We start from the raw sequence: 115343 nt of genomic DNA, 5'->3' as shown, positions 1-115343 counted from the left end.
GCGGGTGCCCCATGTGGTGCTGGCCGTCAACAAGATGGACCTCGCCGGCTACGCCGAGCCGGTGTTCGCCCGCATCGCCGGGGAGTTCACCGCGTACGCCGCCTCGCTCGGCGTCCCCGAGGTCACCGCGATCCCCATCTCCGCGCTCGCCGGGGACAACGTCGTGACGCCGTCGGCCGCGATGGACTGGTACGGCGGCCCCACCGTGCTCGAACACCTGGAGTCCGTGCCGGTCACGCACGACCCGACCGACGACCCCGCGCGCTTCCCCGTGCAGTACGTCATCAGGCCCGGCACGCCCGAGCACCCCGACTTCCGCGGCTACGCGGGGCAGATCTCGTCGGGCGTGCTGCGCGTGGGCCAGCGGGTGGTCGTCCAGCCCTCGGGGCTGACCAGCCGGATCGAGGGCATCGACGCGCTGGGCCAGTCCCTCGACGTCGCCTGGGCCCCGCAGTCGGTGACGCTCACCCTCGCCGACGACCTCGACATCTCGCGCGGCGACCTGATCGCCCCGGTCGAGGGCGCGGCCACGGCGGCCAGGGAGCTCACCGCCACGGTGTGCCACCTGCACGATCGGCCGCTCACGCCGGGGGCGCGCGTGCTGCTGAAGCACGCGACCCGCACGGTCAAGGCGATCGTCAAGGAGATCCCTTCGCGTCTCACCCTGGACGACCTGTCCCACCATCCGGACCCCGGCGAGCTGGTGGCCAACGACATCGGCCGCGTGACGCTGCGCACATCGGAGCCGCTGGCCGTGGACGCCTACGCGGACTCGCGTTCCACCGGCTCGTTGCTGCTGATCGACCCCGCGGACGGCGCGACGCTGACCGCGGGGATGGCGGGAGAGGCGTTCGGGAAGGCCAAGGGGCCTTCGGCCCCGAGCGCGGAGGACGCCGCATGGGACTTCTGAACGGCGCTGGCGGGGTGTTCGCCACCTTCGCCAAGGAGGGCGGGCGCGTGGGAAGCGGCGCGCTCGGCAGCGGCCACGGCGGCATGGGGCCCTGTGCGGGCTGAACAGCCTCGCGCGGGCGGCCCGTTCGCCCGTGCCCTGCCGTTTCCCCGCGCCCTGCCGTTTCCCCACGCCCCGCCGTTCCCCCTCAACGTTCGCCGCGTTCCGCCCTTCCGAGAGGACCCGATCCACCGTGACCGCTCCCCGCACCTCGGGCCCGAGACGGCTCCGCCGCTCCGGCGCCAGCGCCGTTGTCCTGCCCCTGCTGCTGACCGCAGTCGCCGCGTGCGGCTACGGCTCGGACAACGACGACGAGCCCTCGGCGTCGAACGAGGAGACCGCGGGCGGCGAGGCGCTGTCCGCCGACGAGGTCTCCATCGGCTACTTCGCGAACATCACCCACGCCACCGCCGTGGTGGGCCTCCAGGACGGCGGCCTGATCCGCGAGCAGCTCGGCGGCACCGAGGTGAACACGCAGATATTCAACGCCGGCCCCTCCGCGATCGAGGCGCTGAACTCCGGCGACCTGGACCTGACGTTCATCGGCCCCAACCCCGCGATCAACGGCTTCGCCCAGTCGGGCGGCGAGAGCCTGCGCGTCGTGTCGGGCGCGGCCTCCGGCGGCGCCTCGCTGGTGGCCAACCCCGAGACGGTGCCGAGCCTCGACGACCTCGAGGGCGCCCGCATCGCCACGCCGCAGCTGGGCAACACGCAGGACGTCGCCCTCCTCAACTACCTGGCCGAGGAGGGGTACGAGGTCAACGCCCAGGACGGCTCGGGCGACGTCGAGGTCTACCGCATCCCCAACGCCGAGATCCCCGCCGCGTTCGACAACGGCGACATCGACGGCGCCTGGGTGCCCGAGCCCACCGCGGCCAACCTGGTCAGCAGGGGCGCCGAGACGCTGCTCGACGAGGGCGAGCTGTGGGAGAACGGGCAGTTCGTCGTCACCCATGTGATCGCCTCGCAGGACTTCCTCGCCGAGCACGAGGACGTGGTCGAGGCCGTCGTCCGCGGCGTGGTGCACACCAACGCCTGGATCAACGAGAACCGCGACGAGGCCAAGGAGCAGTTCAACGCGCAGCTCGCGTCCCTGCCCGGCGGCAGCGAGCTGCCCCCCGAGATCCTCGACCCGGCGTTCGACCACGTCGAGTTCCTCAACGACCCGCTGGCGGCGACCCTCAAGACCGGAGCGGAGCACGCGGTGACCGCCGGGCTGCTCGATGAGACCGACCTCACGGGCATCTACGACCTGTCCATCCTCAACCGCGTGCTGGCGGAAGAGGGGCTGCCCGAGATCACCGATGACGCCGGTCTCGGCGTCGAGTGACGGACCCCCGCCCCGACGCGCCCAGGAGGCGACATTCGATGGCCACAGCGCTCCGGAAGTCCCAGGAGCCGGGAGATCCCGACGGCGGCACCGACGCCCCGTTCGCCGTCCGCCTCGACCATGTGTCGAAGTCCTTCGGCCGCCGCGGCAAGCAGCAGCTCGTGCTCGACGACATCACGCTCGACGTCGCCCCTGGCGAGTTCGTGACCCTGCTGGGCGCGTCGGGCTGCGGGAAGTCGACCCTGCTCAACCTGACCGCGGGGCTCGACGCGGCGTCCGCGGGCACCATCGCGGTGCCGGGCGGGCGCCCCGCCCTGATGTTCCAGGACCACGCGCTCTTCCCCTGGCTGACCGCGGGCAAGAACATCGAGCTCGCCCTGCGGCTGCGGGGCGTTCCCCAGGGCGAACGGCGGGCCGAGGCCGAGCGGCTGCTCACGCTGGTGCGGCTCGGCGGCGCGCACGGCAAGCGCGTGCACGAGCTGTCGGGCGGCATGCGGCAGCGCGTCGCGCTCGCCAGAGCCCTGGCGCAGGACAGCCAACTGCTGCTGATGGACGAGCCGTTCGCCGCGCTCGACGCCATCACGCGCGACGTCCTGCACGAGGAGCTGACCCGGATCTGGCGCGAGACGGGCGTCTCGGTCCTGTTCGTCACGCACAACGTCCGCGAGGCGGTCAGGCTGGCGCAGCGCGTCGTGCTGCTGTCCTCGCGGCCCGGGCGCGTCGTTCACGAGTGGCGGGTGGACATCGAGCAGCCGCGCCGCATCGAGGACGCCGCCGTCTCGGCGCTCTCGGTGGAGATCACCGAGCGCCTCAGGGAGGAGATCCGCCGCCATGGCCAGCAGTGAGACGAGGGAGAAGGGGAGCGAGGACCTCGCGGGCCTCGAGGCGGGGCTCGACGCCCTGGAGACCCCGGCCACCGCGCAGGAGCGGCCGCCCATCGGCCGGATCCTGGTGAGCAAGGTCCTGCCGCCCGTGGTGGCGATCGCGCTCGTCCTCGCCGTGTGGCAGGGGGCCTACTGGGCCGATCTGAGGCGGAACGACGCGCTGCCGAGCCCGCTGGACGTGGGCGACGAGTTCGCCGAGATGTGGCGGCAGGGCACCCTGTTCGAATACATCTGGACCAGCGTCTCGCGGGGCGTCTTCGGCTTTGTCATCGCGGTCGCCGTGGGCACCCCGCTCGGCCTGGCCGTGGCGCGGGTCAAGGTCGTGCGGGCCGCGATCGGCCCGGTGCTGACCGGCCTGCAGTCGCTGCCGTCGATCGCGTGGGTGCCCGCGGCGATCATCTGGTTCGGCCTCACCAACAGCACGATCTACGCGGTGGTGCTGCTGGGCGCCGTGCCGTCCATCGCCAACGGCATCGTCTCGGGCGTCGACCAGATCCCGCCGCTGTATCTGCGCGCGGGGCGGATGCTGGGCGCCAGCGGGCTGACCAGCGTGCGGCACGTCCTGCTGCCCGCGGCGCTGCCCGGCTATCTGGCGGGGCTCAAGCAGGGCTGGGCGTTCTCCTGGCGCTCGCTCATGGCGGCCGAGCTGATCGTCCAGTCCCCGAGCCTGGGCACGGGCCTCGGGCAGCTCATGGACGGCTACCGCGCGATGCAGAACATGTCGGGGGTGCTCGCGACCATCATCCTGATCCTGGTGGTCGGGGTGGCCATCGACCTGCTGTTCTTCTCCCCGCTCGAACGGCGGGTGCTGCGCGGCAGAGGGCTGCTGGCCCGCGTCTCATGAGCCAGGGCACCCCTCAGCGAGCCAGGGGCGGGCGCCGGACGGCGCCCGCCCCTGCCCTGCTCGTCGTGGCGCACGGCAGCCGCGACCCGCGCCACGCGGCGACCGTCGCGGCGCTGACGGCGCGGGTGCGCGCGCTCGCGCCCGGGCTCACCGTGGCGACGGGCTTCCTCGACTTCTGCGCGCCGGGCGTGGACCGGGCCATGGCCGGGCTGTACGCGGCGGGTGAACGGCACGTCGTGGCGCTGCCGTTGCTGCTGGGACGGGCCTTCCACGCCACGACCGACATCCCCGCGGCGCTCGCCGACGCGAGCGAGAGGCTGCCCGGGCTGAGCGTGGCGCGGGCCGACGTGCTCGGCCCCTCGCCGCTGCTGCTCGCCGCGCTGGAGCGGCGGCTGGCCGAGGCGGGGGCGCCGACGGGCGCCGAACGGCGTTCCACCGGCGTCGTGTTGGCGTCGGCCGGGTCGTCCGACCCCGGGGCGCTTGCCACCGTGGAGGCGCTTGCCGCGCGGTGGCGGCGCTCGGCGGGCTGGGGCGCGGTGGCGACGGCGTACGCGTCGGCCGCGTCGCCCACGACGGCCGAAGCGGTGCGCGCGCTGCGCGCGGAGCCCGGGGTGCGGCGCGTGGTCGTGGCGCCGTACGTCGTCGCGCCGGGGCGGCTGCCCGACCGCATCGCGGCGGGCGCGGCCGAGGGCGGGGCCGAGGTGACCGCCTCGGTCCTCGGCCCCGCCCCCGAGCTGGCCCGGCTGCTGCTGCGGCGCTACGCCGAGGCGGTCACCCCGCCTCGGCGCGCGCTGCTCGCCGGGTGATCAACCGCCGGGCGGCGGCACATACTTGTAGCCGACCCGGCGAACGGTGACGATGCGCTCGCGATAGGCGGCGCCGAGCTTGCGGCGCAGCCGCGCGATGTGCACATCCACGGTGCGCTGGTCCCCCACGGGGCCATAGCCCCAGATGGTGGCGACCAGTTGCTCCCTGGTGTACACACGGTGAGGGTGTCTCACCAGGTGGGCAAGCAGCTCGAATTCCAGATAGGTGAGCCTGAGCGGCTTGCCGTCCACGGTGGCGGTGCGCTCGTCGGTGTCCACGGCCACGCTGCGCCGCTTGGCCTCCGGCGCCCGCACGGGTGTGGGGGCGGGGGGCTGCGACGCCGCCGAGAGGATCTCGCCGAGCTGGGTGAGCTTGGTCCCGGCCGGGGCCAGGACCAGATACCCCACGAGGGGAACGGCGTTGTCCGCCGCGCCGCCGCCGAGTGCCTGAGGGACGAGGGTCACCGTCACATCGGTCACATCGGTCACATCGGTCAGCTCGGAAAGGGACGATAGTCGGGAGAGATCGGGTGGTGTCGGGAGAGCGGCGAGGTGCCGCGGCGTCGGCATGTGAAGCCGCCTTTCCGCATTGTCCGGGAGTGCGCTCGGATGGTGCGCTTGGTCCAGGGGGCCGCATGGTCAAGAGGATCGCGGCCACAGATAAGGGCAGCCGAATTCCTCCCGCGTCTCCGGGCGGCGGTACGCCGTCTCATCCGGAATGCGGGATGGTGAACACGCGGAAGATCGCGAGGAAATGCGGGAGTAGTCCGGCTGGGCGCGGGTCAGCGACCGGCGGCACAGATGGCGCTGGCCTGCCGCCGGAGATCGACATGCAGGCGCACAACGAGGAAATCAGCCTGGCTCACGATATGCGAGCATGACAGCACTTTCCTTGACCGTCAAGGCACTTCAATTCGCCAGCCGGTCCAGTGGTTGAGCACCGGTTGACGGCGGGGCGCGCGACCGGCTATCCATGATCCCATGACGACCGGCAAGCGCTTCTTCTCACGGTGGCACGTGGACCTGGTCCGCGTGGCCAGCGCGCTGTGTCGTAGCGGTCGATTCTGATACGACCGCGCTCGCCCGTATCCCCTGGCTCGGGCGCGGAGATTCCTCCCGTTTCTCTCGTGTTTCCTCGCGTTGCCCGCCCTTTTCCCACGCCTTTTCGAGGATCGAGCCATGTCCGCGCCCACGCCCGCGATCATCACGCCCGCCGAACTCGAGCGGACCGTCCGCTCCTTCGCCCCCCGCACCGACCTGTGGCGCCCCCAGGTGCGCTTCACCCGCCCCGACCGCTGGTACCGACGCCTGGAGCGCAACGCCGACTTCGAGGTCTGGCTGCTGACCTGGCTGCCCGGCCAGGGCACCGAGATCCACGACCACGGCGGCTCGTCGGGGGCGTTCGGGGTGGTCCAGGGAACGCTGACCGAGCGCGTCTTCCCACCTGCCGGACCCGTTGTCCGACAGGTGGACGTGGGCGGGGTCAGGCCGTTCGGGCCGCACTATGTGCACGAGGTGACCAACGGGGACGGCGGTCCCGCGGTCAGCATCCACGCCTACGCGCCCGCCCTCACCACCCAGTCCTACTACCGCCTGGACGCGGACGGCGGACTGGTGCTCTCACGGATGGAGCCGGTGACCGCATGAGCGGCCCCCTGGGCATCGACGCACATCTGGCGCACGCGCGCCGGGACCTGGACCGCGTGACGCCTCAGGAGGCGCACGAGGCGGCGCGCGAGGGCGCGGTGCTGGTGGACACGCGCCCTGAGTTCCAGCGCGCTGCGGACGGCACGATCCCCGGCGCGCTCCTCATCGAGCGCAACCACCTGGAGTGGCGCTGCGACCCGTCGAGCGGCGCGTCGGTGCCGGAGGCGACGAGCCGCGACGTGCGGTGGATCGTGCTGTGCGACGAGGGCTACGCGTCCTCGCTCGCCGCGGCGTCCCTGCGCGCGATCGGCCTGCCCCGCGCGACGGACCTGGCGGGCGGCTTCCAGGCGTGGCGCGCCGCTGGCCTGCCCGTCACCCCGCCCGCCCGCTGAACCCCCCGCGCCCCGCGGCTCGTTCAGTGCCGGTGTTCGGGGGCCGGGTGTTCGGGGCCGGTGTTCGGGGCCGGTGTTCGGGGGCCGGGTATTCGGTGCCGGTGTTCGGGGGCCGGGTATTCGGTGCCGGTGTTCAGGCCAGGGCCGCGGCCTCCTTCGCGGGGTCGAGGCCGAGCGGCCCGCGTTCGGGAACGGCGGGCGGCGCGCCGCCGAGCGAGACGAGCCACCGCCAGGTGTCGGCCACCGTCTCCCCCACCGGCCTGCACCGCAGGCCCGTCGCCAGCGCGCGCGTGACGTCGGAGCGGTGCAGCGCGTCGTGGAACTCCCCGGGCGGCGTCCAGATCGGCAGCTCCGTCCAGCCCGCGATCCCCGCGGCCTCGACGCGCTCGGGCGCGGTCCAGCGCAGCTCGGCCGTGGCCGACCCGGTGGCCGCGACACAGGCGTCGAGCAGCTCGCCCATCGTCGCGTGCCCCGACGGGCTCACCAGGTCCACGGGCCCGAAGAGGCCGCGTTCGGCCGCGTCGAGCGCCCAGCGGGCCAGGTCGCGGGCGTCGACGTACTGGAGCGGCAGCTCGCGGGGCCCCGGGGCCAGCACGGGCCCGCCGCGGGCGACGCGGGCCAGCCACCAGGGCAGGCGGCCGACGTTCTCGTGCGGGCCGAGGATCAGGCCGCAGCGCACGAACAGCGTCAGGTCGCGGCCGAACTCCGCCTCGGCGGCCAGCTCGCCGCCGCGCTTGTCCGCGGCGTACTCGGTGACGTCCGCGTCGGGCGAGGCGTCGACGACGGGCGCGCCCTCGTCCGCCCCCGCGGGGATCGGCCACGCGTAGACGGAGCGGCTCGACACATAGGTGAAGTGCCGCGCGCGGCCCGCCAGCAGGCGGGCGGCGTCCCGCACGGCGCGCGGGGCGTTGCTCCATGTGTCGACGACCAGGTCCCACTCCCCCTCGGCCAGCGCGGCCAGGCCGCCGTCCGTGGTGCGGTCGCCGCGCAGCGGGACGGCGCCTCGCGGGGGCCGCGCGTTGCCCCGGTTGAACGTGGTGACGGACCAGCCCCTGGCCAGCGCGTCCTCGGCGAGGGCGCGGCCGACGAACGTGGTGCCGCCCAGGATCAGCAGTCGTGTGGGTCGCATGGCGGCCAGCGTCCCCGGCCGCGGGGGCGCGGGGAAGCGCGCACTGCTGTCGGCGAATTCACCGAGAGCGAAACGGGCGGGGTGGCGGGCCCAAAAGAAAGGTACGGCCAGCGGTAGTGCCGGGCTCGCGGCGCCTGGCGCACCCTGGCCCGCACGCGCGGACGCTGGACATCCCCTGGGAGTCGCGCGCATGGCGGAGTGGCACCGGCGCCGCGCGGCGGCGCACCTCGGGGTCCGCGCGCCGGAGCGCACACCGGCGCTCCCCGCGGGCGTGCGCGCCCAGTGGCGGGATCCGCGGGAGGCGCACGAGGGCGCCGAGGAGGCGCTGGCCGAGCTGCGCGACGTGATCCGCACGATGTACCCGCCGATCCTGTCCAACCCCGACTCCGACCCCGGCCTCGCGGGCGCGGTCGTCCGCGGTGGCGGCGCGTTCGGGGCGCGGCGGATACCGGTGTGAGGGTGGCCGACCTCTGCGTGGTCGGTCGCGGTGGCGCGCACCCTCCGGGCCTGCCCTGGCCGCCGCTCTCGTCGTTCACCGCGCGCGCGTTGAGCTCAGGGAGCGGGCCGGTCCGGGGCGGGGGCGCGTGACGGCCAGCTCGGCGGCGTCGTGGCCAGCGCCGCGGGCCTCCCTATGAGACCGGCCTCGAGTTCTCCCACGACCAGTCGAACTCCTCGCGGTAGGTCTCGAACAGGCTCAGCTCGCCGTCCGCGAAGGGGCCCGTGAGGGGGCCGGTCCTGTGCACTATCTCCCGGCCGCCGCGCCGCAGCACCAGGACCGGGGTCTCCATGCCGCGGCTGCGCCTGAGGTAGGACTGCACGACCGCAACCCCGCCGGGGGCGTCGGCGTCCACGAAGTAGGCACTGAAGCGCGGCGTCTCGTCGGAGACATGGATCTCGAACGCCTCGGGATCCCTGGCCCGGCCGCGCACCCGGCGCATGTGGAGGATGTTTGTCTCGACGGAACGGCTCAGCTCGCCGCGTTTCAGGGAGAGTTCGCGCTCCCTGCGCCGCATGGCGCCGCTGGCGGGGTTCAGAAAGAGGAGCCGGATGCGGCAGCCGCTGTCGGCGAGGCGGACCAGGCGCCGCCCCGGGTAGTTCCCCACGAGGAGGCCGAGGGCTATGCCCGCCGCGTCGAGCCGCCGCGCCCCGCCGAACAGGTCCTCGGCGGGCAGCTGCCTCTGGAGCCGCACCCGGTCGGGGTGGACTCCCGCCACATCGGTGAACCGGTCGCCGACAAGCCGCTCCACCGCGTCGGCGGGGAGCCGCCCCGAGGACGGCGGGACGCCGGAGTCCAGCAGCCGCAGCAGCCTGGCGCACCCGCGTTCGGCCTGTTCGAGCACGGCGCGGCTCATCCCGCGGTTGCGGCTGACCGCGCTGCGGGCCACCTCCAGCTCGTCGAGGGTGAGCTCGACCTCGCGGCGGTTGTCCAAATACGGCGCAAAGCAGGGCCAGTGCTGCACCATGAGTTCACGCAGTTGCGGGAGGGTGAGGAAGGCGAGGACCGTGTCATCGGCAGGATCGAGCAGGTGCCCCTTGCGGCGGCTGACCTCGCGCAGCGCCGCCGCGCGCTGCACCCACTCCTGTCCGGTCGGCCCGGCGGCCGCGATCTCCCACTCCTCGCCGTGCACCGGCTCGTACACCGGGCGCAGCACCGCGGCCACCACGGACCGCAGCCGCTGCTCCACGAGGTTCAGCCAGACGTACGCGCGGCCCGCGCGCTCCACCCGGGTGCTCACCTCGGACCAGTCGTCAGCGGTCCACTCCAGGTCAGCCCCCGTCTCTACCGGGCGCGGCAGCGGGAGCGCCCCGGCCTGTGCCTCGGCTGTCTCACCCCCGTTTCCCGAGGGCAGCTCCAGCCCCGACGAGCTCACCTGCACCGCCTTCCGCCCCGCTGATGGATCAAGGAAGCCTACTGCGGAGCCCCCCGCGCGTGCAGCACACTCGGGAATCAACTGCGCTTGTCCGCACGGTCGTCGGGGCAGAGGGTTTCCATGACGCCAGCGCGCCGCACGCCCACGTCTACCTACCGGCTCCAGCTCCAGCCGGATTTCCCCTTCTCAGCGGCCGAGGAGCTCGTCCCCTACGCGGCGTCGCTCGGTGTCTCGCACCTCCATCTGTCGCCCGTTCTTGAGGCCGTGCCCGGCTCGCTCCACGGCTACGACGTGACCGACCACACACGCGTGCGCGCGGAGTTGGGGGGCGAGGAGGGCCTGCGGGCGCTCGCGGACGCGGCGCGTGCGCGGGGGCTCGGCCTGGTGCTCGACATCGTGCCCAACCACATGGCGGTGCCGGGCGCGATGGAGCTCAACGGGCCGCTGTGGGAGGTGCTCCGGGACGGCCCCGAGGCGGAGCGGGCGGGCTGGTTCGACATCGACTGGGCGGCGGGCGGGGGCCGGGTGCTGCTCCCGGTGCTCGGCGGGCCGCTGGGCGAGGAGCTGGACCGCCTTTCCGTGGTGGACGGCACGCTGCGCTACGCCGACCGCCGCTTCCCGCTGCGGCCCGGCACGGAGGAGCTGCCGCTGCCCGATCTGCTCGACGAGCAGCACTACCGGCTCGCGTGGTGGCGGCTGGGCCGCACGGAGATCAACTACCGGCGCTTCTTCGCCATTTCGGAGCTCATCGGGGTGCGCGTCGAGGACCCCGAGGTCTTCGCGGCGACGCACGCGCTGGTGCTGCGGCTGGTGGAGGAGGGGCTGATCGACGGGCTCAGGGTGGACCACCCCGACGGGCTCGCGGACCCCGGTGGCTATCTGGAGCGGCTGCACCGCGCGACGGGCGGGGCGTGGATCGTCGCGGAGAAGATCCTCGGCTCCGGCGAGCGGCTGCCCGCGAGCTGGCCGGTGGCGGGGACGACGGGCTATGACGCGATGCGGTTCGTCGACGCGATGTTCACGGACGCGGACGGCGCCGCCGAACTGACCGAGCACTACCGGGCGTTCACCGGGGCGCCACCGGATCTGGGCGGCGAGTGGACGGCCACGACGCGGCGGGCCGCCTACAAGATGATCACGCACGAGCTCGCGGCGGAGACCGAACGGCTCACGCGCGCGGCGGTGCGGGTGTGCGCGGCCGTGCCGGAGCTAAGGGTGCGCGACCACGCGCCGTGGACGCTGCGTTCGGCGCTCGTGGAGCTGCTGGTGCGGCTGCCGGTCTACCGCCCCTATGTGACGGGGGACGCGCCGCCTTCGCCGGTGGACGAGGCGATGCTGGTGACGGCCGCGGACGGGGCGCGGACGATGTACGCGGTGCCCGCCGAGGCCGCGGCGGTGGACACGGTGCGGGAGCTGGCGCTCGGTCGGTTCGGCGAGGGCGAGGACCTGACGGACTTCAGGGTGCGCTTCGCCCAGGTGTCGTCGGCGCTGCGGGCCAAGGCCGTGGAGGACACGGCCTGTTACCGTTACGCGCCGCTGCTCTCCGCGGCCGAGGTGGGCGGGGACCCGGGCGAGCCCGCGCTGCCGCCTGCCGCGTTCCACGCGTTCTGCGAGCGGATCCAGCGGCACTGGCCGCTCACGGGCACCGCGCTGTCCACGCATGACACCAAGCGCAGCGGCGACATCCGGGCCACGCTCGCGACCCTGAGCGAACATCCGCTCGGCTGGGCGGAGTTGGTGACCCGGCTGACGGAGGAGACCGCGCGGGCCGGGGTGCGGGCGCCGGATCCGCACATCGCGTGGACGACGTGGCAGACGGCGTTCGCGATGGGGTTCCCCGACCGGGAGCGGCTGCTCGGCACGGTGCTGAAGACGGTGCGCGAGGCGGCGCTGCACACCAGCTGGACCGAGCCCGACGAGTCGTACGAGGCGGCTCTCGAACGCTTTGTGCTCGCGGGCCCGTGCGGGCCGCCGCTCTATCCGCTGACGGAGTTCGCGCGGGAGCTGGAGCCGCAGGTCAGGGCGAACGTGCTGGGTGCGGCGCTGCTGCATCTGACGATGCCGGGGGTGCCGGACGTCTATCGGGGCAGCGAGCGGCACTACCTGGCGCTCGTCGACCCCGACAACCGGCGGCTTCCCCAGCTGCCCGTCGCCCAACTGGCGGCGCTGGACGACGCGTTGGCCACCGGTTACGACCTGGCGACGGAGAAGCTGCGGCTGACGGCGACGGCGCTGCGGCTGCGGCGCGCGCAGCCCGAGTGGTTCGGGGAGCTGGCGGACTACGAGCCGCTGCCCGCCGAGGGGGTCGCGGCCGAGCACTGCCTGGCGTTCGCCCGCTCGGGGCGGGTCGTCACGGCGGTGACGCGGCTGTCGCGGCGGCTCGCGGCGGCGGGCGGCTGGGAGGGCACGTATCTGCCGCTGCCGCCCGGGCCATGGCGGGACCTGCTGACCGGGCACTCGGTCTCGGGCAAGGCGCGCCTGGGCCAGCTGCTCGCGGCGAACCCGGTGGCGCTGCTGGTCCGCGGGGACTGAGGCGGCGGCCGACCCGGTGTCCTGGCGCCGCGGCGGGGTAGGCGTTCGCCTGTGGAGCGGACCGTGGGCGTCGAGGAGGAACTGCTTCTGGTGGACGTGGAGTCCGGTCGGCCGCGGGCGGTCGCGGGCGCGGTGCTCGCCGGGGGGACGCGTTCGGACGCGGTGGTGGCCGAGCTTCAGCAGCAGGTAGAGACCAACACCTCGCTGTGCACCGCGATGGACGAGCTGGCCGCCGAGATCCCGCTGTGGCGCCGCAGGGCCGCGGCGCGCGGCGGCTCGCCGGGGTCGATGGTGTCAGCGGCCATCGGCGTCCTCGTCGCCGCCCTCATCGGGCTCGGGGAGCAGCACGATCTCCTCGGCCACCAGATCGTGCCCGTTGACCTCGCCCTCGTCGGCCATGATCACGTCACCTCCGCCCCCGAGTGTCCCCCTGGGCCCGCGCCGCCGCAGCGGCGCGCGGCAGCGCGCGCCTGGCGTGCGGCGCGAAGGGCCAGGGCTCAGGGATCGGCACGCCGGAAGTGCCACCCGATCATGCCCAAGGGCGAGCGCGCAGGTGACGAGGTCGCCGCTCCCGTCGTCGAACGGCAGCCGGTGGAGGTCGCCGCTCAGGAACGCGGCGCCTGGCACCCGTTCCCCTGCCCGGGCGAGCATGTCGGGCGAGCTGTCCACGCCGGGCACCCGGTACCCGCGTTCCGCCAGCATCGCCGTCCAGCGCCCGGTGCCGCGGGCGGCGTCGATGGCGGTGCCGACGGGCCGCGTGTCAGGGGTCTCGGCCACGGGTCCGTCGAAGTCGAGCGCGGGGTTCTCGGCGTCGTCATAGGTGGCCGACCAGGTCCTGCACCCCTCCACCGTCCCGACCCTGGCGACCTCGACCGCGGCGTCGGGCCCCGTCGACGACGCTCGTGATCAATGCGCCTAGCGCTAGCGGGCGAGGCGGGCCTGGGCCATCAGTTTTCGTCCACAGGCCGCGGCTCACGCGCGGGCGCGGGCCGGGCGTCGAGGGCGCGAACGGCCTCGACCAGCGGCGCGAGGACCGGTCGGCGCTCGGCCTCGGCCAGCGCCTCGCTCAGCGCCGCGTCGTTCGTCGGCCGGGCCTTCGCGAGCAGGCGGCGGCCCTCATCGGTCACATCGGTGTAGATGCCGCGGCGGTCGGTGGGGCACAGGAAGCGGGAGAGCAGGCCGCGGTCCTCAAGACGGTTGACCAGGCGGGTGGTGGCGCTCTGGCTGAGCGAGAGCGCGTCGGCCAGCTCGTTCATCCTGAAGTGGTCGTTCTCCTCGCCCTCGGGCTGCTGGTCCAGCACGGTCAGCACCGAGAACTCGCGGGCGCTGAGGGCGTGTTCGGCCTGGAGCGCGCGCTCGATATGGGCCTCGATGCGGTCGTGCAGCGTACTCAGGGCGCACCAGCTCTGCGCGAGGCCAGGGACGGGACGCGTCATCGCCTCTCCTCCTCTTCCTGTTCCCCCGGCTCGGCACCCAGCCTAGCGCAGGCCGCAATAGCCAGCGCTTGCAGATATAGCGCGTGTGCAATTATTGTCTGCGCTGGTAACAGCCGTACGCATATAGCTCTGGAGAATCCATGCCCCTCGCGCTGCTGGCACTCGCCGTCGGCGCCTTCGGGATCGGCACCACGGAGTTCGTGGTGACCGGACTGCTCCCCGAGGTCTCCGACGCCTATGGCGTCTCCATCCCCACCGCGGGCTTCACCGCCTCCGGCTACGCGCTCGGCGTCGTGCTCGGCGCGCCCCTGACGGCCCTCGCCGGGGCGCGGGTGTCACGCAAGCGGATGCTGACGCTGATGATGGTGCTCTTCACCGCGGGGAACGCGCTCTCCGCCGTCGCCCCGGCCTTCGGCGTGCTGCTCGCGGGCCGGGTCGTGGCGTCGCTCGCCCATGGCGCGTTCTTCGGCATCGGCTCGGTGGTGGCCGCCTCGCTGGTGGCGCCCGAACGGCGGGCGGGCGCGATCGCCTCGATGTTCACGGGCCTGACCGTGGCGAACGTGGTCGGCGTCCCGGCCGGGACCCTGCTCGGGCAGCAGGTCAGCTGGCGGCTGACGTTCGCCGTGATCGCCGTCATCGGGCTGGTCGCGCTCGCCGGGGTGGCCACCCTCGTGCCCGAGGGGGCCAAAGACGCGCGGGGCGGCGAGCGGACCGGCGGTCCTGGTATCCGCGGCGAACTGACCGCGTTGCGCAACGCCCAGGTGCTGCTGGCCATGGGCATGACCGTGCTCGGCTTCGGCGGCGTCTTCGCGGCGATCACCTACATCGCGCCGATGATGACCGAGGCCGCGGGCTACGCCGAGTCCACCGTCACTTGGCTGCTCGCCCTGTTCGGCGTCGGGCTCGTGGCGGGGAACCTGGTGGGCGGCCGGTACGCGGACCGCGCGCTGATGCCCGCGCTCTGCACGACGCTCACCGCCCTCGCGGTCGCGCTGGCCTCGTTCACCTTCACCGCGCACGACAAGGTCGCGGCGGCGATCACGCTGGCGCTGATCGGCGCGTTCGGCTTCGCGACCGTGCCGCCGCTCCAGAAGCGAGTCCTCGACCACGCCGCCGCGGCGCCGACCCTCGCCTCCGCGTTGAACATAGGCGCCTTCAACCTCGGCAACGCACTCGCCGCCTGGCTCGGCGGCCTGACGCTCACGGCCGGGGCCGGGGTGACCACGCCCAACCTCGTCGGCGCCGCGATGGCGACCGGCGCGCTGGCCCTCGCCGCGCTCGCCGCCGTCCTGGAACGGCGCGACCGCGCCTATGCCGGGCAGCGCCTGCGCAGCGCGGCGAGGGCGTCGGACAGGGCGACATCGAGATAGGTGATGTCCTCGGTCACCTGGAGGATGGCGACGCCGCCCGCGAGGGCCGTCAGCACCGCGGTCGCCGCCTGCTCCGGATCCGTCCGCGGATCGATCTCGCCCGAGTCGCGCAGCGCGCGGACGCCCTCCGCGAGCATGCCGTGCCAGCGCTGGTACAGGTCGGCGATGACCGTACGCGTCCGCGGGTCGCCGCGGCCCATCTGCGCGGTGAGCGAGGAGAGCGGGCACGCGTCGCCCTGGGCGTCGTACTTCTCGACGACCCGCAGGCGCCACGCCTCCCAGGCCGCCCACGAGGTCAGCTCGCCCAGCATCGGCTGCTGGTCCTCGATCACCTGGTCCGCCTCGTGCACGGCGACCGCGAGCAGGAGGTCGGACTTGCCGTCGGGGAAGTAGTGGAACAGCTGGCTCTTGCTCGTCGCGGTGGCCTCGCGCACATCGTCCAGGCTGACGTTCACCACCCCACGCTCCCGCAGGAGCAGCGCGGCGCGCTCGACGATCCGCCGCCGCGTGGCGGCCCCTTTCGCTGTCAGCACATCCTCACCGTACCCGAGTGGACTTGACAGTCCAAAAGCGGCGATGCACCGTTGGACCTCACGGTCCAGTATGGGCCTGATCAGCGACAAGAGAGAAGCGGCACCATGGGCGCACGACTGGCGGGCAAGACGGCTCTGGTCACAGGGGCCACCAGCAACATCGGCAGGGCGATCGCGCTCGCCTTCGCGGCCGAGGGGGCGCACGTCGTCGTCTCGGGGCGCAACCCCGAGCGCGGGGCAGATGTCGTCCAGCGGATCGAGGCCGCGGGGGGGCGCGCGGATTTCGTCGCCGCCGACCTCGACGGGCGCGCCGCGTCCTCGCGCGCCCTGGCCGATGAGGCCACACGCGTGCTGGGCGGCCGGATCGACATCCTGGTGAACAACGCGGGCATCTTCCCCGGCGCCACCACCCTCGCGACGGACGAGGCGATGTTCGACGAGGTGTACGCGGTGAACGTGAAGGCGCCGTTCTTCCTCACCGCCGCCGTCGCCCCCGCCATGGCGGAGGCAGGCGGGGGCGCGATCATCAACCTCGGCTCGTGGGTGGCGCGCCTCGGCCTTCCGGTCGCGACGCTGTACAGCTCGACAAAGGGCGCGCTGGAGACGTTGACGCGGGCCTGGGCCGCGGAGTTCGGGCCCTCAGGGGTCCGGGTCAACGCGATCGCGCCGGGCGTCGTGGGGGAACTGGGCGCGGAGGCCGGGTCTGGGTCCGAGGCGGGGGCCGGGTCCGAGGTGGCGCATCCGGGGCGGGTCATGATGAACGGCACCCCCGCGGGCCGCATCGGCGGCCCCGCCGCCATCGCGCACGCGGCGGTCTATCTGGCGAGCGACGAGGCGGAGTTCACGTATGGCACGGTCGTGGACGTGGACGGGGGGCGGGTGGGGGCAGCGGTGATTGCCGCGTAGGCACGCTTGGGGGGCGGCTACGGTCTTGGCGTCCCCTCGTTCGCCGCCTGCGGAGGTCTCGTCGCTGGGCGGGACCGTTCGCCGAACGACCCCAGACACCCCCAAGCCGACCGGTGACCGAGACAGCCGCACACCCGACACGCCTCCCCCGTAGGTGCCAGCCCTTAGCCGCCCCGGCCAAGCACCGCATCCCCCAGCAGCCCCGCGACATACCCCTCCAACCGCCGCGCCACCCGCCCCGGCGTGAGATCGGCCCGCCCCAGAGCGCGCCACGACGTGGCGACCAGCTCCGCATCGGGCGCATACGCCAGCGCGTCGAGAAGCCGCCAGTAGCGATGGGCGGCCGGGGGCGCGAGGGTGCCGCCGAGGGCGCGGTAGCGCTCGGTCAGGCGCGTTGCCGCCCGCGGGCCATGGAGCAGGGCCAACGCCGTCGCGCAGTGGGCGACATCGAGGTCGGGCGGCCCCCACGACGTCTCCACCCAGTCGACAACTCCCGTGACGCGCGGGCGCGCTCCTTCGCCCTCGAAGAGGACATTGCCGGGGTGGAAGTCCCGGTGAAGGAAGCAACCCTCGTACCGCGGCGGCCCGTTGGCGATCACCTCGATCGCACGGCGCCACACCTCGGGCCTCGTGGTGGCCTCGGGAACCCGGACCCGCTCCGGCGAGGTCCACGCCTGGTAGACGCGCGGGCGAGCGGACGGCGGGGCGTTCACCCGGTGGATCGCGAGGAGTTGACGGGCCAGGGGATCGCTGCGGGCCTCGTGGTGGGCGTCGTCGAGGCGCACCGCGCCGGGGAGCAACGACATGAGCAGGGACAGGTGTTCGCACTCCGCCGCCACGGGGTCGACGCCGAGGAGGACCGGGGCCGGAATGTCGTCCACCGTCGCGAGCAGGCGCAGCGTGTCGGCCTCGCGGTTCAGCAGCCCCTCGGCATGGGTGACGAAGAACGGGGCGACGAACGTGCGCAGGACGGCGTGGCCCGGCGCGTCCGGGGGGCCTTCGAGACGCAGGCGGCGCATGACGGACGTCCAGCCGCCGTGCAGGCGTTCGCTGCCGACGACGCGGGCGGCGGGGTGGGCGGCGCGTTCCGCCCAGGCCCGCGCCCTCGCCCAGCTCAACTCCGGTGTCGCCGCCACGCGGTGAGCGTAGCCGGGACGCCGCACGGCCAGGGGCGCGCAGCCCTACAGGTGACATGATCGAGCCGCGGGTGCTCACGGTGGACGACTGGCCGCTGTGGCGGGAGTTGGGACCTTCGACCAGGTGGCACACGGGCCCCGGCGGGTGCGGACGGCCGTGATAGCCACGGCGTTCCTCCGCCCTCCGGCCGGGACCGGAGGGCGGAGGACGTACGTCAGAGCCGTCAGGCCCGCTTGGCGAAGTGGACGAACGCGCGCCAGGCGTCTGTCGCAACGACCAGCATGGGACCGTCAGTTCGCTTGCTGTCACGGACAGGAACAACTCCACGCCCGCCGTCCGCGACCTCAAGGCAGTTGCCGCTCCCTCCGGAGGAGTACGTGGAGGAGCGCCAGGTGAGGTCAGTCATGAATAACCCTTCGCAATATCCTCGATGAACCGCAGCGTGTCGCGAACTCCCATGGACTCCGCGCGGATCCGATCGTATGCCTGCCGGGCGAACTCTACCTTCTCCTGTTCTTCGGACATCTGTCCGCCGAGCACCGTGTCACCGAACAAGCACTGGCTCCCGTCCGGCTGCCGCAGAATAATCATCGGTTCAACGCTCGCCGGAGCCCCCGCCGTGAACGCATGGACCTGGACGGTCACGGTGGGCAGGGCAGCCACCTCGCGCAGCCGAAGCATTTGATCGCGCATGACGGCTGGCCCCCCGACCACGGTGCGCAGCGCGGATTCGTGCATCACCACCCAGAGGCGCGGAGCCTGGGAGCGCGTCAGGATCCCCTGCCGCTTCATCCGGGACGCAACCTGCCCGGAAACCGCCTCGGGCGGCGCCGTCGGGTCGTATGCCTCGAAGATGCATCGCGCGTAATCAGCCGTCTAAAAGATCCCGGGGACGACGCTCGGCGCATAGTCCAGGATCTCGACGGCCGATGCCTCCAGTTTGACGAACGGCCGAAACCAGGTCGGATGCCCCTTCTCCAGCAACCGAGCCCTCAGCCGCTCGAACATGCCGTGGGTACCGAGCACGTGATCGCATCTGCGCGCGAACTCGGCGGACGGGATTTTCCTTCCGGACTCGACGTTCGAAATATGCCCCTGGCTGTACCCGGTGCCCTCCGCGAACTGGAGTTGAGACAGCTTGCGCGCCAAACGGGCCCGCTTCACCTCACCCCCGAAGTACTCAAGATCGGAAATATCCTCGCTGACCTCTTCCACCCGCACCCCATCAAGCCGAGTCTTCCCAAATGGAGCCTTCAGACGCCCAAGGCCCCACTCTTCTTCGGCTCGGACATACCCACCGACCGCCCGCCAAACCTCCTCCCCCGGCGCCCGCGCCGCGCTTCACCCCGAAGAGGGGCCATGACGGCGGCAGGGGCCACAACACCCGGGCCGCGACGCCGCGTTGTCCGCGCCCGGCACCGGGCCACGGCCCGGCGAGCACCGCCCCGCGGGTGGCGTCACACCTCTTTACAGGCGCGTGCCATCCGGATACGGTCCATCTTGGGAGCGCTCCCATGAACGGCTCACCCCCATGTCTCCGGCCTGCCACCCCACCTCCAGCCCCCGCCAGGGTGGCAGGTCGGCTTTATGCCATCGTCGGATTTGTCCGGTTTATTGGTTTTCTTCGGTTAGCTTGGCCCGGAGGGCGCCCGAGACACGACGCCCCCTCGCACGAGCAACCCGAGAGGAAGCCCGCATGGGGCACCAGCACATCACCACCCGCGACAACACCGCGATCTACTACAAGGACTGGGGCAGCGGACGGCCCGTCGTCTTCAGCCACGGCTGGCCGCTCAACGCCGACACCTGGGACATCCAGCTGCGCCTGGTCGCCGAGAACGGCTACCGCGGCATCGCCCACGACCGCCGCGGCCACGGCCGCTCGGGCCAGCCGTGGGACGGCAACGACATGGACACCTACGCCGACGACCTGGCCGAGGTGCTGGAGAAGCTGGACATCCGCGACGCGGTGCTGGTGGGCCACTCCACCGGCGGTGGCGAGGTCGCCCGCTACATCGGGCGGCATGGCACGGACCGGGTGTCGAAGGTCGTGCTGCTCAGCGCGATCCCGCCCCTGATGCTCAAGACCGCGAACAACCCCGAGGGCACGCCGATCGACGCGTTCGATCAGCTCAGGTCGCAACTGCTCGCCGACCGTTCGCAGTTCTACAAGGATCTGAGCGCGATGTTCTACGGCGCCAACCGCCCCGGCTCGTCCGTCTCCCAGGGCACGCGTGACGCCTTCTGGCTGATGTCCATGCAGGTGGGGATCAAGGCGGCCTACGACTGCATCAGGCAGTTCTCGGAGACGGACTTCACCGAGGACCTCAAGCGCATCGACGTCCCCGCGCTGATCGCGCAGGGCGACGACGACCAGATCGTGGCCTATGCCGCGGCCTCGCCCAAGACGGCGGAGATCGTGTCCGACGCCACGCTGAAGACGTACCCCGGCGCGCCGCACGGGCTCGTCGGCTCCTACCAGGACGCGTTCAACACCGATCTGATGACGTTCATCAAGAGCTGAGCGGGGCGCCCCCGGGGGCTCGGGCCGGTCAGCGCGCGGGCGCCGCGGCGAGGCGGAACGCCACGCTGCCGAAGCCGACCAGATCCCCCGGGGCGACCGGCACGCGGTCGGCGACGCGGCGCCCGTTGACCCAGGTGCCGTTGGCGGAGCCGAGGTCGCGCAGCAGCCAGCCTGTGCCGACGCCGTACAGCTCGGCGTGGTGGCGCGAAACGCTCCCGTCGCTCAGCCGCAGGCCGCAGCCCGCCGCGCGGCCTATGGCCAGCGGGGCCGCGCCGCCGGGGTCGGGGAGGACCAGCTCGGGCAGGCCCCTTGACTCCCAGGCGATCCGCAGCCGGTGGCGGAACGTCATGACGCGGGTCATCGAGTCGACGATCCAGCCGGTGCGGGGGCGGGGTCTCGGGGGCTGATCGCGGTCGGCGAGATCGCGGTGGGGGAGATCGCGGTGGGGGAGATCGCGGACGGCCGCGTACAGCTCGTCGGGCAGGCGGGCCGTCATGACCTGCGCGATCCGGCGCTCGAAGGTGTCCTGGGACACCCGGCCCTCGACCATGCCGTCCCGCAGGACGTCGAGCGCACGCTCCCGGTCCGCGTCGGAGATCCGCGGAGGGGGAGCGCCGTACTCGACTGAGGTCATGCGGAAATTGTCCGCGACAGTGCGCTTCCCTGTCCAGGTGCGGTCGCTGCGGCGGGAGTTGGGACCCGCGCCGGGGGCGGATCTATTCGCTTGGCCGCCGCGCGCGGCGCGGGCTAGGGTGCGGTCAACGCCCTCGGACAAAGGAAGGGAGGCGCACGCCATGTCTGGTTCCCGTTTCGCGCGCCTCCGCCGCCCCTTCGCCGGGCGTGTTCAGGGCTGACCGGAAGCGCGCAGAGCCTTTCGGAAGGTTTCCTTTTCATGACCTCTGACATGACCTCTGAGCTGGTCATTCGCGCCCTTGCCGAGGACGAGGCGCGCACGGTCTTCACCTCCCTGTCCGACCCGGGCCTCGTGGGCCGCCCGCTGGCCGATCCGCCGTTCAACGCCTACCAGACCCGCGCCGCCGGGGGCGAGTACCGGCCCGACTGGACGTTCGTCGCCGAGCGCGACGGCGCGGTGGTGGCGCGGGCGGCGTTCTGGGCGGGCCCGGGCGACGACGAGCCGCTGGCGTTGGACTGGTTCGACTTCACCGACCGCGCCGCGGGCGTCGCCCTGCTGCGCGAGGTACCGCTGCGCGCGGACTACGAACTGCTGCTGCCGCCAGGCTGGCGGGACTCCCCCGCCGTGCGGGAGGCGGCGAGGGCCCGGGTCGAGACGGCGACCGAGGCGGGCTGGACGCCGCTGGTCGAGCGCTACCGCTATCTGTGGACGCCGCGGTGCGGCCTGCCCGAGCGGACCGGGCGGCTGGTGCTGCGCCCCGAGCCCGACGACGAGGTGGTGCTCGACGTGCCGCGCGGGGTGCACGGCGACACCCTCGACCAGCACGCCGGGCGGGCCGTCGAGAAGGGCGGCGCGGACCTGGCCGCGCGGGAGGAGATGGACTTTTTCCGCTGGTGCCCCTCGCCGCGCGCGTGGCTGCGTCTTGCGTACACGCCGGGGGGCGGGCTCGTGGGCATCCAGGTGCCCGCCGAGAACACGACCACACCGGTGGTCGGCTTCATCGGCGTGGTCTCCGAGCAGCGCGGCCACGGGTACGCGTACGACCTGCTGGTCGAGTGCACGCGCGACCTGGTGGACCACGGCGCCCGGCGGATCGCGGCGGCCACGGACGTCGGGAACGTACCCATGGCCAAGGGCTTCGCGCGGGCGGGCTACCCGGTGACGCAGCACCGCTTCTGCATGACGCGTCCCGGCGGCGCGGCGTAGGGCCGGTCGGACCACGAGCCGGTCGGACCACGAGCCGGGCGGGGCGACGCGCGTCCGTCCCGCCCGGCGTTCTGGCGAACGACCGTCCGCGCCATGAGCATGGATCCATGCTGTTCGACGTGTGGGCACCCTGGGCCCGGCAAGTGACGCTGCACCTGTCGACGCGGCCCGTTCCCATGGAGCGGGATCCGGGCCGTGCGGGCTGGTGGGTGGCGGATGTGGCGGATGAGGAGGCGGGGCCCGGGACGCGGTACGGGTTCGCGCTCGACGACGGGCCCGTGCTACCCGACCCGCGGGCCCGCTGGCTTCCCGAGGGTCCCGAGGGGCCCGCCGCGGTGACCGACCTCGGGGCGTTCCCGTGGCGCCACGACTGGGCGGGGCGCGGGCTGCCAGGCGCGGTGCTGTACGAGACGCACATCGGGACGTTCACGCCCGAAGGCACGTTCGACGCGGCGGCGGGGCGGCTCGGCCATGTCGCGGCGCTCGGGTTCACCCATGTGGAGCTGATGCCGGTGTGCGCCTTCCCCGGGCGGCACGGATGGGGCTACGACGGGGTCGCGCCATGGTCGGTGCACGAGCCGTACGGCGGGCCCGAGGGGCTTCAGCGCTTTGTCGACACGGCGCACGGGCACGGGCTCGGAGTCGTCCTCGACGTCGTGCACAACCACCTGGGGCCTTCGGGGAACCGGCTGCCCGAGTTCGGCCCGTACTTCACCGAGGCACACCACACCCCGTGGGGCGCGGCGGTGAACCTGGACGAGCACGGCTCGGACGAGGTGCGCGCGTACTTCGTCGGCAGCGCCCTGGCGTTCCTGCGGGACTACCGCATCGACGGGCTGCGGCTCGACGCGGTGCACGCGCTCTTCGACAACCGCGCCGAGCATGTGCTCGCCCAGCTCTCCGCCGAAGTGGACGCGCTGTCCGAGGAGTTGGGGCGGCCGCTGTTTCTGATCGGCGAGTCGGACCGCAACGACCCGCGCACCACCGCGCCCCGCGCCCACCACGGCCACGGGCTGCACGCGCAGTGGAACGACGACTTCCACCACGCCCTGCACTGCGCGGTGACCGGCGAGTCGCAGGGCTACTACGCGGACTTCGCGCGGGCCCCGCTCGCGACCCTGGCGAGGACGCTTGAGCGGGGGTTCTTCCACGACGGCGGGTACTCGGCGTTCCGCGGCAGGCGGCACGGCAGGCCGTTCGACCGCGCGGCCACGCCCGCGTACCGGCTGCTCGGCTACGCGCAGACGCACGACCAGGTCGGCAACCGGGCCCTGGGCGACCGCGTCGCGGCGCTCGCCGGGGAGGACGGGGCGGCGATCGCGGCGGCGATCGTGCTGTGCGGCCCGTTCACGCCGATGCTGTTCATGGGCGAGGAGTGGGGGGCCGTGACGCCCTGGCAGTACTTCACCGACCACCAGGACCCCGAGCTCGCCGAGGCGGTGCGCAACGGGCGGCGGCGGGAGTTCGGCGCGCACGGCTGGCCCGCCGATGAGATCCCCGACCCGCAGGACCCGGCGACGCGTGACCGCTCATGCCTCGACTGGTCGCGGGTGGACGGCGGTGCGGCGGCCGAGGGGGACGAGCCCTGGCTGCTCGGCTGGTGCGGGCGGCTGATCGCGATCCGCCACGCGCACCTGCCGCCCGGGCTGACGCTCGCCGATGTGCGGGCGCTCGCCGACGACGGGGCCGGGTGGCTCGTGGTGCACAGCGGCCCGCTGACCGTCGCCGTGCACGTGGGCGAGGGCGGCCAGGCCGTCGTTCCGCTGGGCGACGGCGCGTTCGAGACGCTGGCGGCCACCCACCGCTGCCCGCCGCCCGACGACTCGGGGGTGCTGCTGCTCCCGCCGCGCGCCGCGGCCGTGCTGCGCCGCGTCGCGGAGTGAGGGAGCGTGGGCGGCATGAGCGATCCACTCCCCCAGCAGCCGGTGGCGGCCACGCTCGAACGCGCGGGCGAGGGCCGGTGGGCGCTGGCCCTCGAGCGCGAGCTGTCGAGCACGGCTGAGGAGGTATGGGCGGCGCTCACCGAGGCGGAGTGGGTCGCGCGCTGGGCGCCCTACACGCCGGGCCGCGACCTGGACTCCCCAGGACCCGTCGCCCTGCCAGAGACGGACCCCGCGGACCCGGCGCCGCAGGGGGCGGTGCTCGCGGTCACGCCGCCGCGGCTGCTGGCGCTCGCGTGGTACGAGGACGAGCTGCGGTTCGCGCTCACGCCCGCCGACACGGGGACCCGGCTGCGGCTCACGCACGTGTGGGGCGAAGGGACGCGGGCCGCGGAGCTCGCCACGGGGTGGCATCTGTGCCTGGCCGCGCTGACCGGGGCCCTTGAGGGCAGGGCGGTGCCGCGGGTGGTGGGCGAGGCGGCGCGGGAGCACGGCTTCGACCGGCTGCGCGACCAGTACGCCGATCTTCTCGGTGCGCCCTGACTCCCGGCACGAGCCACCCCGTGGCGCCTTCCGTACGGTGCGCGCCATGGATGACGTGCTGGTGATCGGCGGCTCGGGAGTGGACACGATCGTCCGCGTCGAGCGCCTCGAAGTGCCGGATCAGGACCTGCTGCACGTGGAGCCTGTGTACGACTACGTGGCCCACTCGGGGACGGGATACGCCCTGGGCTTCCACGCCCTGGGGCGGCGGACGACGTTCGTCGACTACCTCGGCGACGACCCGCAGGGCGGGCTGCTCAGAGCGAGGTTCCGGAGCGCGGGCGTGGCGTTCGAGACGCTGCCCGCGCCCAACGGGACGCCCCGCAGCGTCAACCTGGTCGACGCGGAGGGGCGGCGCTTCTCCTTCTACGACGGGCGGCACCCGGCCGATCTGCTGCTGCCCCCCGCGTTCGTGCTGCCACGGGTGGAGCGGGCGCGGCATGTGCACCTGTCGCGGGCGCACTTCACGCGCGACCTGCTGGCCGAGCTGGAGCGGCGCGGGGTGCCGATGTCGACGGATCTGCACGCGTGGGACGGCGAGGAGCCCTCGGCGACGCCGTGGGCGTTCGGCACGGACTTCGTGTTCCTCTCGGCGGCCGGGATCCAGGGGCGGGTGCCCGAGGTGCTGCGGATGATCCTGGCCAAGGGGCGGGCGCGGGTCGCGGTGGCGACGGACGGGTCGCGCGGCTGCCACGTGCTGGCGCGGGACGGCGGCGAGGTCAGGCACTACCCGGCCGTGACACCGCCCTCGCCTGTGGTGGACAGCAACGGCGCGGGCGACGCGTTCGCCACGGCGTTCCTGCACACATGGCTGGGCAGCGGCCCCGACGCCGATCTCGACCAGTGCGCGCTGGCCGGTCTCGTGGCGGGGGCGTTCGCGTGCACCCACCACGGCACGGCCGAGCGGCACATCACCGCCGCGGAGCTGGCCGCGGCGGTGGACGAGATCAGGCGCCCCGGTCCGCCGGATCCAGCCGGATGGCGATGGAGTTGATGCAGTACCGCAGGTCGGTGGGGGTGTCATAGCCCTTGCCCGCGAAGACGTGGCCGAGGTGCGAGCCGCATGTCGCGCACAGCACCTCGGTCCGCGGGCGGCCGGGCAGCGAGTGGTCCTCTCGGGTCTCCACGGCGTCGCTGTCCTTGGGGTCGAAGAACGACGGCCAGCCGCAGTGCGACTCGAACTTGGCCTCCGAGCGGAACAGCTCGGCGCCGCACGCGCGGCAGTGGTAGGCGCCCTCGGTCTTGGTGTCGGTGTACTCGCCGGTGAAGGCGGGCTCGGTCCCGGCCTGGCGCAGCACCCGGTACTCCTCGGGGGTCAGCTGCTCCCGCCACTGCTCGTCGGTCTTGTCGACCTCGTATGCCATGGTGCTTTCCGTCTCCTTCGAAGGTCACCCGGTCCGTTGTCGCCCCGCGTCCGGTCAGCCGGAGAGCCGGGCGAGGATCTTGGGGCCGAGCTCGGTGACATCGCCCGCGCCCATGGTGAGAACGAGATCGCCCGGCCCTGCGATTCCCGCGACGACGTCGGGGACGGCGTCCTTGTGCGGCTCGGCGGTGACATCGGCGCCGTGGGCGCGGGCGGCGTCGACGATCATCTGGCTGGTGACGCCGGGGATGGGGTCCTCGCGCGCGGGATAGATGTCGAGGACGACGCACGCGTCGGCCAGCGCGAGGGCCTGGCCCATCTCGGCGCCCAACTCGCGGGTCCTGCTGAAGAGATGCGGCTGGAAGACGACGAGCAGCCGCCCGCCGTCCGCGCCGCCGCGGATGGCCTCGAGGTCGGCGGCCATCTCGGTGGGGTGGTGGGCGTAGCTGTCGATGATCCGCACGCCGCGGGCCTCCCCCTGGAGGGTGAGGCGGCGGCGGGCGCCGGTGTAGCCGCCGAGCGCGGTGGCCAGCGCGTCCACGGGGACCCCGGCGGCGACGCCCGCGGCGAGGGCGGCGACCGCGTTGAACGCGTAGTGGCGGCCGGGCACGGAGACGCGGAACGCGATCTCGCGGCGGCCCTCGCCGTCCCGCCCGTCGAGGGACACGGTGACGCGGCTGGTCAGCCCCTCGGGCTCCAGGGCCGTCACCCGCACATCCGCGTCGGGCGCCTCGCCATAGGTCACGATCGCCAGCCCCTCGCGCCCCGCGAGGCGGGCGGTCAGGGTGCGGGCGCCGTCCTGGTCCGCGTTGATCACCAGGGTGCCGCCGGGGACGATCCGGTCGGCGAACGTCTCGAACGAGGCGTGGATCTCGTCGAGCGACGCGTAGTTGGCGTGGTGGTCGAGCTCGACGTTGAGGACGATCGCCACCTCGGGCCTGTACCGGTGGAAGCTGCGGTCGCTCTCGTCGGCCTCGGCCACGAACAGGTCGCCCTCGCCCGACTCGGCGTTGGAGCCGGGGGAGTCGAGGTCGCCGCCGATGGCGTACGAGGGCGAGAGCCCCAGGGCGGTCAGGCCGACGGCCAGCATCGACGTGGTGGTCGTCTTGCCGTGGGTGCCCGCGACGGCGATGGTCCGCAGCCCGTCCATCAGGGCGGCCAGGGCCTCGGAGCGGTGGACGACGGGGATGCCGCGGGCGTGGGCCTCGGCCAGCTCGGGGTTGTCCTCGCGGATGGCGCTCGAGACGACCACGGCGGTGGCGTCGGGGGCGAGGTGCCCGGAGGCGTGGCCGATGTGGACGGTGGCGCCGAGGGCGCGCAGCGCGGCGGCGGTCTCGGAGTCCTTCGCGTCGCTGCCCGCGACCCGCGCGCCGCGGCGGGTGAGGATCTTGGCGATGCCCGACATCCCGGCGCCGCCGATGCCGATGAAGTGGGGCCGTTCCATGGCGGGCGGGATCGCCGGTGTCATGCGTGTGTCTCCCTGGTGCGTGACGTGCTGCGTGACGTGTTGCCGTACGTGCCGCTGTCCATGCGGTCGCGAGGGGACGATTGTCGCACCCGGCTCACTCCGCGTGCGCGAACAGCTTGAGCACGGGGACGCCGACCTTGTGCCTGGCCCTGGAGGCCCAGTCGCGGTGGAATAGCTCCTCCACATAGTGCGGCGCGGTCAGCACCACGACCTCGTCGGCCTCGGTCTCGCGGACCACGGACGTCAGCACGTCGATCGGGTGCTCCTCGACCACCCGGCCGACCGCGTCGGCGCCGGTGGCGCGCAGCGCGGAGAGGGAGACCTCAAGGGCGTGGCGCGCGGGTCCGACCGCGTCCCCGCCCTCCGGCACGTCGCTCTCGCGCACGGCCTCTCCCAGCTCGCCGAGCGCCACGTCGTCGAGCGCCCGCAGCAGCCGATCCTGGTCGCCTCTCGGCTGCATCAGCACCACGAACGACAGCGCCTCCTCGCCGTGCAGCGTGGTCACCAGCTCGACGTCGGTGGGCACCATGGGCTTTTCGATCATGAGGACAGTCGTGATCATGGGGAGCGCCCTTCGTCGCGGCCGGGTCCCGCGCCGCCCGGCAGAAACCATCCTTCCCCGTCGACGCACGGGACGTTGCGCCTTTTCAGTCTGCCCACACCAGGATAAGCGGAACGTCATATTCCGCAGATTGTCGGACGTGGCTGGTCAGCGGCGGCGATAGCGGCCGAAGAGGAAGCCCTCGTCCTCGAGCAGATCGGTCAGCGCGAACTCCCGCGGATCGGCGATCTCGGGGCCGCTCATGACGCGCGGCGCGGTGCCGACGGTGACGCGCGGCGCCGTGGTCAGGCACAGCTCGTCCACCACGCCCGCGGCGGCGAGTTGGCCCAGCAGCCGGGGGCCGCCCTCGGTGAGCAGCCGCGTCCATCCGAGCCCGGCCAGGGCGGGCTTGACGCGGGCCGGGTCCACCATCGCCTCGTCGCCCGCGGTGACCACGTCGACGCCCGCGGCGCGCGCGGCGGCGAGACCGGCGTGCGGGGCCTTGGCGCCGGTGATCACCAGGGTGGGCACAAGCGGCTCGGTGAACAGCGGCAGCGAGAAGTCCAGGTGCAGGCTGGCACTGACGACGGCGATCGCGGGCACCTCGGTCTGCCCCGCCGCGCGCCGGCGCTCGACGAACTCCGCACGCCGGCGCGCGGGCCGGTAACGCTCCTCCCGCACGGTCTCGGCACCCACGAGCACCACGTCGGCCAGGGCACGCAGCACGCCGAAGACGCGCATGTCGGCGGGGCTGGACAGCGGCTTGGAGCGCCCCCCGTGGTGCGCGGCCCCGTCGACCGACGCCACCATGTTCGCGCGCAGCCAGCCGCTGCCCGTGGGCTGGTCGGCGGGGTAGGCGTAGGCGTCGGCGAGCTCGTCGAGGCCCCACTCGCGGTCGTCGGCCGCCGGGCCCTGACCGGGCCAGGGCGGGGGGATCAGGCGTCGCATGAGGCGCAGTGTGGCACACGGGGGGGGCGCGCGGCCCGTTCACGCCGGGCGCTCGGGACGACGGGCCCCGGCGTGGCGCGTACAGTGGGAAAACGTGTCATCCCCCGCCCATGGCGCCCCTTCCGGCACCCCCGCATCGCTGAGCGGGCGCGACCCCGGGCTCGCGCCGGAGCGCCTGGTGGCCGAGCTGGTGCCGCCGCCCCGCTTCGAAGGGGCGCGTTTCGACACCTATGTCCCCGACCCCGCGCGGCCGAGCCAGCACGCGGCGATGAAGGCGCTCAACGAGTTCGCGGCCGGGCTCGGCGACGAGCCGACGGAGCGCGGCGGGCGGCGGGCGCTGTGGCCGCCGCGGGCCAGGCGCAGGCGGCGTGACCCCGAGCCGCGCGGCGTCTACCTGGACGGCGGCTTCGGCGTCGGCAAGACGCACCTGCTCGCCTCGCTGTGGCACGCGGCCCCGGTGCCACCGGGGCGGAAGGCGTTCTGCACCTTCGTCGAGCTGACGCACCTCGTCGGCGCGCTGGGCTTCCAGGGGGCTGTGGCCGCGCTCGCCGGGCATCGGCTGCTGTGCGTCGACGAGTTCGAGCTCGACGACCCAGGCGACACCGTGCTGGTCTCCTCGCTGCTCGGCCGCCTCGTCGTGGAGGGCGTCGCGCTGGCCGCGACGTCGAACACCCTGCCGGGGCGGCTGGGCGAGGGGCGCTTCGCCTCGGCCGACTTCCTGCGGGAGATCCAGGGGCTGGCCGCGCACTTCCGCGCGCTGCGCGTGGACGGCGACGACTACCGGCACCGCGGCCTGCCGTCGGCGCCTCCCCCGCCCGACGAGGCGGAGGTCAAGCGCGCGGCCCTGGCGATCCCCGGCGCCTCGCTCGACGACTTCGGCACGCTGCTCGGCCACCTGGGACGGGTGCACCCGAGCCGTTACGGGGCGCTGTGCGACGGGGTCACGGCCGTGTGCCTGACCGGCGTGCGCCCCGTCCCCGACCAGGCCGCGGCGCTGCGGCTCGTGGTGCTCGCCGACCGGCTCTACGACCGCGAGCTGCCCGTGCGGGCCTCGGGCGTGCCGTTCGACCGGCTGTTCGGCGAGGAGATGCTAAAGGGCGGCTACCGCAAGAAGTACTTCCGCGCGATCTCGCGGCTGACGGCGCTCGCGCGCGAGGGGGCGCAGCGGGCGGAGCGGGCTCAGCGGGCGCAGCGGCCGCGGTAGACCGCCCGAGTGGCGTGCGGCGCGCGGCGGGACCATCATCGGGGGATGGGGAGCGACGAGGCGACACCGGATCACCTGTCCCTGCGCACGCTGCTGCGGTGCCAGCCGGGCGAGGCGGCGGACCTGGCGGGAACGGCGACGGACGGCACTCCGGGGTTCGAGGGGAAGAAGAAGCGGGCGGTCGCCGAGACGGCCGCGATGGGCAAGGAGCTGGCGCGCCTCCAGGAGCAGCTGTACGCGGCGGGCTCGGCGGGCGACCGGCGCAGGCTGCTGCTGGTCCTCCAGGGCACGGACACCTCGGGCAAGGGCGGCACGGTCAAGCACGTGGTCGCGCACTTCAACCCCGCGGGGTGCCGCATCAGGGCGTTCAAGGCGCCGACCGAGCAGGAGCGCGCGCAGCACTTCCTGTGGCGCGTCGACGCGGCGCTGCCGCAGGCGGGCGAGATCGGCATCTTCGACCGGTCGCACTACGAGGACGTGCTGGTCGCGCGCGTGCACGGCCTGGTGCCCGAGGCGATCTGGACGCGGCGGTACGACGAGATCAACGCGTGGGAGCGCATGCTCGCCGACGACGGCGTGACGGCGGTGAAGGTGTTTCTGCACCTCGGCAGGGACGAGCAGCGCGAACGCCTCCTGTCCCGCCTCGACGAGCCGCACAAGCACTGGAAGTTCAACGCGCGGGACATCGCCGAGCGGGCCCTGTGGTCGGACTACCAGGAGGCGTACGCGGCGGTCCTGACCCGCTGTTCGACGCCCGCGGCCCCCTGGTACGCGGTCCCGGCCGACCGCAAGTGGTACCGCAACTGGGCGGTGAGCCGCCTGCTGCTCGAACACCTGCGGGAGCTGGACCCGCGCTACCCCCCTGGCGACATCGACGCGGCGGGCTGCCGCGCGGCGTTGCTCGCGGACTGAGCCCGGTGCCCGTTTTGAACCCGGTGCCCCTTGAGCCGGTGCGGATGGTGACCACGCCGCTCGCCCTGGCAGGGCTCCTCGGTGCCGAACCTCAGAAGCAGCTCTGAACCGAACGCCGCGTGATTCCCGTCCCATGAGCAGGGAGACAACACTGTCACGCGACGGACACGGGGAGGCGCGCATGGGGAGGCTGGGGACGGGCATCGGGTGGCGTCCCGATATCGCGGACGGCATCGAGGAGTTGCCTGGCATCGACTGGGTCGAGGTGGTCGCGGAGAACGTGTGCGCCGACCACCTGCCCGATGGCCTTCAGCGGCTGCGGCGCCGGGGCACGGCGGTCGTGCCGCACGGCGTCTCGCTGGGGCTCGGCGGGGCCGAGCGGCCATCGCCGCGGCGGCTCGTGGAGCTGGCGCACGTCGCGGAGGCGCTGGACGCGCCGCTGGTGACCGAGCACATCGCGTTCGTGCGGGCGGGGGGCGCGCTGACCGGCACGCCCGCGCTCGAAGCCGGGCACCTGCTGCCCGTGCCGCGCACGAGGGACGCGCTCGACGTGTTGTGCGCGAACGTGCGCATCGCGCAGGACGCGCTGCCCGTTCCGCTGGCGCTCGAGAACATCGCGGCGCTCTTCGCCTGGCCCGGCGACGAGCTGACGGAGGGGCAGTTCCTGGCCGAGCTGGTGGAGCGCACGGGCGTCGGGCTGCTGATCGACGTGGCCAACCTGCACACCAACCACGTCAACCGGGGCGAGGACCCGGCCGAGGCGCTGGACGCGCTGCCGCTCGACGCGCTGGCGTATGTGCACGTGGCCGGGGGCGTCGAACAGGACGGGGTGTGGCACGACAGCCACGCGCACCCCGTACCGCCGCAGGTGCTCGCCGTGCTCGAGCAGCTGTGCGACCGGGTGGCGCCGCCGGGGGTGCTGCTCGAACGGGACGAGGCGTTCCCGCCGCTGGCCGAGCTGGCGGACGAGCTGGCCGCGATCAGGGCCGTGGCGGAAGGGGTGCGCCATGGCTGAGCGCGGAAGCGGCACCGCGGCGGACGAGGCGGCGGCGGACGTCGAGGCGGCCAGGCGGCGGCTGGCGATCGCGCAGGCCGCGTTGCTCACCGCGCTCACGGCGGGCGGCCCGGTGCCCGACGGCTTCGACCCTCGGCGGATACGGATCCAGCGGCAGGCCCTCGCGGCCAAGCGCGCCGGGGTCCTGGCCAGGATCGCGCCCGAGCTGCCGGAGATCATGGGCGAGGGCTACCGGGCCGCGGCCCTCGCCTACGCCGGTGCGACGCCGCTGACCGGTGGCTACCGGCAGGACGCCATCGGTCTCGCGCGCCACGTGCTGGCCGGGGACCGGCTGCCGCCAGGCCCTGAGCGGCAGCGGCTCGAACGGTGGCTGCGCGCACACGCGGACCACCCCGCGCGAAAGGGCCGCCTCGCGCGGCTGCTGCGCGGCCGCGGACAAAGCCACGGATGAGGCCGCGGATGAAGCCGCGGATGAAGCCGCGGATGAAGGGGGAGCAATCATGACCGTACTGATCACGGTGGCCTTCGCTGCCGTGCCGCTCGCGCTGCTGCACCTGCTGTACCGCAGGCTCAGGCTGAGCCGACTGCCGGGCGCCACCGGGGATATGTCGTACACGCTCTACGAGGCGGCGTTCCTGTCCGGCGGGCCCGCGCGGGTGGCGGACACCGTCATCTGCGTGATGCGGGACAAGAAGCGGATCACCGTCAAGGGCGGCGCCGTGCGCGTCGGGCAGCCGATCGCCGACGACGACCTGGAACGCCAGCTGCTGACCGTGTGCTCGAACTGGAAGGTGCCGCTCAGGACCGCGCGCTCCGCGCTCATCTACAGCCCACCGGTGCAGCGGATCGGCGACCGGCTGAGCGAGCGGGGGCTGATGTGGCCGCCCCAACTGTGGCGGCCATGGCGCCGCGCGGCGCGGATCAACATGCTCGTGGCGTTCGACGGGCTGTTCATCGGGGCGCTCGGGCTGGTCTTCTCCGACTCGCCGCTCACACTGTGGCTGCTGATCGGCTCCGAGCTCGCGCTCGGCATCGGCACCGGGCTGGCGCCCCGGCTCCTGGACGGCGACCGCCTCACGGACAGCGGGCGCGCGCTGCTGGTGGAGATGCGGCGCGGTGAGCCGTTCCCCGGAGGCGGCATGGCGGGCCTGATGGCCATCGGCGGCACCGCGGCCATAACGGACGCGGCGCTGCGGGCCCAGCTGGCGAACCCGGCCGCGGCCGCCTCCACCACCCCATCAAGCAGCGCGTCGAGCACCGCCTCCTGGGGTAACGGCTGCGGGGGCGGTGGCTTCGGCCACGACGGCGGAGGCGGGAGCGACGGCGGCGGGGGCAGCGGCTGCGGCGGGGGCAGCGGCTGCGGAGGAGGAGGCGGCTGCGGAGGAGGAGGCGGCTGCGGAGGAGGAGGCGGCTGCGGAGGGGGAGGCGGCTGAGCCCACGGGGCCCAGGCGTTCAGGCGAGGCCCGCGACCAGCTCGGCGACGGGGCGGCGGCGGCCGGTGAAGAACGGGACTTCCTCCCGCACATGCCGCCGCGCCTCGGAGCCGCGCAGGTGCCGCATCAGATCCACGATGCGGTGCAGCTCGTCCGCCTCGAACGCCAGGATCCACTCGTAGTCGCCGAGCGAGAACGACGCCACGGTGTTCGCCCTGACATCGGGGTAGCCGCGGGCCATCCGGCCATGGTCGGCGAGCATCCTGCGGCGGTCCTCGTCGGGCAGCAGATACCACTCGTAGGACCGCACAAACGGGTAGACGCTCACATAGTCGCGCGGCGTCTCGTCGGCGAGGAACGCGGGGATGTGCGACTTGTTGAACTCCGCGGGCCGGTGCAGGGCCATGTTCGACCAGACGGGCGTGAGGGCCCGGCCCAGGCGCGTGCGGCGGAAGCGGTTGTACGCCTCCTGGAGCGCCTCGGCCGTGGCCGCGTGCCACCAGATCATCAGGTCGGCGTCGGCGCGCAGCCCCGAGACGTCGTAGGTGCCGCGCACGGTGACGTCCTTGGCCGCCAACTGCGCGAAAAGGTCGGTCACTTCCTCCGAGAACCCCACGCGGTCATCGGGCAGCGGCTCCCGCAGCGCGAAGACCGACCAGAGGGTGTAGCGGATGGTCTCGTTGAGCTCCGCGGCGCGCTTGCCGACGGACTTCTCGGGTACGGCTGTCATGCGGCTATTCTCCCGCCTCGTCCTGGCCCGCCACCGCCAGGGTGGGGCATGGCCCTTGAGCGGCCGCGTCAGTCGGCGGGCGCGATCGGCGGCACGCGCAGCAGGTCCGTGACGGCGGCGGTGGCGCTGGCGACGCACGCGGGGATGCCGACGCCGTCGTACGCCGCGCCGCACAGGCGCACCTCGGGCAGCGAGGCCAGGAAGCTGCGGGCCCGCGCGACGCGCGCGCCATGCCCGACCGTGTACTGGGGAAGCGCGTCACGCCAGCGGGTGACCAGCGCGTCCACCGGCTTGGTTGGCAGGCCCGCGGCCTCCACGAGGTCGTCGATGGCGGCGCGGATCAGATCGGCGTCGTCCCAGCCGAGCGGCCCGTCCTCGCCATGGCGCCCGATCGAGGCGCGCAGGACGAAGAGGTCGGGGTCGGCGGCCGCCGCCCAGTCCCACTTGCCGCTGGTGAACGTCGCCGCCTTGATCGTCCGCCCGTCCACCGCGGGCACGAGGAAGCCGCTGCCGCGCGGCAGCCTGCCCAGGTCGGCGCGGCGGAACGCCAGGGTGACGATCGCCATGGACGCGTACTCGACGCCCGCGAGCTCGCGCGCCGCGGCGGGCGCCTCGGCGGCCAGCAGCCGGGCCGCTGGGCCCGCGGGGGTGGCCAGGACGACGCCGTCGGCCGCAAGGGAACGCCCGTCGCCGAGCGCCGCGGCGAAGCCGCGGGCCGTGCGGCGCAGCCCGGTCACCGCGACCCCGGTCTCCAGCGAGGCGCCCCTGGCGCGGCAGTCGGCCGCGACCGCCTCGGCCAGCGTGCCGATGCCGCCGTCGATGCCGGTGAACACCGGCCCGCCGGGCGCCCGTTCGCTCCCCTGCCGCTGCACGGCCCGCACGGCGGCCAGCAGCGAGTCGTGCTCGCGGGCGGCCTCCCACAGCTTGGGCACGGCCGAGCGCAGCGAGATGCGGTAGGCGTCGCCCGCGTAGACGCCGCCGAGCAGCGGCTCGATCAGGCGGTCCACGACCTCGTGGCCCATGCGCTCGGCGACGAGCTCGCCGACCGCCGCGTCGTCGCCGACCTCGAGCGGGGGCAGCTCGGCGTCGCGGGCGATCTGGGCGAGCCCCGCGTCGGAGAGGACCCCGGCGAGCGCGGCGGCCGTGGCGGGGACGCCCATGACGTGGCCCTGCGGCATGGGCCGCAGCGCGCCCCTGGTCCAGATGGCCGCGCTGGTCACGGCGGGCGGGCGCATCGCGTCGCCGAGCCCGACGGCGCGGGCCAGCTCGACGGCCTCGGGGCGCAGGGCCAGGATCGACTCCGCGCCCAGGTCCACGCGGACCCCCGCGACGTGCCCGGTGCGCAGCTTGCCGCCCAACCGGTCCGCGCTCTCCAGCACGGTGACGCGGAGCCCGGCGGCCAGCAGCCGATGGGCAGCGGCGAGCCCGGCGATGCCACCGCCGACGACGATCACATGCATGGGTGCACCTCAGGGCTGGTCAGCGGGCGGTCCGCTCGTGGACGTAGGCGACGAGCCGGGTGAGGGTGTCGGGGTCGGTGTCGGGCAGGACGCCGTGGCCGAGGTTGAAGATGTGCCCCGGCAGGCCGGCCGCCGCGTCGAGAACGCGCCGCGCCTGCTCCTCGACGACCTGCGGCGGGGCGAACAGCACGGCCGGGTCCAGGTTCCCCTGGAGGGCCTTGCCTGGGCCGACGCGGCGGGCGGCCTCGTCGAGCGGAACGCGCCAGTCCACGCCGACGACATCCGCGCCCGCCTCGCCGAGCGGCCCGAGCAGCTCGCCGGTGCCGACGCCGAAGTGGATCCTGGGCACGCCGTGGTGGGCGACGGACGCGAGCACCTTGGACGACGCGGGCAGGACCGCGCGCCGGTAGTCGGCGGGGGCCAGCGCGCCGACCCACGAGTCGAACAGCTGCACGGCGGAAGCGCCCGCCTCGATCTGCACGGAGAGAAAGGTGGCGGTGATGTCCGCGAGCCGGTCGAGCAGGTCGGCCCAGAGCCCGGGGTCCCCGTACATCAGGGCCTTGGTGCGCTCGTGGTTGCGCGAGGGGCCGCCCTCGACCAGATAGCTGGCCAGGGTGAACGGCGCGCCGGCGAAGCCGATCAGCGGCGTCTCGCCCAGCTCGGCGGTGACCATGCGGACGGCCTCGGTGATGTACCCGATGTCGTCGGGCTCGAGGGGCCGCAGCCGCTCCAGGTCCGCGCGGCCGCGGATCGGCTCGGCGACGACGGGCCCGACGCCCGGCTTGATGTCGAGGTCGAGGCCGATGGCCTTGAGGGGCACGACGATGTCGCTGAAGTACACGGCCGCGTCGACGTGGTGGCGGCGGACGGGCTGGAGCGTGATCTCGGTGACCAACTCGGGGCGCGTACAGGAGTCGAGCATCGCGATTCCCTGCCGTGCCTTGCGGTACTCGGGCAGGGAGCGCCCTGCCTGGCGCATGAACCAGACGGGAGTGTGCGGCACCGGTTCGCGGCGGCAGGCCCGCAGGAAGGGGGAGTCGGTCACAGTCACACGGAGAAGTCTCCCATGGCCCGTCGAATGACCGGCGCCCCCGGGTGTGGCTCCCGCCTGGCGGACGCGCGGGCGCCTAGGGTTACCGGCCATGGCAGCGTCTCGCACCCACCAGGCGGAGGAGTCCGGAGATATGACCGACCCCGACGCGGGGGTCCCCCTTCCCTTCCGGCAGGCTGTCACCGCGCTCGGCGGGGCGCACCCGCGCCCCGAGGTGGCGCTCTCGCCGCTGCCCGCGCCGCGCCGCCTCGCGCCGTTCGCGCACGCGCTGAGCGCGGCCGTGGTCGTGGAAGGCGACGAGCTGGCGGACGGCCGGTTCGTCCTGCTGCACGACCCGGTGGGCGACGCCTCGTGGCGGGGGGAGTTCCGCGTGGTGACGCTGGCGCGGGCCGACCTCGACCCCGAGCTGGCCACGGATCCGCTGCTGCCCGAGGTGGCCTGGTCATGGCTGACGGAGGCGCTCGACGGCCGCGGCCTGGCCCACCGGGAGGCCAACGGCACGGTGACCAGGGCGGGTTCGAGCTTCTTCGGGGGCCTTGGCGACCAGCCGCCCCGGGCGGAGCTTGAGCTGCGGGCCTCCTGGACGCCGGTGGACCCCACCGAGGTGGGGGCGCACCTGCTGGCGTGGTGCGGCCTGCTCGCGCAGTGCGCGGGGCTGCCGCCCGAGTCGAGCGGCCCCGCCGTGACCGCGCTCCCCCGCCGCCGCGGCCCACGGCCCGTCTGACACACGAGGGGGAACGCCGCCGTTCACGGGGCCTCGCGCCGCCGCGGCCCGGCGTTCCGGAGGCGTCCGGTCCCGTGTGGTCCCGACCGGTCCTGACCGGTCGTCGATGACCGCGCGGGATTCGCTTTTCTGTCCGGCCGTGATGAGCGATCGGTGCGTCCCGAGTGGCCGAGGAGACCCAGTGCCGTGATGGCACGGCATCACGGGCGTCGTCCCTGGGGTTTCCCCATGGTCCAACGCGCCTGTGAACGGCGTTCGAGTGGCGTCGAATCGGTCCATGTTGTCCAGGTTTCGATGTCGTCGCAGATCACAGCCGTATCTCTCTTTTTTTATATGCCGGATCACCGGTTCGTGATCATTCCCTAAAGGCGCCGGGACTTCGTGCCGAAGGAGTCAGTGACCCTTCCATCCGGATCGCCCCGACTCCTCCCCCGGAGTCGGTTCCGTCCGTCCCCCATCCCACCCGGGAGGCCCGGTGTCTGTTCTTCTTGAGCACCCCACAAGCCTCGTCGCCTACCGCCCCAACAAGCCCACCGCCATGGTCGTCGTGGCCGACCCCCGGGTCCGTTCCACCGTGACCCGCCACCTGTGGGCTCTCGGTGTGCGGGATGTGATCGAGGCGTCGTCCATCGCCGAGGCGCGGCCCCGCGTCGCGAATCCACGGGACATCTGCGTGGCCGACGTCCATCTCCCCGACGGCTCGGGGCTCACCCTGCTGTCCGAGACCAGGGCGGCGGGCTGGCCCAACGGCCTGGCGCTCTCCGCCGCCGACGACATCGGCGCCGTCCGCAACGCCCTGGCCGGTGGCGTCAAGGGCTATGTCGTCACCGGCACCCGCAACAACCTCGGCCCACCCACCCGGCACGGCGCCGCGCACATCGGGGCCGCCTCCCGGATGCACCGCCGCCAGCCAGGCGGCCCGGCGCACCAGGGCGGGTACCGGGAGCTCTCGGGGCGCGAGGTCGAGGTGCTGCGCCTGGTGGCCGAGGGCCAGTCCAACAAGGCGATCGGCGTCTCCATGGGGCTCTCGGCCCTCACCGTGAAGAGCCATCTGGCCCGCATCGCCCGCAAGCTGGGCACGGGCGACCGCGCGGGCATGGTCGCCGTCGCGCTGCGCACCGGCATCATCCACTGAGGTCCCCCGGGGATCTCCCGAGCCCCGTCCCCCGAGCCCTGTCCTCCTCCGCCGGGCTCGGCCGCGCCCCCGGTGCCCGCTTCGCGCGGGTACCGGGGGTTTGTGGTGCCGGGGCCCGGGCGTGCCGCGTAACCCCGACATCACCCCAGGTCACATGTGTGAGCCCAACAGTTACCCTTGACAGGTGACCGACGCCCAGCAAACCGCCGAAGCAGCCACCGGAGTCGTTACCCCCGAGCCGTCGGGTCCCGCGCCGGTCCCCCTGCTGGCTCCGCGGGAGGGCGTGCCGCCGGTCACCGCGGATGTCGAGGCGCTCGGGGCCGTGGTCGAGGCGTTCGCCGCGGGGCGCGGCCCGGTGGCGGTCGACGCGGAGCGCGCCTCCGGGTACCGGTACGGGCAGCGGGCGTATCTGGTGCAGCTGCGACGCGAGGGGGCGGGGACGGCGCTGATCGACCCCGTCGCCTGCCCCGACCTGTCGGCGCTCGGGCGGGTGCTGGCCGACGAGGAGTGGGTGCTGCACGCGGCCACCCAGGACCTGCCGTGCCTGCGGGACATAGGCATGCTGCCGACCCGGCTGTTCGACACCGAGCTGGCCGGGCGGCTCGCCGGGTTCGCGCGGGTCGGGCTCGGCGTGATGGTGGAGACGGTGCTGGGGTTCAGCCTGGAGAAAGGTCACTCCGCCGTCGACTGGTCGAGCCGCCCGCTGCCCGAGCCGTGGCTGCGCTATGCCGCGCTCGACGTGGAGCTGCTGGTCGACCTGAGGAACGCCCTCGAGGACGAGCTGGCGCGGCAGGGCAAGCTCGAGTGGGCCATCGAGGAGTTCGCCGCGATCGTCGCCGCCCCCCCGCCGCCGCCGCGCAAGGACCCGTGGCGGCGCACCTCGGGGGTGCACAAGGTGCGCCGCCGCCGCCAGCTCGCGGTGGTCAGGGAGCTGTGGACCGCGAGGGACCAGGTGGCGAGGAAGCGCGATCTCTCGCCGGGCAAGGTGCTCTCTGACGTGGCCATCATCGCCGCCGCGCAGGCGTCGCCCCACGACTGGCGGACGCTCGCGACGCTACACGGATTCGGCCACCGGATGGGCCGCCGCCAGCTCCAGCACTGGCAGTCGGCCGTCGACCGGGCCAAGGCGCTGCCCGAGGCGGAGCTACCGCAGCCAGGCCAGCCCGCCAGCGGGCCGCCGCCGCCGCGGGCGTGGGCGGAGAAGGACCCGGCCGCCGCGGCGCGGCTCTCCGCGGCCCGGTCGGCGGTGACGTCCCGCGCCGAGGAGCTGAGCCTCCCCCAGGAAAACCTTCTGGCCCCCGACGTGGTGCGGCGCCTGTGCTGGGAGCCGCCGGAGGAGCCCGCGCCCGACGCGGTGGCCGAGGCGCTGCGCGGCCTCGGCGCCAGGGAGTGGCAGATCACCCAGACGGCCGGGCCGCTCGCCACGGCCCTGCGGGCCGGAGCCGAAGGGGCCTGATCCGGGCGGGCGTTCGGGCGCCGAGCCCTTGCCGCCCCGCGCGGCCTCCTCGGCGCCTCCTTCGAGGTCTCCTCCGCCGTCTGCTCTTGCGACCGGGTTACCGGCGGGTAGCATGGGTGGTGGACCGCATCTGTCTCGGCGTGGAGGAGAAGCATCGTGCCGCGTACCGCCAGGGAGGTCGTCTTCGTCGACGGCGTCCGCACCCCGTTCGGCAAGGCGGGGCCGAAGGGGATCTATCACGAGACCCGCGCCGATGACCTGGTCATCAAGAGCATCCGCGAGCTGCTGCGCCGCAATCCGCAGCTGCCGCCCGAGCGCGTGGACGATGTCGCCGTCGCGGCCACCACGCAGATCGGGGACCAGGGGCTGACCCTGGGCAGGACGGCGGCGATCCTCGCCGGGCTGCCGCACAGCGTTCCCGGATATTCCATCGACCGCATGTGCGCGGGGGCGCTGACCGCCGTCACGACGGCCGCGGGTGCGATCGCGTTCGGCGCCGGGGACGTGATGATCGCGGGCGGCGTCGAGCACATGGGCCGCCATCCGATGGGCGAGGGCGTCGACCCCAACCCCCGCTTCGTCTCCGAGAAGCTGGTGGACGAGTCCGCGCTCTTCATGGGGATGACGGCGGAGAACCTCCACGACCGCTTCCCCCATCTCACGCGGGAGCGGGCCGACGCCTACGCGCTGCGCAGCCAGGAGAAGGCGGCCAAGGCGTACGCCGACGCGCGGATCCAGCCCGACCTCGTGCCGATCGCGGTCCGGCGCACCAGCCCCGAGGGCGGCGAGACCGGGTGGGGCCTGGCCACCGCGGACGAGCCGATGCGCCCGGGGACCACGCTCGAGGGGCTGGCCGGGCTGAAGACGCCGTTCAGGCCGCACGGCCGTGTCACCGCGGGGAATTCCGCGGGGCTGAACGACGGGGCCACGGCCTCGGTCATCGCGGACGCCGCGGTGGCGGCCGAGCTCGGCCTCCCGGCGAAGATGCGTCTTGTGACCTACGCGTTCGCCGGGGTCGAGCCCGAGGTCATGGGCTACGGCCCGGTGCCCGCCACGGAGAAGGCGCTGGCCAGGGCGGGCCTTTCGATCGGCGACATCGGCCTGTTCGAGATCAACGAGGCGTTCGCCGTCCAGGTGCTCGCGTTCCTCGACCACTACGGGATCGCGGACGACGACCCCCGGGTGAACCAGTACGGCGGCGCGATCGCCTACGGCCACCCGCTGGCGTCCTCGGGGGTGCGGCTGATGACGCAGCTCGCCCGGCAGTTCGAGGACCAGCCACACGTCCGCTACGGCCTGACGACGATGTGCGTGGGCTTCGGCATGGGTGCCACCGTCATCTGGGAGAACCCCCACTGGGAGGGCAAGTGAGCAGCGCGGCTGAGCTGTTGAAGGGGGCCGCCGAGCGGTTCCCGTCCGAGGTCGTCACCGAGGCGCGGGTGCGGCACCTGGATCTGCCGGACGACGGCGGGCGGTTCGCCCTCATCACGCTCGACAACGGCTTCGACCACACCAAGCCGACGACGTTCGGGCCGCGTTCGCTGGCGCACCTCGACGAGGCGATCGACCAGGTCGCCGCCGAGGCGGACCGGGGCGAGATCGTCGGGGTCGGCCTCACCGGCAAGCCCTTCGTGTTCGCGGTGGGCGCCGACCTCAAGGGCGTCGAGGTCATCAGGGAGCGCGACGAGGCGCTGGCCATCGGCGCCGGCGGGCACGACGTCTTCAGGCGGCTCGCCGGGCTCGCGGTGCCCACGTTCACCTTCTACAACGGCGCGGCCATGGGCGGCGGCGTCGAGGTGGGGCTGCACTGCACCTACCGCACGGTCTCGGCGTCGGCCGCGGCGTTCGCGCTGCCCGAGGTGTTCCTCGGGCTGGTGCCGGGCTGGGGCGGCTGCACCCTCCTGCCCAACCTGATCGGCGCGGACCGCGCGGTGACGGTCATCATCGAGAACGCCCTCAGCCAGAACCGCATGCTGAAGGGCCCCCAGGTCTACGAGCTGGGCATCGCGGACGCCATCTTCGAGGGGGCCGACTTCCTCGAGCAGTCGCTGCGGTGGGCGTCGGCCGTGCTGCGCGGCGAGTTGGAGGTGGTCAGGCAGCCTCCCGACCGGGGCGAGGCGTGGGACCAGGCCGTCGCGCGCGGCCGTTCGATCGCGGACGAGAAGGTGCACGGCGCCGCCCCCGCGGCATACCGGGCGCTCGACATCATCTCATCGGCGCGCAATGGCGACCTGCGCGAGGGCTTCGCCGCGGAGGACCGGGCGCTCGCCGATCTGATCATGGGCGACGAGCTGCGCAGCGGCCTCTACGCCTTCGACCTGGTGCAGCGCAGGGCCAAGCGGCCCGCGGGCGCCCCCGACGCGTCGCTGGCCCGCCCCGTGACCAAGGTCGGCATCGTGGGCGCGGGGCTGATGGCCTCGCAGCTGGCGCTGCTGTTCGCGCGGCGCCTCGAAGTGCCCGTCGTGCTCACCGACATCGACCAGGAGCGCGTCGACAAGGGCGTGGCCTGGGTCCATGAGCAGATCGACCTGCTGCTGCTCAAGGGCCGCGTCGGCCAGGACAAGGCGAACCGCCTGAAGGCCGCGGTGACCGGCTCGCTCGACCGGGCGGCGGCGTTCGGCGACGCGGACTTCGTGATCGAGGCGGTCTTCGAGGAGCTGGCCGTCAAGCGGCAGGTGTTCGGCGAGCTTGAGGGGATCGTTCCCGAGCACGCGATCCTGGCGACCAACACCTCGTCGCTCTCGGTCTCGGGGATGGCCGAGGGCCTTGCCCACCCCGAGCGGGTGATCGGCTTCCACTTCTTCAACCCCGTGGCGGTGCTGCCGCTGCTGGAGATCGTGCGGGGCACCGCGACCGACGACGCGGCGCTCGCGACGGCGTTCGCGGTGGCCAAGAAGCTGAAGAAGTCGGCGGTGCTGGTCAAGGACGCCCCGGCGTTCGTGGTGAACCGAGTGCTGACGCGCTTCATGGGCGAGGTGCTGCGCTCGATCGACGAGGGCACCCCCGTCGAGGTCGCCGACCGGGCGCTGGCGCCGCTCGGGCTGCCGATGACGCCGATCGTGCTGCTCGACCTGGTCGGCCCCGCCGTCGCGCACCATGTGGCGGGCACGCTGCACGCGGCGTACCCGGACCGCTTCGCCGTCTCGGACAACCTCGGCCGGGTCGTGGCCGCGGGCAAGCGCACGCTGTATGTCCACGACTCGGGCAAGCCCGAGCTCGACCCCGAGGTGGCCGCGCTGTTCGAGGTCGGCTCGACGGTGCTGTCCGAGGAGCAGGTCAGGGCGCGCGCGCTCGACGCGATCGCCGAGGAGGTCGGCCTGATGCTGGACGAGGGCGTGGTGGCCGACGCGAGGGATGTGGACCTGTGCCTGATCACCGGCGCGGGCTGGCCGTTCCACCTGGGCGGCATTACTCCGTACCTGGACCGCGAGGGGATCGCGCAGCGGGTGCGGGGGAAGCGTTTCCTGACGCAGGGCGTGGCCAGCGTCCCCGAGTGACCCGGCTGATGTGACACGGCGGGGTGCCCCGCTCGCCCCCGGGCGGGCGGGGCCCTGTCGTGTCCGCCCTGTCGTGTCCGCCCTGTCGTGTCCGCCCTGTCGTGTCCGGGAGAAGTCGGGGAAGTTGTGGGGCGGGGAGCGATGAGTTCGGCGGAGGACGGGGGTCTTTCGATGTGACGGCCGCACACGGAGCCGGATCAACGAGAGGACGTGACCCGCATGTCGACCAAGATCTTCGTCAATCTGCCGGTGAAGGACCTGGACCACTCCAGGGAGTTCTTCACCAAGCTCGGCTATTCCTTCGATCCGCAGTTCAGCGACGAGAACGCCGCCTGCCTGGTGATCAGCGACAGCATCTACGCGATGCTGCTGGTCGAGCCGTTCTTCAGGACGTTCACCCGCAAGGAGATCGCGGATTCCTCGGTGAGCGTCGAGGTGATTCTCACGCTGAGCGCCGACAGCCGCGAGCAGGTCGACGAGCTGGTGGACCGGGCCCTGGCGTCGGGCGGGTCGCCCGCGGCCGAGGCGCAGGACCACGGCCACATGTACGGCCGCAGCTTCCTCGACCCCGACGGGCACCAGTGGGAGATCGTGTGGATGGACGTGTCGGCCGCGCAGGAGCAGGGCTGAGCGGCGGCGGCCCGTGGACGGGTCGGCGCCGCTACGGGGGGCGGGAGGTGCGCGGGCGCGCCGCGACCCTCCCGCCGTGGGGCGCCGGCCCTCTCAGTCGCTGGTGAGGTGGGCGGCGGCCGTGTCGTAACGGCCGTCGATGCGCGCCACCAGGCCGGTGACCTGGCGCGCGATATCGGGGGCCGTGAGGCCGATCTCGGCCAGGATCTCCTCGCGCGTGGCATGCGGCAGAAAGCGCGGCGGGATGCCGAAGTCCCGCAGGGGGACGTCCACGTCGGCGTGGCGCAGGGCCTGCGCCACGGCCGAGCCGACGCCGCCTGCGCGGCTGTTGTCCTCGACGGTGACCACCACGCGGTGCTCGGCGGCGAGCTTGGGCAGCTCGGGGTCCACCGGCAGGACCCAGCGGGGGTCCACGACGGTCGTGGTGATGCCCTGGCGGCCGAGCAGCTCGGCCGCCTCGATGCAGAGCGGGGCGAGCGCGCCCACGGAGACCAGCAGCACGTCGGGCCGCTCGGCGTCCGCCTCGCGCAGCACGTCCATGCCGCCCACCGTGCCGACGGAGGGGACGGTGACGCCGACCTTGCCCTTGGAGTACCGCACGACGGTGGGGGCGTCATCGACCTCGACGGCCTCGCGCAGCTGGGCGCGCAGCTGCTCGGCGTCGCGGGGCGCGGCGAGTCGCAGCCCGGGGACGCACTGGAGGATCGACATGTCCCACATGCCGTGGTGCGAGGCGCCGTCGGGCCCGGTGATGCCCGCGCGGTCCAGGACAAACGTCACTCCACAGCGGTGCAGGGCGACATCCATCAGCAGCTGGTCGAAGGCGCGGTTGAGGAACGTGGCGTAGACGGCGAAGACCGGGTGCAGCCCGCCGGTGGCCAGGCCCGCGGCGGAGACGGCGCCGTGCTGCTCGGCGATGCCGACGTCGTAGACCCGGTCGGGGAACTCCTCGGCGAAGGACTGGAGTCCGACGGGGCGGAGCATGGCGGCGGTGATGGCGACGATGTCCTCGCGCTCGCGGCCGAGCTTGAGGATCTCCTCGCCGAAGACGGACGTCCAGTCGGCGCGGGACTCGGAGACGGGCAGCCCGGTGTCGGGGTGGATCACGCCCACCGAGTGGAACTGGTCGGCCTCGTCCTCGCGCGCGGGCCGGTAGCCGCGGCCCTTCTCGGTGAGGCAGTGGACGATGACCGGGCCGCCGAAGCGCTTGGCGCGCTGGAGGGCGGACTCCAGGGCCTGGATGTCGTGGCCGTCGATGGGGCCGACGTACTTCAAGCCGAGGTCCTCGAACATGCCCTGGGGGGCGATGACGTCCTTGAGGCCCTTCTTGGCGCCGTGCAGCGTGTCGTAGAGGGGGCGGCCGACGACGGGGGTCCTGTTGAGCATCTGCTTGCCGCGGGCGAGGAAGCGCTCGTATCCGTCGGTGGTGCGCAGGGTGGCCAGGTGGTTGGCCAGCCCTCCGATGGTCGGCGAGTAGGAGCGCTCGTTGTCGTTGACGACGATGACCAGGGGGCGGTCCTTGCCCGCGGCGATGTTGTTCATCGCCTCCCACGCCATGCCGCCGGTGAGCGCGCCGTCGCCGGTGACGGCCACCACGTGGTCGTCGACGCCGCGCAGCTGGTTGGCCTTGGCGAGGCCGTCGGCCCAGCCGAGGACGGTGGAGGCGTGGCTGTTCTCGATCACGTCGTGCTCGGACTCGGCGCGCGAGGGGTAGCCGGCGAGCCCACCCCTGGAGCGCAGCGCGGAGAAGTCCTTGCGGCCCGTCAGGAGCTTGTGGACATACGACTGGTGTCCGGTGTCCCACAGGATGCGGTCGCGGGGCGAGTCGAAGACGCGGTGCAGGGCGATCGTCAGCTCGACGACACCGAGGTTGGGGCCGAGGTGCCCCCCAGTCCGCGAGACCGCGTCGATGAGGAAGGAGCGGATGTCCCCGGCCAGCTCGGTCAGTTGATCGGGGGTGAGCCGGTCGAGATCGCGCGGTCCCTGGATACGGGTGAGCAGCGGCACCGTTCCTCCTTGCGTTCGGGGCTCATGGCGGCCGTTCGACGAGTTTAGTGTTCCTGGGGGAACGCCCAGGGCCCCAGGTTGCGAGATACGTCACCAGCGGTCGACGGCCCGGGCCGCATGACGCAGCCCAGGCCGGTCACTGACCGGTCATGTTCGTCCGGCGGTTCGTTGGGTTCGCCGAGAGACCGAGTCGAGCACCACGGCGATCAGGAGGACGGCGCCGGTGATCATGTACTGGATCTCGGCGGACATATTCATCAGGTTCAGGCCCGAGGTGATCGACTGGATCACCAGCGTGCCGAGCAGCGCCGCCCAGATCCAGCCGCGCCCGCCGAAGAGGCTCGTCCCGCCGATGACGGCGGCGGCGATGACGTTCATCAGCAGGTTGCCCGAGCCCAGGCTCTTGGAGGCGCCACCGCCCTGCCCCGCGAGGAACAGGCCGCCGAACGCCGCCAGGGCGCCCGCGATGGTGAAGACCGTGAGCCGGACGCGGGCGACGTTGATGCCCGCGCGGCGGGCCGCCTCGGCGTTGCCGCCGACCGCGAAGATCTGCCGCCCGTAGGTGGTGCGGCGGACCATGAAGTCGGCGAGCAGCAGCACGGCGAGGAAGAGCACGAGCGCGAGCGGCAGTCCGCGGTGCTGGTTGAGCGTGTAGGCCGTGACAAACGCGATCAGCGCCACGAGTCCGCCGCGGATCAGGATCTCGGTGAGCGGGCGCGCGGCCAGCCTGGCCTCGGCGCGGCGGCGTTCATGGCGCCAGGACAGCAGGACATACCCCGCGGTGATCACCGCGGCCAGCGTGTACGCGGCCGAGATGTCGCTGAAGTAGAAGTCCGTGAAGTCCCGCACCCAGCTGTCGCGCGGGATGTTGATGGTGCCTTCCTCGCCCATCACCCAGATCTGCACGCCGCTCCAGCCGAGGAATCCGGCCAGGGTGACGACGAACGCCGGCACGCCGACCTTCGCGAAGAACACCCCGTGCACGGTGCCGACGGCGGCGCCCGCGGCGATCGCCAGCAGGATCGACACGACGTCGTCGACGCCGTGGGTCACGGAGAGCACGGCCCAGATGGCGGCGGAAAGACCGGCGACCGAGCCGATCGACAGGTCGATCTCGCCGAGCAGCAGGACCAGCACGATGCCGACGGCCATGATGCCGGGGCCCGCGATGTAGACGGAGATGTTGGACAGGTTGCGCGGGGTCAGGAATGTGCCGGTCTGGGCCTCGAAGACGATCGCGATGATGATCAGGCCGATCACCACGGGGATCGAGCCCAGCTCGCCGCCGCGGATCCTGCGGCGGAAGTCCTCGACATAGCCCATGAGTCCGCGCTCGCGGACGAGCAGCCTGGGGTCGGGCGCGAGCTGCTCGCCCGGCGCCTTCGGCTGTGCGTCGGCGTCGCTCACGACGTCCTTCTGCGTGTCGCTCACGGGGCCTCCTCCGGCGCGCCTTCGGTGGTGTCTTCCGCGTCGGCCGCGTCGGCCGCGGGGGTCGCCTGGGCGGGAACGGCGCGGCTCCTGCGGCGGGATACGGCGTTGTCGGCCGCGCCGGTGATCGCGGCGATGATTTCCTCGCCCGATGTGGTGGCGACGGGGAAGACGCCGTTGTTGCGGCCGAGGCGCAGCACGGCGACCCGGTCGGCGACCGCCTGGACGTCGGCCATGTTGTGGCTGATCAGGATGAGCGCGAGGCCGCGGTCCCTGAGGCGTTCGACCAGGTCGAGCACCTGCGCGGTCTGCTCGACGCCGAGCGCGGCGGTGGGCTCGTCGAGGATGACGACCTCGGGCGAGCCGATCAGCGCGCGGGCGATCGCGACGACCTGGCGCTGGCCGCCGGAGAGCGAGGCGACGGGGATGCGGACGCTGGGGATCCTGATGGACAGCGTGTCGAGCAGGTCGCGGGCGCTGCGCTCCATGGCGACCGGGTCGAGCACGCCGCGGCGGCGGATCTCGTTGCCCAGGTAGAGGTTGGCGACGACATCCAGGTTGTCGCACAGGGCGAGGTCCTGGTACACGGTCGCGATGCCGAGGTCCTGGGCGTCGTGGGGGCGGGCGATCCTGACGGGCTTGCCCTTCCAGTGGATCGTCCCGGAGTCGATGGGGTGGACTCCGGCGATCGTCTTGACCAGGGTGGACTTCCCGGCTCCGTTGTCGCCCACCAGGGCGGTGACCTCGCCGGGGCGGATCTCCAGATCGACGTCCGTGAGCGCCTGTACGGCGCCGAAGCGCTTGGAGACGCCGCTCAGCGAGAGAACGGGTGCGGCGGTCAACTGAACCTCCTTACAAGGAATGGCCCCCGGGGCCGTCCGCCATGGGCGAGGGACGGCTCCGGGGGAAGGTGTGCGGCGAATCAGCTGAGGCCGGCTTCCTGGCACGCCTGGGCGTAGTCGGCGGTGCAGATCTCCTCGACCGTGTAGAACTCGTCCGCGATGACGGTGTCGGCGATGTTGTCGACGGTGACGGCGACCGGGTCGAGCAGCGTGCTGGGGATGCCCTCGTTGGTCGGGCTGTCCACGCTGTCGGGGGTCAGGTCGGCGAAGTCCTCGCCGCGCAGCAGGGCGACGGCCACCTCGGCGGTGGTCTCGGCCTGCGGGCGGAGCGCCTTGTAGATGGTGAAGGTCTGCTCGCCGCTGACGATGCGCTGGAGGCCCGCGAGCTCGGCGTCCTGCCCGCCGACCGGGACCCCGGTGATGCCCGCGGAGTTGAGCGCGGTGATCACACCGGCGGCCATGCCGTCGTTGGCGACATAGACGCCGTCGAAGCCGTCGGCCCCGAGGGAGTCGATGGCCGCGGTCATCTCCTCGTTGGCGATGCCGCCGTCCCACTCCTCGACGTCCTGCTCGAAGACGATGTCGGCGGCGCCGTCGAGGACCGAGTGGGCGCCCGACTTGAACATCCCGGCGTTGGGGTCGGTGGGCGCGCCGTTGATCATGACGACGCGGGGGTCGGTCACATCGCCGAGCGAGTCGATGAGGGTCTGGCCCTGGAGCTCGCCGACGCGCTCGTTGTCGTAGCTGATGTACGCCTCGACGTTGCCCTCGGCGAGCCGGTCGTAGGCGATGACGGGAACGCCCTCGGCCTCGGCGTCGGCCACCCAGTCCGCGGTGGCCGCGGAGTCGACCGCGTCCAGGATGATCACGTCGACGCCCTGGGTGAGCAGCGCGTCGAACTGCTGCTTCTGGGCGTTGGTGTCGTTGCCGGCGTTGGAGTACTGGACCTCGCAGTCGGCGCAGAGCTCTTGGATCTTGGCCTCGATGTACGGGCGGTCGAACGTCTCGTACCGCGTCGTCACGTCATCGGGCAGCAGCAGACCGATGGTGCCGCCGCTCTCGCCGCTTCCTTCTCCGTCGTTCCCGTTGTCGTCCCCGCCACCGGCCTCACCACAGGCGGCGAGGGCCACCGCCAGCGCTATGGACGTGGCTCCCATGGCGACAAGTCGCAGTTTTTGACGCATAGTTCGGCTCTGCCTCCCGGTTGGGCCGCCGCTTCGCGGCCGTGGGTCGGCGACGAGCTAACTCCGCTCGCTTCTTGGCGTCAATACATAAATCCAGGTTCAACCAAATCGATATCTTCTCTTACAGCTGAAAAGAAGAGGCGCTGGAACGTTATCGGGGCCTGAAAGCGGGCGGTTGACCGTGGGGTCCTGAGCGGTTGCTTTCCGTTCTGCACGTTTACTTCTTGACCGTTCAACGAGCCGAGGACGCGGCGCCGCGCGCCGGGCCGAGAAGCATCCCGTCGCCCATCTCGCGCAGCACCAGGGCCAGCGCGCCCAGGACCTCGGCCCGGCCGCCGAGCGCGCCGGGCACCAGGGAGAGCTGGCGGGCCGCGCTCGGTATGGCGTAGCGGGAGACGGACTCGCGGATCGGGGTGAGGGCGATCTCGCCCGCCTCGGCGAGGTCGCCGCCGAGGACGACGCGGCTGGGGTTGAGCAGGTTGCACAGCTGGGCGACGCCGGTGCCGATGTGGCGGCCGATGTCGGCGATCACGCGGCGGCAGCCGGGGTCGCCGTCGCGGGCGAGCTGGACCACGCGCTGCATCGTGAGGTCGGGGCCGTGGCTGGCGAGCAGCAGCGGGAGAACGTGGCGCGCGGCGGTGAACGTCTCCAGGCAGCCCCGGTTGCCGCAGCGGCACACGGGCCCCGACTCATCCAGGGTGATGTGCCCTATCTCACCGGCGGTGCCGCCGGGGCCCCGGTAGATCTGGCCGTTGATCACCAGGCCCGCGCCCACGCCGCTCGCCACCTTGATGTAGGCGAGGTCGCCCGCGCCCCGGCCGCTGCCCCACACGAACTCGCCGAGCGCGCCGAGGTTCGCGTCGTTGTCGACATGGACCCGCACGCCGGTCCGCGCGGCCAGCTCCTCGCGGGGGTTGGTCCCGCGCCAGCCCGGCAGTATGGCCGTCGAGCCGAGCGCCCCCGTCTCCACGTCGATGGGGCCAGGGACGCCGAGGCCGATCCCGATGATCTTGGCGCGGTCGACCCCGGCCACCGTGAGCAGCCTGCCGACCAGCTTCTCGGCGCGGTCGAAGCCCTGGTCGGCCGACGCGTCCACGTCGAACGGCTCGGCCTCCTCGGCCAGCACCTGGTGGGCGAGGTTCCCGACGGCGACGCGCAGGTGGCTATGGCCGAAGTCCACGCCCACCACGATGCCCGCGTCACTCGACAGGGAGACGCTGCGCGCGCGCCGCCCACCTGCCGAGGTCGTGCGGACCTCGACCGTTCCGAGCTCCTTCAACTCCCGAACGATGTTGGACACCGTCGCCGCGGACAGGCCCGTGCCGCGGGCTATGTCCGCCTGGGTCAGCGACCCCGCGGCGCGCACGGCCCGCACGACGCGCTCCAGGTTGGCCCGGTGCAGCGAGGACTGCGACCCTGGAGTCTCCACGGCTCCCTCCACTTCCGTCGCGCTCTTTCCACCGCTGCCGGGCGGGCACCACCATGGGCCCGCCGACCGTCCCGACAGCGATGAGAGACGGCGCCGGGCCCACTATATGAACTGAAGGGCCGCGGGGGGAGAACAGCAGGGAAACCGCTTGCGTCACCGCACGGCGCCCGCGGTGAGACCGCTCTGGACCTGGCGCTGGAACGTCACATAGACGACGAGGACCGGCAGCATCGCCATGGTCACGCCCGCGTAGAGCGCGCCCCAGTCGCCCTCGTAGCCCTGCTGGACCATGAGCGCGGCCAGCCCCTGGGGCAGCACGGCGTCGTCGGGTGAGCCGACGTTGAGCACGCGGGGCAGCACGAACTGGTTCCACTGGCCGAGGAAGTTGAAGATCCCGATGCTGATGAGCCCGGGGCGGGCCATCGGCATCATGATCTGGAAGAACGTCCTGGTGTGCGAGGCGCCGTCGAGTGTCGCCGCTTCCTGAACGCCGGTGGGCAGCGTTCGGAAGAAGGCGACCAGGAAGAAGATGGTGAACGGAAGTGAATAGGCGATATAGACGACGATGAGTCCCTGGCGGGTGTTCAGCAGCCCGAAATTGTTGAGGATGAAGAACAGCGGCACCAGGGCGAGGAAGACCGGGAACATCATCCCGCCCACGAAGAGCGTGTGGATGATCCGGTTTCCGCGGAAGCTGAAACGGGCCAGCACATAGGCCGCCATCGAGCCGAGAAGCATCGTCCCGGTCAGCGAACCGGCCAGGACGATCAGCGAGTTGAGGGTGTACCTGCCGATGTCCGCGTTGGTCCAGGCGTTGGTGAAGTTGTCCCACTCGAAGCCCGTGGGCAGGCCGAACGGCTCGGAGACCAGGTCGGAGTGCGGCCTGACGCTGGAGATCACCACCCAGACCAGGGGCGCGGCGGCCATGAACACCCACACCACGAGGAAGGAGTGCGCGAAGGCGTTGAGCACGCCACCGGTCCTGTCGCCCGACGCCTCCGGCCTCTGCTCGGACGCGTCCTGCTTCTTCTCGATCGTGTCGATCGTGTCGCTCATGCGGAAGACTCCCCGATCATGGATGCTCAGAACTCGATCCGATCCCGGCGGCCCAGGCGCATCATCAGCACCGAGAAGACCAGGGTCACAAGGAAGAGGACGACGCCGATCGCCGTGGCATAGCCGGCCTGGGCGTCCCTGATGGCCTTCTCGTAGAGATAGCTCGGGATGACGTCCATGCCGTGCTCGGGCACCATGATGTTGACCAGCGCGAAGGCGTCGAGGGCCTGGATCCCCATGTAGATCCAGCCCGTTCTGATGGTCTCCCAGGTGAGCGGGAAGGTGATCCTGAAGAACGTGGTGGCCCGCCCCGCGCCGTCGAGCAGCGACGCCTCGTAGATCTCCTTGGGGATCGCGCTCATCGCGGCCGAGAACAGCACGACGTAGAAGCCGACGAACGACCAGCAGAGCACCGCAAGGATGCACCAGATGGCCAGGTCGCCGCCCAGCCAGTCCTCCTGGCGCCAGGAGTCGAGGCCGACGATGCCGAGGCCCTCGTTGAGCGCGCCGCTGCGCGGACTGTAGATGCGCGCCCAGATGACGGCGACGATCGCGATGGACAGCACCTGGGGGAAGAAGTAGACGATCTTGTAGAAGCTGGAGCCGAACACCCCGGAGATCGCCTGGTTCTTGCGGTGCCTGCCGCCCGCGTTGAGCATGAACGCGAAGAACAGGCCGAGCGCCAGGGTGATCAGCGGCGCGAGCACGAGCAGCAGCACGCTGTTGCCCAGGGCCTCGCGGAACTTGTCGTCGTTCCAGAGGCGTTCGTAGTTGTCGAACCCCGTGAAGTTGTAGGTCGCCGAGTTCCCCGACCAGTCGGTCATCGAGTAGAAGAACGCCTGGACGAACGGCGAGATCACGAAGAGCGCGTAGATCAGCAGCGGCGCGGCGAGGAACCACGCTATGAACCGGTACTGGTCGAGCTTTCTGTACCGCCGGTCGTACCGCACCCGCTCCGGGGTGAAGCGAGGCGGCAGGAAGAACGCCACCGCAAGCTGTGTGGTGCTCGCGGGCGGGCTCGCGCCCATCCGCTCCCTCTGGGCTTCCATACCGCCCCTCCCCCGGGTCACCCCGGCCCTCAGACGTGCTGGAACTTCTGGATCGAGTCGTCCTGCGCCGTGGCGTCGGCGGCCTGCTGACAGCGGTTGATCGCCTCGTCGGGCTCGATGTCGCCGGCCATCATCGCGGCGATGGCGCCGCCGATCTCCTCGTTGTTGAGCTGCCGGTACCAGTCGGGCAGCCGCGGCAGGAGGAGGTTGTCGCCCGCGGCGGCCAGCACCTCGGACGCGCTGGTGAGCCCCGGGGGCAGGTCCATGCCGTCGGAGGCGCCGCGCACGGCGGTGAGCGAGGAGACCAGGCTCGTGAAGTTCCTGGCGGACTCCCGGCCCAGCATGATCCGCAGGAACTCGAGCCCGCCCGGCGCGTTGGCCGCCTGCGCGGGGACGAAGAACGGCTCGCTGCCGCTGGCCCACAGCGTCTCGAACGGCATGGCGTCGGAGGAGTCAAGGCTGGTGGGCGGGCCCACGGCCATCCTGAAGTCGTCGGGCGTGTTCTCGCGCGACTCGTTCTCGACCCACGAACCATTGGGTATGAACAGCGCGTTGTACTGGTTCCACTCGTCCTGGGACTCCTCGTGGCTGAGCCCGGGGCTGCCCTGGAGGACGAAGCCGCGGGCGGTCAGCTCGTGGTACGCCTCGAAGGCGGCGCGCACGGCGTCGTGGCGCCACGCGTTGGGCTCCAGGTTGTCGATGGCGCGCAGGACGTCGGCGCCGCCGATCTTGCCGATGAAGGGGTAGAGCGTGAAGTTGAAGTAGTACGGGTACTGACCGGCGTACGTCCAGCCCGCCATGCCCTGCTGCCTGGCCTTCTCGCAGACCGCGATCATCTCGTCCCAGGTGCGCGGGTACTCGACCTCGAGGCGGTCGAGCGCCGTCTGGGAGTACCACTGGCCGTAGACGGTGTACGCGTAGTTGAGCTGCCACATCGGCTCGCCGCCGAACTGCCCCATCTCGATGACGCCGGGCATGAGCGTGTCGCGCACCGTCACGCCGGGGTCGTCGAGCGAGGGCGCGTCGAGCAGCTCGGTCAGGTCGTACGCCTGGTCGTTGCGGATGAGGGCGGCGATGTCCATCGCCTCGGCGCCGGAGTTGTTGATGACGTCGGGCGGGTCGCCCTGCACCATGCGCGGCTGGAGCCTGGACTGGATCTCCTGCGTCTTCGCGTGCTCGACGGGGCCGTAGCTGCCGGAGTAGATCTCCTCGGCGTCCAGGGCGTACTGGTCGCCGAACCCGCCGTCGAAGATGACGACTTCGAGCTCGGCGTCGGCGTTGACGCCGAAGGGGTTGTTCTCGGTGGCCTCGCCGCGCTCGACCTCCTCGTTGTCGCCGCCACCGCTCGCACAGGAGGTGAGCGCGCCGACGGCCGGGAGGGAGAGGAGGCCCGCGGCTGCGGATCTCCGCATGAGAGTGCGGCGGTTGAGGTACGGACCGGAATGCATGTGCGCGTCCTCGCCTTCTGAGGGATGCGGGCGGCGGATGGCCGCCGGATCCCCGACAGGTATAGTCCACTCGTCGCGGGCGGGGAAGATCACGGACCAGGAACGCGAGGAGACTTTCCCGAGTTGAGATCTGGACGACACACGAGGCGCACGACGCACGTCCGCCCCGGGCGTCGTGCGCCCGGGGCGGATCCGTGGCCTCTCACCACACGCCAGCGGCGTGGGTCACTTGCGCAGCAGCGAGCGCAGGACGTACTGCATGATGCCGCCGTTGCGGTAGTAGTCCGCCTCGCCAGGGGTGTCGATGCGGACCGTGGCGTCGAACTCCACGCCCGTGTCGGTGGTCACCTTGACGGTCTCGGGGACGCCGCCGTCGTTGAGCGCGGTGACCCCGGCGATCGAGAAGGTCTCCTCGCCCGTGAGGCCGAAGTCGGCGGCCCGCTGCCCCGCCGGGTACTGGAGCGGCAGGACGCCCATGCCGATGAGGTTGGAGCGGTGGATGCGCTCGTAGGACTCGGCGATCACGGCGCGGACGCCGAGCAGCGCGGTGCCCTTGGCGGCCCAGTCGCGCGACGAGCCCGAGCCGTACTCCTTGCCCGCCAGGACGATCAGCGGGATGCCCGCGTCCTGGTAGTGCTGGGAGGCGTCGTAGATGAACGCCACGGGGGCGCCGTCCTGGGTGAAGTCCCTGGTGTAGCCGCCCTCGGTGCCGGGCGCGATCTGGTTGCGCAGCCGGATGTTGGCGAACGTGCCCCGGATCATGACCTCGTGGTTGCCGCGGCGGGAGCCATAGGAGTTGAAGTCACGCCGTTCCACGCCGTGTTCGGTGAGGTAGCGGCCCGCGGGGGTGTCGGCCTTGATGGCACCCGCGGGCGAGATGTGGTCGGTGGTGACCGAGTCGCCGAGCTTGGCCAGCACCCGCGCGCCCTCGATGTCGGTGACCGGGGCGGGCTCGGGGGTCATGCCGTCGAAGTACGGGGGCTTGCGGACGTAGGTGGACTCCGGGTCCCACTCGAAGACCGAACCGGTCGGGATGGGCAGGGAGTTCCACTGGGCGTCGCCAGCGAAGACATCGGCGTAGCTCTGCCCGAACATCTCCTGGCCGATGGCCGAGGCGATGACGTCCTCGATCTCCTGCTCGGTGGGCCAGATGTCCCGCAGATAGACCGGCCTGCCGTCCTGGTCGGCGCCCAGCGGCTCCGCGGTGATGTCCACCTTCATCGAGCCCGCGAGGGCGTAGGCGACGACGAGCGGCGGGGAGGCCAGGTAGTTCATCTTGACGTCGGGGTTGATGCGGCCCTCGAAGTTCCGGTTGCCGGAGAGGACGGAGACGACGGCGAGGTCGTTGTCGTTGACCGCCTGGGAGATCTCGTCGGGCAGGGGGCCTGAGTTCCCGATGCAGGTGGTGCAGCCGTAGCCGACGAGGTTGAACCCCAGCTTGTCGAGGTAGGGGGTCAGGCCCGCGCGGTCGTAGTAGTCCATGACGACCTTGGAGCCGGGCGCCAGCGTGGTCTTGACCCAGGGCTTGCGGCTCAGGCCCCGCTCCACCGCCTTCTTGGCCAGCAGCGCGGCGCCGATCATGACCGAGGGGTTGGAGGTGTTGGTGCACGAGGTGATCGCGGCCACGGTGACGGCGCCGTGGTCGATCTCGAACGTCGCGCCCTCGGGCGTCGTGACGGTGACCCGGCGCGTCGGCACGCCGTTGCTCACGGCCGGGGCGTCGGACGCGGGGAAGGACTCCTTGCCCGCCTCGTCCACGTCGTTGTCCTGGACATGGGCGCGGACGTCCTCGGAGAACGCGCGCGCGGCGTCGCGGAGCGCGATGCGGTCTTGGGGGCGCTTGGGGCCCGCGATGGAGGGAACGACGGTGCCGAGGTCGAGCTCGAGGTACTCCGAGAACTCCGGCTCGCGCGCCGGGTCGTGCCACAGGCCCTGCGCCTTGGTGTACGCCTCGACGAGGGCGAGCTGCTTCTCGTCGCGGCCCGTGAGCCTGAGGTAGTTGACCGTCTCGGCGTCGATGGGGAAGATCGCGGCGGTCGAGCCGAACTCCGGCGACATGTTCCCGATCGTGGCGCGGTTGGCCAGCGGCACCGCGGCCACGCCCTCGCCGTAGAACTCCACGAACTTGCCGACCACGCCGTGCTTGCGCAGCATCTCGGTGATCGTCAGCACCAGGTCGGTCGCGGTGGTGCCGGTGGGCAGCTCGCCCGTGAGCTTGAAGCCGACCACGCGCGGGATCAGCATGGAGACCGGCTGGCCGAGCATCGCGGCCTCGGCCTCGATGCCGCCGACGCCCCAGCCGAGGACGCCGAGGCCGTTGACCATGGTGGTGTGCGAGTCGGTGCCCACGAGGGTGTCGGGGTACGCCTGGCCGCCGCGGACCATGACGGTGCGGGCCAGGTGCTCGATGTTGACCTGGTGGACGATGCCGGTGCCGGGCGGGACGACCTTGAACTCGTCGAACGCGCTCTGGCCCCACCGCAGGAACTGGTACCGCTCGCGGTTCCGCCCGTACTCCAGCTCGACATTCTGCTGGAACGCCTGCGCCGTGCCGAACTTGTCGGCGATGACCGAGTGGTCGATGACCAGCTCGGCGGGGGCCAGAGGGTTGACGCGCGAGGCGTCGCCGCCCAGCTCCTGCACGGCTTCGCGCATGGTGGCGAGGTCCACGACGCAAGGCACGCCGGTGAAGTCCTGCATGATGACGCGGGCCGGGGTGAACTGGATCTCCTGGCTCGGCTGCGCGCTCGCGTCCCAGCCGCCGAGGGCCCGGATGTGATCGGCCGTGATGTTCGCGCCGTCCTCGGTGCGCAGGAGGTTCTCCAGCAGAACCTTCAGGCTGTAGGGAAGTCGGGCGGAGCCCTCCACCTTGTCCAGCCGAAAGATCTCGTACGACTCGTCGCCCACCCGCAAGGTGCTGCGGGCGTCGAAGCTGTTCGCCGACACGACCGTCTCCTTCACCACACGAAGTCGCGCATGCGTGCGCAACCACCAGATATCTCGATGTCGAGATAATTCTAACCCATGCGGTGTGCGCCCGCCCCGTGGCGCCACGGCCGTTCGGCCGGACCCCGCTCGCCGGGGCGCGCACGAACGAGGCCCGGCGCCCGCGAACGCTCATCGCGGGGGCGCGGCCCACCTGTCGAGCGAACGCGAGCAGCGCGCCCCGAGGGGTGACGGCGGGGCCGCGCGCGGGTGGCGGCGCGGCCGGGGCGGCGGTGCGACACGCCGACGCATCGGCGTGTCGTCACTCCAACGGCCGAACCCGTCAAGCGTCATCTCATATGTGAGATAAGCTCGGACACATGATCGACGACTACCTCGCCCGGATCGGACAGCTCATTCGGGACGCACGTCAACATCGTGGCTGGACCCAGGTCCAGCTGGCGGAAGCACTCGGGACCAGCCAGAGCGCGGTCAATCGCATCGAGCGGGGGAATCAGAACATCAGCCTTGAGATGATCGCCCGCATCGGCGAGGCCCTGGACAGCGAGATCGTCTCGCTGGGATACGCGGGGCCGATGCACTTGCGGGTGGTCGGGGGGCGCCGATTGCACGGCAGCATCGACGTCAAGACGAGCAAGAACGCCTGCGTCGCCCTGCTGTGCGCCACCCTGCTGAACTCAGGGCGCACCGTGCTGCGCAGGGTCGCGCGGATCGAGGAGGTCTTCCGCATCCTGGAAGTCCTAAGCTCGATCGGCGTGCGCAGCCGGTGGATCAACGAGGGGGCCGACCTCGAGATCGTCACCCCCGCCGAGCTCGACCTGGACGCCATCGACCTGGAGGCGGCGCGGCGCACGCGCAGCATCATCATGTTCATGGGGCCGCTGCTGCACCGCATGGACCGGTTCAAGATCCCCTACGCGGGCGGTTGCGACCTGGGGACGCGCACGGTCGAGCCGCACATGATGGCGCTGCGGCGCTTCGGGCTCGAGGTCACCGCGACCGAGGGCATGTACCACGCCACGGTGAACCGGCAGATCACGCCGGAGCGGCCCATCGTCCTGACCGAGCGCGGGGACACCGTGACGGAGAACGCCCTGCTGGCCGCCGCGCGGCACGACGGCGTCACCGTCATCAGGAACGCCTCGTCGAACTACATGGTCCAGGATCTCTGCTTCTTCCTCGAGCAGCTGGGCGTGCGGGTGGAGGGCGTGGGCACCACCACGTTGACCGTGCACGGCGTTCCCGAGATCGACCGGGACGTGGACTACTCGCCCTCGGAGGACCCGGTCGAGGCCATGAGCCTGATCGCGGCCGCCGTGGTGACCGAGTCGCAGCTCACGATCCGCCGGGTGCCCGTGGAGTTCCTGGAGATCGAGCTGGCCGTCCTCGAGGGCATGGGCCTCGACCACGACCTCAGCTCGGAGTATCCGGCGGACAACGGTCGTACGCGGCTGGCGGATCTCACCGTCAGGCCCTCCAAGCTCGAGGCGCCGCTGGACAAGATCCACCCGATGCCGTTCCCCGGGCTGAACATCGACAACACGCCCTTCTTCGCGGCCATCGCCGCCTCGGCGCACGGGTCGACGCTCATCCATGACTGGGTCTACGACAACCGTGCCATCTATCTGACCGATCTCAACCGGTTGGGTGGGCGGCTCCAGCTGCTCGACCCGCACCGGGTGCTGGTCGAGGGGCCGACCCGGTGGCGAGCGGCCGAGATGATGTGCCCGCCCGCGCTGCGGCCCGCGGTGGTGGTGCTGCTGGCGATGATGGCGGCGGAGGGCACGTCCGTCCTGCGGAACGTGTATGTGATCAACCGCGGTTACGAGGATCTGGCCGAGCGGCTCAACTCCGTGGGGGCGCAGATCGAGACGTTCCGCAACATCTAAACCGGCCCCGGCCGCCGCGCCCCTTCCGACCCGCGGAGACGCCGGGTCGGAAGGGGCGCGGCGCCGTCTCCGGCAGTGCCCCGGGAGTTTCCGCCGCCTCCGGTGGAGGCGATCCGCGACCCGACACTGACGGCCGACAAGGGGGCGCGGGTTCCGATCCCGCCGCCCGTTGCCGCTCGCGCGTCGTTCGCGGCGGGCAGGCCGACGGGCCGAGTCGGCTTCGGGCGGGTGCCGAGTGGCGGGTGGTGCCCGGGTGAACCGTTGGCTGGAACTGGCGGGTAGCACATCGCTGGAACAAGCGCGCGATCGCTCCCGGCGCCTGGGCAGATACACCGGTGGGGACCGTCTGACATATCTCTTCATACGTAATCCGACGTGTCTCGGCAGCGGAAATCCCCTTCCACGCGGAGCTAATTAGTTAGTGAGCACTAGCTGATTATCCAGGCGATGCCAATGTTAATTTCAGACAAATAAACCTGGTCGCCTCTTTCGCTGTACCGACTGAGGGGCCTACGTTGTCCATCGGAATTTTCTGCCGAACGGTCTCGTCCGGGCCCCACCCGGCGTGATCATTCTCGCGAAGGAGAGCGCGTTGGCGATCATCGCGGCGCAGGACGCCCAGGACTGGCTCATCGACAAGGTGGCCCACCGGCTGGGCGTGGACCGTGGCAAGGTTCCGCCGGAACAGTACTTCGACGAGCTGGACCTCGACTCGACCGAAGCACTCATTCTCGCCGGCGAGATGGAAAACTGGCTGGGGTTCGAGCTGGGCACCACGGCGCTTTGGTACCACCCGACCATCAAGGATCTGGCCGAGCACATCGCGCAGGTGAGCGCGGAGCGCGCCGATGCGGCCTAGACCCAGGGAGCCGGAGGTGCTCCGGCTCCATCGCCAGGCGGCCCCCGGACGGCCGACAGCCCTGCTGTTCCACCCCGGTGCCCTGCCGGTGAGCGTGCACCGGGCCACGGCCGAGGCGCTGCCTGACGGCGTCGGGATGACAGTTCTCGACATCTCCGCGCTCCCCGGCTACCGCCCACCGATGCGGGAGGGGGAGGCGGAGGTCGGCACGCTGGCGGAGCTGCTCGAGCACCTGCGCAAGGAGTGGAGCCCGCCGCCCGCCGGAGCCGCCCCCTATGTGCTGACCGGCTGGTCCTTCGGCGGGGTGGTCGCGCACGCGCTGACGGCGTCGCTCCCCGCCGCGGAACGGCCAAGCAAGCTGGTGCTGCTGGACTCGATCGCGGCCACCGAAGCCTACACACGGAGGGACGACGAACTGGAGGTGGCGACGCTGCTGTCCTGGTTCGCCCTGTACCTCGGCGCCCGGCGCGGTCGCGCGGTGCCCGTGAGCGCCGCCTCGTTGACCGGAAGGGACACCGACCGGGGTCTGACCCAGGTCCTCGCCGCGGCGGTGGCCTGCGGGGCGCTGGCCGACGACGTGACACTCCCCGGGTTGCGCAAGCTGTACGCGGGCTATGTCGACGGGCTGCTGCGCAACAACCGGCTGACCGCCACCCACCGACCGGTGCCCGTGGACGTGCCCATCACGCTGGTCCGAGCCAAGCGTGGACTCATCCAGGACGAAGAGGACCTGGGGTGGCGGCCGCTCGCCGGGGCCGGCCTGACCGTGCGGCAGTGCCCCGGGGACCACTACACCATGCTCAGCCGCCCGGACGCCGTGCGCGTGCTGGCGGACGAGATCAGCCGGGCCTAGCGGCCCGCCCGGTCCCCCCGCGGGCCCCGGCCAGCCGTGATCCGCGCGGCCCTAGCCGCCTTCCCGGAATTCGTTGTGCACCAACGTGCAGGAGAGCTATCCGTGAACCATGTCCAGGAAGACGACTTCGATCGTCGAATCGCACGCGACCCCATAGCGATAGTCGGCCTGTCGGCCCTCTATCCGGCATCCCGCGACGTCCGGGAATTCTGGTCGAATATCGTGGGTGCGGTCGATTGCATACAGGATGTCCCGGATAGTCACTGGAAGATCGACGACTACTACGATCCGGACCCATCCGCCCCCGACCGGACGTACGCGCGTCGGGGCGGGTTCATTCCGCCGGTGCCGTTTGCACCCCTGGAATTCGGCCTCCCGCCCCGCACCCTTGAGGTCACGGACGTCCTCCAACTGCTCAGTCTCGTGGTCGCCAGGGACGTACTCAAGGACGCAGGCGCCGACCAGCCCTGGTACGTACCGTCGAAGACGGGTGTCGTCCTGGGGGTCACGGGGGCCAACCAGTTGACCCAGCCGCTCTCTGCCCGGCTGCAGACGCCGGTCCTCAAGGAGGTCGTCCGCAGCTGCGGGCTCAGCGAGCGGGACGCGGAGGAGATCGCGGAGAAGTTCAAGCTCGCCTTCGCCCCCTGGGAGGAGAACTCCTTCCCCGGAATGCTCGGCAACGTCGTGGCCGGGCGCGTGGCCAACCGGCTCGACCTGGGCGGCACCAACATGACCATCGACGCCGCGTGCGCCAGCTCGCTGGGTGCCACGAAGGCGGCGATCAGCGAACTGCTGGAGCGGCGCGCGGACATGATGCTGACCGGGGGGTGCGACGCGGAGAACACCATCTTTATGTACCTCTGCTTCAGCAAGACCCCGGCCTTCTCCAAGAATGGCCGTATCCGGCCCTTCGACAAGGCGGCCGACGGCACCCTGATCGGCGAGGGCATCGGCATGTTGGCGCTGCGCCGGCTGGCCGACGCCGAGCGGGACGGCAACCGCATCTACGCCGTCATCCGGGGGATCGGTTCGTCCAGTGACGGGCGTTTCAAGTCGATCTATGCGCCTCGCAAGGAGGGGCAGACGGTCGCCCTGCGCCGCGCCTACCACGACGCCGACTGCTCGCCGGACTCCGTCGAGCTGTTCGAGGCGCACGGCACGGGCACCGCCGTGGGCGACGCCACCGAACTGTCGGCGCTGGCCGAGGTCGTGAGCGCAGAGACGGAGCAGTCCCGATTCGCCGCCATCGGCAGCGTCAAGTCGCAGATCGGGCACACCAAGGCCGCGGCCGGCGCGGCCGGGATGATCAAGCTCGCGCTGGCGTTGGACCAGCGCCTGCTGCCGCCCACCATCAACGTGGACGAGCCGACCGCCGCTATCGGGGCGGAGGGCAGCCCGTTCTACGTGAACACCACGAGCCGCCCGTGGATCCGGCACCCGGAGCGCCCACAGCGCCGCGCCGCCATCTCCTCGTTCGGCTTCGGCGGCACCAACTTCCACGTGGTCCTGGAGGAGCACGGCGACGGGCGCGAGGTCAAGGTCCTGTCCCCGACCGCCCGGGTGCACCTGTGGCACGCCCCGGACGCGGCGGCGTTGACCCGCCAGCTCGCCGAGGGCGCGGCCCCGACGGGCGGGCCGGTGCCAGCCGAGCACGCGCGGGTGGCGTTCGCCGCCGACGACGAGACCGCCGCGGCCGAGCTGCGGGACCTGGCGCTGCGCACCCTGCGGGCCAGGCCGGACGCCGAGGAGTGGATCCACCCCCGGGGGATCGCCTTCCGGACCCGGGCCGTCGAGGTGGGCCGGGTGGGCGCGCTCTACGCCGGGCAGGGCAGTCAGTACGTCAACGCCGGGCTGTCCGCGCTGCTCTCCGTACCGCCGCTGCGGGTCGCCTTCGACGAGGCCAACCAGTACTTCCGGGGCGCCCACCCGCTCTCGGCCGTGGCGTTCCCGCCGCCCGCGTTCGACGACGCCACGCGGGAGGCCCAGGAGGCGCGCCTGCGGCAGACCGCCTACGCGCAGACCGCCATCGGCGCGCTCTCCGTGGGGCAGTACCGCTATCTCGGGGAGCTGGGATTCCAGGCGGACGGTCACCTCGGGCACAGCTTCGGCGAGTTGACCGCGCTCTGGGCGGCGGGCACACTCTCCGACGCGGCGTTCTTCCAGTTGGCGCGGGCGCGCGGCGAGGCGATGTCGCCCGTCGACCTGGACGACTTCGACCCGGGGGCGATGGCCGCGCTGACCACCTCGCGCGAGCGCGCGGAGCAGCTCCTGGGCAGCGCACCTGAGTTGCGGATCTGCAACCACAACGCGCCCGACCAGATCGTGGTCGGCGGCCCCACCGACTCGGTGGTCCGGCTGGTCGAGGCAGCCCGGGAGGCGGGGGTGCGGGCCAAGCGGCTCCCGGTCTCTGCCGCCTTCCACACGCCGCTGGTGGCCCACGCGACTGAGGAGTTCGGGCGCAGTGTCGCCCAGGCCGCCATGGGCGCCCCGCGGCAGCCGGTCTTCGCCAACACGCCGGGGGCCGCCTACGGCGCCGACGAGGCCGCCAACCGGGCCGTGCTCACCGCGCAGTTGACGCATCCGGTGGCCTTCGCCGAGCGGGTGGAGGAGATGTACGCGCTCGGGTTCCGCACCTTTGTGGAGTTCGGCCCAAGCGGCGTGCTCGGAAAGCTGGTGGAGCGGATCCTGGGCGACCGGCCGCACGCGGTGGTCTCCGTGGACCCGGGTCCAGGCAAGGACGCCGACCTCGGCCTCAAGTGGGCCGTGGCCCGGCTCGCGGTGCTCGGGCTGCCCCTGGACACCGCGGAGCGGCACGCCGCCCCGGCGCCGCCGCGCCAGCCGCCCAAGGGGTTGACCATCGAGCTGAACGGCATCAACTACGTCTCCCCCGAGCGCCGCGCGGCGTACCAGGAGGCGTTGACAAGCGGCTACCGGGTGCCCCCCGCGCTCCCCGCCGCGCCGCCCGCACCCGCCGCCGAGCCCCTGCCGGTGGCCGCCGCGTCGAGCGCCCCGGCGGGGTCCGCCAACGCCGACACGTCCGCTGTCTACACGCCTCAGCCCGCACCCGTCCCCGTGCCCGCACCGAGTGCCGACCTCGCCCCGCTCACGGACAGGAGCCCCATGCCGGACTTCGCCAGCCGCCCCACCGCCGGTCCCTTCCAGGACCACGGCGTCGTGGCCGATCACCTCTCGCTGCACGAGCAGTATCTGACCAGCCAGTTGGAGAGCGCCCGCCAGCTCACCGACATCCTGGCGAAGGCCGTGGACACCGACCGGCTTGGCCAGGTCGTCGAGGGCGTCACGGCCGTGAAGCAGCACGGGCTGGCCATCGGCCGCGCGCATCTGCACGCCAACGAGGTCCTGCGGGAGCTGGCCGGGCTCGAGTACGGCGTCGGCGCCGGCTCCCTCAGGACCGGAACACCCGCCCTTGAGGACCTGGACGCCCCGACCGTCCTGAACGAGCCGTGGCCGCCGGAGCCGAGGCAGTTGGCGCCAGCTCCTGCGCCGGCGCCCCAGGCACCCGCGCCCCAGCCCGTCCCGGAGCCGTCGCCGGTCGCCGCGGCGCCGCCCGCCGACGTCCGCCCGGCACCCGCAGGCGCCCCGGCGCCACCCGCGCCACCCGCGCCCGCCGCCGTGCCAGCGTTGGACCCGGCGGCCGTCCAGCAGGCGCTGCTGAGCGTGGTCGCGGAGAAGACCGGCTACCCCACCGACATGCTCGAACTCGACATGGACGTCGAAGCCGACCTCGGCATCGACTCCATCAAACGCGTCGAAATCCTCAGCCGACTCCAAGAGACCTTCCCCACCCCCCACACCGTCAGCCCCGAACAACTCGGCGAACTCCGCACCCTCGCCGACATCGCCACCTTCATGGCTGGCACCGACGCCCCAGACGCCTCCCCCACCGCCAGTGCCCCCGCCGGTACGGCTCCCGACGCCCCCGCCGCCCCGAGCACGGGTGAGGCGGCGGACAGGCCCCGGGTAGCGCGGGCCCAGGCCGCGCTGGCCGAACTCCCGCCACCTGACCAGGTGGTGAACCTCTACCCGGACGCGGCCACCGCGCTGCTTGTGGACGACGGCGGGGAGCTGGTCGTCGCGGTGGCCAACGGCCTGATCGCCGATGGCTGGCAGGTGCAGGTGCTGCGCCTGCCGGAGGTGCCCCAGCGGGTCTTCGACGGCAAGGACCGGCAGCTGAGCGGGTGGAACGTCGGCGAACTCGGCGAGGCCCTGCAGGAGGTGACCGACCAGCCGCTGCGGCTGGTCGTCACCTTCGGCACCGGCGAGAGCGGCGGCTGGCGGGAGAACGTCCGGCGGCTGACGCACGCCCTGCTGGTCGCCAAGCACACGCTGCCCGCCCTGACCCGCGCCGCCGCGAGCGGACGCGCCGCGTTCCTGAGCGTGACCCGGCTGGACGGGGTCTTCGGGCTGAGCGGCGTCGAGGAGGAGCTGGCGCCGCTGGGCGGCTTCCCCGGGCTGGTGAAGACGCTGGCCATCGAGGCGCCCGAGCTGTTCAGCCGCTCGATCGACCTCGGTCGGGAGCTGACCGCCGAGGAGGGCGCCCGGGCGGTGCTGGCCGAGGCGCGCGACGCCGCGACGCTGCCGCAGGTCGGCATCGTCGGCGGCCGGCGGGTGACCCTGACCCTGGCCGACCTGCCGCTGCCGGTCACCGACGAGGCGCCGGCCCCGCCGGAGCCTGACGCCTCCGACCTCTTCGTGGTGACGGGGGGCGCGCGTGGCATCACCGCGCGTTGCGCCATCCGGCTCGCCGAACGACACGGGGTGCGCTTCCTGCTGCTTGGCCGCACCCCGCTCGGCGAGGAGCCGGCCTGGGCCGCGGGCGTCCGCGGGGACGCCGAGCTGCGCCGCGCGGCGGCCGCCCATCTGACCGACACGGGGGAGAAGCCGACCCCCAAGCGGGTGGAGCAGCTGTCCCGGACGGTGACCGGGCAGCGCGAGGTCCGCGAGACGCTCGCCGCGATCGAGGCGGCCGGGGGTGGCGCCGAGTACCTGAGCGTGGACATCGCCAACGCCTCGGCGGTCGGCGAGGTGCTGGCCCCGTACGCGGAGCGGGTCACCGGGCTGGTGCACGGTGCAGGGGTGCTGGCCGACCAGCTGATCGAGCGCAAGAAGAGCAGCGAGATCGAGCGGGTGGTGGCGCCGAAGTTGGAAGGGTTGCGCGCGGTCGTGGCGGCGCTGCCCGCCGAACGACTGCGGCATGTGGTGCTCTTCTCCTCGGTCGCCGGTTTCTTCGGCAACCGGGGGCAGTCCGACTACGCCATGGCGAACGAAGTACTCAACACCTGGGCCGGCGCGTTCCGTCGGCAGCATCCGCGGGCCCGGGTGACATCCCTGAACTGGGGCGCCTGGGACAGCGGCATGGTCTCCCCGCAGCTGCGGGCGATCTTCGCCGAACGCGGCATCCCGCTGGTCGGCGGCTCGGAGGGGCCGGAGCTGTTCGTCGAGCAGTTCGCCCCCGAGCGGGCCGCCGACACGGTGACCGTTCTCGGGCCGACCACGCCCCTGTCGGAGAGGGCGCCCCGGCTCGTGCCCACCGTGGTCGAGGAGTCGCTGGCCGCACTCGCCGATGAGCCCGTCGTCCGGGACCACGTGATCGGGGAGACGCCAGTGCTGCCAGCGGCTCTCGCGCTGGGCTGGATGATCGGCGCGACGGAGCGGACGACCGGGCGGCGAGTGCGGGCGGTGTCGGGCTTCACCGTGCACAAGGGCGTGGTCTACGACGGCACCGAGGACGACCGCTGGACGTTGGCGCTCACGCCGCACGAGGACGCCGACACAGTGTCGCTCGCCATCAGATCGACGGCGGCCGACGGCGGGCCGGAGCGGCCGCGCTACGGCGCCGAGTCGGTGCGGCTGGCCGCTCCGGGGGAGGCGGCCCCGACGGCCCCCGCCACGCCGCTGCCGGGGTGGGAGTCCGGGCAGGCGGTGGATCACTACGCGGACGGGACGCTCTTCCACGGCCCGGCGCTGCGGGGCATCACCCGTGTGCTGAGTGAGGAGGGGGACCGCTTGGTGCTGGCCGCCTCGCTGGACACCCCGAGCCCGGCGCTGGGCCGGTACGACGGGTTCGCCTTCCAGCCGCAGACCGCGGACCTGCTTCTCCAGGCCGCGCTGGTGTGGGCCCGGCGCAGACGCCAGACGGCCGTGCTGCCGCTGGGGATCGAGCGGGTGGAGCTCTTCGGGGCGCTGCCCCAGGGCAGACCGTTCGCGCTGGTCGTGGAGCCGGTGCGGATCGCGTCCGACGTCATGGCGCTCACCGTCTCCGCTCACGGTGAGGACGGCCGCCTGCTCAGCCGGTTCACCGGAGTGTCCGTGGTGTCGGCCCCCCAGCTGGCCGCGAAGTTCGCCCGCGACTGATGACACGCCCGTGGTCGGCGGGGACCCGCGGGTCCCCGCCGACCACGCCGTCCGGAGGGACCACTGACTCTGATGGAGAAGTTCGCGATCGTCGGGCTCTCGTGCCTGTTCCCGGGGGCGCGCGACGCCGAGGAATTCTGGGAGAACCTGCGTTCGGGCACCGACAGCCGCACCGTTGCCGGGCCCGACCTCCTGGGGGATCCGGCCGATCTGGCGGCCGACCCGGAACACCGGATCTACTGCACCCGCGGAGGTTTTGTCACCGACTTCGCCTTCGACCCCGAGGGCTACGCCCTCGCCCCCTCCTATCTCAACCGCCTGGACCGGCTCTTCCAGTGGACGCTGCACACGGCGCGCGAGGCGCTGCGCGACAGCGGCCACGCGCGGGACCGCGAGCAGTTGGCCAGGACCGCCCTGGTGCTGGGCAACTACAGCTTCCCGACGCCCGCGTCCGCGCAGCTGAGCGTGCCCCTCGTGCAGGAGGCGGTGTCGCACGGGCTCCGGCGGGGCGGGCTCGACGGGATGGGCGGCGTCACGCCGGCGCTGCCTCCCCTGGGCGATCCGGTGACCGAGGACAACGCCCGGGTCAGCGGCTCGCTGCCGGGCGTGGTGGCCGCCGCGCTGAGGCTGGGTGGGCCGCGCTATGCGCTGGACGCGGCCTGTTCGTCCACGCTGTACGCGCTGAAGCTCGCCTGTGACCACCTGGCGGCCGGACAGGCCGATCTGGCGGTCGTCGGCGGCGTCTCGGCTCCCGACCCCCGGCTGATCCACCTGTCGTTCTCGGATCTGCGCGCCTATCCGGACGACGGGCACAGCCAGCCGTTCGACACCGAATCGGGCGGCATCCTCACCGGCCAGGGCGCCGCCGTGCTGGTGGTCAGGCGGCTGGCGGACGCGCTGCGCGCCGGGGACCGGGTGCACGCCGTGGTCGACGGCATCGGGCTGTCCAGCGACGGCGCGGGGCGCCACCTGCTGGTGCCCAACGCGGCCGGCCAGCGGCGCTCCTACGAGCTGGCGTACGCGGCGGCCGGCGTCTCCCCGGCCACCGTGGACTACCTGGAGTGCCACGCCACCGGCACGCCGATCGGCGACCGCACCGAGGTCGAGACGGTGACCGCGTTCTTCGGGGAGCACGGCCACACCCCGCTACTGGGCTCGGTGAAGGGCAACATCGGGCATCTGCTGACCGTCGCCGGGCTGAGCAGCGTGCTCAAGGTGGTACTCGCCGCGCGCCACGGTCAGCTGCCGCCGACGCCGGGCGTCGGCCGGGCGCTGCCCGGGCTGCCCGAGGGCCGGCTAGTGACCGAGGAACGCCCCTGGCCGCAGCGCGGTGACACGCCGGGCGCGGGCCGGCGGGCCGCCGTCTCCGCGTTCGGTTTCGGTGGCACCAACGCCCACGCGGTGCTGTCCTTCCCCGAGCCGGGAGCCCCGCCGGAGCCGGCCCCCGAAGAGCCCGTGGCGCCACGGCCGCTGGAGGTCACCGGCATCGGAGCGTACTTCGGCCCGCTGGAGTCGGCCGACGCGTTCGAGCGGGCGCTCTTCAGCGGGGAGGACATCTTCGGGCCGCTGCCCCGCCACCGGTGGCGGGGCCTGGAGAACGCGCCCGATGGCACGCTGGCCGCCGCCGGGCTGGGCGGGGAGAACCGGCCCAGGGGCGCCTTCGTGGACGGGGTCCCCTTCGATCCGGTGGCCCAGCGGGTGCCCCCCACGGACCTGCGGGAGTACAACCCGCAGCACGCCCTGGTCTCCAGGGTCGCGGAGGAGGCGCTGCGGGACGCGGGCTACTCCCGGAAGGTCTCCCCGGGGGACTCGGCGCCGCCCGAGCGCAGGATCGCCGTGCTGGTCGCCATGGAGATGGAGCCCAGCGCCCATCTGCACCTGGCCCGCTACGGGGTTGGCGCCTTCCTGCGGGAGGCGTACGCGGCGGCCGGGGTGGAGCCGGATCCGGAGGCGCTGGCGGAGCTGGCCGCCGCCACCCGCGAGGGGGTGCACCAGCCCATCGTCGCCAACGAGGTGCTCAGCTATATCGGCAACATCATGACCAGCAGGATCTCCGCGCTGTGGAACTTCACCGGCCCCTCGTTCGCGCTCTCCGCCGAGGGGAGCGCCGTCGCCGAGGCGCTGCGGGTCGCCGGCACCCTGCTGTCCGACCCGACGATCGAGGCGGTGCTGGTCGGGGCCGTCGATCTGGCGGCCTCGCCGGAGGGCCTGCTGCTGCGCACGGCGCGGTTCGGCAGGCCGCCCCGGCCTGCCCCGGGACTCAGCTTCGGCGCGGACACCGGGGGGTGGAGCGCCGGGGAAGGCGCCGGCGCGGTGGTGCTCACCAGAGTCGGCGAACGGAACCGGCCGCCGCGCACGCCCTACGGGCGCCTGGAGTCGCTGGCGACCCGCTACGCGTCGGCTGAGAACGGGGCGCTGCCGGAGACCGACCACGCCGCCCTGGCCGCGACGGCCCGGGAGGCGCTGGCAGGCGCCGGGATCGACCCGCGGGACGTGGGGTATGTCGAGGCGCACGCCGCCGGCGACCCGGCGGTGGACGGGACCGAACTGCGCGCCCTGGCCGAGGTGTACCCGGCGGGGCGGGGCGCGGTGGCGCTCGGCAGCGCCCGGGCGCAGCTCGGCGAGACGGGCGCCGCCTCCGTGATGGCCGGTCTGCTGCGCGCGCTGCTCAGCGCCTACCACGGCTATGTGCCCGGCACACCCGGGTGGCAGCGTCCGGCCGATGAGCTGACGGAAGCCTTCGCGGCGTCCTCCCTGTACGTCCCCGAGGCGTCCCGACCGTGGCTGCGCACCGACCGGGACACCCCGCGCTACGCGGCGGTGTCGTTCCTCGGGCGGGGGGCCCACGGGCACCTGGTGGTGTCCTCCGGGGCACGGGGGCCGATGGAGCGCGGTGCCTGGCAACGGGCCGACGGCCCGCTGGTGCTGGCGCTGGGCGCGGCCGACCTCGCCGGGCTGCTGGCGGACATCGAACGGTACCGGCGGCGACTGGTGGACGAGGACCCCTGGGAGCTGTGCCGGGAGGCCGCCGCGCGGCTGTGCCCCGAGCACGCGACGCGCTGTGTGCTTGTCGGTGGCGACCGGAACCAGCTGGCCCGTCAACTCGATCTGGCGCGGGAGCGGTTGCCCGCCGCGCACGCCGAGGGCGGCGAGTGGAGCGCGCCGACGGGCAGCTACTTCACCGCGCGCCCGCTGGGGTCCGACGCCAAGGTGGCCCTGGTGTACCCGGGTGCGGTGAACACCTACCCGGGCCTGGGCCGGGACCTGTTCCGGGCCTTCCCTGGCCTGCTGGCCACCTTCGAGTCCGAGACGCCCGATCCGGATCGGGCCTTTCGCGCCGCGGACCTCTATCCGCGCAGCAGCGTGGCGCTCTCCCGCCGGGACCTGATGCGGCACGAGGCGGCGCTGAGCGAGAACCTGCCGTTCATGCTGGCCACCGGCACGACGTTCGCGATCCTGCACACCGACCTGGTGCGTGAGGCGCTGGAGGTGCCGGTGCACGGCGCGTTCGGCTACAGCCTCGGGGAGAGCAGCATGCTCTTCGCCACCGGCGGCTGGCGGCGGTCGGCCCGCAGGGACGACCGGATCAGCGCCACCCCGCTGTTCCAACACCGCCTGTGCGGTCGGCGCGAGACCGTCCGCGAGGCGTGGGGGCTGGCCCCCGACACCCCCGACCGCGAGGTGTGGGCCTGCCATGTGCTGCTGGGCGACGCCGAGCGGGTGCGGGCGGCGGTGGGCGCCTACGACCGGGTGTTCCTGACCCATGTGAACACGCCGCGGGAGTGCGTGATCGCGGGCGACCCGGCGCAGTGCCGTGCGCTCATCGAGGAGACCGGCTGCCAGGCGGCGCGGTCCCCGGTGAACGCCGTGATGCACTGCCCGCTGGTAGACGGGGAGACGGACACCCTGGCCGAACTCAACGACCATCCGGTCGGGGAGAGCGATCTGGAGCTGCTCAGCGCCTACGCCTACGACTTCTCCCGCGGGGACCGGGCCGAGACCGCGCGGCGCATCGCGCACACCCTGCGTTCCACGATCGACTTCCCGCGGCTGGTGCGCACCGCCTACGGGGCCGGCTACCGGTACTTCGTGGAGGTGGGCCCGAGCGCGACCTGCACCCGCTGGGTGCGGGAGACGCTCGGCGACTCGCCGCATCTGGCGGTCGCGGTGGACCGCCGCGGCGCCGACACGGCCAAGCCGATCGCGGAACTCGTCGCGCGGCTGGTCGCCAACGGGATTCCCGTGCGGATGTCGGCGCTGCTCGACGCCCCGGCCGCCGCCTCCGGCACGCCGGAACGCACCGTGCGCGTCGGTGTCGAACGGGAGATCGCCACCGCCGTCGCCGACGCGGTGCGGGCGCTGCCCATCCGTTCGGACGGCACGGCCCGGGCCACCGCCCCGCCCGTGCTGGCGGGGGTCGCGCACGCCGGTCCCCCGCGCTCGCCCGCTCCCCCCGTGCCCGCCACGCCTCAGGAGGCCCCCGCCATGGCCGGCGATCCACCCTTCTCCCAGCCCGCCGTCCCGGACGGCGAGACCATCGTCTTCGACGGAACCCCACCGGAGTACCTGCCGTGGGCCCCGGAGTCGTCCCCCGGAACGGCCGGTGGTCCGCCGGTGCCCACGCCGAGCGGGCCCGGCGCCGCGCCCACCGTGCCCGCCTCGCCGGTCGGGGGCGGCGCCGGCCGGCTGGCCTCCGAGCTGGTGCGGGACCTGCGGCGCCAGATGGTGGACACCCACCGGGTGGTAATGGAGACCCAACACGTGCTTCAGCAGGCGACGCTGCGACGCGTCCGGGAGGCCCTGCCTCCGGGGGCCGTGGCCGCGCCAGCCCTCCCCCAGGCGCTGGCGCCCCGGCCGCTGCCCGCGGCGCCCTCCGCGCCCCCGGCACCCCCTGCGGCCGTCGTCGCCGATGGCACCGCCACCTCCACCGACGGCGCGGACGGCACCGGGGATCCGGCGGAGCCGGGCCCCGTGTGGGACGAGAAGGACCTGCTGGAGTTCGCCACCGGCAGCCTGGCCCGGGTGTTCGGGGAGCGCTTCGCTGAGGTCGACGGCTACCCCACCCGCGTGCGGCTGCCCGCCCCGCCCTACCACTTCGTCACCCGGGTGACGAAGCTCGACGCCGAGACCGGCACCTACCGGCCCTCCACCATCACCACCGAGTACGACGTGCCCGAGGACGCCTGGTACGCGGTGGACGGCGGGGTGCCCCCGGCCGTCAGCATCGAGGCCGGCCAGTGCGACCTGCTGCTGATCAGCTACCTGGGCATCGACTTCCGCAACAAGGGCCGTCGGGTCTACCGGCTGCTTGACAGCACGCTGGTCTTCCACGGCGACCTGCCCAGGACCGGACAGACACTGCGCTACGACATCTCCATCAACCGCTTCGTGCGTCAGGGCGACGTCACCCTCTTCTTCTTCAGCTATCTCTGCTACGCGGACGGCGAACTGATCCTCGAACTCCAGGACGCCTGCGCCGGGTTCTTCAGCGCGGAGGAACTGGCGAGCCCGCTTGGCGTCGTGGAGACGGAGCAGGACCGGCAGGAGCGGGCGGCGCTGACCCGCACCTGGTTCAAGCCGCTGGCCGCCACCGACCGCGACCGGCTCACCGCCGAGCACCTGGAACTCCTCGCCCAGGGCCGGATCGGCGAGGTCTTCGGGCCCCACCACGCGCAGGACCCGGGCCTCAACCCGGCGCTCCGGCTGCCGGACGCCCGGCTGCGGATGGTGGACGAGATCACCGTGGACCGGAAGGGCGGCCCGCGCGGCATCGGACTGCTGACCGGAGTGAAGCACCTGCGGCCCGACGCCTGGTACTTCACCTGCCACTTCCCCGACGACCCGGTGCTGGCCGGATCGCTGGTGGCCGAGGGCGCGGTGCAGATCCTCCAGACCTACCTGCTGCATCAGGGGATGCACCTGGTGCTGCCCGACGCACGGTTCCAGACCGTCATCGGGCTGGCCACCTCGGTCCAGGTGCGGGGCCAGATCACCCCGGAGCACGAGCGCATCCGCTACGAGGTCGAGGTCAGGGAACTCACCCTGCTGCCCCGGCCCACGGTGATCGCCGACGTGCGCGTCTATCTGGGCGACAAGCCCGTCATCAGGATGCGTGACTTCGGCATCCAGATCCGGGAGAAGCCCGGGACGCCCTACCGCCCCGGGGCCGGCGGCGTGCCGGCCTTCCTCGGGCGGCGCAACCGCGCGGGCGAGCCCGCGATGATCAACGAGCTGCATCTGGCGCACGCCGCCAAGGGCGACCTCGGCACCGCGATGGGCCCCGAGTTCGACATCTACGGCGAGCGGCGGGCCCCGTACATCCCCAACGGCGACTTCCGGTTCGTGGACCGGATCATGAGCCTGACCGGGACCAGGGGGCAGCTCACCGGCAGCCCGGAGATGGTCACCGAGTACGACTCGCCGGCCGACGCCTGGTACTACGTCCAGAACACCCACCCGTACATGCCGAACTGCGTGTACATGGAGACCTCGCTCCAGGCCGCGATCCTGCTCGGGTACTACCTGGGGGCCACCCTGGACCAGCCGGAGACGGAGTACTCCATCCGCAACCTGGACGGCCGGGCCACCCTGGTCAAGGACCTGGACCTGCGGGGCAGGACGATCCGCCACCACTCGCGGCTGCTGATGACCAGCGCCATCGACGGCGCCGTGCTCCAGAAGTTCTCCTACGAACTGTCGGCAGACGGCGAGGTCTTCTACGTCGGGGAGTCGCTGTTCGGCTACTTCAGCGCCGCCGCCCTGGCCAACCAGGTCGGGCTGGACAACGGTGTCCGCAAACCGTCCTGGCTGGAGGCCGAGCGGCCCGAGCCGTCCCGGGTGCGGCACCTGGAGCTGGGCGAGGGCTCGGGATACTTCGAGGACGGGGCGCCCCGGCTGCCCGGCGGCCACCTCGACCTGGTGGACCGGGTGGCGCTTGTGGCGGACGGCGGCCGTCACGGCCAGGGCTATCTGCACGGGATACGGGCCGTGCGGCCCGACGAGTGGTACTTCTCCTGCCACTTCCACCGGGACCCGGTGATGCCCGGCTCGCTCGGCGTCGAAGCCATCCTCCAGGCGATGCGTCTGTTCGTCAGGGAGCAGGGCCTCGCCGAGGGCATCGAGGCGCCCCGTTTCGCGATGGCCACCGACATCGAGCTGAAGTGGAAGTACCGGGGTCAGATCCTGCGCGACGACGCCGAGTTGACCTTCGACGTCCATATCAGGGAGATCCGCCGCGAGCCGGGGCGCGTGGTCCTGGTAGCCGACGCCGACCTGTCGAAGCGGGGACTGCGCATCTACGAACTGTCCGACCTCGCGCTCGAAGTCCGCTCCAGCCGCTGAGATCAGTGAGACCAGGGAGAGTCACCCGAAGATGAACACCGTGCACACACCTCTCCGGTGGCAGGGAGAGAGCTATCCGGGCACCGCGCCGAACGACGTCTACGGAGCGCTCGCCGACCTGGAGCGCCCCTGCTTCGTGGTCCGCACCGAGCGCGGGGTCGGGGCCGTCTCCGGTGGGCGGGTGAGCCGTGGCGCCGACGGGTGGCCGCTGCTCGCCGGGGTGCCGGCGCTGCCGCCGAGCCAACTGGGCGCCGCCGCCTTCCGCGCCCACCACGGGGTGCGCTACGCCTACCATGCCGGGGCCATGGCCGGCGGGATCGCCTCCGCGGAGATGGTGATCGCCCTGGCGCGATCCGGCTTCCTGGCGTCCTACGGTGCGGCCGGTCAGCTGCCTGAGACGATCGAGGCGGCGCTGCTCCGCTTCCGTGACGAGATCCCGGGGCTTCCCTATGCCGTCAACCTCATCCACAGCCCGCACGAGGAGCGACTGGAGCGGGAGGCGGTGGAGCTGTTTCTGCGGCACCGGGTGCCCTGTGTCGAGGCGTCCGCGTTCCTGCGCCTCACCCCGCATGTGGTGCGCTACCGGGTGAGCGGCTTCGGCCGGGACGAACGGGGCCTGCCGCGCGCCGGGAACCGGCTGATCGCCAAGGTCTCCCGGCCGGAGATCGCCGAACTGTTCCTGCGCCCTGCGCCGGCCGACATGGTGGCCGAGCTGCTGGCCGGGGGGCTGATCAGCCGGGAGCAGGCCGAGCTGGCCCCCTCGCTGCCCATGGCGGACGACATCACCGCCGAGGCCGACTCCGGAGGCCACACCGACCGACGTCCGCTGATGGCCCTGCTGCCCACGGTGTTGCGGGTCAGGGACAAGGTGCAGGGCGAGCTGGGCTACGCCCGGCCGGTGCGGGTGGGCGCGGCTGGCGGCCTGGGCACCCCCCGGGCGTGCGCCGCCGCGTTCGTCCTGGGCGCGGCCTATGTGGTCACGGGCTCGGTCAACCAGTCGTGTCTGGAAGCCGGCACCTCGAGGACGGCCAAGGAGATGCTGGCCGACGCGGGGATCGCCGACTGCGAGATGGCGCCGGCGGCCGACATGTTCGAGATGGGCGTCGAGCTTCAGGTGCTGAAGAAGGGCACCCTCTTCCCGTTGCGGGCCAAGCGGCTCTACCAGCTGTACCAGACCTACGACGGGCTGGAGGCGCTGCCGGAGGCGGAGCGGGCCCGGCTAGAGACGCAGATCCTGCGCCGTCCCCTGGAGGAGGTGTGGGAGGACTGTCGGACGTACTTCCAGCGCCGGGACCCTGACCAGCTGCGCCGTGCGGCGGGCAGCCCCAAGCGGCGGATGGCGCTGGTCTTCCGCTGGTATCTGGGGATGGCCTCCCGCTGGGCGGTGACCGGGGAGGAGAGCCGGTCGCCGGACTACCAGATCTGGTGCGGCCCGGCGATGGGGGACTTCAACGACTGGGCCACCGGAAGCTACCTCAAGCACCCGCGCAACCGGCGGGTGGCCGATGTCGCGCACCATCTGATGGCGGGGGCCGCGTTCCACACCCGCCTGGAGGACCTGGCCAGGGCCGGGGCACGCATGCCGACCACCGCAAGCGACTACCGGCCCGCGCCGCTGCGTCCGCACGACAACGCCTACGCGCGGGGTGTGCTGTGAGGGGCGTGGAGGCGGCCGAGGCGCTGGAGGCCCGGCTGGGTGACCCGACGCTGCCGGACAACCCGCACGGCTACCACGCCATCACCGCCAGGGACGAGAGGGACGAGTTCCCCACCGAGCTGACCTCGGCGCTGCGCGAGAGCGGGTTCCATCTCGCCTATCTGCCCGAGCGGTTGGGGGGAACGTTCACCGGCTTCGAGGACAGCCTGGTCCTGGTGCGCACCGCGGCGCGGCGCGATCTGGCGGCGATGCCGGCGACCATGTTCTCCATCACCGCCGCCGTCTGCCTGCTGCTGCGGGGCTCCCCTGGGCAGCTGGACGACGCGGCGCGGCTGCTGGCGAGCGGGGGCAGCATCGGGTTCGCGCTGTCGGAGGCCGACCACGGCAGCGACCTGCTGGCGAACACGGTGCGGCTTCGTCCGGCCGGCGACGGCTCCGGGGCGCTGGCCCTGGACGGGCGGAAGTGGCTGGTGGGGCGCGGCCAGACCTGTGAGAGCGCCTATGTGGTGGCCCGCACGGGGGAACGCGGGCCCGCGGCCTTCACCGCGGTGCTGGTGGATCTCACCGATCCGGAGTGCGCCCCTCGGGTGCGTCGCGGGCCGGCCGTGCGCACCACGGGGATGCGCGGCATCGACTTCGCCCATCTCGACTTCGACGCCTTCCCGGTGCGGCCTGACCAGGTGGTGGGCGGGCCGGGCGAGGGGCTGGAGAGTGCGATGCGGGCCCAGCAGGTGGTTCGGGTGATGAGCCTGGCGGGCAGCCTGGGGTGCGCGGACACCGCGCTGCGCGCCACGCTCGGCTTCGCCAACTTCCGCGCGCTGGGCAGGAAGCCGCTGATCGCCGCCGGCCACCCGCGGCGCGAGCTGGCGGTCGCCGCCGCCGCGCTGCTGGCGGCTGACGCGACGGCGCTGGCGGCGGCGCGCGGGCTGCATGTGGCCCCGGAGACCTTCAGCGTGTGGGGGGGGTGCGGCCAAGCACGCCGTCGCCGAGGCCACCACCGATCTGATGCAGCGGTGCGCCGGGGTGCTCTCCAGCACGGCGATGCTGCGCGGCGAGGGCCCGGGCGGCGGGGTGTTCCAGAAGGTCATGCGGGACGCGGCCCTGGTGCGGGTGGTGGACACCAGCACGGTGGCCAACCTCCGCTCCTTCGCCGGCCAACTGCCGGCCGTCGCCGACCGGATGCGGGCCCAGGCCACGCCGGAGGCGCTGGCGGAGCTGGCGGCCCTGACCCGGTCGGCCTTCCGCGCCGGGGTCGACCGGCCGCCGTTCGCGCCGGAGCTGCTTGACCTGAACGCCAGGGGCCGGGAGCCGGTGACCGCGCACGCGACCGCGCTGGCGGTCCGGCTGGTGGCGGACGACGCGACGTTCGCGCCGGCCGATCTGGTAGGGCGGCAGGTCGCGCGACTGGCGAACGCGCTGACCTCGCTCCCCGAGCGGATCGCCGAGGCGCCGCGCGGCGGGGAGGCCCTGACGGACCTCGCCGAGCGGTTCTGCTGGCTGCACGCCGCGGCCTGCTGCCTCCTCCAGTGGTGGCACAACCGGGACGCGGCGCCGTTTGGGACAGAGCCGGGGGACGCCGGCTGGCTGGGCGCCGCCCTCGCCTATCTGCTGGCTCGGGCCGACGGCACCGATCCCCGGCGGGAGGCGGCGGCCCTTGAGCCGGCGCTGGAGACCGTCGTGTCCCTGCTGGAGCGGCGGCTGCTGTTCTCCAGCGTGCCGGTGCGGCTCGCGGACCAGACCGATCCCATCTCACACGACCAGGGGGAAACGTGGCCTCATCCGAACTGATCCGGCTAGCGCAGGCGCTGGAGGAGTATCTGGGCGATCCGCACGCGCCGACATCCCTGATGCCGTACACGGAGATCCTCGACAGCGACGAGCGGGAGGAGTACCCCTATCCGTTCATCAACCTGCTCCAGCGCTGGGGCGTGCACGAGTACGCGCTGCCCGAGCGGCAGGGTGGCCGGGCGGGGGACGTGGAGATCGGGTTCGCGCTGCTGCGGCTGGTGGCCCGCCGTGACCCCACCACCGCCACCGGGCTGATCATCACCAACCTCAGCTTCCTGCCGGCGTGGATCGCGGGCTCAGACGCGCTGCGCCAGCGCATGGTGGACGCCGCCCGCCGGGGGCACCGCTATGCGTGGGGACTGTCCGAACGGGCGCACGGCAGCGATCTGCTGAACAACGAGACCCGTGCCCGCGAGGAGCCCGGCGGCTACCGCCTGACCGGGGAGAAGTGGCTGATCGGCAACGCCAGGGTCGCCGACAGTCTGGTCGTGCTGGCGCGGACCTCGGAGCGGGGCGGGCCGGCCGGCTACTCGGTCTTCGTGGTGGACAAGCGCCAGGTGCCGGCTGGCTCGGTGGACGAGCTGCCCCGGGAGCGGCTGCACGGCCTGCGCGCCCTGGACATGAGCGGCTTCCTGCTGCGGGACGTGGCGGTGCCCGAGGAGGCGCTGGTCGGAGCGGCCGGGCAGGGCGTGGAACTCGCGTTGAAGAGTTCGCAGGTGGCGCGGGTGCTGATCAACTCGATCGCGCTGTCCTGCACGGACACGGCGCTGCGGCTGGCCCTGGACTTCGCCGACCGGCGGCGGGTTTTCGGCACCACCGTGGGCGACATCCCCTACTCGCGGCGGCAGCTCACCGAGTGCTTCGCCGATCTGATGGTGGCCGACGCCGTCTGTCTGGGCGCCGTGCGCAGCCTCCAGGTCGTTCCTGAGCAGTCCAGCGTGTGGTCCTCGGTCGCCAAGTACCTGGTGCCGACCCTGCTTGAGCGGACCGTCTCGCAGCTCAACGTGGTGCTGGGCGCCCGGTTCTATCTGCGCGACCACCCGCACTACGGCGTCTACCAGAAGATGCTGCGGGACCTGCCGGTGGCCAACTTCGCGGACGGCAACACCGTCGTCAACCTCAAGGCCCTCTCGGCGCAGTTGCTGGCGCTGCTCGGCAACGAGGACAAGGGGGACCGGGCGGCGGCCGAGGCCAACAGCGCGGTCCTCTTCGACCCGTCCGCGCCGCTGCCGCCGTTCAAGCCCTGGCGGCAGGAGCTGTTCAGCCGGGGCCGGGACGACGCGCTGCTGGCTCTCCCCGGGGCGGTGAAGCGGCTGCGGGCCCTGGCGGCCGATGCGGAGGGGGACGAGCGGGAGTGGCTCACACGCTGCCTGGCGGTGGCCGATGACCTCCCGGGCCGCGCGGACGATCTGCTGCGGCGCACCCGGGAGACCCGGGAGCTGCTTGGCCGGGACTTCGGGCAGTCGGCTGAACTCTTCGACCTGGCCAAGGAGTACTGCCTGGTGCACGCCATGGCTGGCTGTCTGCACGTGTTCGTGCGGCTGCCGCGCGCGGCCGACTCGGCTCCGCTGCCGAGCGCGGCGCTGCTGCTGCTCCAGCTGGAGCGGATCGCACACCAGTGGCGTCCGCACGAGCGGCTGACCGACGCCGGAGTGATCGACGAGGTGATGCGGGTGCTGCGCGAACTCCACGGGCGTGACCGGCTGTTCTCCCACTGGCCGATCGCGCTGGCCAAGCGCGCGGACCTGTCGGCGGCGGCGCGGTGAGCGCGCCACCGGTCGGCCCAGGCGTCGGTCGGCCGGGCCCCTCCGTCATCAGCTGGGTGCCCGCGGTGCCGGGACTGCCGGTCGGCGACGGCGCGCGCCTGCTCGGCGGGGCCGAGGGGCGGAGCCAGCCGCCCGCGGTGGTCTCCGTCGACCTGTGGACCCTGCCCGAGGCCGAGGTGCCCGGCTTCGCCGAACGACTGGGCGGCATCGGGGTGTTGGCGCCCGAGGAACGCCACAGGATGGCCCGGTTCCGCTCCCTCGGGGCGCGTCGGCGCTACCTCGGCGGCCGGCTGCTGGCCCGCCACGCGCTCAGCCAGGTGGCGGGCGGCGATCCGGCGGACTGGCGCTTCCTTCCCGGCCCCCACGGCAAACCCCGGGCGGATCCGGCGGGACCGCACTTCAACGTGTCCCACACCGCGGGGATGGTGGCCTGTGTGGTCTCGGCCCACCACCGCTGCGGGGTGGACGTGGAGCGCACCCGGATGCTTCCTGAGGCACTGACCGCCCTCTCCCGCCATCTCGCCCCGGCCGAACGCGACGCGCTGGCGGAGGTGCCGCCCGAGCGGCGGAGCGCGGAGGCGGCGGCCTACTGGGTGCTCAAGGAGGCGTATCTCAAAGGGCTGGGCGTCGGCCTGCTCAGGGCGCTGGACAGCTTCGCCTTCACTCCCCCGCACCGGGCGCAGGCCGTGGTGTGCGATCCGCCCGAACGGGCCCGCCACGACTGGCAGTTCGACCTGCTTTACCCGGGGCCCGACCATGTCGTCGCGGCGGCCGTCGAGAGCACGAGGCCCATCAGGCCGCGCCTGACCCGCCTCTCGGCGGACCATCCCGACCTTCCCACGCCCACGAGGGGCCACCGCCGGCTCTGAACCGGCGCCGCCGACCCCGGCCCCGGCCGGCCGCACATCCCGCTTCTGCCCACGCCATCTTCTCTCTGGAGGAACGCCATGTCCGCACAGCCCCCGTCCCGTTCGCCGGGCCGTCCCTCGGTGGCCGTGGTGGGAGCCGGAATCGCCGGCCTCGCCGCGGCCTACCGGCTACGCGAGCACGCCGAGGTGACCGTGTTCGACAGGGAGGCCCGGGCGGGTGGACACGCCAACACCATCGAGGTCGAGGACAACGGCCGCGTCCTGGGCATCGACACCGCCTTCGTCGTCTTCAACGAGCCCAGCTACCCCAACATGACGACCTTCTTCTCGGAGCTTGATGTCCCCACCCTGCGCCACCAGGGCGGGTTCCTCTTCTTCGACCTCGACACCGGCCTGCGCTTCGGCACCCAGGAACTCGGCCTTCCCGAGGAGGAGTTGCGTGGCACCTACGACGAGGAGCTGCTGACGATCCACCGGGAGGCGCGACGCTTCCACCGTGAGGGGCGCCGGGACTTCCTGCGCAAGCGCACCGACATGCCGCTTGGCGAGTATCTGGACCGCAACGGCTACAGCGAGGCGTTCCGCTACGGATACGTGATCCTGCTGGCGACCGCCGTGTGGTCGGTGCCAGCGGAACTCGTCTGGGAGATGCCGACCACGACCGTTATCGCCTTCTTCATGGCGCACGACGAGGCGGGTCTCGGTGGCGCCGGGGTGGACTGGCGCACCGTCGAGGGCGGGTCCATCACCTACGTGCGCAAGGCCCTCGCGGCGATCGACGCCAAGCTGCGGCTCGGTGACGAGGTGCTCGCCATCCACGAGGAGGCCGACCAGGTGGTCATCAGCACGGCGGCCGGAGTGGCGTACTTCGACTACGTGGTGTGCGCCGTGCACGGGGACCAGGCCCGCGAGCTGCTGACCGAGCCGACGGACATCCAGCAGCGCGTCCTGGCCAAGATCCGGTACAACCAGTCGCTGGCGGTGCTGCACACGGACACCTCGGTGCTGCCCGCCGACCGGGCCCGGTGGGAGAACTGGAACTACGGCAAGCTCCGGGTGGCCGGCGAGACCCGCCCCTATGTGGCCTACTACATGAACAGGCTGCACCAGCTCGACACGGAGCGGGACTACCTGGTGACCCTGGACTACCCGGGCGAGCTGGACGAGGCGCGGATCATCCGCGAACTGCCCTACTCCCACCCGGTGATCGACATGGACCTGCGGCGGCTTCAGGAACACATCTACCAGGTGAACGTGGGCGGCCGGGTGAAGCTGTGCGGCTCCTACTTCCACTCCAAGCGGCTGCACTGGGACCAGATCGGCTCGCACGAGGCCGCCTTCTCCGCCGGCACCGAGGCGGCGGCCCAGCTGCTGAGGGAACTGGGCGTGAGCTGAGCCAGGCCCACCAGCACACCGTGCTGGTGGGCCCGCACCACATGCACATGACCCCGCGTCGCGTGATTCAGCGTTCACAGCGGACCTAGGCGCCCTCGCTCTGTTCACCGGGCGGGCTCCCGGGCCCGCTGTAGCGGGTCGCCGACTCGTTCTCCTGCGCCATCCGGCGCAGGAGAAGCAGCACCGGCTCCATCATGACGGTCACCAGGATGGCCCGCTCCGCGATGTCGAAGGGATCATCCCGCACCCCGTCGAGCTGCTCCAGGTCCTGGACGGCCGTCTCCTTCGCGAGCCGCCCGTACGGCACCAGGGAACTGCTGTCAAACGGAAGGCCGACCTCGGCCATCCGCTGAAAGGATCTGGCCAGCTCCGTACGCAGTTCGGAGTGCGGGTGCAGCTTCCACTCGAGGCTGTCGATCAGCCCCTCGGCCTGCTCGCGGTAGGTCTCCGGAACCTCCTGTCCGTCATGCTGTCTCCTGTCGTCCGTCTGGAGGGCGCCGAGGACCAGCCCGAGGACGCGGTGCAGGTTGCCCTCCTGCTCGGAGACGGCTCGGAGGATGTCGCTGGTGGCGCTCACCGAGAGGCCACGCACCGACACCAGGGCGCGGATCAGCCGCAGGTATCGCAGGTGGTCGTCGGTGTAGATGGCCTGGTTGTAGGCGGTCGGCATACCCGCGGGCAGCAGTCCCTCCCGCAGGTAGTACTTGATGGTAGTGACGGGCACACCACTGAGGCGGCTCAGATCGGAGATGCGCACTTTGCGAATCCTTCAACGGAAGTTTGTAGCGTCTGGCGAGTAACACTCTCTAGAATCGATAGAAGTACTCGCCATCTTCAGCGATAGCTGCAAAAGATTCACAAGCCCCCCCGCTTGGAGCTGAGGCATGCCAACCCTGCCATGGACCGTACCGAACCCACCACCTCAGGGACGACAGACGGTCGTCATGGCGTCCCGCCTGGAGGTGCGGAGACTTGCGGACGTGCCTCGGTTCTTCCTGAGATCCTTGGCCGCCTGGCGGCAGGTGCGGAAGGCCCCCGGCGCCTACGGTGCATCACTGATCGCGCAGCCCACCAAGCGAACCTTCTGGACGCTCTCCGCCTGGGAGAGCAAAGAAGCGCTCTACACATACGCGAAGACCGAGCCCCACAAGAGCATCATGACCGGGCTCCGCTCCGTGATGCGGACCTCGACCTTCACCCAGTGGGACTCCACCACGGACGATCTGCCGATCTCCTGGGACGAGGCCAGAAAGCGACTTCAGGAACAAAAGGCCCAGCAGGACGGCCTGTCAGGTACCCAGTGAGCGCGCAACGGAGAACGAGAGCGATTCGGGAGATGATCGATGCCTAGCACGTCAAGCCAACCCGCAGGGATCCAGGGCCCGAAGCAGGACGCCGCCCCGGCCACCAAACCCGTGTGGCTGGTGGTCCTGGCCTGCAGCCTCCCCATGTTCATGGTGGCCCTGGACAACCTCGTCGTCTCAACGGCCCTGCGCACCCTCGCCGTCGAACTCCAGGCGGACACCCAGGACCTCCAGTGGTTCGTCAACGCCTATGTCCTCAGCTTCGCCTGCCTGCTGCTCACCGGCGCGGCCCTGGGCGACCGCTTCGGCCGACGCCGGGTGTTCACCCTGGGGATAGCGGCGTTCACGCTGGCCTCGGTCTACTGCGGCATGGCCGACACCAGCGGGGAGCTGATCCTGGGGCGGGTGTTCCAGGGCTTCGGCGCGGCGGCTGTCATGCCCCTGTCCCTGACACTGCTCTCGCACGGTATTCCCGACCGGCTCAGGGGCCTGGCACTCGGTCTGTGGTCCGCCATCAGCGGAGCGGCCATCGCCATGGGCCCCGTGGTCGGCGGGGCCGTCGTGGAGGGCATCGCCTGGCAGTGGATCTTCTGGATCAACGTGCCCGTGGGGCTGGTGGCCATCCCGCTCGCCGTGGTCACGCTCCGGGAGAGCAGCACGCCCTCGACCCCGCTCGACCTGCCGGGCATGGTGCTGGCAACCGGCGGTGTCCTCGCCCTGGTGTGGGGCATCGTCAACGGCGAGACGGAGGGCTGGACGTCGCCGGAGGTGCTGCTGTCCTTCGCCGGCGCCGTGGTGCTGTTGGCCGCCTTCGTGCAGTGGCAGCGCCGGGCGCCCGCCCCGCTGCTCCCGCTGTCGTTCTACCACTCCCGCTCCTTCACCCTGAGCAATCTGGTCTCGGGCACCATGTACTTCGGGGTCTTCGGCTCCATCTTCCTGCTGGCCCAGTACCTCCAGGTGGCCCCCGAGCGGACCGCGCTCCAGGCCGGCGTGCTGACGCTGACCTGGACCCTGGTGCCGATGTTCATCGCGCCGATCGCCGGCGCGCTCACTGACCGGGTGGGCGGCGGCCGACTGATGGCCCTCGGCCTGCTGCTCCAGGGAGTGGGCCTGTCCTGGATCAACCTGGTCTCCGGGATCGACACCCCCTACGCGCAGCTGGCGGCCCCGATGGTGATCGCGGGGGCCGGCATGGGTCTGGTCTTCGCGCCGACGGCCGCCGTGGTGCTCGGCTCCGTCAGCCGCGACCACGCGGGCAAGGCGTCCGGAGCCAACATCACGGTGCGTGAGATCGGCGGGGCGGTGGGCATCGCGGTGCTCAGCAGCATCTTCGTGGCGCAGGGCAGCGACCTCAACGCACAGGAGTTCGTCAACGGCATGCAGCCGGCGATCTGGACCGGTGTCGCCGTGACGCTCGCGGGCGCGGTGCTCGCCCTGGGCATCCCGCGCAAGCCGGTGGTCGCCGACAGCCGGGAGAAGAAGGAGGACCAACCCGCGCCACGCGGCCCAGAGGCAGCCGCCGCGCCGGAGACCCCCAAGGCCGTGGCGTGAACGTCCCCCGTACCCGATTTTCCGAGAGCTAGAATCCAGATGAGAAAGACAGCGAACGAACGCCGCGAAGACGTAGTCCGCGCAGCGCTAAGCGGCTTCTCGCGATACGGCCTCCACGGCACGTCAACTGACTCCATAGCTCGGGATGTCGGTATTTCCCAGCCCTACCTGTTCCGCCTCTTCCCGACGAAGCGCGACATATTCCTCACTGCGGGGCGGGTCTGCTTCGAGCGGACCTACCACGCGTTCGCCACGGCGGCCCGGGGCAAGACGGGCGAGGACGCCCTGGCCGCCATGCGTCAGGCATACGGCGAACTGGCGGCCGACCGCGAACTGCCCCTGATGCAGATGCAGCTCTATGTGGCGGCCAGCTCGGACGAGGCGGTCAGGCAGCAGGTCTCGGCCTGGTGGAAAGGTCTGTGGACGCTGGTCTCCCAGACGACCGGCCTGCCGCCGCACAGCATCACCGACTTCATGGCCTGCGGGATGCTGATCAACGTGATGGTCGCCCTCGGCGTGTCCGGCGACCACCAGGGGTGGGACGTCCTCGGCAAGCACGGCAGGAACGCCATGGGTGACCTGACCGAAAGCTCCCCGCCCCTGAAGGTCGTCCGGGCACTCTTCTCATAGTCTGCCGCCGCCCGTTCTCGTTGTGATGGATGCCGGATTTGGCAGGTTGCTCCCGTTCTGCCGGATGGGTGCTGGTGATATGTCGTCGGGGAAGAAGGGGCCGGTCAGGTTGACTGGCGAGGATCGTGGGCGGTTGGAGCGGGTGGTGCGGAAGGGGGGTCCGTCCGGCGTCGACGGTCCGGCGGGCGCGGGTACTGCAACGCCCCTTTGAACCTGAGCTGGACACCTCGGTCGGAGCGGGGGAATCCCGTGCGGTGGTCGCGGCTCGGGTCGGGGTGTCGATCGAGACGCTGCGGCTGGTGGCGACGCGGTTGGCTGAGCTGAGACCGGTGGCGGTGTTCATGCCACGATCGCGCGGAAGAAGCGCGACCTCCCGCCGGTGCCTTCGCCGGTCACCGGTGAGGTCGAGGCCCGGCTGATCGCGGTGGCCTGCTCGGCCCTGCCCCAGGGCCATGCCCGGTGGTCGCTGAGGCCGCTGGAGAAACACGTCGCGCTGGCCGAGGACATCCCCGGCCCTGACCACTCCGCCATCGGACGGGTGTGGAAAAAGCGGAACTGCGTCCTCACCTGAGGAAGTGCTGGACCGTCCCACCACGGGCGAACGCCCCGTTCGCGGCCTGGACGGAAGACGTGCTGGCCGTCGACGCCCGGCCCCATGACCCGGCGCGTCCGGTGGTGTGCATGGACGAGAAGCCCTACCAACTCCTCGGTCGCGCCCGCGCCCCGCTCCCGGCCGGCCCTGGCAGGGACCTCAAGGAAGACTCCGAGTACGTCCGGCACGGCACCTGCTCGATCTTCTGCTGGGTCGAGCCCCTGCGTGGCTGGCGACGGGTCGACGCCCGGCCCCGCCGTACCAGGACCGACTGGGCCCACCAGGTCGGACAGCTCCTGACCCTCGACTACCCCGACGCCCAGGAGAATCGCGCGGACCATGGACAACCTCGGCACCCACGCCATCGGGTCCCTCTACGAGGCGTTCGAGTCCGGCGGAGCGCTCGCGCTCGCGCAGCGGCCGGAGCTCCACCACACCCCCTGACACGGCTCCTGGCTCAACATCGCCGAGATCGAACTCCCCACACTGACCCGGCAATGCCCCGACCGCCGCATCAACGACATCACCGTGCTCAACACCGAACTCGCCGCCTGGCACCAAGCCACCAACACCCAGCAGCGCCACGTCCAGGGGCGGTTCACCACCGAAGACGCCCGCAAGACTCAGATGCGACTCGCTCCTACCGCAGTGCGTCGACAGGGCCGTCATGTCGCTCGATCCCACCGGCAGTGCATCCGGAAGATGCCGTTGGTGTGAGCTGGGCGGCAGTAGTCCAGCCACGCCCCGGCAGCGCCCGCGGCGCATGCGCGTGGAAGTCCCTTGAACGGCAAGGCCGTCAGCTCGCCTCTCAATCCCGGTCCCTTCCCAGCCCCTGGTCATGAGACCCCAGCTCCGTGCGTCCGCTCCGGCCACAGCGACGCCGTCCCTGGATCCGAGACGATGCGGCGGCCGTCGGCGTTACCGCGTCCAGTCGTCGAGGCCACGCCCGGCCTCCGGCCCCAGCCAGCCGAGAGGGCGGCGCTCGAAACGCACGCGGAGTCACAACGTCCGGCACCGCAAGGCAGGACGGCCGCAGCCCGAAGAACCGGCCCGGCCGTGGGAGTTCCCCCGGGACCTTCCGCCGCATCAGACGGCAGCCGCGAGACAGAATCGAAAGAGCATATGCGCAGGTCAGCGGCACGTCGGCGCGCAACGCAGCAGGTCGGGCGACCGGTTCGCCTCTTCCGCAACATCTGGGGCGGGGCGCGCGAGGGCGCCCACGCGGGGGTACGCCGGGCGCGTGCGGGGGCGCGTGCGCCGGGACGCGGACGCGGGTGGCACGGCGGGCGCGGTGGACGCGGGTGGCACGGCGGACGCGGTGGGCGGAGGGCCGCCGCGTCCACCGTGCGCCGTCATGGTGCGGTCGGTCGGCGCGTTCGGCGTGGGATGACGCCCGGTCAGGCGGTGACCGGGAGAACCTCCTCGGTCTCCTGGTCGACGACGCTCACCCGGATCGCCTGCCCCGCCGGGCGGTCACGATGGGCGGTGGCGTCCATGGCGAACAGGACGGAGACCGGCCGGTCCCCGCCCTCGGCCCCGCGGGCGCCTGTGTAGTGCAGGAACCGCCAGCCGTCCGCGTCCCAGTGCTCGACCAGGCCCGACCTGATCAGCGGCGAGACCGTCTCCCAGGCGAGGGAGCGCTCGAGCAGCTCGACCGAGGCGGCGACGGGAACGCGGTGCGGCGCGCCCTGCGGCTCCCCGGAACGGGCGCCGCGGGCCAGGGGGTTGCCCAGGAGGCGCAGCCGCAGCCGCCGGAAGACGACGGGGCCCTCGGACAGATAGACCAGCGCGGCCGCGCCCGCGGCCAGCAGGGCCAGCGCCGGGAGCGGCCCGTCGGCCAGCGCGGACCACCAGGGCCCGTCGGCGCCGAGTGCGGCGGCCCCTCCCCCGGCGACCAGGCCCGCCCTGGCGAACGCCCGCCAGGTGACGGGCTGGGTGTCGTTCGCGGTGCAGCCGCAGGAGGACTCGGGGGCGACGGCCTTGGCCGCGCCGAGGTAGCCGAGGAACGCCACTCCCATGAGCACCGTGCCGACGGCCGGAACGGTGGCCTCGGGCGCGGCCAACAGAGCGGCGGCAACCGCGACTTCGGCGGCGCCCGAGGCCCGAAGCACCCGGGCCGCCCGGCGCGGGCCGCGCACCAGCCGGGGCAACGCGGTCCTTCCGGCCTGGGCGAGCAGGCTCCTGCTGCGCAGCTTGGCCAGCCCGCTCCAGCCGAGCAGGCCCGCGATGAGGAGCGGTGAAACGGTGGCGATCAGCGAGAACATCCGCGCCCCCCCGTCAGTGGCCGACCGTGACGCGGACTAGGTCGATGGAGTTGTCCGCGGGGCGCCAGGCGCCGAGGACCTGGGCGGGCTGCCCGATGCGGAGGCGGGACAGGTCGGACGTCAGCGCGCCGCCCGCGTAGGAGGCGGCCGTCTCGGGGATCGTTCGGGCGACCAACTCGTGGCCGCCGTGCGAGAGATGGAGGCGGTCACGCTGGATGCCGCGGATGGTGGTGTAGAGGTTGACGATGTTGACCCAGACCGCGTCGGCGGCGATCGAGCCGTCCGGCATCTCGACTCCCCGCGCGTAGAGCCCGTCGCCGACCTCGATGGCGTCGGCGGTGGTGGGGCGGGTCTTCCAGATGCTGGTGGCGTTGGTCAGCTGGATCCGGTGCGTCTCGCCGCGGGAGCCCGCCACGTGGAGAACGCTCCCCTTGACGGCCCCGATCCGGCCCTCGGCGAACGACGTCTGTGTGACCGCCGGGTCAAGGGAGGGGGCGGGGGCGGCGAAGGCCGCGTCGGCGTCGAGGGCACCGAGCGCGGAGGCACCCACGATGGTGGCGCCGCCGAGGGCGGCGGAGGCGAGGAAGCTGCGGCGGGCGGGCGAGGTGCGCGTGGGGGTCATGGTGTCCGCTCCTGCCGTTTCACTCGGTGATGAGGACGGGCAGCACGCCCGAGTCGAGGCTGCCGATGGCCGTGAACGCCGCGGGCGTGAGGTCGAGCACGCGGTTGATCCGGCAGGAGCCGCCGCAGCAGCTCTGCTCGCCGCAGAAGCTGCGGGTGCGGGGGCCGCAGTCGGTGATGGTGATGCAGACGGTCGCGCCGGAGCACTGGTGGGTGACGTTCATCACCGAGCCGCAGCCGCGGCGCGGGATGCCGCCCTCGCCGCACAGGTCGGGCCGGGTGATGTCCCAGCACGCCTGCGACGCGTTGGGCCAGGCGCCATGGTTGGCGGCGGAGGCGCAGTTGCCGCAGGCGCCGCCGCCCGCGGAGCCACAGGGGCCCCAGGCGGCACCACAACAGAACCATGTGGTCTCACCCGCCCAGAGCGCGTTCGAGGAACAGGCCATGTCGAATCTCCCTCACTCGCGGCCGAGAATGACGTGTGCATGACATGCTTGCATGAAGGGCGCGTACATGACAGGCGCAACGTTGGACGCGCCTATGATCCTCGGTCCGCTGTACGGGCACCAGAGGGCGTCCACAGGCCGCATGACTGGTGGTCATCCGGGGGATGACGATCGAAGGACCGGTAAACACCCGGCTGCGGTGAGGAGTTCCGTCATGGACCATGCGCTGGACAACAGGCTGGACAATCGGCTGGACAACAAGAGCCGTCGGCACACCCTCGTGCTGTTCGGCGTCACCTGTGTCCTCGCGGTGCTCGCATCACCGCTCTTCGTGCTGTACGAGCTGCTGCTCGGCGCCCTGGGGCTCGTGGTCACCGGGGTGCTTGCCCGGCACCGCGAGGGCGCGGGAGCCAGGGCGGCGACCGTGGTCTTCGCCGGGCTGCTCGCGGGCAGCCTGCCCTATCTGGCGCTGGCGCCCTTCGTGTGAGGAACGGCGCGCCGACGCACGGGCGTCGGGCGCGCGGCCCCTTGACGGGGTGGCGGATGGCGGGAGCGCCGGGGGACCGGCGCTCGGCGGTCAGGAGGGGTGCAGCGCCAGCCGGTCAAGGACGGGCCGATACCCGATGCGGCGGTATATCTCGTTGCTCGTGGGGTTCGCGAGGTCGGTGAAGAGGACCACCTCGCGGGCCCCCTCCTCTTGTGCCCGGGCGCTGACAGCGGCGGTGACCGCGGCGGCGTAGCCCCGACGCCGGTGCTCGGGTGGGGTGTAGACATAGGAGACCCGCACCGCCCCGGCGACGCGGCGGGTGGTGGAGGCGACGGACACGGGGGTGCCGTCCTCGCGCTCCCAGAGCGCGAACCCCTCGTGACTCAGCCGGTCGTCCACCAGCGCGGCGGTGTCGCCCGCGCTGCCCCCGGCCTCGTGGGTGAACGCCTCACCCCAGGCGATCAGCAGCTCCCGGTCGGCCGGGGTGGCCGTCCTGACGCGCCCCGGGGGTATTGGCTCGGGTGGCTCGAGGGCCTTGAGCCGATGGAGGCGTGAGGCACGGCCCGTGCGTATCTTCCCGGGCCAGGCGGCGGCGAACGCCGCGGCGTTCCCCCGGACCACCTCCACGGTGTCCGGTCGGTCCTCGGCGCCGGAGATCAACTCGGCCAGGGGCGCGACGGCTTGGGCGGGCAGCGCGGTCAGGTGCAACGGGTGCGGCGGGGTGCGCAGCAGGACGCCCCCGACCGCGCCCTCCTCCCCCAGCCACCAGCCGAACAACGGCGGCACACCGTAGAAGCGGAGGCCGCGAATACGGAGCGTGTCTAGCACGCTGAGCTGCACGGAGTGCTCGGCGGGCCGGGCATGGAGGAACACCCCGGCGGCGGCCAGGAACACATCGAGATCACGCGTGACGCTCCAGCTCATGCACCCCATCCTGCCTGGGCTGACGCCACGAAGGAAGCACGTTTTCGATTATCGCTCGAATGAGTGAATTGCCCCTTCGGGCATGGCGGATGGGCTTGGCGGTGTCGTATACCGGAGGAGAGCGATCACTCAGAGTGATCAGGGAGGAGGGGTCATGGCCGCGCGGCGAAGCAGCGGGTCACCAGGGCAGGTCGCGGATCTGTTCCACGCACAGGATGAGGAAGAGGACGCCCGAGGCCAGCAGCATCAGGTTGCTGAGCGGGCCGTTGCGCCACTCCCTGGTGACGCGGCCGGTGTTGAGGAGCCAGAAGAGGGTGAGGGCCAGGAAGGGCATGAAAAACGCCCCGACGACGCCGTAGGTCAGGACCAGGCCGATCGGCTGGTCGAGCCACAGGAGGCCCATCGGCGGGAAGGTCAGCCACAGCAGGTACGCGCGGAAGGGCCAGGAGGTCTCCCGCTCCTCGGGGGCCACGGCCCGATCGGGGCGGACATGGCCCACGAAGTCGGTGAAGAGCAGGCTGACGCCGTGCCAGACGCCGATCACCGAGCTGAAGGAGGCGGCGAAGAAGCCGATGAGAAAGAGGTTGGCGGTGGCCGTGCCGAAGCGGTCCTCCAGGACCTCACCCACGTCGAGCAGGCCCCGGTCGCCGCTGGCGAGCGCGATGTCAGCGGCGTTGAGCAGCTCGGCGCCGATCACCAGCATCGCCACGACGAACAGACCGGTGGTCGCGTAGGCGACGCGGTTGTCCAGGCGCATCATGGGTATCCACCGCGGGCCGGTCCACCCCTTGGCGGTGACCCAATAGCCATAGGCGGCCAGCGTGATCGTGCCGCCGACGCCGCCGATCAAGCCAAGGGTGTAGAGCACGGATCCATCCGGAAGCACCGGCAGAAGACCGGCGCCCAGGGCCGCCGTGTCGGGGCCGACGCGGATGGCGATGCCGACCACCACGACGAACATCACGCCGACGAAGCCCATCATCAGCTTCTCGACGACCGCGTATCTGTTGAACCAGACGCAGACCAGGCCGAGCAGGCCGGAGATGATGCCCCAGGTGCGCAGCGAGGGACCCTCGGGCCAGAGCGCGACCAGCGGCATGGCGCTTGCGGACATGGCCGTCGCGCCGTAGACGAAGCCCCACACCGTCACATAGATCCCGAAGTAGACCATCGTCCAGCGGCCCAGCGAGCGCCAGCCGTCGAAGATGGTGCTGCCGGTGGCCAGATGCCAGCGGCCGGTCGCCTCGGCCAGGGATATCTTGATCAGACACCCCAGCACGGCCGCCCACACCAGCGTGTAGCCGTAGCGCTCGCCCGCCACGGCGGTGGCCACCAGGTCGCCCGCGCCGACCCCCGTCGCGGCGACCACGAGTCCGGGGCCGATCAGACGCCACCGTGCCTTGGGGAGTTGAGCCTCTTCGCTCGCCTTGGTCATGACAGGCATCTTGCCCACAAAATCAGTCACCGAACAGAGTGGTGCGCGACCATACTGAGGCGGGTGTTCCTGACGATATCCACGACCGGCGATGCCGCCCGCCCCGCCACTGACCTCGGCTTTCTGCTGCACAAGCACCCGGACAAGGCCCAGGAGTTCTCCACCGCGGCGGGCGCTGCCCACGTGTTCTACCCGGTGGCCGAAGTCGAGCGCTGCACCGCGGCGCTGCTGCTCGACGTCGATCCGGTCGCGCTCGTACGGAATCGAGGCCGGGGGCGCGGGGCGGCCCCCGACGCGACGCTCGCCCAGTACGTCAACGACCGGCCGTATGCCACGTCTTCGCTGCTCGCGGTGGCACTGGGCCAGGTGTTCAGGACGGCGATGCGGGGCCGGTGCGCGGCGCGGCCCGAGCTGCCGGGACACGCGCTGCCGTTGACGGTCGAGGTGCCCGCGCTTCCGGCGCGGGGCGGGGCCGAGGTGGTGCGGCGGCTGTTCGAGCCGCTGGGATGGGCGGTGGAGGCGGATCCCGTGCCGCTCGACCCGGAGTTCCCCGAGTGGGGCCCGTCGCGATATGTAGGACTGCGGCTGACCGGGACGGTCACGGTCTCCGCGGCGCTGCGGCAGCTGTATGTGCTGCTGCCGGTGCTGGACGCGGCCAAGCACTACTGGATCACCGAGGAGGAGGTGGACAAGCTCCTGCGGGCCGGGGACGGCTGGCTCGCGGGGCACCCGGAGCACAAGCTCATCGTGGGGCGCTATCTGGCGCACCGGCACCGGCTGACGCGGGAGGCTCTGTCCGCGCTTGAGCTGACGCGGCTCGCGGAGTCGGACGACAGCCCGGCCGAGGATCTCGACAACGCCGTGGCCGACGAGGCGGACGCCATGGTTGCCGCCGACGGCGCGGACGGCGTGGAGGTCGCTCCGGTGCCGCTGGCCGAGCGGCGGCGCGAGGCGATCCTCGCGGCCCTCGTCGGGACCGGCGCGACACGGGTGCTGGATCTGGGGTGCGGGGGTGGGCAGTTGCTCGCGGAGCTGCTCAAGGACACGAGGCTGACGGAGGTCGTGGGGATGGACGTGTCGGCGCGCGCCCTGGCCGCGGCGCACCGGCGGCTCGGCGTCGACCGCATGCCCGAGCGCGGGCGAGCGCGGCTGAAGCTGATCCAGGGGTCGCTGATGTACACCGACACCCGGCTCGCCGGATATGACGCGGCGGTGCTGAGCGAGGTGATCGAGCATGTGGACCCGCCCCGGCTGCCCGCCCTCGAGTACGCGGTCTTCGGCGCGGCCCGGCCCGGCGCGGTCGTCGTGACGACGCCCAACGCCGAGTACAACGTCCGCTGGGAGACGCTGCCAGCCGGGGAGGCGCGGCACCCTGACCACCGGTTCGAGTGGACGCGGGAGGAGTTCGGGGCGTGGGCCGAGGCCGTGGCCCAGCGGCACGGGTACGCCGTGGAGTTCCGCCCGGTGGGTCCCGATGACCCGGAGGTGGGGGCGCCGACGCAGCTGGCGCTGTTCCTGCACGAGGAGGCGCGGGAGACCGTGGGAGAGGAGGCCGCGCGATGAGCGAGATCACCGTGCCCGACCTGTCGTTGGTCGTGCTGATCGGTGTCACCGGGTCGGGGAAGTCGACATTCGCCCGGCGGCACTTCCTGCCCACGCAGGTGGTGTCATCGGACGCCTGCCGCGGGATGGTCGCCGACGACGAGAACGACCAGTCGGCCACGCCCGAGGCGTTCGAGCTGCTGCACTACATCGCGGGGAAGCGCCTCGCGGCCGGGCGGCTGACCGTCGTGGACGCCACCAACGTCCACAAGGAGGCACGCCGTCAGCTGGTGCGGCTGGCCAGGGAGCACGACGTGCTGCCGGTGGCGATCGTGCTCGACCTGCCCGAGCGGGTGTGCGCCGAGCGGAACGCCACGCGGGCCGACCGGGCGGGGATGCCGAAGCATGTGATCCCGCGGCAGCGCGGCGAGCTGCGGCGTTCGCTGCGCGGCCTCGAGCGCGAGGGGTTCCGGCACATCCATGTGCTGCGCTGCGAGGAGGAGGTGGCGGCGGCCACGGTGCGGCCGGTGCGGCGGTTCAACGACCTGAAGGACCGCACGGGCCCGTTCGACCTGATCGGCGATGTGCACGGCTGCCGGGCGGAGTTGGAGACCCTGCTGACCGAGCGGCTCGGCTGGGTGATCAGCCGCGACGAGGCGGGGCGCGCGGTCGGGGCGTCGCACCCGGAGGGCAGGACGGCGGTGTTCGTGGGCGACCTGGTCGACCGCGGCCCCGACAGCCCGGGGGTGCTGCGGCTCGTGATGGGCATGGTCGCCGATGGCACCGCGCTGTGCGTCTCGGGAAACCACGAGAACAAGCTGGCCCGCCACCTCAGGGGCCGCGTGGTGCGGATGACCCATGGGCTCGCGGAGACCGTGGAGCAGCTGGAGCGCGAGGACGCGGTGGACCGGGAGTTCCGGGGGCGGGTGCGGGAGTTCGTCGACTCGCTGATATCGCACTACCTACTGGACGGCGGCCGCCTGGTGGTCAGCCACGCCGGGCTGCCCGAGAAGTACCACGGGCGGACGTCGGGCCGGGTGCGTTCGCACGCGCTGTACGGCGAGACGACGGGCGAGACCGACGAGTTCGGGCTGCCGGTGCGCTACCCCTGGGCGGAGGACTACCGGGGCGCGGCGGCCGTGGTGTACGGCCACACGCCGGTGCCGCGCGCCTCCTGGCTGAACAACACCTTGTGCCTGGACACCGGTTGCGTTTTCGGCGGGGCGCTCACCGCGCTGCGCTGGCCCGAGCGGGAGATCGTGGACACACCCGCGGAGCGAGTGTGGTACGAGCCGGTCAGGCCGCTGGCCACCGAGGCGCCGGGTGGCGCGGACGGCCGCCCGCTCGACCTGGGGGACGTCGCGGGCCGCCGGGTGGTGACCACCCGGCACGCCGGGCGGCTGTCGGTCAGGGAGGAGAACGCGGCGGCGGCCCTCGAGGTGATGAGCAGGTTCGCGGTGGATCCCCGGCTGCTGATGTATCTGCCGCCGACGATGGCGCCCTGCGCGACCTCGGAGGAGGAGGGCTATCTGGAGCACCCGGCCGAGGCGTTCGCGGCCTATCGGGCGGCGGGCGTGCGCGACGTGGTGTGCGAGGAGAAGCACATGGGGTCGCGCGCCGTCGCGCTGGTGTGCCGGGACGGTGGGACGGCGGCCAAGCGGTTCGGGGCGCCGGAGGGGGTGCGGGGCGTGGTGCACACGCGTACCGGGAGGCCGTTCTTCGACGACGCGGGCACGGCCGAGGCGTTGCTGGGACGGCTGGCCGACGCGGTGACAGCGGCCGGGCTGTGGCGGGAGCTCGACACGGACTGGCTGCTCGTCGACGCGGAGATCACCCCGTGGTCGCTCAAGGCGGGCGGGCTGTTGCGCGAGCAGTACGCGGCGGTGGGCGCGGCGGCGGGTGCGGCCTTCCCGGGAGCCGTGGCGGCGCTGGATGCGGCGAGGGCGCGGGGCGTCGAGGTGGGCGACCTGCTGGCGCGGCAGCGCGAACGGGTAGGTGACGCCGAGGCGTTCAGGGCCGCGTACCGCCGGTACTGCTGGCAGGCGGGCCCCGGGCTTGCCGGGGTGGGGGTGGCGCCGTTCCAGTTGCTGGCCGCCGAGGGCCGGTCGCTCGCCACGCTCCCCCACGACGCGCAGTTGGGCCTGATCGATCGGCTGGTGGAGCGTGACCCCGAGCTATTGAGGCCCACGGGCCGACTGCTCGTGGATACCTGCGACGAGGCGTCGGTGGCCGCGGGTGTCCGGTGGTGGCTCACGCTGACCGGCGCGGGCGGCGAGGGCATGGTGGTCAAGCCGCGGGCGGCGTATGTGCGCGGCGAGGACGGGCGGTTGGCGCAGCCGGGCATCAAGTGCCGCGGCCGGGAGTATCTGCGCATCATCTACGGCCCCGAGTACACCCGGCCCGAGCACCTGTCGCGGCTGCGTGCGCGGCACCTCGGCCACAAACGCTCACTGGCCCTGCGGGAGTACGCGCTCGGCCTCGAGGCGCTCGATCGGCTGGCCGAGGGTGAGCCGCTGTGGCGCGTGCACGAGGCGGTGTTCGCGGTGCTTGCGCTGGAATCCGAGCCGGTGGATCCGCGTCTGTAGCCCCCGCCTGGCCCCGGGCCGGACCCGGGACCGGCCCCGGGCCGGTCCCGGGTACCGGGTCAGGTTCGAGGCGCCGCACGGCCGCGACCCGCAGGGGCGGCGGCCGCGCGGCGCGCTCCCCGGCGTGGACAGGTGGGCCCCGGTGTGGACGGGTGGGGAGGAGGGCCGGGGCCCGGCGGCGCAGAATGGGGGCATGACCTTTCATGTCGATTCGGAGACCGGGCGGCTACGGCGAGTGATCCTCCATCGCCCCGGTCTCGAGCTCAAGCGGCTCACCCCGACCAACAAGGACGAGTTGCTGTTCGACGATGTGCTGTGGGTCCGGAGGGCGCAGCAGGAGCACGACGTGTTCGCGGGTGTGCTGCGGGGCCGGGGGGTCGAGGTCCACCTGTTCGGTGAGCTGCTCGCGCAGACGCTCGAGCTACCGACGGCGCGGGCGCTGGTCCTCGACCGGGTCTTCGACGAGCGCGAGTACGGGCCGCTGGCGACCGACCGGCTGCGGGCGGCGTTCGACGGGCTGCCGTCCGGGGAGTTGGCCGAGGCGCTGATCGGCGGGATGACCAAGCGCGAATATCTGGCCGCGCACGACGAGCCGGTCTCGGTGCGCTTCCATGTGATGGGCCAGGACGACTTCCTGCTGCACCCGCTGCCCAACCACCTCTTCGCGCGCGACACCTCCGCCTGGGTATACGACGGGGTGGCGATCAATGCGATGCGGTGGCCGGCGCGGCAGCGCGAGAGCGTTCACTTCGAGGCCGTCTACAAGCACCACCCGCTGTTCGCGGGCTCCGCGCGGATCTGGTCGGACGGGCAGGGCGCGCACCCCTCGACGATCGAGGGCGGCGACGTGCTGGTGATCGGGAACGGCGCGGTGCTGGTCGGCCTGAGCGAGCGGACCACGCCGCAGGCCGTCGAGCTGCTGGCGCGACGCCTGTTCGAGGCGGGCTCGGCACGCGTGATCGTGGCCGTGGACCTGCCGAAGCGGCGGGCGTTCATGCACCTGGACACCGTGCTGACCATGGTCGACGGCGAGACGTTCACGCAGTACGCGGGGCTCGGGATGCTGCGCTCGTACACCATCGAGCCGGGCTCGGGCGACGAGCTGAAGGTCACCGACCACGCGCCCGAGCACATGCACCGGGCCATCGCGGCGGCGCTCGGCCTGGACCGGATCAGGGTGCTGACCCCCGTCCAGGATGTCCACGCGGCGGAGCGCGAGCAGTGGGACGACGGGTGCAACGTGCTGGCCGTCGAGCCGGGCGTGGTGCTGGCCTACGAGCGGACCGTGACGGCCAACACCCACCTGCGGGAGCAGGGCTTCGAGGTGATCGAGGTGCCGGGCAGCGAGCTGGGCCGGGGCCGGGGCGGCCCGCGTTGCATGAGCTGCCCGGTAGAGCGCGACCCGGTGTGAGCGGAAGGCTCCCCGGTCCCCTACCGGGACTCTGCATAGGCATGTAGGCTGCCGCATATAGTTCCGACGCTACGGAGTCGACATGGCGACAGAGCTCACCGGCCGCCACTTTCTCAAGGAGCTGGACCTCACCCCCGGCGAGTTCCGCTCGCTCCTTGACCTGGCCGCCGAGCTGAAGGCGGCGCGGCGGCTCGGGGCCGAGACCAAGGCGCTGACCGGCAAGCACATCGCGTTGATCTTCGAGAAGAGCTCGACCCGGACGCGTTGCGCCTTCGAGGTGGCCGCGGCCGAGCAGGGCGCGGCGACCACCTATCTCGACCCGGCCAGCTCGCACATCGGCTACAAGGAGTCGGCCAGGGACACGGCCCGGGTTCTCGGCCGGATGTTCGACGCCATCCAGTACCGGGGAAGCGCGCAGCGGATCGTCGAGGAGCTGGCGGCGCACGCCGGGGTGCCGGTCTACAACGGGCTGACCGACGACTGGCACCCCACGCAGATGCTCGCGGACGTGCTCACGATGACCGAGCACTGCAAGAAGCCGCTGGACGCGGTCGCGTTCGCCTACCTCGGCGACGCCAGGAACAACATGGGGAACTCGTACCTGATCACCGGCGCCCTGCTCGGGATGGATGTGCGGATCGTGGCGCCCGATTCGCTGTGGCCCAACGCCGGGATCCAGGCGGAGGCTCGGCGCCTCGCGGCCGCCACCGGGGCGCGGCTGACGCTGACCTCGGACGTCGCGGAGGGCGTGCACGGCGCGGACTTCGTGGCCACGGACGTGTGGGTCTCGCTGGGTGAGCCGCTCGACACGTGGGACGAACGGATCGCGCTGCTGCGGCCCTACGCGGTGACGGGCGACGTGCTGCGGGCCTCGGGGAACCCCGAGGTGAAGTTCCTGCACTGCCTGCCCGCGTTCCACGACCTCGGGACCGAGGTGGGGCGGGAGATCACCGCGCGGCACGGGCTCGACTCGCTCGAGGTGACGGACGAGGTGTTCGAGTCGGAGCACTCGGTCGTCTTCGACCAGGCGGAGAACCGACTGCACACCATCAAGGCACTGATGGTCGCCACGCTGACCTAGCCGGGCGCGCGGCACGCGCCGTTCACCTAGCGCGGATAGGGTCGGCCCGCTTTGTCGCCCGCCCCAGGAGCCCCGCATGTCCGATCGCGTCTCACTGCCGACCATCGCCCGGGAGTGGGGGCGCATCGGCGTCGTCGGCTTCGGCGGGCCGCCCGTGCACATATCGCTCCTGCGCGACCTGTGCGTGGAGCGGCGCGGCTGGGTGTCGGCCCGGGACTTCGAGGACGGGCTGGCCGCGGCCAACCTGCTGCCCGGCCCCGCCTCGACACAGCTGGCCATCCTGAACGCGTGGTGGCTGCGCGGCGCGTGGGGCGCGGTGGTCGGCGGGGTGAGCTTCATCCTGCCCGGCCTGGTGATGATCCTGGCGCTGGCCGTGCTGTTCCTGGCGGGCGACCCGCCTCGGTGGGTGAACGGCGCGGCGGCCGGGGCGGGTTCGGCGGTGGCCGCGGTGGCGGTGTACACCGGCGCGCACATGCTGCCGGACAGCGCCCGGCGCGTGGAGGGGCGCGCGGCGCGGGCGCGATGGGCCGGGTATCTGGTCGCCGGAACGCTCGCGGCGGTGTTCCTCGGGGTCTGGCTCGTGCTGGTGCTCATCGCCACGGGCCTGGTCGAGGTGGCGGTGCGGGGCGTGCGGCGCGCGCACGCGCGGGCGGCGCCGGGGAGCAACGGGCGGCTGTGGCTGCTGCTCGCGGCGGTGCCGGTGAGCGCGATGCTGGCGTCGCTGTCCGCGCTGGCCTGGGTCGCCTACAAGGTCGGGGCGCTGTCCTACGGCGGCGGCTTCGTGATCATCCCGCTGATGCAGGCGGACGCGGTGGGGCGGCACGGGTGGATGACGAACGGGGAGTTCCTCAACGCCGTGGCGCTCGGTCAGGTCACGCCGGGGCCCGTGGTGCAGACGGTGGCGGTGGTGGGCTACGCCGCGGCGGGGCTGTGGGGCGGACTGCTGGCGGCGGCGGTCGCGTTCGGGCCTTCATTTGTGATGATCATCCTTGGCGGGGACCAACTGGAGCGGGTGCGGGCGCTCCCCGCGGTACAGGCGTTCTTCGACGGCGCGGGACCCGCGGTCATCGGGGCCATCTGCGGCTCGGCCGTGCCGCTCGCGCTGGCCCTCCAACACCCCTGGCAGGTGGGCCTTCTGGCGCTCTCGGGGGGTCTGCTGCTGATCCGTCGCGTGGGGGTGGTGGGCACGCTGCTGGCCGCGGGGGCGCTCGGTGTCGTCGCGGCGCAGGCGGGCCTGGCCGTCACATGAGGCGAGGGTCGCATGCGGAGGAAGGGCGGGGCATACGTGAATTCACGTGAAGGATGCCGCGTATTCGCGCACCCGATCTACACTGTGCGCCGTGGGGCGTTGCCATGATCCCGCACGACGGGCCGCTTTCCTCGGCGGGTCATGAACGGCGTACGCCGTGGGCTTGGGGGCCGCGGCGGAAAGGGGGAACGGGCCGTCGCCGCATCCACGCACATCCCGTGGGCTGTTCCGGCCTCCCGCGCCGCCTGCCCGCGACCCAACGAACGAAGGACACCACGTGAGACGTAAAGGCGCTCTCATCCTCACCCTCTCCGGTCTGCTGACGGTGTCGGCGCTCGGCGCGACGACCGCATCGGCGGACGACTCCACGGCCCCGGCCGAGGTCGTTCCCGAGGGCTGGCAGGTCGTCGACGACGCCCTGATGAACGAACTGCTGGTCAGGTCGGGCGAGGCCCGGCTCTCGGCTGAGGCCGACGAGCCTGAGGAGCTCCCCTGGGGCATCCAGTCGGTCACCAACGACCTCTTCGTCACCTCGGAGCAGAACTTCCGCGAGCCCAACACCGGCCTGCTGAGGGCCCGTTCCGAGGGCATCAACGGCAGCTGGGAGCTGTACGACCTCTACTGGAACGAGAACGAGACGCTCTCGATCCGTTCCACGGCGAACGAGAAGTTCGTCGCGGCCGAGCTCAACCGCACCGGCTCGGAGAAGGGGGTGCTCAGGGCCCGTTCCGAGGGGGTGAACGGCGGCTGGGAGCAGTTCATCCTGCTCTACCACGAGGTGAGCGGGCGTTACGCCTTCCAGTCCGTGGCGAACGGCCTGGTCGTCTCGACCGAGAAGAACTTCACCGGAAACCTCCAGAACGCGCTCCGTGCGCGCTCCGACTGGATCAATGGCTCGTGGGAGGAGTTCTACCTCATCTGACGGTGAGGCATGGCTCGTGCTCAGGCCCGTGCGCCGCTTCGGCGGTGTGCGGGCCGTTGGCTTTCCCGGAGCCGATCTTCCCGGGGCCGACTTTCCCAGGGCCGAACGGGGGGCGGGCGGCGCGTAATGGTGTTGAGGGGCGCGCGCGGCGGCTGGTACCAACGGGGCATGCTGAACGGTGAGCGGGTGCGGTTGCGGGCGCTGGAGCCGGGGGATGCCTCGGCGCTCCACCGGTGGCACGGCGACGCCGAGGTGACACGGTGGCTCGACACCTCCTACCCCGAGTCGCTGGCGCAGCTGGCGCGGCGCTCGGAGGAGCGGGTGGCCAACAGCTACACCAGGACCGTGCTCGCGATCGAGACCCGGGACGAGGAGCGGCTGATCGGCGTGCTGGCGCTACGGGATGTGAGTCCCGAGAGCGGATCGGGCGAGGTCGACCTCTACATCGGGGAGAAGGACGCCTGGGGCAGGGGCTTCGGGTCGGACGCGCTGCGGACGCTGTGCCGGTTCGCGTTCGACCAGATGCGGCTGCACTCGGTGGCACTGTGGGTCGCGGCGCCCAACGCCGGGGCCATCCGCTGCTACGAGAAGGTCGGCTTCCGCGTGGACGGGCGGCAGCGTGAGGCGTTCCGGCGCGACGGCGAGTGGCACGACATGCTGCTGATGACCGTGCTCGAGGGCGAGCTGCGCTGAGCGTTCAGCCCGCGCGGGTGGGCCGCGGTAGGGCAGGGTCTCGGTGTAGACGACGTTGGTGGTCGTCGCCCCGAACCTGCTCAGCTCGTCGGCGACCTGCTCTAGGTGCCGCATCGAGGTGGCGGCCACCTTGAGGGTGTAGCAGTCGTCGCCCGTGGTGCGCAGGCACTCGAGGATCTCGCCGCGCTCGGCGAGGAGGCGGTGCAGCGGCTCGTGGCGGCTGCCGGGGTACTTGAGCCGGATCACGGCAAGGATCGCGAACCCCGCCTTCTCCAGGTCCACTTCGGCGTGGTAGCCGGTGATCACGCCGGTGGACTCGAGGCGGCGGACGCGCTCGGTGGCGGCTCACGCGTGGGTGGGCCTCGGCCGCATCGTCTACGCCAGCTCGACCGAGCAGCTGGTCGAGTGGTCCCCGGCCTGGCCGAAGCGATCCACACCCTGCACCGCCGCCGCCTGAACGGGAACTGAGCGACCGGCCCCCGCGTGGTATCCGCCGGGACGCGGGGTGACGTGGATTGCGGGCCGAAGCGGAATCAGCGACCCACTTCCTCGCATGGCCAGCACGCCCTGCCTGCTACCGCCCGGCGCGGAGCAGCAGCAGCTCTGAAAGCGGCCCCTCAGGTGCCGCGGGGACAGGGGTGCGGCATGCGGCGCGTCCGGTGAACGGGCCGCGGTGGTGTGGCCGTTCCGTCCTGGCCTTCCGCTGACCGGGTCCTGACGCCTTCGAGCGCCAGGGTGAGCAGGCGGTCGGCGAAGGGACGGTCGCCGTCTCCCGTCTGGGCGATCGCCGTGGTGAGGCCGATCAGCTCGTCGATGTCCACATCCACCCGGACGCGCCCGGCGGCCTGGGCGTCGCGCAGGAGGGGCGTGGCCGCCTCGTGGGTGGCGCGGTGCCACTCGGTCACCTCGGGGGTCTCCTCGTCGTGCCGGATCCGGTAGGCGGCGACGAAGGCGTCGCGCAAGCCTCGGTTCCGTGTGGTGTGGTCGATGACCAGGCGCAGCCACGCCGTCAGGGCCTCACCGGCAGGCTCCTGGTCCCTCAGATCCGCCGCGGACGCGCAGAGGTGCTCGATCCGCTCGGCGTACACGGCCGCGATGAGGGCCTGGCGGGTCGGGAAGTGCCGGTACAGCGTTGCGTTCCCGACGTCGGCGGCGTGGGCGATGTCGTCGAGCGAGGTGTCGGCTCCCTCGGCGTTGAACGCTCGCGCGGCGGCGGCGAGAAGCCGCTCTCGGTTGCGCACGGCGTCCGCGCGGGGGCGGCGGGCCTGGGGGGCGGGCTGACGGTGGCCATCGTCGCCCTGCCCCTCGCGCTGGGCTTCGGTGTCTCCTCTGGCCTGGGGGCGGAGGCGGGTCTCGCGACGGCGGTGGTGGCCGGTGCGGTGGCCGCCATCTTCGGCGGATCGAACCTCCAGGTGTCGGGGCCGACCGGCGCGATGACCGTGGTGCTGGTGCCGATCGTGGCCGAGCACGGACCCGCCGCCGTTCTCACGGTCGGCCTGCTGGCCGGGCTGATGCTGATCGGCCTGGCGTTCGCCCGCGCCGGACGCTACATGAGCTATGTGCCCGCGCCCGTTGTGGAGGGGTTCACGCTGGGCATCGCCTGTGTGATCGGCCTCCAGCAGATGCCTGGCGCCCTGGGCGTCGAGCAGCCCGAGGGCGAGAAGGTCCTGGTCGTGGCGTGGCGGGTGGTGGAGGAGTGGGCGCGCTCCCCCCAGTGGGCCGCGCTCGCCCTCGCCATGGGCGTGGCAGCGATCATGCTGGTGGGCGCCCGGTGGCGGCCCGCCGTCCCGTTCTCCATCCTCACCGTGGCCGCCGCGACGCTGGCCACGCAGCGTTCGGCATCGAAGGCGCTCCGTCGATCGGGGACCTGCCCGCCGGGCTGCCCGCCCCCAGCCTCGGCTTCCTCGCCCCGGGCGAGGTGGGCTCCCTGATCGCCCCGGCCGTGGCGGTCGCGGCGTTGGCCGGTCTTGAGTCCCTGCTGTCCGCGTCCGTCGCCGACGGCATGACGGTGGGGCAACGGCACGATCCCGACCGGGAGTTGTTCGGTCAGGGGCTGGCGAACGTCGCCGCGCCGCTGTTCGGCGGGGTGCCCGCGACCGGGGCGATCGCCTGGACCGCGGTGAACGTCCGCTCGGGCGTCACCTCGCGGCTCGCCGCCCTCGCCCACGCCGTCGTACTCGCGGTGATCGTCTTCGCCGCCGCCTCCCTCGTGTCCCGGATCCCGCTCGCCGCCCTGGCCGGGGTGCTGCTGGCCACGGCGGTGCGCATGGTCGAGGTGGGCGCGCTGCACGCGATGGTCCGCGCCACCCGCGCCGACGCCGTCGTGCTGGTCCTGACCGCCCTGGCCACCCTGGTCCTCGACCTGGTCTACGCCGTCCTCATCGGGCTGCTCGTCGCCGGAACGCTCGCGCTGCGGGCCGTCGCGCGCCAGGCCCGCCTCGAACAGGTCCCCTTCCACGCGGACCTGCCCGGCGAGCACAGCGATGAGGAACGCCGACTGCTGGCCGAACACATCGTGGCCTACCGCATCGACGGGCCGCTGTTCTTCGCCGACGCCCACCGCTTTCTCCTTGAGCTCACCGAGGTCGCCGACGTGCGCGTCGTCATTCTGCGCATGTCCCGCGTCACCACCGTCGACGCCACCGGAGCGCTCGTTTTCAAGGACGCCGTGGAGAAGCTGCGGCGGCGCGGCATCGTCGTCCTGGCGTCGGACATCCGCCCAGGGCAGCACACGGCTCTGCCCTCCGTCGGGGCGCTCGATCTCCTCCAGCCCGACGGCCACACCACCTATGCCCACACGCCCGACGCCATCCAGGCCGCCCGTCGGCACCTGCACCTCACCGGCGTCCTCCCCGCCGCGCCCGCCTCGTCGTCCGTGCCGGAGCAGCGATCCGCCCCCGCGACCGGGGAGTCCATCCCCTGAGCGGCGGGGAGGGGCGCGCGGAGCTCAGGCCGGGACGGCGGCGAGGGCTGAGCCAGTGCTCGCGGGGCGGGTCGGGGTGGAAGCCGGGGGTGAAGTCGTCGATCAGCACGGTGCCTCGACGGGTGAGCAGCTCCTCGGGGTCGGCCGGCGGATCGCCGGGGTGCTTGCCCTGACCGCCCCCGTCGAGGGCGAGCAGGTCGAACGGGCCATGGGCGACGATCTCGCGCCAGTCGCCGCGCAGGACGGTGACCCGGGGGTCGTCGCCGAAGAGGTCGGCGGCGATCCGGGCGAGCGCGGGATCGCGTTCGACGCTGACGAGGCGGACGTCCGGTCCCGCACCCGGGGCGAGCCAGGCGAGGCCCACGCCGCAGCCTGTGCCGGTCTCGCCGATCGCGCTGGGTGCCCCCGAGGCCAAGGCCCGCAGGAGACGGCCCTGTTCGGGGCGGCAGGAGTGGGCGAAGCCCCGCTCCCGGGCCGCCGTGACCGCGCGGGTGACGAGGGGCGGCAGATCCATGGCGCCGAGGTATGCGTCCGTTCCGTGCTCCGACATGGGGGCATCATGCCCGGGCGCCGCCCCGCACGGATCGGTGCGGGACCGATCAGTGCGGGACCAGTGGACGCCAGTACTGCTTGGGGGGCTCGTCGCGGATCACGATGCCGAGCTTCTGAATCTCCGTGTGCAGCTCGGTGATGTCGTCCTTGTGCTTCTTCTTGAGGGCCGATTCGCGTGCCTTCAGAAGGGCGTTGGCCGCCGGGGGGATGTCGGGGGTGTCGGGGACCCAGCGGCGGTAGAGGTCGGCATGCGGGTCCCCGTCCTGGTGCCAGGGGTATCCATGGGCCCTGAACCCCTCGGCCAGGGTGGAGCGCTTCCCCTCGAACTCCTCCCGTATCAGCTCCCGGGTCTCCGGGTCGAGGATGACCAGCCGCTTGCCGTCCACGAAGGCGGCCCCCACATCGGCCCTGGGGATGCGGCGGCTCCTGTCGCCCTTGTCCACCCTGATGTCCTTGTCGGAGAGGGTGACCCTGAGGCACTGATGGACCAGGAGCAGCCCTCCGAGGAGGCCGAGGACGAGCCCGGCGCCGCCGAGGGCGAGGGCTACCCAGCGTCCCTCCAGCTCGGCGATGGCGGCCAGCGGTCCCGGCAGGGGGAGCCAGGGCCGGTCGTCCGCCCAGTCCGTGATCGACGGCAGGGCGAAGCCCAGGGGTGTCGCCAGCACGGGGGCGCCGACGATGATCAGGAGCCGGTCCCCGAGGGACAGACCCAGCTCCGTTGTCTCGCTTGACCTCATGGAATCACGGTAGGTGACGGGTGGGGCACCGCACATCTGACGAAGGTCTGGAAAGCGCCTGCCGATGGTCAACTTTAGTTGTAGGGTTCGCGGGTGCCCCTCCCTCTCCTCGCCCATGACCATGGCGCGGTTCGCGAAGGCCCCGTGGTGCTGATGCTCCATTCCACGGTCTGTGACCGGAGGATGTGGGATCCGCAGTGGCGGATCCTGCTGGACGCGGGCTTCCGCCTCATCCGCTGCGACCTCCGCGCCTTCGGTGATACCCCGCCCGGCGAGGAGCCCTATCGCGACGCCGATGACGTGCTGCGGCTGCTGGACGCGCTCGACGTGCGGGAGACGGCGGTCATCGCCTCGTCGGGGGGCGGCCTGGCGGGGCTTGAGCTGGCGGCGCGCTGGCCGGAGCGGGTGACGTCGCTGCTGCTGCTCGCGACGGCCCAGCCGGGCTGGGAGAAGTCGGAGACGCTGCGGGAGTTCGGCCGCCGCGAGGACGAGTTCGTCGAGGCCGGTGACCTCGACGCCGCGGTGGAGCTGAACGTCACGACCTGGCTCGGTCCGGAGGCCGACGGCAACACCAGGGCGATGGTGCGGATGATGCAACGCCGCGCGTTCGAGGTGCAGTCGACCGCGCCGGATGTCGACGACGTCGACGTGGAGTTCGACCTGAGCGCGATCAAGGCGCGGACGCTCGCGGTGTCCGGGGCCCACGATCTCCCGGACTTCCGGGAGATCGCGGCGGACCTGCCCCAGGTGGTGAGCGGTGCCAGGCACCTCGAGCTCCCCTGGGCCGGACATCTCCCCAGTCTCGAACGCCCCGCGGACACGGCCCGTTTGATGCTGGACTTCATGACCGCGTGAGCGGTCCCCCGGCGAACGCGGCCCATGCGGCAGGCGAGACCGCAAGGCCGGGGCGTGCGATGTCCTTCGAGTCCCGGACGTGGACGGTGCGGACGGCGTGGACAGTGCGGACGGTGCGGACGCCGACGGTCCCGGCGCACGCCGCGCCGCCGAGGCCGGACTTCCGCCAGGAGACGGCCACTTCGAGACAGTTGCCGCCGGAGTCGGTGCTGTAGCTGCTCTTGAACCAGGCCAGTTGACCGTTCATGGATCTCCTGCCAAACATGCGATCAGGTGCACATACTTCTCAGGGTCGGGTCCTGACCGCAGCATCCCATATCCGGGCAGACGGGGCGCCGCCCTTGGCCGAATCGGCGCTCGGGCGGCGCCGGTTCGACGCGGGTTCGATGCCGCTTCCCCGACGGCTCCGACGCCAGGGGCGCCGACTCATCGCGCGTCGGCGGGGCGTTCCTCGGTGAGCCCGCCGCCAGGGTGCCCGCCCGGGGGTGAGAGCAGGGCGAGCAGGAGGCCGTTCAGCTCGGACGCCTCCCGCTCCCCGAGGTCGGCGGCGATCTCGCGCTGCACGGCGCCCTCCGCGTCCAGCGCCCTGGTGAGGTGGTCCGCGCCGGTCGGGGTGAGGCACAGGATGTGCTCGCGGCGGTCGGCGGGGTTGCGGTCGCGGCGGATGAGGTCGCTGGTGTGCAGGTCGTCGACGGCGGCGACGATGCTCGGGCCCGCGACGCCGAGCGCGGCGGCGAGGCGCTCCTGGGTGCAGGGCTGGGCGGTGTCGAGGGCGACGAGCATGGCGACACAGCGCGGCTCGATGCCGTGGGCGCGCAGGCCCGCCTCCCGTCGGCCGCCGAGCCGCCAGGCCACCCGCGCCAGCAGGAACCCCGTGCGCGCGGTGACCCGCGCCGGGAGCGCGGCGGCCAGGTCCGGGACGAGCGACCTCAGCAGGTCACCGAGCCTCCGGCGCGCGGCGGGCGTGGACAGGGGGGCGTGCAGGGCGCGTTCGGCCCGGTCGGTCGCCTCGTCCATCCGCCCGAGCTCGGCAGCCCCCGCGTCGGTGAGGCGCAGGGCGTAGCGCCTGCGGTCGGCGGGGTCGCGCTCCCTGCGGACCAGGTCGGCGCCCTCGAGGCCGTCGATGAGGGAGATCATCACGGTCCTGTTGACTTCGACGCGGGAGGCGAGGCGCGCCTGGGACTGGGGCCCCTCGTCGGCGAGCAGCGTCAGCACGGCCAGCTCGCGGGGCCTGCGCCCGGGCGGCAGCTCGGCCATGGCGAGGCGCTCGGCGCGGACGGAGGCGCGGCGGGCCAGGAACGCGGTGAAGCCGACGAGCCGGGGGTCGATGGCGGGCGCGGCGATGTCGGTCACGGTTCGGAGGTTACCAAGCGGAGCAGATGATTAGGCACATTGACGATTAGGGAAACGGACCCTTAGGGTCGCTGCCATATCTCTGACGCAGAGGTGGTGGACCCTGGTGGCGGTGGTCGCCGGGGTGTTCATGCTGGTGGTCGACATCACGATCGTGAACGTCGCGCTTCCCGAGATCGGCGACGACTTCGACGCGTCGCTGTCCGGATCGCAGTGGGTGGTCAACGCGTATGCGCTGGCGCTGGCCGCGGGCCTGGTGACCGGGGGCTCGCTCGCGGACCTGTGGGGGCGCGGGCGCATGTACGCGGTCGGCGTCGGCCTGTTCACGGCGTGCTCGCTGCTGTGCGGCCTGGCGACGGGGCCCCTGTTCCTCGCGCTCGCACGGGCCGGGCAGGGAATCGGCGGGGCGGTCCTGTGGGCGACGTCGCTCGCGCTGCTGAGCGAGGCGTTCCGGGGCGGCGAGCGTTCTGCTGATCCGCGCGCGGGACTTCGTACCGGCTGCGCCGCAACGGCCCGAGGCGGAAGGGGCATCGGAGGCGGCGGCCTCCGTGGGCTCGCCGGATGACGGCTCGCCGCAGGCGGAACGGCGGGGCGTGGGCGCGGGGAACGGCTGAGGTCCCCCCCGCGCCGGGGATGCCGTGACGCCGCTCGGCCCTGCCAGCTCTGCCGGGTCTGCCAGCCCTGTCAGTACTGTCAGCCCTGGGTGAGGCCCTTGCGCTCCTTGCGTGGCTTCTTCCGCGTGCCCACCCCGCCGAACATCGCAAAGCCGCGGATGACGATCCTGGGGGCGCCCGGCCTGCCCCGGTTGCGGCCGCTCTTGCCGAAGCCGCCGAAGATCCCGAAGCCCTTGACCTCCACCTCGACGTCGTCGGGGACGACGATGTCGGCGCCACCCCACAGGGCCACGGCCGTGATGACCGTCTCACGCGACGTCAGCTGGGCCTCGGTCAGGTCGATCCCGCCCCCGCCGAACATCGACCACGCGGTGAACTTCGCGGGCACCACCCAGTGGCCGCCCCGGTCGTAGCCGCCGAAGACGGCCACGGCGGCGCGGGAGGTGGGCCGTTCGTTGACGACGCGCGGCTCGGGGAGGTCGCGGGTGGCCAGCTCGAGATCGCCGCGCGTCCTCGCCTCGTACACCCGGGACAGCCGCCCGTCCACGTCGGACAGCCGGATGCGGCCCTCGGCCGCGGCCTCCCGCACGCGCTCGGCGGCGCGGTCGCGTTCCCCGTCGGAGGCCAGCAGCTCTCGCTCACTCATACGCGTGATTGTCGCACGGCGTGCGGGCGGCGGGAGGGCCGTCGGCCGAGGCGTTCACAGGACCGTGCTGTCACCGCCGAGGATGGAGGGCGGGGCCTCGGGGAGCAGCGATTGCAGCTCGATGTTGATCGAGCGCAGGCGCTCCTCCTCGCCGGTGTCGCGGGCGCGTTGGCCCTCGGCGATCAGCCGGGCGGCGCGTTCCGGGTAGCGCATGGAGGACCGGTGGGCGGCCAGGTTCTCGAAGACGAGCGGTTGCAGCACGCCCGAGCGGTCGAGGACGCGCATCGCGTGCTCGCGGAGGCGGTCGGTGCGCTGGCGCAGCAGATCCGCGTCGCGCGAGTCGATGGCGCGCTTGATGTCCCGCTCGTAGAGCGGAAGATCGTCCTTGTCCGACTCGCTGCCGTGGGCCGCGATCAGATCGCGGACCTCGGTGACCACGGCCTCGGCCTGGCGCACCAGCTCGGGCCAGGCCAGCTCGTCCTCCACCGCGTCGAGCGCGAGCCGCAGGTCCAGCAGGCGGCTGTTGGCGCGGCCCGACTCGGACGGGTCCTGGCGGGCGGCGTCCACCGCGCGGTCGAGCTCGCCGTCCAGGTCCTCGTCGGCGACGCGTTGCAGCAGCAGGTCGGCGACCGGGCTGTCCACGTCGCGCCCGCGCTCGGTGAGCTGGGCGAGCCTGGCGCGTTCCGCCCCGGCGTCCATCTCCAGCTCGCGGGTGTCCACGACCGGTTCGCTCAGCAGGCTGACCGTGGTCTGGAAGACCTCGTCGAGCAGCGGCACGAACGCGCTGACCTTCACCAGCCGCGACGCGTCGATCTCCACGGTGAGCCGCACCTCGCTGCCCGCGGGGACCGTTCGGCTGACGCGGTCGGCGCCGACCTCGATGGAGCCGATGGTGCGGTTCCGGTCGGCGCGGGGCCGCTCGCCCTCGAGGACGGGGATGCGGATCAGCCCGCCGCCGTGGCCCCGGTCCACCGTGACGGTGGTGCGCAACGGGGTGGTGCGGCGCACGGGCAGGCGCGCGCCGCGCTCGACGAGCCCACGCACCTGATTGTCGGCGAGGGCCACGCCGATCGCGTGGGTGAGCATCGGCTCGGTCTCGACGGCGCCGACGGTGTAGCCGAGGTGGTCGGGGGTGACGGGCCAGCGGGCGCCCGAGGCGTCGGTGACGCGGACCTGGAAGACGTTTCTGCGCCCCGGCTCGGCGCGCAGGACACTGGTGAAGTCGCCGCGCTCGGAGACCGGGATGCGTCCGCTGTGCCAGGGCGGGTCGGACTCCTCGTTGACCAGCTCGACTGCCAGGCCCTCGGTGGGGGCGCCGTCCGCGCCGGTGACGCGGCCAACCACGACGGGGTCGAGGTCGGGGCTGACGCGCGGGTATTCGGCGCGCAGGGAGAACGCCCCCGCCTTCGGGGCGGGCGCGGAGAAGTCGGCGGGCAGCGGCTGCGCCCCGGCGAAGACGGCGGCGCCGCGCGCCACCACGGTCATCGGGTCATGGCCGAAGTCCAGTGGAATGCCGAGGCCGTGGACGGGGTCGGCCAGGCGCTCGCGGAGGAACGGCATGGCGGTCTGGCCGCCGACCATGATGGTCTTCTCGATGTCCGCGGGGCCCACGCCGAACTCATCGAGCGCCGCGCGGCAGAGGTTGACCGAGCGTGCCACCAACGGCTCGGCCAGGGCCTCGACGTCGGCCCGGCTCAGCTCGTGGTCGAACTCGAAGCGGCGCCCGGTGTCGTCGGCCAGCTCGACCAGGATGTCGGCCGTGGGCGCGCGGGAGAGGCGGATCTTGGCGGTCTCGGCCGCCTGCTTGAGGGTGGCGACGGCGCCGAGCCAGCGGGGGTTCCCGCGCGCGAGCCCGGCCAGCTCGGGGACCTGGCGGACGGCCTCGGGGATCAGCAGCTCCTCGACGATGCGCCAGTCGATGAGTTTGCCGCCGAGGTAGTTGTCGCCGCAGTGCCCCACGACCGAGAACGCGCCGTCCCGCAGCCGGATCACGGCCGCGTCGAACGTTCCGCCGCCGAAGTCGTAGACCAGCCACATGGCGTTCTCCTCGGTCGCCTGGAAGCCATAGGCGTGGGCGGCGGCGGCCGGTTCCTGGAGGAGGCGGGTGAAGGTCAGCCCCGCGAGACCGGCGGCCCGTTGGGTGGCCTCGCACGGGCCGAGGCCGAAGGCGGCGGGCACCGTGATGACGGCGGCGCGCACCTCACGCTCAAGGCGGGCGGCGACGTCGGCGCGCAGCGACGTCAGCACCTCGGCGGAGAGCTGCTCGGGGGTCAGGGTGCGGCCCGAGGCGGGGAAACGCTTGTCCTGACCGGCCGTTCCCATCCTCAGCTTGAACTCGATGCAGGTGTTGTCCGGGTCGCGCTCGTTGCGGTCCCGGGCGGCGCGGCCGACATAGAGGCGGTTCCTGCGGTCGATCCAGACGGCGGACGGTGTGGCCTCGTCGCCGTCGTTGTTCTTGATGACCTCGGTGTGGACGCCCCGCAGCACGGCGACCGCGCTGTTGGTGGTGCCCAGGTCGATGCCGATGTCGATGGTCCCGCTGCTCACGTGTGGGTGTCCTCGCCTTCTGGCTTCGGTTCTTCGGGCGCGGTCGGCTCCTCCCGCGGGGGCCGCTCGGGCGTGGGCCGCGGTTCCTCGGGTGGGGTGCCGACGATGACCTCGCCCAGGGTCAGGGCGCTGCCGTTGAGGTAGACGGCGGGGCGCAGGGTCTCGATGACCTCGTCGCGTTCGAGGCCCGGCGTGGGCTGGTAGGCGAGGACCCGCATGCGCAGCCCCGGATCGAACGGCGTGCCCTCGTAGGACCGGGTCTCGAGCCCCGCCTCGGCCAGCGTGTCCGCCAGCGCCTGGGTGTGCCTCCTGACGCCGGCAGGTGTCTCATCGGTGGCCTCGACCTTGTTGCGCAACCTCCATGCGGCGGTGGCGATCTCGGCCAGCGCGTCGGCGTCGAGCGTGACGGCTCCTGGCGGCTTCGTGGACATCACACCTCGTTCGTCAGTCGGAGTCAGTCGGAGTCGGACGGGAGAGGGCGGGCTCGGTCGGGTGCGGTCGGGGCTCGATCAGCCTTGTGTAAGGCCGTAGATAAAGGCCGCGATGGGCAAGAGCACCAGCAGCAGCGCCACCAGGCAGCCGAGCGCGCCCCTGACCCGCTCGCCTCCCGTGGGGACGGCGCGCGGCGGGCGAGTCCGCCCCGTGAGCGAGCCGACGACGTCGATGTTCTGCTGGATGATCCTGCGCACCTCGTGGCTGCGGGCGAACTGCCGTGCGCGTTCGTAGAGCGGAAGGGCCGCCCAGGCGTTGGCGGTGGCGTTGAAGTACAGCGTGACCAGCTGGCAGACTGCGGCGGCCAACGCGTCGCTCGCGCGGTCGTACTGCGGGTCGTCGGGGTCGGCGCGGTAGCGGCGCAGCTCGGCGAGGCGGGGCTCGGACGCCGTGATCAGCCGCTCGGCCATCTCGACACCGCTCCCGGCGGCGCGGCGGTCGACGCTCACCAGGGCGTTGCAGTGGAGGACGACGGCGTCCGCGAGCAGGACGGCGATGTCGCGCTCGATCGGGACGCGGACATGGGCGGTCGCGGCGATGGCGTGGGCCCGGCGCAACGTGTCGGTGGCGCGGACGAGGTCGGGGTCGCCGCCGTGGGCGGTGGCGTGGCGGCCCTTGTTGACGGAGGCGACCACGCGCTTGTGCGCCCCCGAGGCGACGGCGTCCGCCGTGCCCTCGACGACCGGGTGGGCCGGTCCGAGCACGACGCGCAGCACGCGCAGGTCGTCCTCGGCCCCAGCGACCAGCGCGGCGGCCGAGGCCGCCAGGGTCTCGTGGTCGTCCGCGGGGGTGGCGGCGTTGTCGATGAGGAGCCGCAGGGCGGAGGCGATGGTGGCGGTCGCCTCGGTGAGAACGGCCCTGGCCGTGCCGTCGGGGGCGAACTCCCCCATGATCCGCACATGCCCGCGCGCCGCGGCGTCGCCGCCCCTGGGGCGGGCCGCGTCGATGGCCAGGCGCGCGTGGATGGTCAGCAGCACCGCGGGCAGCGCGTCGCGGACATCGTCGCCGGTGACGCCGCGCAGCCTGGGGTCGTCCAGGGCCTCGATGCGGGCGCCGAACCAACGCCAGCAGCTCTCGTCGTCGAGGGCCAGGCGCCAGTAGCGGTAGGCGCGGCGCCAGGCGTCGGGCCCGCCTGTGGTGGACTCCAGGACCGAGGCGTGGTGGAGGACGGCGAGGTTGTGCAGGGATATGCCGCGCCGCTCGGCGCCCGGCGGGGCAGGGCCCCCGGGCGCCGGGTCGGCGGCGGACTCCCAGAGCGCGGTGGCGCGCCCGAGGTCGAGCCCGTCGGTCTCGGGGAGCGGCCAGAGCCAGAACAGCTCGTCGGCGACGCGGCGGAGCGGGTCGTCGAGGCGGCGCAACGCCTCGCGCACGGCGGCGTGGTCGGGGGGCGGGGCGAGGGCGAGCCAGCCGACGCCGGGCGGCGCCTCGGCGCCCAGCGCCTCGGCCGCCCTCAGCTCCGAGCCGCGGCGCCGGACGGCGCGCGGCGTCGCGGTCACCGGAAGTCCGCTCACCCGGAAGGCGTTGTGCCGGTAGAGGTCGAGGTCGGCGGACTCGGCCAGCCATGGCAGCGCCCCGACGTGGGCCATGGATTCCCCCTTGAGCTCGGCCTGTTGGCTCGGTGTGCGGCTGGGTCGGCGGTGCGGCTACGGCGGATGCGGCAGCCGCGGCGGATGCGGCGGCTCGGGTGCCCTCGGCCGTCGGCGGGCGCGGCGGGTGGGCACCTGGGCGCCGTCGGCAGAAGTGTGGCGGCGTCGCGCCGGGACGGGTCCCCCGTCGGGCTCCGGCGCGCCCCTCCCAACGGTCATGTCATCAAGGTGAGTTCGGCGGCATGGTGCGGTGTCACCTGCCATGGCGCGCCCGCGTTCCCCCATGCGGTCCATCGTTGTCCCACCCCGGCCGGTTGGCAATCGCCCCGCGCTCCGCGGATCGGCCGACGGGGCGTGGACGCCGCTTCCCTCGCGGGGCATGGACAGATGGACCCCGCTCCCTACACTCCACGCCATGAGACCACGCATGCTCTTACCCGTTGCGGGGGCCGCCGCGCTGGCCTCCCTCGTGCTCGCGCCCGCGGGAGCCGCCCGGGCCGCCGCGGAAGCGCCGGTGTCGCCCGTGCTGATCGGCGACCTGACGCTGTCGGCGTATGCGACCGTGGCGGCCCGGGACGCGCCCGCAGCCGACGCGTATGTCCGCATGGAGCGGCTGATCGGCGCAAGCCCCACGCAGAGGTGGGAGTTGAGGGACCACACAGACGGCGGGACGGCCGTCGTCAACGAGTCCGCGGGCAGCTGCCTCACGGTGACCCCGCTCGGGATCGGGCCCTGGGTCGAGCAGCGGGCCTGCGGGGGCGGGCCGCTGGAGAGCTGGGACATCCGGTCGGGCGACGACGGCACGGTCTTCGTCAACCGGGCCACCGGGACCTGCCTGACGCAGCCGCCCGCCATCGCCCCGCCCGGCCAGGACAGCCGCCTGTCGGCGGTGCCGTGCGACGACGGCCCCGAGCAGCTGTTCGGGCTGGTCGTGTAGCGGTTCGCGCCAAGGATCCGCGCCAGCCAAGGATCCGCGCCGGAAGGGGACGGACCGCGCCCG

The 115343-nt window shown here is 72.6% G+C and carries 95 protein-coding genes and 4 pseudogenes (1 of these 99 only partly in view); 54 read left to right on the top strand and 45 right to left on the bottom strand.

Translation table 11 applies throughout. The features are described from left to right. The 5 genes from DEH69_RS07150 to DEH69_RS07130 form a co-directional block, all read left to right on the top strand. Nucleotides 1-910 carry the 3' portion of a sulfate adenylyltransferase subunit 1 gene (locus DEH69_RS07150; RefSeq protein WP_113686023.1) on the top strand. It extends 452 nt beyond the left edge of the window, so only the last 910 of its 1362 coding nucleotides appear in the window; the start codon falls outside the window, past its left edge; its stop codon occupies nt 908-910. A gap of 232 nt (nt 911-1142) precedes the next feature. Further along, nucleotides 1143-2279 (top strand): aliphatic sulfonate ABC transporter substrate-binding protein, encoded by a 1137-nt coding sequence (locus DEH69_RS07145; RefSeq protein ID WP_113686022.1) that lies wholly within the window; start codon nt 1143-1145, stop codon nt 2277-2279. Between the two features lie 38 nt (nt 2280-2317). After that, nucleotides 2318-3124 (top strand): ABC transporter ATP-binding protein, encoded by an 807-nt coding sequence (locus tag DEH69_RS07140; protein ID WP_113686021.1) that lies wholly within the window; start codon nt 2318-2320, stop codon nt 3122-3124. Then, a complete protein-coding gene (locus tag DEH69_RS07135; protein ID WP_113686020.1) occupies nt 3111-4007 on the top strand; it encodes an ABC transporter permease in 897 nt (298 codons plus the stop codon). Before DEH69_RS07140 ends, DEH69_RS07135 begins: the two co-directional genes overlap by 14 nt. Continuing rightward, nucleotides 4004-4813, top strand: a complete 810-nt coding sequence (locus tag DEH69_RS07130) for a sirohydrochlorin chelatase (protein WP_113686019.1) — start codon at nt 4004-4006, stop codon at nt 4811-4813. Before DEH69_RS07135 ends, DEH69_RS07130 begins: the two co-directional genes overlap by 4 nt. Here DEH69_RS07130 and DEH69_RS07125 read toward each other — a convergent pair whose 3' ends face one another. Both DEH69_RS07125 and DEH69_RS33595 read right to left on the bottom strand, forming a co-directional pair. After that, nucleotides 4814-5383, bottom strand: a complete 570-nt coding sequence (locus tag DEH69_RS07125) for a winged helix-turn-helix domain-containing protein (RefSeq protein WP_113686018.1) — start codon at nt 5381-5383, stop codon at nt 4814-4816. A 212-nt stretch (nt 5384-5595) separates the two neighbouring features. Beyond that, nucleotides 5596-5679 carry a putative leader peptide gene (locus DEH69_RS33595; RefSeq protein ID WP_107484989.1) on the bottom strand — a complete coding sequence of 28 codons (84 nt, stop codon included), beginning with the start codon at nt 5677-5679 and terminating at the stop codon, nt 5596-5598. Between the two features lie 115 nt (nt 5680-5794). Between DEH69_RS33595 and DEH69_RS33590 the strand changes: the two genes are divergently transcribed. From DEH69_RS33590 to DEH69_RS07110, 3 genes are all read left to right on the top strand, one after another. Beyond that, a complete protein-coding gene (locus tag DEH69_RS33590; RefSeq protein WP_369008264.1) occupies nt 5795-5881 on the top strand; it encodes a putative leader peptide in 87 nt (28 codons plus the stop codon). A gap of 111 nt (nt 5882-5992) precedes the next feature. Further along, a complete protein-coding gene (locus tag DEH69_RS07115; protein ID WP_113686017.1) occupies nt 5993-6460 on the top strand; it encodes a cysteine dioxygenase family protein in 468 nt (155 codons plus the stop codon). Further along, nucleotides 6457-6852: a rhodanese-like domain-containing protein gene (locus tag DEH69_RS07110; protein WP_113686016.1), complete on the top strand. Its 396-nt coding sequence runs from the start codon at nt 6457-6459 to the stop codon at nt 6850-6852. Before DEH69_RS07115 ends, DEH69_RS07110 begins: the two co-directional genes overlap by 4 nt. Before the next feature lie 133 nt (nt 6853-6985). On the opposite strand, the gene DEH69_RS07105 is transcribed toward DEH69_RS07110, so the two are convergent. Then, the gene (locus DEH69_RS07105; protein WP_113686015.1) at nt 6986-7981 is read right to left on the bottom strand and encodes an NAD-dependent epimerase/dehydratase family protein; all 996 of its coding nucleotides are present in this window, start codon (nt 7979-7981) and stop codon (nt 6986-6988) included. Nucleotides 7982-8171: 190 nt separating this feature from the next. Here DEH69_RS07105 and DEH69_RS07100 point away from each other — a divergent pair, with 190 nt between their 5' ends. Continuing rightward, on the top strand, nt 8172-8438 hold the full coding sequence (locus tag DEH69_RS07100; protein ID WP_113686014.1) for a hypothetical protein: 267 nt from the start codon (nt 8172-8174) through the stop codon (nt 8436-8438). 172 nt (nt 8439-8610) lie between these two features. Here DEH69_RS07100 and DEH69_RS07095 read toward each other — a convergent pair whose 3' ends face one another. Beyond that, a complete protein-coding gene (locus DEH69_RS07095) occupies nt 8611-9852 on the bottom strand; it encodes an SAV2148 family HEPN domain-containing protein (protein WP_113686158.1) in 1242 nt (413 codons plus the stop codon). A gap of 120 nt (nt 9853-9972) precedes the next feature. On the opposite strand from DEH69_RS07095, the gene treY reads away from it, so the two are divergent. Continuing rightward, nucleotides 9973-12384 carry a malto-oligosyltrehalose synthase gene (gene treY, locus DEH69_RS07090; RefSeq protein WP_113686013.1) on the top strand — a complete coding sequence of 804 codons (2412 nt, stop codon included), beginning with the start codon at nt 9973-9975 and terminating at the stop codon, nt 12382-12384. A 176-nt stretch (nt 12385-12560) separates the two neighbouring features. Here the strand turns inward: treY and DEH69_RS32455 are convergent, their stop codons facing one another. The 3 genes from DEH69_RS32455 to DEH69_RS07080 all read right to left on the bottom strand — a co-directional run bounded on the left by DEH69_RS32455 (nt 12561) and on the right by DEH69_RS07080 (nt 13820). Then, nucleotides 12561-12689, bottom strand: coding sequence for a hypothetical protein (locus DEH69_RS32455; protein ID WP_258534503.1), 129 nt, complete (start codon nt 12687-12689; stop codon nt 12561-12563). After that, on the bottom strand, nt 12679-13233 hold the full coding sequence (locus tag DEH69_RS07085; RefSeq protein ID WP_113686012.1) for a class I SAM-dependent methyltransferase: 555 nt from the start codon (nt 13231-13233) through the stop codon (nt 12679-12681). Before DEH69_RS07085 ends, DEH69_RS32455 begins: the two co-directional genes overlap by 11 nt. A 98-nt stretch (nt 13234-13331) precedes the next feature. Further along, on the bottom strand, nt 13332-13820 hold the full coding sequence (locus tag DEH69_RS07080; RefSeq protein ID WP_113686011.1) for a MarR family winged helix-turn-helix transcriptional regulator: 489 nt from the start codon (nt 13818-13820) through the stop codon (nt 13332-13334). Nucleotides 13821-13960: 140 nt separating this feature from the next. Here DEH69_RS07080 and DEH69_RS07075 point away from each other — a divergent pair, with 140 nt between their 5' ends. Next, on the top strand, nt 13961-15190 hold the full coding sequence (locus DEH69_RS07075) for an MFS transporter (RefSeq protein WP_113686010.1): 1230 nt from the start codon (nt 13961-13963) through the stop codon (nt 15188-15190). Here DEH69_RS07075 and DEH69_RS07070 read toward each other — a convergent pair. Further along, the gene (locus DEH69_RS07070) at nt 15130-15723 is read right to left on the bottom strand and encodes a TetR/AcrR family transcriptional regulator (protein ID WP_258534502.1); all 594 of its coding nucleotides are present in this window, start codon (nt 15721-15723) and stop codon (nt 15130-15132) included. The two genes, DEH69_RS07075 and DEH69_RS07070, sit on opposite strands and share 61 nt — an antisense overlap. Before the next feature lie 105 nt (nt 15724-15828). On the opposite strand from DEH69_RS07070, the gene DEH69_RS07065 reads away from it, so the two are divergent. Next, nucleotides 15829-16629: an SDR family NAD(P)-dependent oxidoreductase gene (locus tag DEH69_RS07065; protein WP_113686009.1), complete on the top strand. Its 801-nt coding sequence runs from the start codon at nt 15829-15831 to the stop codon at nt 16627-16629. Between the two features lie 164 nt (nt 16630-16793). Here the strand turns inward: DEH69_RS07065 and DEH69_RS07060 are convergent, their stop codons facing one another. The 4 genes and pseudogenes from DEH69_RS07060 to DEH69_RS07045 all read right to left on the bottom strand — a co-directional run bounded on the left by DEH69_RS07060 (nt 16794) and on the right by DEH69_RS07045 (nt 18981). After that, the gene (locus tag DEH69_RS07060; RefSeq protein WP_258534521.1) at nt 16794-17747 is read right to left on the bottom strand and encodes a phosphotransferase family protein; all 954 of its coding nucleotides are present in this window, start codon (nt 17745-17747) and stop codon (nt 16794-16796) included. 242 nt (nt 17748-17989) lie between these two features. Next, nucleotides 17990-18172: a DUF397 domain-containing protein gene (locus DEH69_RS07055; protein ID WP_113686008.1), complete on the bottom strand. Its 183-nt coding sequence runs from the start codon at nt 18170-18172 to the stop codon at nt 17990-17992. Next, nucleotides 18169-18630 (bottom strand): annotated as a pseudogene (locus DEH69_RS07050) (DUF5753 domain-containing protein); the annotation flags it as partial. The pseudogene DEH69_RS07050 and the gene DEH69_RS07055, both read right to left, overlap by 4 nt. A gap of 12 nt (nt 18631-18642) precedes the next feature. Beyond that, nucleotides 18643-18981: a helix-turn-helix transcriptional regulator gene (locus DEH69_RS07045; RefSeq protein WP_181727300.1), complete on the bottom strand. Its 339-nt coding sequence runs from the start codon at nt 18979-18981 to the stop codon at nt 18643-18645. A gap of 481 nt (nt 18982-19462) precedes the next feature. Here DEH69_RS07045 and DEH69_RS07040 point away from each other — a divergent pair, with 481 nt between their 5' ends. Beyond that, entirely contained in the window at nt 19463-20290 is an 828-nt protein-coding gene (locus DEH69_RS07040; RefSeq protein WP_113686005.1) for an alpha/beta fold hydrolase, read from the top strand. 28 nt (nt 20291-20318) lie between these two features. Here DEH69_RS07040 and DEH69_RS07035 read toward each other — a convergent pair whose 3' ends face one another. Next, on the bottom strand, nt 20319-20924 hold the full coding sequence (locus DEH69_RS07035) for a DUF1707 and FHA domain-containing protein (RefSeq protein ID WP_113686004.1): 606 nt from the start codon (nt 20922-20924) through the stop codon (nt 20319-20321). A 258-nt stretch (nt 20925-21182) separates the two neighbouring features. On the opposite strand from DEH69_RS07035, the gene DEH69_RS07030 reads away from it, so the two are divergent. The 4 genes from DEH69_RS07030 (at nt 21183) to DEH69_RS07015 (ending at nt 25547) form a co-directional block, all read left to right on the top strand. Continuing rightward, nucleotides 21183-22130, top strand: coding sequence for a GNAT family N-acetyltransferase (locus DEH69_RS07030; RefSeq protein ID WP_258534501.1), 948 nt, complete (start codon nt 21183-21185; stop codon nt 22128-22130). Between the two features lie 107 nt (nt 22131-22237). Then, entirely contained in the window at nt 22238-24013 is a 1776-nt protein-coding gene (gene treZ / locus DEH69_RS07025; protein ID WP_113686002.1) for a malto-oligosyltrehalose trehalohydrolase, read from the top strand. Nucleotides 24014-24028: 15 nt separating this feature from the next. Beyond that, nucleotides 24029-24553, top strand: a complete 525-nt coding sequence (locus DEH69_RS07020) for an SRPBCC domain-containing protein (RefSeq protein WP_113686001.1) — start codon at nt 24029-24031, stop codon at nt 24551-24553. Between the two features lie 46 nt (nt 24554-24599). Beyond that, nucleotides 24600-25547, top strand: coding sequence for a carbohydrate kinase family protein (locus DEH69_RS07015; RefSeq protein WP_113686000.1), 948 nt, complete (start codon nt 24600-24602; stop codon nt 25545-25547). On the opposite strand, the gene msrB is transcribed toward DEH69_RS07015, so the two are convergent. From msrB to DEH69_RS06995, 4 genes are all read right to left on the bottom strand, one after another. After that, nucleotides 25501-25917 carry a peptide-methionine (R)-S-oxide reductase MsrB gene (gene msrB, locus DEH69_RS07010; protein WP_113685999.1) on the bottom strand — a complete coding sequence of 139 codons (417 nt, stop codon included), beginning with the start codon at nt 25915-25917 and terminating at the stop codon, nt 25501-25503. The two genes, DEH69_RS07015 and msrB, sit on opposite strands and share 47 nt — an antisense overlap. 54 nt (nt 25918-25971) lie before the next feature. After that, the gene (gene murC, locus DEH69_RS07005; RefSeq protein WP_113685998.1) at nt 25972-27384 is read right to left on the bottom strand and encodes a UDP-N-acetylmuramate--L-alanine ligase; all 1413 of its coding nucleotides are present in this window, start codon (nt 27382-27384) and stop codon (nt 25972-25974) included. Nucleotides 27385-27478: 94 nt separating this feature from the next. After that, on the bottom strand, nt 27479-27946 hold the full coding sequence (locus DEH69_RS07000) for an indole-3-glycerol phosphate synthase (RefSeq protein ID WP_113685997.1): 468 nt from the start codon (nt 27944-27946) through the stop codon (nt 27479-27481). 147 nt (nt 27947-28093) lie between these two features. Next, the gene (locus tag DEH69_RS06995; protein ID WP_113685996.1) at nt 28094-28873 is read right to left on the bottom strand and encodes a pyrimidine reductase family protein; all 780 of its coding nucleotides are present in this window, start codon (nt 28871-28873) and stop codon (nt 28094-28096) included. Between the two features lie 94 nt (nt 28874-28967). Here DEH69_RS06995 and zapE point away from each other — a divergent pair, with 94 nt between their 5' ends. From zapE to DEH69_RS06975, 4 genes and pseudogenes are all read left to right on the top strand, one after another. Further along, entirely contained in the window at nt 28968-30077 is a 1110-nt protein-coding gene (gene zapE, locus DEH69_RS06990; protein WP_258534500.1) for a cell division protein ZapE, read from the top strand. 45 nt (nt 30078-30122) lie between these two features. After that, entirely contained in the window at nt 30123-30989 is an 867-nt protein-coding gene (locus tag DEH69_RS06985) for a PPK2 family polyphosphate kinase (protein WP_113685994.1), read from the top strand. 181 nt (nt 30990-31170) lie between these two features. Continuing rightward, nucleotides 31171-32455, top strand: a pseudogene (locus DEH69_RS06980) (DUF692 domain-containing protein). 49 nt (nt 32456-32504) lie between these two features. After that, on the top strand, nt 32505-33437 hold the full coding sequence (locus DEH69_RS06975) for a TIGR04222 domain-containing membrane protein (RefSeq protein WP_113685993.1): 933 nt from the start codon (nt 32505-32507) through the stop codon (nt 33435-33437). 19 nt (nt 33438-33456) lie between these two features. Here DEH69_RS06975 and hemQ read toward each other — a convergent pair whose 3' ends face one another. The 3 genes from hemQ to hemE all read right to left on the bottom strand — a co-directional run bounded on the left by hemQ (nt 33457) and on the right by hemE (nt 36678). Beyond that, complete coding sequence (gene hemQ, locus DEH69_RS06970) at nt 33457-34167, bottom strand: hydrogen peroxide-dependent heme synthase (protein ID WP_113685992.1); 711 nt, start codon at nt 34165-34167, stop codon at nt 33457-33459. A gap of 68 nt (nt 34168-34235) precedes the next feature. Further along, nucleotides 34236-35627 (bottom strand): protoporphyrinogen oxidase, encoded by a 1392-nt coding sequence (gene hemG, locus DEH69_RS06965; protein ID WP_113685991.1) that lies wholly within the window; start codon nt 35625-35627, stop codon nt 34236-34238. A 19-nt stretch (nt 35628-35646) separates the two neighbouring features. Next, nucleotides 35647-36678 (bottom strand): uroporphyrinogen decarboxylase, encoded by a 1032-nt coding sequence (hemE, locus tag DEH69_RS06960; protein ID WP_258534499.1) that lies wholly within the window; start codon nt 36676-36678, stop codon nt 35647-35649. Between the two features lie 133 nt (nt 36679-36811). On the opposite strand from hemE, the gene DEH69_RS06955 reads away from it, so the two are divergent. The 6 genes from DEH69_RS06955 to DEH69_RS06930 all read left to right on the top strand — a co-directional run bounded on the left by DEH69_RS06955 (nt 36812) and on the right by DEH69_RS06930 (nt 44120). Beyond that, the gene (locus DEH69_RS06955; RefSeq protein WP_258534498.1) at nt 36812-37402 is read left to right on the top strand and encodes a DUF3000 domain-containing protein; all 591 of its coding nucleotides are present in this window, start codon (nt 36812-36814) and stop codon (nt 37400-37402) included. Between the two features lie 475 nt (nt 37403-37877). Further along, nucleotides 37878-38537, top strand: coding sequence for a response regulator transcription factor (locus DEH69_RS06950; RefSeq protein ID WP_113685988.1), 660 nt, complete (start codon nt 37878-37880; stop codon nt 38535-38537). A 184-nt stretch (nt 38538-38721) separates the two neighbouring features. After that, nucleotides 38722-39993, top strand: coding sequence for a ribonuclease D (locus DEH69_RS06945; protein ID WP_113685987.1), 1272 nt, complete (start codon nt 38722-38724; stop codon nt 39991-39993). 156 nt (nt 39994-40149) lie between these two features. Then, on the top strand, nt 40150-41364 hold the full coding sequence (locus tag DEH69_RS06940) for an acetyl-CoA C-acyltransferase (protein ID WP_113685986.1): 1215 nt from the start codon (nt 40150-40152) through the stop codon (nt 41362-41364). After that, nucleotides 41361-43490, top strand: coding sequence for a 3-hydroxyacyl-CoA dehydrogenase NAD-binding domain-containing protein (locus DEH69_RS06935; protein WP_113685985.1), 2130 nt, complete (start codon nt 41361-41363; stop codon nt 43488-43490). The genes DEH69_RS06940 and DEH69_RS06935 overlap by 4 nt, the downstream gene beginning before the upstream one ends. A 219-nt stretch (nt 43491-43709) precedes the next feature. After that, nucleotides 43710-44120, top strand: coding sequence for a VOC family protein (locus tag DEH69_RS06930; protein WP_113685984.1), 411 nt, complete (start codon nt 43710-43712; stop codon nt 44118-44120). Between the two features lie 93 nt (nt 44121-44213). On the opposite strand, the gene dxs is transcribed toward DEH69_RS06930, so the two are convergent. The 9 genes from dxs to acnA all read right to left on the bottom strand — a co-directional run bounded on the left by dxs (nt 44214) and on the right by acnA (nt 57509). Further along, entirely contained in the window at nt 44214-46127 is a 1914-nt protein-coding gene (gene dxs, locus DEH69_RS06925; protein ID WP_113685983.1) for a 1-deoxy-D-xylulose-5-phosphate synthase, read from the bottom strand. A 147-nt stretch (nt 46128-46274) separates the two neighbouring features. Next, nucleotides 46275-47450 (bottom strand): sugar ABC transporter permease, encoded by a 1176-nt coding sequence (locus tag DEH69_RS06920; protein WP_113686155.1) that lies wholly within the window; start codon nt 47448-47450, stop codon nt 46275-46277. Nucleotides 47451-47554: 104 nt separating this feature from the next. Further along, on the bottom strand, nt 47555-48397 hold the full coding sequence (locus DEH69_RS06915; RefSeq protein WP_258534497.1) for an ATP-binding cassette domain-containing protein: 843 nt from the start codon (nt 48395-48397) through the stop codon (nt 47555-47557). 80 nt (nt 48398-48477) lie between these two features. Next, nucleotides 48478-49581 carry a sugar ABC transporter substrate-binding protein gene (locus DEH69_RS06910; RefSeq protein WP_113685982.1) on the bottom strand — a complete coding sequence of 368 codons (1104 nt, stop codon included), beginning with the start codon at nt 49579-49581 and terminating at the stop codon, nt 48478-48480. A 232-nt stretch (nt 49582-49813) separates the two neighbouring features. Beyond that, the gene (locus tag DEH69_RS06905; protein ID WP_113685981.1) at nt 49814-51010 is read right to left on the bottom strand and encodes an ROK family transcriptional regulator; all 1197 of its coding nucleotides are present in this window, start codon (nt 51008-51010) and stop codon (nt 49814-49816) included. 153 nt (nt 51011-51163) lie between these two features. Further along, on the bottom strand, nt 51164-52066 hold the full coding sequence (locus tag DEH69_RS06900) for a carbohydrate ABC transporter permease (protein ID WP_113685980.1): 903 nt from the start codon (nt 52064-52066) through the stop codon (nt 51164-51166). A gap of 26 nt (nt 52067-52092) precedes the next feature. Beyond that, nucleotides 52093-53094, bottom strand: a complete 1002-nt coding sequence (locus tag DEH69_RS06895; protein ID WP_113685979.1) for a carbohydrate ABC transporter permease — start codon at nt 53092-53094, stop codon at nt 52093-52095. A 50-nt stretch (nt 53095-53144) separates the two neighbouring features. Beyond that, nucleotides 53145-54527: an N-acetylglucosamine/diacetylchitobiose ABC transporter substrate-binding protein gene (gene ngcE / locus DEH69_RS06890; protein WP_258534496.1), complete on the bottom strand. Its 1383-nt coding sequence runs from the start codon at nt 54525-54527 to the stop codon at nt 53145-53147. A gap of 261 nt (nt 54528-54788) precedes the next feature. Next, on the bottom strand, nt 54789-57509 hold the full coding sequence (gene acnA, locus DEH69_RS06885) for an aconitate hydratase AcnA (RefSeq protein ID WP_113685977.1): 2721 nt from the start codon (nt 57507-57509) through the stop codon (nt 54789-54791). Nucleotides 57510-57868: 359 nt separating this feature from the next. Here acnA and DEH69_RS06880 point away from each other — a divergent pair, with 359 nt between their 5' ends. The 11 genes from DEH69_RS06880 (at nt 57869) to DEH69_RS06835 (ending at nt 82301) form a co-directional block, all read left to right on the top strand. Next, on the top strand, nt 57869-59398 hold the full coding sequence (locus DEH69_RS06880; protein ID WP_113685976.1) for a UDP-N-acetylglucosamine 1-carboxyvinyltransferase: 1530 nt from the start codon (nt 57869-57871) through the stop codon (nt 59396-59398). Nucleotides 59399-59990: 592 nt separating this feature from the next. After that, complete coding sequence (locus tag DEH69_RS06875) at nt 59991-60257, top strand: acyl carrier protein (RefSeq protein ID WP_113685975.1); 267 nt, start codon at nt 59991-59993, stop codon at nt 60255-60257. A 16-nt stretch (nt 60258-60273) separates the two neighbouring features. Then, entirely contained in the window at nt 60274-61110 is an 837-nt protein-coding gene (locus tag DEH69_RS06870) for an alpha/beta fold hydrolase (protein WP_258534495.1), read from the top strand. Between the two features lie 75 nt (nt 61111-61185). Continuing rightward, a complete protein-coding gene (locus tag DEH69_RS06865; protein ID WP_309302764.1) occupies nt 61186-67485 on the top strand; it encodes an SDR family NAD(P)-dependent oxidoreductase in 6300 nt (2099 codons plus the stop codon). Between the two features lie 72 nt (nt 67486-67557). After that, entirely contained in the window at nt 67558-74826 is a 7269-nt protein-coding gene (locus tag DEH69_RS33365) for a beta-ketoacyl synthase N-terminal-like domain-containing protein (RefSeq protein ID WP_113685972.1), read from the top strand. 31 nt (nt 74827-74857) lie between these two features. Beyond that, entirely contained in the window at nt 74858-76483 is a 1626-nt protein-coding gene (locus DEH69_RS06855; RefSeq protein ID WP_113685971.1) for a PfaD family polyunsaturated fatty acid/polyketide biosynthesis protein, read from the top strand. Between the two features lie 5 nt (nt 76484-76488). Beyond that, nucleotides 76489-77769, top strand: coding sequence for an acyl-CoA dehydrogenase family protein (locus DEH69_RS06850; protein WP_258534494.1), 1281 nt, complete (start codon nt 76489-76491; stop codon nt 77767-77769). A 25-nt stretch (nt 77770-77794) separates the two neighbouring features. Next, nucleotides 77795-78271: a hypothetical protein gene (locus DEH69_RS32435; RefSeq protein ID WP_258534493.1), complete on the top strand. Its 477-nt coding sequence runs from the start codon at nt 77795-77797 to the stop codon at nt 78269-78271. Next, nucleotides 78253-80037 (top strand): acyl-CoA dehydrogenase, encoded by a 1785-nt coding sequence (locus DEH69_RS06845; protein WP_113685970.1) that lies wholly within the window; start codon nt 78253-78255, stop codon nt 80035-80037. Before DEH69_RS32435 ends, DEH69_RS06845 begins: the two co-directional genes overlap by 19 nt. After that, on the top strand, nt 80034-80906 hold the full coding sequence (locus DEH69_RS06840) for a 4'-phosphopantetheinyl transferase superfamily protein (protein ID WP_113685969.1): 873 nt from the start codon (nt 80034-80036) through the stop codon (nt 80904-80906). The genes DEH69_RS06845 and DEH69_RS06840 overlap by 4 nt, the downstream gene beginning before the upstream one ends. 78 nt (nt 80907-80984) lie before the next feature. Continuing rightward, nucleotides 80985-82301, top strand: coding sequence for an NAD(P)/FAD-dependent oxidoreductase (locus tag DEH69_RS06835; RefSeq protein WP_113685968.1), 1317 nt, complete (start codon nt 80985-80987; stop codon nt 82299-82301). Nucleotides 82302-82386: 85 nt separating this feature from the next. Here DEH69_RS06835 and DEH69_RS06830 read toward each other — a convergent pair whose 3' ends face one another. After that, nucleotides 82387-83058 (bottom strand): MerR family transcriptional regulator, encoded by a 672-nt coding sequence (locus DEH69_RS06830; RefSeq protein ID WP_113685967.1) that lies wholly within the window; start codon nt 83056-83058, stop codon nt 82387-82389. 127 nt (nt 83059-83185) lie between these two features. On the opposite strand from DEH69_RS06830, the gene DEH69_RS06825 reads away from it, so the two are divergent. The 4 genes from DEH69_RS06825 to DEH69_RS31985 all read left to right on the top strand — a co-directional run bounded on the left by DEH69_RS06825 (nt 83186) and on the right by DEH69_RS31985 (nt 86357). Then, nucleotides 83186-83605, top strand: a complete 420-nt coding sequence (locus tag DEH69_RS06825) for a DUF3291 domain-containing protein (protein WP_113685966.1) — start codon at nt 83186-83188, stop codon at nt 83603-83605. 39 nt (nt 83606-83644) lie between these two features. After that, nucleotides 83645-85156 (top strand): DHA2 family efflux MFS transporter permease subunit, encoded by a 1512-nt coding sequence (locus DEH69_RS06820; RefSeq protein ID WP_113685965.1) that lies wholly within the window; start codon nt 83645-83647, stop codon nt 85154-85156. A gap of 39 nt (nt 85157-85195) precedes the next feature. Next, nucleotides 85196-85786: a TetR/AcrR family transcriptional regulator gene (locus tag DEH69_RS06815; protein WP_113685964.1), complete on the top strand. Its 591-nt coding sequence runs from the start codon at nt 85196-85198 to the stop codon at nt 85784-85786. A gap of 379 nt (nt 85787-86165) precedes the next feature. Next, nucleotides 86166-86357, top strand: a complete 192-nt coding sequence (locus DEH69_RS31985) for a hypothetical protein (RefSeq protein ID WP_220131207.1) — start codon at nt 86166-86168, stop codon at nt 86355-86357. Nucleotides 86358-87775: 1418 nt separating this feature from the next. Here DEH69_RS31985 and DEH69_RS06805 read toward each other — a convergent pair. From DEH69_RS06805 to DEH69_RS06795, 3 genes are read right to left on the bottom strand one after another with little or no spacing between them, the layout of a single operon-like run. Then, entirely contained in the window at nt 87776-88642 is an 867-nt protein-coding gene (locus DEH69_RS06805; protein ID WP_113685963.1) for a MauE/DoxX family redox-associated membrane protein, read from the bottom strand. Between the two features lie 13 nt (nt 88643-88655). After that, complete coding sequence (locus tag DEH69_RS06800) at nt 88656-89264, bottom strand: cell wall protein (RefSeq protein WP_113685962.1); 609 nt, start codon at nt 89262-89264, stop codon at nt 88656-88658. Nucleotides 89265-89283: 19 nt separating this feature from the next. After that, the gene (locus tag DEH69_RS06795; RefSeq protein ID WP_113685961.1) at nt 89284-89709 is read right to left on the bottom strand and encodes an RlpA-like double-psi beta-barrel domain-containing protein; all 426 of its coding nucleotides are present in this window, start codon (nt 89707-89709) and stop codon (nt 89284-89286) included. A 214-nt stretch (nt 89710-89923) separates the two neighbouring features. Between DEH69_RS06795 and DEH69_RS06790 the strand changes: the two genes are divergently transcribed. Next, nucleotides 89924-90196 carry a hypothetical protein gene (locus tag DEH69_RS06790; RefSeq protein ID WP_113685960.1) on the top strand — a complete coding sequence of 91 codons (273 nt, stop codon included), beginning with the start codon at nt 89924-89926 and terminating at the stop codon, nt 90194-90196. 90 nt (nt 90197-90286) lie between these two features. On the opposite strand, the gene DEH69_RS06785 is transcribed toward DEH69_RS06790, so the two are convergent. Together DEH69_RS06785 and DEH69_RS06780 are read right to left on the bottom strand one after the other, a co-directional pair. Continuing rightward, complete coding sequence (locus tag DEH69_RS06785; RefSeq protein ID WP_113685959.1) at nt 90287-91120, bottom strand: GNAT family N-acetyltransferase; 834 nt, start codon at nt 91118-91120, stop codon at nt 90287-90289. 178 nt (nt 91121-91298) lie between these two features. Beyond that, on the bottom strand, nt 91299-92555 hold the full coding sequence (locus tag DEH69_RS06780; protein WP_258534492.1) for an Nramp family divalent metal transporter: 1257 nt from the start codon (nt 92553-92555) through the stop codon (nt 91299-91301). Between the two features lie 63 nt (nt 92556-92618). Between DEH69_RS06780 and DEH69_RS06775 the strand changes: the two genes are divergently transcribed. The 7 genes from DEH69_RS06775 (at nt 92619) to DEH69_RS06745 (ending at nt 102038) form a co-directional block, all read left to right on the top strand. Beyond that, nucleotides 92619-94118: a 3' terminal RNA ribose 2'-O-methyltransferase Hen1 gene (locus tag DEH69_RS06775; RefSeq protein ID WP_113685958.1), complete on the top strand. Its 1500-nt coding sequence runs from the start codon at nt 92619-92621 to the stop codon at nt 94116-94118. Next, entirely contained in the window at nt 94115-96682 is a 2568-nt protein-coding gene (locus DEH69_RS06770) for a polynucleotide kinase-phosphatase (RefSeq protein WP_113685957.1), read from the top strand. Before DEH69_RS06775 ends, DEH69_RS06770 begins: the two co-directional genes overlap by 4 nt. A gap of 193 nt (nt 96683-96875) precedes the next feature. Continuing rightward, nucleotides 96876-98093 carry an arginine deiminase gene (locus tag DEH69_RS06765; protein ID WP_113685956.1) on the top strand — a complete coding sequence of 406 codons (1218 nt, stop codon included), beginning with the start codon at nt 96876-96878 and terminating at the stop codon, nt 98091-98093. Nucleotides 98094-98175: 82 nt separating this feature from the next. Next, nucleotides 98176-99174 carry an ornithine carbamoyltransferase gene (gene argF, locus DEH69_RS06760; RefSeq protein WP_113685955.1) on the top strand — a complete coding sequence of 333 codons (999 nt, stop codon included), beginning with the start codon at nt 98176-98178 and terminating at the stop codon, nt 99172-99174. A 76-nt stretch (nt 99175-99250) separates the two neighbouring features. After that, the gene (gene chrA, locus DEH69_RS06755; protein WP_113685954.1) at nt 99251-100423 is read left to right on the top strand and encodes a chromate efflux transporter; all 1173 of its coding nucleotides are present in this window, start codon (nt 99251-99253) and stop codon (nt 100421-100423) included. Nucleotides 100424-100700: 277 nt separating this feature from the next. Further along, entirely contained in the window at nt 100701-101345 is a 645-nt protein-coding gene (locus DEH69_RS06750; protein WP_113685953.1) for a hypothetical protein, read from the top strand. Nucleotides 101346-101513: 168 nt separating this feature from the next. Then, a complete protein-coding gene (locus tag DEH69_RS06745; RefSeq protein ID WP_113686153.1) occupies nt 101514-102038 on the top strand; it encodes a GNAT family N-acetyltransferase in 525 nt (174 codons plus the stop codon). An 18-nt stretch (nt 102039-102056) separates the two neighbouring features. Here the strand turns inward: DEH69_RS06745 and DEH69_RS06740 are convergent. Both DEH69_RS06740 and DEH69_RS06730 read right to left on the bottom strand, forming a co-directional pair. After that, nucleotides 102057-102389: pseudogene (locus tag DEH69_RS06740) on the bottom strand (Lrp/AsnC family transcriptional regulator); the annotation flags it as partial. A gap of 266 nt (nt 102390-102655) precedes the next feature. Next, the gene (locus DEH69_RS06730) at nt 102656-103279 is read right to left on the bottom strand and encodes a TetR/AcrR family transcriptional regulator (RefSeq protein WP_113686152.1); all 624 of its coding nucleotides are present in this window, start codon (nt 103277-103279) and stop codon (nt 102656-102658) included. A 33-nt stretch (nt 103280-103312) separates the two neighbouring features. Between DEH69_RS06730 and DEH69_RS06725 the strand changes: the two are divergent. Continuing rightward, nucleotides 103313-104961: pseudogene (locus tag DEH69_RS06725) on the top strand (SulP family inorganic anion transporter); the annotation flags it as partial. On the opposite strand, the gene DEH69_RS06720 reads toward DEH69_RS06725, so the two are convergent. Together DEH69_RS06720 and DEH69_RS06715 are read right to left on the bottom strand one after the other, a co-directional pair. After that, nucleotides 104876-105511 (bottom strand): O-methyltransferase, encoded by a 636-nt coding sequence (locus tag DEH69_RS06720; protein ID WP_113685952.1) that lies wholly within the window; start codon nt 105509-105511, stop codon nt 104876-104878. The pseudogene DEH69_RS06725 and the gene DEH69_RS06720 overlap by 86 nt on opposite strands. A gap of 49 nt (nt 105512-105560) precedes the next feature. Beyond that, nucleotides 105561-106250: a DUF308 domain-containing protein gene (locus tag DEH69_RS06715; protein ID WP_113685951.1), complete on the bottom strand. Its 690-nt coding sequence runs from the start codon at nt 106248-106250 to the stop codon at nt 105561-105563. Nucleotides 106251-106343: 93 nt separating this feature from the next. Here DEH69_RS06715 and DEH69_RS06710 point away from each other — a divergent pair, with 93 nt between their 5' ends. Then, nucleotides 106344-107105, top strand: a complete 762-nt coding sequence (locus tag DEH69_RS06710; RefSeq protein WP_258534491.1) for an alpha/beta fold hydrolase — start codon at nt 106344-106346, stop codon at nt 107103-107105. On the opposite strand, the gene DEH69_RS06705 is transcribed toward DEH69_RS06710, so the two are convergent. Further along, complete coding sequence (locus DEH69_RS06705) at nt 107092-107352, bottom strand: DUF397 domain-containing protein (protein ID WP_113685950.1); 261 nt, start codon at nt 107350-107352, stop codon at nt 107092-107094. The two genes, DEH69_RS06710 and DEH69_RS06705, sit on opposite strands and share 14 nt — an antisense overlap. 179 nt (nt 107353-107531) lie before the next feature. Further along, a complete protein-coding gene (locus tag DEH69_RS06700) occupies nt 107532-108458 on the bottom strand; it encodes a MarR family winged helix-turn-helix transcriptional regulator (RefSeq protein WP_220131206.1) in 927 nt (308 codons plus the stop codon). A 106-nt stretch (nt 108459-108564) separates the two neighbouring features. Between DEH69_RS06700 and DEH69_RS06695 the strand changes: the two genes are divergently transcribed. Then, nucleotides 108565-109023: an MFS transporter gene (locus DEH69_RS06695; RefSeq protein WP_220131205.1), complete on the top strand. Its 459-nt coding sequence runs from the start codon at nt 108565-108567 to the stop codon at nt 109021-109023. 128 nt (nt 109024-109151) lie between these two features. Here DEH69_RS06695 and DEH69_RS06690 read toward each other — a convergent pair whose 3' ends face one another. The 4 genes from DEH69_RS06690 to DEH69_RS06675 all read right to left on the bottom strand — a co-directional run bounded on the left by DEH69_RS06690 (nt 109152) and on the right by DEH69_RS06675 (nt 114343). Beyond that, nucleotides 109152-109718, bottom strand: coding sequence for a DUF1707 domain-containing protein (locus tag DEH69_RS06690; RefSeq protein WP_113685948.1), 567 nt, complete (start codon nt 109716-109718; stop codon nt 109152-109154). Between the two features lie 54 nt (nt 109719-109772). Then, the gene (locus DEH69_RS06685; RefSeq protein WP_113685947.1) at nt 109773-112265 is read right to left on the bottom strand and encodes an Hsp70 family protein; all 2493 of its coding nucleotides are present in this window, start codon (nt 112263-112265) and stop codon (nt 109773-109775) included. Then, nucleotides 112262-112696 (bottom strand): hypothetical protein, encoded by a 435-nt coding sequence (locus tag DEH69_RS06680; RefSeq protein WP_113685946.1) that lies wholly within the window; start codon nt 112694-112696, stop codon nt 112262-112264. The genes DEH69_RS06685 and DEH69_RS06680 overlap by 4 nt, the downstream gene beginning before the upstream one ends. 78 nt (nt 112697-112774) lie before the next feature. After that, nucleotides 112775-114343 (bottom strand): hypothetical protein, encoded by a 1569-nt coding sequence (locus tag DEH69_RS06675; RefSeq protein WP_113685945.1) that lies wholly within the window; start codon nt 114341-114343, stop codon nt 112775-112777. A 427-nt stretch (nt 114344-114770) separates the two neighbouring features. Between DEH69_RS06675 and DEH69_RS06670 the strand changes: the two genes are divergently transcribed. Further along, nucleotides 114771-115280, top strand: coding sequence for an RICIN domain-containing protein (locus DEH69_RS06670; protein ID WP_181727299.1), 510 nt, complete (start codon nt 114771-114773; stop codon nt 115278-115280). Nucleotides 115281-115343: the final 63 nt, after the last annotated feature.

This window comes from Streptomyces sp. PT12, from assembly GCF_003311645.1.
Classification (GTDB): Bacteria; Actinomycetota; Actinomycetes; order Streptomycetales; family Streptomycetaceae; genus Streptomyces.
Note: the sequence above shows the minus strand (reverse complement) of the source record. Positions and strands in the feature narration are given on the sequence as shown.

Bases quoted from the DNA above. Each gene is read 5' to 3' on its own strand.
- DEH69_RS07140 (WP_113686021.1), top strand. From the start codon at position 2,318: ATGGCCACAGCGCTCCGGAAGTCCCAGGAGCCGGGAGATCCCGACGGC.
- DEH69_RS07135 (WP_113686020.1), top strand. From the start codon at position 3,111: ATGGCCAGCAGTGAGACGAGGGAGAAGGGGAGCGAGGACCTCGCGGGC.
- DEH69_RS07130 (WP_113686019.1), top strand. From the start codon at position 4,004: ATGAGCCAGGGCACCCCTCAGCGAGCCAGGGGCGGGCGCCGGACGGCG.
- DEH69_RS07125 (WP_113686018.1), bottom strand. From the start codon at position 5,383: ATGCCGACGCCGCGGCACCTCGCCGCTCTCCCGACACCACCCGATCTC.
- DEH69_RS33590 (WP_369008264.1), top strand. From the start codon at position 5,795: ATGACGACCGGCAAGCGCTTCTTCTCACGGTGGCACGTGGACCTGGTC.
- DEH69_RS07115 (WP_113686017.1), top strand. From the start codon at position 5,993: ATGTCCGCGCCCACGCCCGCGATCATCACGCCCGCCGAACTCGAGCGG.
- DEH69_RS07110 (WP_113686016.1), top strand. From the start codon at position 6,457: ATGAGCGGCCCCCTGGGCATCGACGCACATCTGGCGCACGCGCGCCGG.
- DEH69_RS07105 (WP_113686015.1), bottom strand. From the start codon at position 7,981: ATGCGACCCACACGACTGCTGATCCTGGGCGGCACCACGTTCGTCGGC.
- DEH69_RS07100 (WP_113686014.1), top strand. From the start codon at position 8,172: ATGGCGGAGTGGCACCGGCGCCGCGCGGCGGCGCACCTCGGGGTCCGC.
- treY (WP_113686013.1), top strand. From the start codon at position 9,973: ATGACGCCAGCGCGCCGCACGCCCACGTCTACCTACCGGCTCCAGCTC.
- DEH69_RS32455 (WP_258534503.1), bottom strand. From the start codon at position 12,689: ATGGCCGCTGACACCATCGACCCCGGCGAGCCGCCGCGCGCCGCGGCC.
- DEH69_RS07080 (WP_113686011.1), bottom strand. From the start codon at position 13,820: ATGACGCGTCCCGTCCCTGGCCTCGCGCAGAGCTGGTGCGCCCTGAGT.
- DEH69_RS07075 (WP_113686010.1), top strand. From the start codon at position 13,961: ATGCCCCTCGCGCTGCTGGCACTCGCCGTCGGCGCCTTCGGGATCGGC.
- DEH69_RS07065 (WP_113686009.1), top strand. From the start codon at position 15,829: ATGGGCGCACGACTGGCGGGCAAGACGGCTCTGGTCACAGGGGCCACC.
- DEH69_RS07055 (WP_113686008.1), bottom strand. From the start codon at position 18,172: ATGACTGACCTCACCTGGCGCTCCTCCACGTACTCCTCCGGAGGGAGC.
- DEH69_RS07040 (WP_113686005.1), top strand. From the start codon at position 19,463: ATGGGGCACCAGCACATCACCACCCGCGACAACACCGCGATCTACTAC.
- DEH69_RS07035 (WP_113686004.1), bottom strand. From the start codon at position 20,924: ATGACCTCAGTCGAGTACGGCGCTCCCCCTCCGCGGATCTCCGACGCG.
- DEH69_RS07030 (WP_258534501.1), top strand. From the start codon at position 21,183: ATGACCTCTGACATGACCTCTGAGCTGGTCATTCGCGCCCTTGCCGAG.
- treZ (WP_113686002.1), top strand. From the start codon at position 22,238: ATGCTGTTCGACGTGTGGGCACCCTGGGCCCGGCAAGTGACGCTGCAC.
- DEH69_RS07020 (WP_113686001.1), top strand. From the start codon at position 24,029: ATGAGCGATCCACTCCCCCAGCAGCCGGTGGCGGCCACGCTCGAACGC.
- DEH69_RS07015 (WP_113686000.1), top strand. From the start codon at position 24,600: ATGGATGACGTGCTGGTGATCGGCGGCTCGGGAGTGGACACGATCGTC.
- msrB (WP_113685999.1), bottom strand. From the start codon at position 25,917: ATGGCATACGAGGTCGACAAGACCGACGAGCAGTGGCGGGAGCAGCTG.
- murC (WP_113685998.1), bottom strand. From the start codon at position 27,384: ATGACACCGGCGATCCCGCCCGCCATGGAACGGCCCCACTTCATCGGC.
- DEH69_RS07000 (WP_113685997.1), bottom strand. From the start codon at position 27,946: ATGATCACGACTGTCCTCATGATCGAAAAGCCCATGGTGCCCACCGAC.
- DEH69_RS06995 (WP_113685996.1), bottom strand. From the start codon at position 28,873: ATGCGACGCCTGATCCCCCCGCCCTGGCCCGGTCAGGGCCCGGCGGCC.
- DEH69_RS06985 (WP_113685994.1), top strand. From the start codon at position 30,123: ATGGGGAGCGACGAGGCGACACCGGATCACCTGTCCCTGCGCACGCTG.
- DEH69_RS06975 (WP_113685993.1), top strand. From the start codon at position 32,505: ATGACCGTACTGATCACGGTGGCCTTCGCTGCCGTGCCGCTCGCGCTG.
- hemQ (WP_113685992.1), bottom strand. From the start codon at position 34,167: ATGACAGCCGTACCCGAGAAGTCCGTCGGCAAGCGCGCCGCGGAGCTC.
- hemG (WP_113685991.1), bottom strand. From the start codon at position 35,627: ATGCATGTGATCGTCGTCGGCGGTGGCATCGCCGGGCTCGCCGCTGCC.
- DEH69_RS06955 (WP_258534498.1), top strand. From the start codon at position 36,812: ATGACCGACCCCGACGCGGGGGTCCCCCTTCCCTTCCGGCAGGCTGTC.
- DEH69_RS06930 (WP_113685984.1), top strand. From the start codon at position 43,710: ATGTCGACCAAGATCTTCGTCAATCTGCCGGTGAAGGACCTGGACCAC.
- DEH69_RS06920 (WP_113686155.1), bottom strand. From the start codon at position 47,450: ATGGGCTATGTCGAGGACTTCCGCCGCAGGATCCGCGGCGGCGAGCTG.
- DEH69_RS06910 (WP_113685982.1), bottom strand. From the start codon at position 49,581: ATGCGTCAAAAACTGCGACTTGTCGCCATGGGAGCCACGTCCATAGCG.
- DEH69_RS06900 (WP_113685980.1), bottom strand. From the start codon at position 52,066: ATGAGCGACACGATCGACACGATCGAGAAGAAGCAGGACGCGTCCGAG.
- DEH69_RS06895 (WP_113685979.1), bottom strand. From the start codon at position 53,094: ATGGGCGCGAGCCCGCCCGCGAGCACCACACAGCTTGCGGTGGCGTTC.
- ngcE (WP_258534496.1), bottom strand. From the start codon at position 54,527: ATGCGGAGATCCGCAGCCGCGGGCCTCCTCTCCCTCCCGGCCGTCGGC.
- DEH69_RS06880 (WP_113685976.1), top strand. From the start codon at position 57,869: ATGATCGACGACTACCTCGCCCGGATCGGACAGCTCATTCGGGACGCA.
- DEH69_RS33365 (WP_113685972.1), top strand. From the start codon at position 67,558: ATGGAGAAGTTCGCGATCGTCGGGCTCTCGTGCCTGTTCCCGGGGGCG.
- DEH69_RS06855 (WP_113685971.1), top strand. From the start codon at position 74,858: ATGAACACCGTGCACACACCTCTCCGGTGGCAGGGAGAGAGCTATCCG.
- DEH69_RS06835 (WP_113685968.1), top strand. From the start codon at position 80,985: ATGTCCGCACAGCCCCCGTCCCGTTCGCCGGGCCGTCCCTCGGTGGCC.
- DEH69_RS06825 (WP_113685966.1), top strand. From the start codon at position 83,186: ATGCCAACCCTGCCATGGACCGTACCGAACCCACCACCTCAGGGACGA.
- DEH69_RS06820 (WP_113685965.1), top strand. From the start codon at position 83,645: ATGCCTAGCACGTCAAGCCAACCCGCAGGGATCCAGGGCCCGAAGCAG.
- DEH69_RS06815 (WP_113685964.1), top strand. From the start codon at position 85,196: ATGAGAAAGACAGCGAACGAACGCCGCGAAGACGTAGTCCGCGCAGCG.
- DEH69_RS06805 (WP_113685963.1), bottom strand. From the start codon at position 88,642: ATGTTCTCGCTGATCGCCACCGTTTCACCGCTCCTCATCGCGGGCCTG.
- DEH69_RS06800 (WP_113685962.1), bottom strand. From the start codon at position 89,264: ATGACCCCCACGCGCACCTCGCCCGCCCGCCGCAGCTTCCTCGCCTCC.
- DEH69_RS06795 (WP_113685961.1), bottom strand. From the start codon at position 89,709: ATGGCCTGTTCCTCGAACGCGCTCTGGGCGGGTGAGACCACATGGTTC.
- DEH69_RS06790 (WP_113685960.1), top strand. From the start codon at position 89,924: ATGGACCATGCGCTGGACAACAGGCTGGACAATCGGCTGGACAACAAG.
- DEH69_RS06785 (WP_113685959.1), bottom strand. From the start codon at position 91,120: ATGAGCTGGAGCGTCACGCGTGATCTCGATGTGTTCCTGGCCGCCGCC.
- DEH69_RS06780 (WP_258534492.1), bottom strand. From the start codon at position 92,555: ATGACCAAGGCGAGCGAAGAGGCTCAACTCCCCAAGGCACGGTGGCGT.
- DEH69_RS06770 (WP_113685957.1), top strand. From the start codon at position 94,115: ATGAGCGAGATCACCGTGCCCGACCTGTCGTTGGTCGTGCTGATCGGT.
- DEH69_RS06765 (WP_113685956.1), top strand. From the start codon at position 96,876: ATGACCTTTCATGTCGATTCGGAGACCGGGCGGCTACGGCGAGTGATC.
- argF (WP_113685955.1), top strand. From the start codon at position 98,176: ATGGCGACAGAGCTCACCGGCCGCCACTTTCTCAAGGAGCTGGACCTC.
- chrA (WP_113685954.1), top strand. From the start codon at position 99,251: ATGTCCGATCGCGTCTCACTGCCGACCATCGCCCGGGAGTGGGGGCGC.
- DEH69_RS06745 (WP_113686153.1), top strand. From the start codon at position 101,514: ATGCTGAACGGTGAGCGGGTGCGGTTGCGGGCGCTGGAGCCGGGGGAT.
- DEH69_RS06720 (WP_113685952.1), bottom strand. From the start codon at position 105,511: ATGTCGGAGCACGGAACGGACGCATACCTCGGCGCCATGGATCTGCCG.
- DEH69_RS06715 (WP_113685951.1), bottom strand. From the start codon at position 106,250: ATGAGGTCAAGCGAGACAACGGAGCTGGGTCTGTCCCTCGGGGACCGG.
- DEH69_RS06705 (WP_113685950.1), bottom strand. From the start codon at position 107,352: ATGAACGGTCAACTGGCCTGGTTCAAGAGCAGCTACAGCACCGACTCC.
- DEH69_RS06690 (WP_113685948.1), bottom strand. From the start codon at position 109,718: ATGAGTGAGCGAGAGCTGCTGGCCTCCGACGGGGAACGCGACCGCGCC.
- DEH69_RS06680 (WP_113685946.1), bottom strand. From the start codon at position 112,696: ATGTCCACGAAGCCGCCAGGAGCCGTCACGCTCGACGCCGACGCGCTG.
- DEH69_RS06675 (WP_113685945.1), bottom strand. From the start codon at position 114,343: ATGGCCCACGTCGGGGCGCTGCCATGGCTGGCCGAGTCCGCCGACCTC.
- DEH69_RS06670 (WP_181727299.1), top strand. From the start codon at position 114,771: ATGCTCTTACCCGTTGCGGGGGCCGCCGCGCTGGCCTCCCTCGTGCTC.